Raw genomic sequence first — 95,917 nt, forward strand, 5'->3', positions numbered from 1 at the left:
TGCTCGGCCAGGAGTGGAAACGGCCGGACTCGGTGGCCTGATGACCGACTTCGCACGGCTGGCCGAGGACATCGCGCGGGAGGCGGGCAACATGCTGCTCGCCAAGCGGCCCACGATGTCCGGGGTGGTCGCGACCAAGTCGAGCCCCACCGACGTGGTCACCGCCCTGGACCGGGCCTCGGAGGAGCTCATCCGCTCCCGGGTCCGGGCGGCCCGGCCCGGTGACCGCTTCCTCGGCGAGGAGGGCGGCGAGCACGGCGGTTCCTCCGGTGTCCGCTGGATCGTCGACCCGATCGACGGCACGGTCAACTTCCTGTACGGCCTGCCCGACTGGGCGGTGTCGATCGCGGTCGAGGTGAACGGTGAGATCGTCGCCGGTGTGGTGAACGTGGTGCCACGCGGCGAGGTGTTCACCGCGGAGCTCGGCGAGGGGGCCTGGCTCGGCGGCGAGCGGCTGCGCTGCAACACCGGGGTGCCGCTGTCGCGGGCGCTGGTGGCGACCGGATTCGGCTACGGGGCCGAGCGGCGGGCGGTGCAGGGCGAGGTGGTGGCCGCGGTGCTGCCGAGGGTGCGTGACATCCGGCGCGGAGGGTCCTGCGCGGTCGATCTCTGCTCGGTGGCCGCGGGCCGAGTGGACGCCTACTACGAGCGGGGCGTCAACCACTGGGACTTCGCGGCGGCGGGGCTGGTGGCCGCCGAGGCCGGGGCCGGGCTGGGCGGGCTGCACGGCAGGCCGCCCAACTCCGACCTGCTGCTCTGCGCGGCGCCCGGGCTGTTCGAGGAGCTGCACGACCTGCTCGTCACGCTCGACCCCGAGCGCGACGGCTGACCGGGCGCCAGGCGCGGGGGCCCCGCGCCCGGCGATCACCGGACATGACGACGGCCGGGACCCTTTTCCAGGGTCCCGGCCATCGTCGCGTTGGCGTCAGCTCCGCAACGGGATGCCGTGATCGTCCGCCAGCCGGCGCAGATCCTCGATCTCCGCGGAGAGGGTGTCGGCGAGATAGTCGTCACCGGCGCTACGGGCCTCCCTGAGGCCCTTGTAAGCCTGGTCGAGGCGGCTTTCGATCGTGGTCGTGAACTCGCCCATCTCACCTACTTTCTGAGGGGGTCCAGAACGTCCTGGGCGACGTGTGTCACCCGGCCTGCGCACACGGGGATCCTTCGGCACACGGCGGCGGGTGTTTCGCAGGCATACCCAGCCCGCTCGTCATCCGAAACATGGAAATTCGCGGAGCCTTGTCCGAGGCAGCCCCCGAGATGCCTTACCGTGCGCTTATCGAGGCTGAGGTCAGAATGTCGGTCAAGAAGCGGAAAGAGGTGCACGGGCGTGCGGGTGCTGGTGGTTGAGGACGAGCGAGTGCTGGCCGACGCGATCGCGACCGGATTGCGGCGCGAGGCCATGGCCGTCGACGTGGCCTACGACGGCGGTGGCGCGCTGGAGCGTACGTCCTACATCGACTACGACGTGATCGTCCTTGACCGTGACCTGCCGGTGGTGCACGGCGACGAGGTCTGCCGTCGCCTGGTGGAGCAGCGCTCGGCCTCGCGGATCCTGATGCTGACCGCCTCGGGCGACGTGGACGACAAGGTGGAGGGGCTCGGCCTGGGTGCCGACGACTACCTGGCCAAGCCGTTCGTCTTCATCGAGCTGGTCGCCCGGGTCCGGGCGCTCGGCCGTCGCTCGGCCCCGGCGCTGCCGCCCGTGCTGCAGCGCGCCGGGATCCGGCTCGACCCCGGCAAGCGGCTGGTCGAGCGTGACGGGCGGGAGGTCGTGCTGACCAAGAAGGAGTTCGCGGTCCTGGAGGAGCTGATGCGCGCCGAGGGCGCCGTGGTCAGCCAGGAGGACCTGCTGGACAAGGCATGGGACGAGAACATCGACCCGTTCACCAACGTGGTGCGCGTGACGATGATGACGTTGCGCAAGAAGCTGGGCGACCCTCAGGTGATCGAGACGGTGCCCGGGGTGGGATACAAGTTGTGAGCGAAAGTCCAGAACGGCGCGAAGAGGCGCGGACGCATCCGATGATCAGCCCGTCCTCCGACCGGAAGAGGCAGGCGCCGCCGCCGACCGGGCCGCCGGCCTGGGACGGCCCGCCGCCCCCCTCCTACGCGCCGGTTCAGCGGAGCGCGATGGACCGGGTCAGGGAGCTGCCCGGCCGGGTGAGCATCCGCTGGCGGCTCACCCTGACCTACAGCGCGCTGTTCTTCGTGGCGGCCGCCGTGCTGCTGTTCTCGATCTACGCGATCGTCGGCAGGGCGATCGACGACGCCTGGCTGCCCCTCGACCTCAGCGGCATGAACGCCATCGACGCGGCCATCGTCGAGAACCGGTGGCGCCTGGCCCAGCAGCAAGCGGTGCAGACCGCCCGCGACGCCCTGCTGAGCAGCTCGTTCCTCGCCCTGCTGGGCGTCGGCCTGCTGGCGGTCATCCTCGGCTACTTCGTCGCCGACCGGGCGATGCGCCCGGTGGCGCAGATGAACGCCACGGCCAGGAAGCTGTCCGAGAGCAACCTGGCCCACCAGCGGATCGACCTCCACGGCCCCAACGACGAGCTGAAGGAGCTGGCCGACACCTTCGACGCCATGCTCACCCGGCTCAACGTCGCCTTCGACACCCAGCGGCGGTTCGTCGCCAACGCCTCGCACGAGCTGCGCACGCCGTTGACCATCAACCGGACGGTCCTGGAGATCGCCCTGTCCGACCCCGAGGCCTCACAGGACCTCAAGGCCCTGGGCCGCACCCTGCTCGAGGTGAACGCCCGCAACGAGCGGCTGATCGAGGGGCTGCTGCTGCTCGCGAGGAGCGAGCGCGACCTGGCGGTGCGCAAACCCCTGGACGTCCAGGACGTCGCGCGGACCGCGGTCGAACAGGTCATGCCGTTCGCCGCCGAACACGGGGTTTCGGTCGTCACCGATCTGGTCAGCGCGCCTACCGTGGGCGATCCGGTGCTCCTGGAGCGGTCCGTCAGTAACCTGCTCGAGAACGCGGTCAAGTACAACATTCCTGAAAACGGAAAAGTATGGATCCAGACGGGAATGGCGGACGGTGCGTTGGTTGTTCAGGTGGCCAACACCGGACAGCACGTTCCGGCGTACGAGGTCAACAGCCTGTTCGAGCCCTTCAGGAGACTCCACGCCGACCGGGTGGAATCCGCCAAGGGAGCGGGGTTGGGGCTGTCCATCGTGCGCGCGGTGGTCCAGGCTCATGGTGGAAATGTGACCGCCGTGCCACGCGACGGCGGCGGACTTGTCGTGACCATTCGGCTTCCACGCCGCTGATCCGGCGTGTTGGTCGAGTGGGGGCGTCTCGTTCTCGCCGCACATGTGGTTGGATGTGCCGTCGAACACGGTGGTGCGTGACGCCAAGGCTGTGGGTTTCGCCATATTTGGCTAACCATTGCCCTCGGCAGCAGGCCCTGACGTGTTGGGAGGTTCGATGGCCGTTCTCCTGGGGTACCGATGCACAATCTCCCCGCCGGGATCGGGCACAAGTTGGGCGTCCCGGACGTTAGAAGACGCGCGATGAGCGTGAAGACATATAGATGAGGGGGATGGAGTTAGCACGATGGCTACCGACTACGACAGCCCACGCAAGACGGACGACGATCTCAGTGAGGACAGCCTGCAGGAGCTGCAGGCCCGGCGCACCGACAAGTCGTCCGGCAGCATCGACATCGACGAGACGGACCTCGCCGAGTCGCTCGAACTGCCCGGCGCGGACCTGTCGAACGAAGAGCTCAGCCTGCGGGTCATCCCGCGCCAGGCCGACGAGTTCACCTGCTCGCGATGCTTCCTCGTGCACCACCGCAGCCAGCTGGCGTCCGAGAGGAACGGTCAGCAGGTCTGCCGGGAGTGCGCTGCCTGACGCCGTGGCTCAGGGCAAACGGCGATGCCGATCGGCCCTGAGCGGTCGCCACCACCAGACGGAGGCTTCGCGTGGCCGTACCCGATAAGGATCAGCAACCAGGCAAGCAGGAGGCCGACCTCGACAGGGAGGTCGGTGAGCTCGTGGGAAGGCTCACCGAGCCCGGCGAGCTGGAGCCGGCCGAGCGGCGCAAGCTGCTCGGCCGCCTAGCCCGGTCCCTGACGACCGCCTCCAGGAGGGCACGGGAGAGCGGCACCGGCCGAGGCCGGTGGCTGGCCGACATCTTCCTCAACATCGCGCCGCGCATCCCCATCCGAGACCTGCACACCCTGTCCGAGCACCACCACGGCCTGACCGGTGAGCAGCTCGCCGACGACCTGGTCCGCACCGCCCAGAAGGCCACCATGACGGTCGGCGCCATCGGCGGCGCGCTCGCGGCCGCGCAGTTCGCCGCGCCCCCTCTTCTGCTCTCCGCTCCCGCCCAGCTCGTCGCCGAGACGATCGTGGTCGCCGCCATCGAGGTCAAGCTGCTCGCCGAGCTGCACGAGGTCTACGGCGTGCGGGTCGAGGGCACCGGCGCCCAGCGTGCGGTCGCCTTCACCGCGGCCTGGGCCAAGCAACGCGGCGTCGACCCGCTGGCCCCCGCCTCCGTCTCGCTCGCGCTCGGCGCGGCCACCAAGACCGCCCTGCGCAACCGCCTCATGCGCACCCTCGGCCGCCACCTCACCACGCTCGGCCCGTTCCTGACCGGCGCCGTCGCCGGCGGCGCCCTCAACCGGGTGGCGACCAAGAAACTCGGCCAGGCCATCCGCGACGACCTGCGGGTCAAGCTGCCGGCGTCTGCCGAGCGCGGCCGGTTAGAGCCTCCCGAGCGGGGCCGGTCAGACTCCTGACCTGCCCCGGCGCAGCAGACGCAGAGGAGCAGCCATGGTCAAGCCGTTCGCCTCGTCCGCCGATCTCGACGACAAGCGGCGGTCGCTGGAGGTGCTGGCCGACGGCGTCTACGCGCTGACGGCCGAGGGCGACCCCAACGTGGGCGCGATCGAGGGCGAGGACTTCCTGGTCTGCTTCGAGGCGCTGGCCACCCCCGTGGCCGCCCGTGAGTGGCTGACCCGGCTCAGGGAGCACACCGGCAAACCGGTCAGATATCTGGTCCTGTCGCACTACCACGCGGTCCGGGTGCTCGGCGCCTCCGCGTTCGGCGCCGACGTGATCGTCACGCACGACAGGACCCGCGACCTGATCGCCGAGCGCGGCGCCGAGGACTGGGCCAGCGAGTACGCCAGAATGCCCCGCCTGTTCAAGGAGCCCGGCTCCATCCCCGGCCTGACCTGGCCCACGGCGACGTTCAGCGACACGTTCACCATCGACCTCCGCGGCGGGCGCGGCGACCTGGTCCTGGCCCACTGCGGACGCGGCCACACCGAGGGCGACCTGGTCGCCTGGTTGCCCCGGCAGAAGATCATGTTCGCCGGCGACCTGGTCGAGTCACAGGCCGCCCTCTACACCGGCGACGCCTTCCACCGCGACTGGGCCACCGGCACGCTCGACCGGGTGGCCGCCTTCGGCGCCGAGACCCTGGTCGGCGGCAGGGGGGCGGTGGCCAGGGGCAGGGTGGCCGCCGACGCGGCCATCGCCCAGACCCGCGACTTCCTGACCGTGATGCTCGCCCAGGTGGCGGGGACCCGCGAGCGGGGCGGCACGCTCCGGCAGGCGTTCGAGAGCACCCACCGGGCGCTCGCGCCGCGCTACGGCGGCTGGCCCATCTTCGAGCACTGCCTGCCGTTCAACGTCTCCCGCCTGTGGGACGAGCTCGACGGCGTCGAGCGGCCCCGGATCTGGACGGCCGAACGTGACCGCGAAGTCTGGGCACAACTGCAGTCATGACCAGGAAAGCGGTCACGGGGGCGCGGGTCATCGTGGTCGGGGCGGGGCCGGTGGGGCAGACCGCGGCGCTGCTGCTGGCCCGCTGGGGCGTGCCCGTGCTCGTCCTCGACCGGCGCGCCGGGCGCCACGCGGCGGGCTCACGGTCGATCTGCCAGCAGCGCGACGTGCTCGACGTCTGGTCGGCCGTGGGTGCGGGCCGGATCGCCGAGGAGGGCCTGACCTGGACGACCGCCCGCACCTACTACCGCGACCGGGAGCTGTTCTCCTGGAGGTTCGAGGTCTCCGGCACGCTGCCGCCGTTCGTGAACATCTCCCAGTCGCGCACCGAGGAGATCCTCGACGAGGCCATCGCCGCCCAGCCGCTCGTCGAGGTCCGCTGGGGCCACGAGGTGACCGGCCTGGAGCAGGACGACCACGGCGTCACCGTCCGGTGCGGCGCGCGGTCGCTGCGCGCCTCCTACGTGGTGGCCTGCGCCGGCGCGCGGGAGCAGGGGCTGCGGGAGGCGCTCGGCGTCCGGTTCGACGGCCGCACGTTCGCCGACCGGTTCCTCATCTGCGACATCCGCGCCGACCTGCCCGGCTGGGAGCACGAGCGCCGCTTCTACTTCGATCCGGCCTGGAACCCCGGCAGGCAGGTGCTCATCCATCCCTGCCCCGGCGGGGCGTTCCGCGTCGACTGGCAGATCCCGCCCGGTCCCGACCCCACGCCGGACGAGGTCTCCCGCCGGATCAGGCAGATCGTCGGCGACCGCGACTACGAGCTGCTGTGGCGGACCACCTACCGCTTCCACTCGCGCGTCGTCTCGCGGATGCGGGCCGGCCGGGTGCTGCTCGCCGGCGACTTCGCCCACCTGATGGCGCCGTTCGGCGCCCGGGGGCTCAACTCCGGGGTGCCCGACGCGGAGAACGCCGCCTGGAAGCTGGCCTTCGTGCTGAACGGCTGGGCTCCCGAGGAACTCCTGGAGACGTACCACGTCGAGCGGCACGCGGCCGCGCTGGAGAACCTGGAGGTCACCGCGGCCACCATGCGCTTCCTCGCCCCGTCGGGCGCGGCCGACCGGGAACGCAGGCGGGCGGTGCTGGAGCGGGGCGCCGTGGCCGAGGTCGACTCGGGGCGGTTCGCGGAGCCGTACTGGTATGTCGACTCTCCGCTCACCACGCCGGAGCCGGGGCGGCCGTTCGCCGGCAGGCCGCCGAAGGGCACGAGCCCGCCGCCCGCTCCGGGCGTCATCCTGCCCGATGTGGCGCTGCCGGGCGGGAGATTGCGTGATCAGTGCCGTGACGGTTTCCTACTACTTGTGGGTGGAATGAGCGATTCGCGTTTGTTTGCCCAGGTCTTGGGCAAGGTCACTAGGGCGCCGCTCGCCGTCCGCGAGCTCGCGACGATGGATGGCACCGGTGGCCTGGCCGACGAACTCGGCGTCAGGCCGGACGAAGCGTGGCTGATCAGGCCCGACGCTCACATCGCCGCGATCATTCCCCACGCGGGGCCGGAGTCGGTGGTGGCCGCCGTGCGCCGCGCCTCGCGGTGCACGCTGGACAGAGTCGTAGGAGGACTTGAGTGAGTGGCCGTAGCTCGTTTCTGATCGTTGCCAACCGCTTGCCGGTGGATCGGACGGTCGGGCCGGACGGAACGGCCTCATGGCGCAGGAGCCCGGGCGGGCTCGTGACCGCCATCGCCCCGGTGATGCAGCGCCGTCATGGTGCCTGGCTGGGCTGGCACGGAGCCGCCGACGAGAAGCTGGACCCGTTCGAGCAGGACGGCATGAACCTCATCTCGGTGCCGCTGTCGACCGAGGAGGTGGAGCTCTACTACGAGGGGTTCTCCAACGCCACGCTCTGGCCGCTCTACCACGACGTGGTCGCGCCGCCCGTCTTCGAGCGGGACATGTGGGACGCCTACCGCCTCGTCAACCAGCGCTTCGCCAACGCCGCGGCCGAGGTCGCCGAGCACGGGGCGGTCGTCTGGGTGCAGGACTACCAGCTCCAGCTCGTGCCCGCCATGCTCCGCAAGCTCCGGCCCGACCTGCGCATCGGCTTCTTCCTGCACATCCCGTTCCCGCCGGTCGAGCTGTTCTGGCGGCTGCCGTGGCGCAAGGAGCTGGTCGAGGGGTTGCTCGGGGCCGACCTGGTGGGGTTCCAGCTGTCCGGTGGCGCCTCCAACTTCCGCCGGCTGTGCCGCAGGCTGCTCGGCCTGCCGTACAAGGGGAACGAGATCTTCCTCGACGACCGGGTCGTCACCACGCAGGCCTTCCCGATCTCCGTCGACTTCGGCGAACTCGACACCATGGTGCGCGACCCGGCGGTCATCACCCGCGCCAAGGAGATCAGGTCGGAGCTCGGCGACCCCGACCACCTGCTGCTCGGCGTCGACCGCCTTGACTACACCAAGGGCATCGGGCAGCGGCTGGAGGCGTTCGGCGAGCTGCTGAAGGACGGCAGCCTGGCGCCCAACGAGGCGGTGTTCGTGCAGATCGCCACGCCCAGCCGGGAGCGGGTGGAGGAGTATCGCCGGCTCCGGGACGACATCGAGCTGCAGGTCGGCCGGATCAACGGCGAGCACGCGATGCTCGGGCTGCAGCCGATCCAGTATTTCCACCAGTCGTACGGCCGCAAGGAACTGGCCGCGCTCTACCTGGCGGCCGACGTGATGGTCGTGACCCCGCTGCGCGACGGGATGAACCTGGTCGCCAAGGAGTACATCTCCTGCCGCCACGCGATGGACGGGGCGCTCGTGCTCAGTGAGTTCGCCGGGGCGGCCGACGAACTGCGGCAGTCGTACCTGGTCAACCCGTATGACATCGAGGACGTCAAGCGCCAGCTCCTGGCGGCGATGCGGGCCACGCCGCACGAGCTGACCCGGCGCATGCGCACGATGCGGCGCCGGGTCACCACCTACGACGTGGACCGCTGGGCCAACGAGTTTCTCAATGCCCTGGAGTCACCTGTTTCACAGTCCGCCACGCTTCATACCGCTTCTTGGCGGTCCGGTTGACCACGATCTGCGCCACGGACATGCCGACGCCCATCACGACGGCGTAACCGATCGCCTCACCGAGGCTGACCTCGGGCGAGTCGGTGTCGATGGGCGGCTCCTTCCCGGTCGCCTTGACCCAGGCGAACCCGAGGAGCTTCCGGGCCGCCCATGCGGTCGCCAGACCGACCAGCCCGCCAATGACCCGCCAGGCCAGATCCGGCTTGTCCTCTGCCATGCGGCGTCTCCTTCCCCTAGATAACGAACCCTAGTCTCTAACGCGGGCCTGGCCCGTGAAGCCGTACCATAAGGAGGCATGACTCAACAGCGACCACGCCATGCGCCTATGCCCGAGAAACCCACTCTCGATGGCTTGGAGCAGGTATGGGTAGGCCGCTGGGAGAGCGAGGGCACCTACCGGTTCGACCGGTCCAGGGCGCGCGAGGAGATCTACTCGATCGACACCCCGCCCCCCACCGTCTCCGGCTCCCTGCACGTGGGTCACGTCTTCTCCTTCACCCACACCGACATCATGGCCCGCCACCAGCGGATGCTGGGCAAGTCGGTGTTCTACCCGATCGGCTGGGACGACAACGGCCTGCCCACCGAGCGGCGCGTGCAGAACGTCTACGGCGTGCGCTGTGATCCCTCGCTGCCCTACGACCCCGGGTTCGTACCGCCCGACAAGCCCGGCAAACGTGAGATCTCCATCTCGCGGCGCAACTTCGTGGAGCTGTGCCACAAGCTGACGGCCATCGACGAGCAGGCGTTCGAGGCCGTGTGGCGGCGGGTCGGCCTGTCGGTCGACTGGTCGCTGCTCTACACCACGATCAGCGACGACTCGCGCCGGGTCTCACAGCGGGCCTTCCTGCGCAACCTCGGCCGGGGCGAGGCCTACCTGGCCGAGGCGCCGACGCTGTGGGACGTCACCTACCGCACCGCCGTCGCCCAGGCCGAGCTCGAGGACCGCGAGTGGCCGGGAGCGTTCCACCGGATCTCGTTCTACGGCCAGAACGGCCCGGTCTGGATCGAGACCACCCGGCCCGAGCTGATCCCGGCCTGCGTGGCCCTGGTCGCCCACCCCGACGACGAGCGCTACCGGCCGCTGTTCGGCACGTCCGTGCTCACGCCGCTGTTCGGCGTCGAGGTGCCCGTCCTGCCCCACCACCTGGCCGAGCCGGACAAGGGTTCGGGCATCGCCATGATCTGTACGTTCGGCGACATCACCGACGTGACCTGGTGGCGCGAGCTCGACCTGGAGACCCGGCCGATCATCGGCTGGGACGGCCGGCTGCTGCCCGAGCCGCCGGCGGGCGTCGACGAGGAGCCGTACAAAGAGCTGGCGGGCAAGACCGTCCACAGCGCCCGCGAGCGGATCGTGGAGCTGCTGCGCGAGTCCGGCGACCTCGACGGCGAGCCGCGGCCGGTCCAGCGCACGGTCAAGTTCTACGAGCGCGGCGACAAGCCGCTGGAGATCGTCACCACCCGGCAGTGGTACATCCGCAACGGCGGGCGCGACGCGGAGCTGCGCGAGCGGCTGCTGGAGCGGGGCCGCGAGCTGAGCTGGCACCCGCCGCACATGCGGGTGAGATACGACAACTGGGTCGGAGGGCTGGCGGGCGACTGGCTGATCTCCCGGCAGCGGTTCTTCGGCGTGCCCTTCCCGGTGTGGTACCCCCTCGACGAGACCGGCCGGCCGGTCTACGACCAGCCGATCACACCACCCGAGGAGCTGCTGCCGATCGACCCGTCCTCCGACACGCCACCCGGTTACACGGAGCCGCAGCGGGGCGTGCCCGGCGGGTTCATGGCCGATCCCGACGTGATGGACACCTGGGCCACCTCGTCGCTCACCCCGCAGATCGCGGGCCGCTGGGAGACCGACGACGACCTGTTCCGGCGGGTCTTCCCGGCCGACCTGCGCCCGCAGTCCCACGAGATCATCCGGACCTGGCTGTTCTCCACCGTGGTCAGGTCGCACCTGGAGTTCGGCGACGCCCCGTGGAGCGACGTCGCGATCTCGGGCTGGATCCTCGACCCCGATCGCAAGAAGATGTCCAAGTCCAAGGGCAACGTGGTCACCCCGATGGACCTGCTGGAGCGGCACGGCTCCGACGCGGTCCGCTACTGGGCGGCCAACGGCCGCTACGGCATCGACACCGCGTTCGACGCCGGTCAGCTCAAGATCGGCCGGCGGCTGGCGATCAAGATCCTCAACGCCTCCAAGTTCGTGCTCGGCCTGGGTGAGGGCTCGGGCGGCGAGGGCGGCGAGGTCACCGAGGTCACCGAGCCGCTCGACCTGTCGATGCTGGCCGCCCTGGGCGACGTGGTCCGTGAGGCGACCGAGGCGTTCGCCGGCTACGAGCACACGCGGGCGCTGGAGGCCGTCGAACGGTTCTTCTGGTCGTTCTGCGACGACTACCTGGAGCTGGTCAAGGCACGGGCCTACGAGTCCGACGCCGGGGCGGCCTCGGCCCGCACCGCGCTGCGCCGGGCGCTCGACGTCCAGTTGCGGCTGTTCGCGCCGTTCCTGCCGTTCGTCACCGAGGAGGTGTGGTCGTGGTGGCGCGAGGGCAGCGTGCACCGCGCCCCCTGGCCGGCGGCCGAGCGCGGCGGAGGCGACCCGGCCGTCCTGGCGGTCGCCTCCGAGGTGCTCGGACGGGTGCGCAAGGCCAAGTCGGAGGCCAAGCTGTCGATGCGGGCCGAGGTCTCGCGCCTGACCGTCACCGGCCCCGAGATCGGGCTGGTCCGCCTCGCCCAGGACGACCTGTGCGGCGCGGGCAACGTCGAGGAGTTCGTCCTCCTCGACGGGCCCGAGTTCGCCGTCCAGGTGTCACTGGTCGAGGGTCAGTAGTCGCACACCCCCGTCGGGAAGATCGCCTCCAGGCGGCTCCGCTCGGCGGGGGTGGGCCGCCAGCCGCCGTAGAGCCCGCGCGCGATGGCGCGGGCCACCGGCTGCAGCCGGCACGCGTAGACCCCGCCCTCGATGGGCCCGCCCGCGACGATGCGCGAGGTCGAGTAGAGCGGGAACCTCTCCGTGCAGGCGCCGGCGGCGCGCCGGTTCAGGATGCCGTCCCAGACGCGCGGGCCGGCCGCGATCTGGCTGCCGTCGGCGGCGAAGCAGCGGTCCACCGCGTCAGCGGGCCGGTTGCCCGCCACCCCGCGTCGCGGGTGCTTCCGGATGTTCGCCATCCAGGTGTCGATCACCCGCAGCGCCTGGGGCGTCTGGTCGAACCGGGGACCGTCCGGGCGGGCGTCGGTGAACCAGATGACCTGGTTGGCGGCGTCGCCGTCGTGGTTCAGCATCCGCTTGCGCGAGGCGAACGACTGGTGCGAGTTGTGCATGTCGAGCTCGTCCTCCAGGTAGTGGCGCCAGTCGATGACCGGGATGTCGATGTCGCCGCGGAACACCAGCCCGCTGCGCTCGACGTTCCTGATCGCCACCCGGTCCCCGGTGCGGCGCGGCGCCGGGTCGCCCAGGCGCATGTTGCGCGAGCTCCACGGGTCGAACTCGGCCGGGCAGAGCGAGGGCGTGAACGGGCAGCCCTCCTGGACCATGTCCCGCGCCTCCTTCCACGAGCCCGCCTGGGCGTTGAGGTCGAGGAACTCACCGGCCGTGACGGTGCCGTCGACCAGTGCCTTCAGCCCGTACTGCACGCCGACGTTGTCCCAGGTGGAGCGGGCGTAGCCGTCGGGGCCGACGCCGTAGACGTTGCGCAGGTCGTCCCAGTGCGTCCACTGGACCGTGTTCTTGACGCCCGGCGGATCCATCTGCTGCCACTCGGGGGAGTTGTCGGAGGTCCACAGCGGGTTCATGGTCAGCGGGGTGAGCCCGCGCCAGCCCTCGACGCACTCGTCGGACCCGGCCCTGCCGGTGTAGGGGTTGGCCACGGTGTCGCTGGCGTTCATCCCGATGAGCGCGGTGCGTGAGTCCCAGTCCGCCCAGCGCGGGTTGCGGTCCATGTGGCGTTCGAGCAGCTCGCAGTCGCCCACGTGGATGGTCTGGGTGACCATGTCCGGATACGAATACTGCGGGATGGCGGCGTCGATCACCCGGTCGCCGTGGTTCTGGCCGTAGACGTACTGCTGGATCGCGCCGCCGGAGGCGCCCAGGCCCACCGTGTAGAGGGGCGAGCCGTGCCGCTCGATGAACCTCTCCTTCACCATGAGCGCCGTCTCGCCGCCCAGGATCAGGTTGTAGTGGGTCGAGGTGCGGGTGCCCGACGAGTGCAGGATCGCGTAGCCCTTGCCCAGCCCGTACGGGTCGAGCGCGCCGCCGCCCAGCGTGCCCTGGTCGTGGCCGATCGCCACGCCGCCGTCGAAGCGGTAGATCGCCCGGCCGTTCCAGCCGCCCTCGATCATCGCGATCGAGTAGAGGAACCGGTTGATCACGCCGCGCTCGCGCGTCACCACGAAGTCCACCACGCGCCCGTCGAGCAGCGTGGTGGTCGTCATGTCGGCCGGCCGCTCGGCGGGCATCGGCTTGAAGGCGCCGTCGGCCGCCCGGTAGATCCGGTCGGTCACCGTGGGCGCGAAGCAGTCCCTGCTCCAGCCGTCCGGCACCCGCATGCCCTGCCCGTCCTGGTTGTCGGCCACCGGCCGGCCGAGCCCGGCGCGCTCGGTCTTGCACACGAACGGGTACTGGTGCGGCCCCGAGAAGATCGGTCCCGAGATCGGGTGGTCACGCACCCTCAGCGCCTCCCGATGCGGCCCGGCCACGGCGCTGATCGTGTTGTCGCCGGTCCGCAACCCGGTCACCAGGCCGGTGAGCGAGCGCCCTGCGGGATCGGCCCGGAACCCGGAGGTGACGTCCTCGCCGTTGCGTAGCACTCGCACCGGGCCGCCGCGGGCCGATCGCACCCTGACCAGCGCGTCACCGCCGCTGACCTGGTCGGCGCGGCTGGAGAGCACCTCCAGCGCGAGCCCGCCGCCCGAGGCGGGCCCGGTCGCCGCGGCGGCCGGCGCAGCCGGGAGGCCGGTGAGGAACGGGGTCAGAAGCACGCTGAGAAGCGCGGACACAGCCTTCATGGGCACGACGGTGACACGGCTCGGTGACCTTGCCCAGGCCCGATCTTTTAACCATGCGCGTCCCGGCCCGCGACGTGCCAGTCTTGAGGGCGTGACCACCGACCGCCCCACCTCGCTCGTGCCACCCGTGCTGGCCAAGATGGCCACCTGGGCGGCCTGCCTGATCCTCGTCGGCGTGGTCGTCTACTTCTTCGCCCTCGGCATCGGGCGGCTCAGCTTCGTCGCGCTGCCCGTGGCCGTCGCCCTGCTGCTGACCGCGCTGCTGTTCCCGCTGACCAACAGGCTGCGCAAGACCGGCATGCGGCCCATCTACGCCACCTGGATCACCATGCTGGTCGCCCTCACCGTGCTGGTGGGCACCGGGTGGCTGGTCGGCGCGCGGGCCACCGAGGAGTTCCCCAACCTGGTCCAGCAGGTTCAGGCGACCGCCCGCGACGTCCAGGAGTGGCTGATCACCGGTCCGCTGCACCTCCAGCAGGCGCAGATCACCGGCTATGTCGACGAAGTCGCCAAGATGGTCAACACCCAGCGCACCGCCATCACCGGCACCGTGCTGACCGCCGGGGCCGTCGCCTTCGAGGCGCTCGCGTCCATCGTGCTGCTGCTGTTCGTCACGTTCTTCCTGCTCAAGGACGGCGACCGGATCTGGTCGTGGTTCCTGCGCGGGTTCGGCGCGATGTCGCCGCGGGTCGACCGGGCCGGCCGGGCCGCGTGGACCACGCTCTCCCACTACGTGCAGGGCACCGTGGCCGTGGCCGCCGTGCACGGCGTCATCATGGGCATCGTGCTGGCCGGCATGGGGGTGCCGCTCTGGGCGCCGCTGGCCGTGCTGATCTTCTTCGCCAGCTTCATCCCGATCGTCGGCATCTTCTTCGCCGGCACCGTCGCCACGCTCGTCACCCTCGGCGCCAACGGCCCCGTCTACGCGCTGGTCTTCGTCGGCATCCTGGTCGTCGAGCAGCAGCTCGAGAACCACGTGCTGCAGCCGCTGATCGTGGGCAGGGCGCTCAACTTCCACCCGCTGGCCATCATCCTCGTGCTGGCCGTCGGCGGCATCCTCGGCGGCATCGCCGGAGCGGCCGTGGCCGTGCCGGTCGCGGCGGTGATCTACCGGGCGCTGCCCGAGCTGCGGCACGCCCCGCCGGCCCTGCCTCCGGCCCAGTCCGCCGCGCCGGAGCCCGGCCCCGAGCCCGACCGGCCGCCCGCGCTGCCCGTCCTACCAGGTCGCGACCCACGTCCGGCCGACACCGAGTAACCTCGTCATCCGTGACTCGTTCTCCCGTGACCACCCCGCCTTCGGGCACCGAACCTCCGAAGCCACATCCCGACGCACCGGCGCCGGGCAGCGCGCTCGGCACCCACTACAGCGGCTGCTTCGGCTGTGGCGTCGACCACCCGACCGGCCTGCACATCTCGGCTTTCACGCCCGACGGGCTCAGCGTCGAGGCGGAGTTCGTGGTGGGGGAGCCCCATCAGGGGGCGCCGCTGCTCGCGCACGGCGGAGTGCTGGCCACGGCGATGGACGAGGTCATCGGGATGTCCGTGTGGTTGTTCCGCAAGCCCTACGTCACCGGCCGCCTGGAGACCGACTTCCTTCTCCCCGTTCCCGTCGGCACGACACTCCACCTGCGTGCCTGGTGCAACGGCATCTCGGGCCGGAAGGCGTACCTTGAGGCTGAGGGGCGCATCGGCGCCCCCGACGGCCCGGTCGCCGTCCGGGCGGCGGCGCTCTTCATCGAGGTCGAGATGGAGCACTTCGCCCGCCACGGCGACGCCGAGGCCATCACCGCCGAGCACCACGACTTCGAGGTGAATCCTTGACCGGCAGCCCGTCCGTGGATCCGCCCGCCGAGGGCACGACGGAGGTCCTCCTCCACCGGCTCGACGCCGAGCTGCCCGTGCCCTCCTACGCCCATCCGGGCGACGCGGGCGCCGACCTCTACTCGGCCGAGGACGTCGAGTTGTCGCCGGGCGAGCGGGCCGTGGTCGGCACGGGGATCGCGATCGCGCTGCCCGAGGGCTACGCCGCGTTCGTGCATCCGCGCTCGGGGCTGGCGGCCCGGCACGGCGTCACCATGGTCAACGCTCCCGGCACCGTCGACGCGGGCTACCGGGGCGAGATCAAGGTGACGTTGATCAACACTGATGCCAAGGAGCCGTTCCGCCTTCGCCGCGGCGACCGTGTCGCGCAGCTCGTGCTGCAGCGTGTGGAGCGGGCCGCCTTCCGCGAGGTGGGAGACCTGCCCCGCTCGGCGCGCGGCGCCGGCGGTTTCGGTTCAACAGGACGTTAATCCAGGGAGTGTGAGACCAGTGTTCCGACGTCGCCGTCGTGAGCAGCCGGACCCAGTCGTGGCGGAGACCTCCGCCCCCATGCGCGCCTCCGGCCCGTGGGACGCCGACGAGCCCCACCCCGAGCATGACCGCATCGATCTCGGCGGCCTCCGGCTGCCGCACAATCCCGACTTCGACGTACGGCTGGCCTCGATGGGAGACCAGCACATCGGCGTCGTCGCGCTGTACGAGGACAGCTCGCTCCAGCTGCAGGCGCTGGCCGCGCCCCGGTCCATGAGCCTGTGGGACGAGGTCAAGACCAAGATCCTGCAGCAGTCTCCGTCGCTGGAGGAGCGGCAGGGGCCGTTCGGCGTCGAGCTGTCCGGCGAGATCGCCTCCGAGGGCACCACCCGCCCGGCCCGCTACCTCGGCATCGACGGCCCGCGCTGGTTCCTGCTGGCCGTGATCTACGGCAAGGCCGCCATGGACGAGGAGGTCGCCGCGCCGTTCGTCGACTTCGTCAGGGACGTCGTGGTCGTGCGCGGCGCCGAGCCGATGGCCCGCGAGGAGCCGATCACCCTGCGCAGGCCCAGCGACCAGACGGCCGAGGCCACCGAGGGGCCGGGCCTCAACCCGTTCAAACGCGGGCCCGAGATCAGCGAGATTCGCTGACCGTCCCATCGCATAGGCTGAGTCATCATGAGTACGGCACCGCCCCCCCGACGCGGGGGCCTGCGCGGGTTCTTCAGCCGCCTGGCCTCGCCTCAGTCCGAGATCGAGGCTCAGGAGCTGCGCAAAGACGCCGAGCAGACCGGCGCGACACCGATCGCCGCGTGTGGCGGGCGCCGTCGGTTCTGCGTGGCCGGTACGCTACGTACCGTCACCCTGCGTCCACGGGGCGGAGCCCCGTCCCTGGAGGCCGAGCTCTACGACGGGTCGGACGTGATCGACCTGGTCTGGCTCGGCCGTCGTAAGATCGCGGGGATCGAGCCCGGCCGCATCGTCAAGGCCGAGGGCCTGGTCAGCGTGCAGGACGGGCGCAAAGTGATGTTCAATCCGCGATACGAACTGCGCCCAGGGAGTTGATCAGGTGAGTGCCGAGGCGGAAGACGTCGCCCACGACACCGTGGAGGCCGCGGTCCGAGCCCAGCTCGGCAAGGCGTTCGGCGGTGTGCGCGGCATCATCGAGGCCGCGGTGCCCACGGTCGCGTTCACGGTGTCCTGGATCGCCACCGAAGAGCTGAAGCTGTCGCTCATCATCAGCATCGCGCTGTCGGTGCTCCTGCTCCTGGTCAGGGTGGTGCAGCGGTCGACGCCGCAGTTCGTGATCAACAGCCTGATCGGCATCGCGATCGGCGCGTTCTTCGCCAGCCGCACCGGCGACGCCAAGGACTACTTCCTGCCCGGCATCCTGTACAACGGCGCCTACTCGATCGCCATGCTCGTCTCGATCGTGGCCCGCTGGCCGCTGGTCGGGTTCCTGATCGGCTCGGTCACCGGTGATCCCACCGGGTGGCACAAGGATCCGGGCATCGTCCGGCTGTGCACCAAGCTGACCTGGCTGCTCATGCTCCCGTGCGTGGTCCGGGTGGCCGTGCAACTGCCGGTCTACCTGTTCGGCGGCGGTGACGAGGCCGTGGCCGCGCTGGGCCTGGCCAAGATCGCGATGGGCTGGCCGCTGCAGGTGGCGGCGCTGGCCGCCATGGTCTGGCTGCTCAGCAGGGGCCGCACCCCGATCAAACCGCCGGTCGCCTCGGCCTGACCCCCGGGCCCGGAGTCAGTGCTGGGAGAGCAGGTGCGCCAGCTCCTGCTCGACCTCCTGGCTGGCGACGAACAACAGCTCGTCGCCGGCCTCCAGCGGATCGTCGGCGCTGGGCACCAGCACGCGGCCCTCGCGCAGGATCGCCACCAGCGCGGAGTCGACCGGCCACGGCACCGAGCCGGCCCGCTGGCCCACCACGGGCGCGTCGTCGGCCAGGGTCAGCTCGACGAGGTTGGCCTGCCCCTGGCGGAACGTCATCAGCCGCACCAGGTCGCCGACGCTCACCGCCTCCTCGACCAGCGCGCTCAGCAGGCGCGGGGTCGAGACAGCCACGTCGACGCCCCACGACTCGTTGAACAGCCACTCGTTGTTGGGGTGGTTGATCCGGGCCACCACGCGCGGCACGCCGTACTCGGTCTTGGCCAGCAGCGACACGACCAGGTTGACCTTGTCGTCGCCGGTGGAGGCGACGACGACGTGACAGTCGTTGAGGCCCGCCTCGTCCAGCGAGGCGATCTCGCAGGCGTCGGCCAGCAGCCACTCGGCGCGCGGCACGGTGTCGATCTTGATGGCCTTGGGGTCGATGTCGATGAGCAGGACCTCGTGGCCGTTCTCCAGCAGCTCGGCGGCGATGGACCGGCCGACGGCGCCGGCGCCGGCGATGGCGACGCGCATCAGTGCTCCTCCTCGGGTGCGGCGGCGAGCACCTTGTTGATCCGGTCCATGTCGCTCTCGGCGGCGATGACGTGCAGGAGGTCGCCCTCCTGCACCACGGTGTTCTCGGTGATGACCAGCGCCTCGCCCATCCGGGTGAGGAACGCGCCGCGGCACCTGGCCTGGGCCTCCAGCACGTGCACCCGGGTGCCGATCCAGGAGGGGTGCACGGTGACCTCGGCCAGGACCACCGTGCCGGTCGGGTCGCGCCAGAGCGGCTCGGCGCCCTCGGGCAGGATGCGGCGCAGGATCTGGTCGGCGGTCCAGCGCACGGTCGCCACCGTGGGGATGCCCAGCCGCTGGTAGACCTCGGCGCGGCGGGGGTCGTAGATGCGGGCGACCACGTTGTCGACGCCGAACGTCTCGCGCGCCACCCGGGCGGAGATGATGTTGGAGTTGTCGCCGCTGGAGACCGCGACGTAGGCGGTCGCGGACTCGATGCCCGCCTCGGTGAGCACGTCGCGGTCGAAGCCCACCCCGGTGACCCGTCGACCGCGGAAGCCGGCGCGCAGGCGGCGGAACGCCTGGGGGTCGCGATCGATGATCGCGATGGAATGGCCGTTGTCCTCGAGGATGTGCGCCAGGGTCGAGCCGACCCGGCCACATCCCATGATCACTATATGCATTCTCCCCCGCAATTCGCGGTCGGCCGGTTGCTCGACACCAGTATGGCGCGGTCCGGGAGCGTACTGGCTGCGGCCCCGGAAGATGGGACTAGCATCTCGTTACGTGGCGAAGGGAACGGATCTCTTTAAACGCGTCCTGGTGGGACGCGCGCTGCGCAGCGGCCAACTGCACGAGCAGCTGTTGCCCAAACGGCTCGCCCTGCCGGTGTTCGCCAGCGACGCGCTGTCCTCCGTCGCGTACGCGCCGCAGGAGATCCTCGTCATCCTGTCGCTGGCCGGAGTCTCGTTCTACGCCTACAGCCCGTGGGTCGCGATGGCCGTCGTGGTGGTGATGATCACGGTCGTCGCCTCCTACCGGCAGAACGTCCACGCCTATCCCAGCGGCGGCGGCGACTACGAGGTGGCCACCACCAACCTGGGCAAGAACGCCGGGCTCACCGTGGCCAGCGCGCTCATGGTCGACTACGTGCTGACCGTCGCGGTGTCGGTGGCCAACGGCGTCGACTACGTGGGCGCGACCATCCCGTTCGTCGCCGAGCACAAACCCGCCGTCGCCATCGGCATCGTCATCCTGCTCACCGTGGTCAACCTGCGCGGGCTGCGCGAGTCGGGCGCCGCGTTCGCCGTGCCCACGTACGCGTTCATGTTCGCGGTGCTCGGGCTGATCGCCTGGGGCGGCTTCCGGGTGCTCGTCTTCGGCGACGAGCTGCGGGCGCCCAGCGCCGACTTCGGCATCGTGCCCGAGCAGACCGACCTGACGGCCTTCGCCGCCGCGTTCCTGATCCTGCGGGCCTTCTCCACCGGCTGCGCGGCGCTGACCGGTGTCGAGGCGATCAGCAACGGCGTGCCCGCCTTCCGCAAGCCCAAGAGCCGCAACGCCGCCACCACGCTGCTGCTGATGGGCCTGATCGCGATCACGATGTTCGGCGGCATCATCGCGCTGGGCCTGGCCTCGGGGGTCAAGATCGCCGACCCGGGCATGGTCGCCACCGACCTGCTCCGGCCCGACGGCACCCCGGTCGGCCCCGGCTACTACCAGCAGCCGATCATCTCGCAGGTGGCCGACGCGGTCTTCGGCGGCGGATCGGCGCTCTTCGTGATCATCTCGGCGGTCACCGCGCTCATCCTGTTCCTGGCCGCCAACACCGCCTTCAACGGGTTCCCCGTGCTCGGCTCGATCCTGGCCCAGGACCGTTATCTGCCGCGCCAGCTGCACACCCGCGGCGACCGGCTGGCCTTCTCCAACGGCATCGTCATCCTGGCACTCGGCGCCTGCCTGCTGCTGTGGGGCTTCGACGCCGACGTCACCCGCCTGCTCAACCTCTACATCGTCGGCGTCTTCGTCTCGTTCACGCTGAGCCAGACCGGCATGGTCATCCACTGGACCCGCCTGCTGAAGACCGAGGAAGATCTGCGGGTCCGGCACCAGATGCACCGCTCCCGAGTGATCAACTTCTTCGGCGCCGTCATGACCGGGCTGGTGCTGGTGGTCGTGCTGCTCACCAAGTTCGTGGTCGGGGCCTGGATCGTGTGCATCGCGATGCCCCTGCTGTTCCTCATGATGAAGGCCATCAGGCGCCACTACGACAACGTGGCGGCCGAGTTGGAGATCACTGAGGAGTACGACGAGGCGACGCTGCCGGCGCGCAACCACGCCATCGTGCTCATCTCCCAGATCCACAAGCCGACCATGCGCGCGCTCGCCTACGCCCGTGCCACCCGCCCGTCCACCCTGGAGGCGGTCACCGTGGGCGTCGAGGGCAAGGAAGCACGGCAGTTGCAGGAGGACTGGGAGCGGATGGGCATCCCGGTGCCGCTCAAGATGCTCGACTCGCCGTACCGGGAGATCACCCAGCCCGTGCTCGACTACGTCAAGACGCTGCGCCGGCGCTCGCCCCGCGACGTGGTGACCGTCTTCATCCCCGAGTACGTGGTCGGCCACTGGTGGGAACACCTGCTGCACAACCAGAGCGCGCTCCGGCTGAAGGCGCGGCTGCTGTTCAAGCCGGGGGTGATGGTGACGAGCGTGCCGTGGCAGCTGCACTCGTCGGACCGGCTGCTGGGCCGTCCCGAGCCGGTCGCTCCGGGGTCGGCGCGCCGCCCGCCGAGGCGCAACGTCAAGGACGACCAGGCGCCGCCCCGCTGAGCCGCTGCCCGAACGCCTGACCGCGCGCACACCGTAGGTGATCCATTCCCGAAAGTGATCGGTAGGGGCAGGGCATAGGGTATGCGTGTGGAACAGGCATCTCTGGAGTTGACGGTGGGTCCGGTCGCACACGGCGGCTGGTGCGTGGCACGACACGAGGGCCGGGTGGTCTTCGTCCGGCACGCGTTGCCGGGTGAGCGGGTCGTCGCCGCGGTCACCGAGGAGACGACCCGGTTCCTGCGGGCCGACGCCGTGGAGATCCTGGAGCCGTCTCCCGACCGCGTGACACCGCCCTGCCCCTACGCGGGTCCTGGCCGCTGCGGCGGCTGCGACTGGCAGCACGCCACCCTTGACGCGCAGCGCGCCCTCAAGGCCGACGTCGTGGCCGAGCAGCTGCGGCGGCTGGCGGGCATCGATCGGAAGATCGTCGTCGAGGAGGTGCCCGGCGCTCCCGGCGGGCTCGGCTGGCGCACCCGCGTGCAGTTCGCCGCCCGCCCCGGCGGTGAGCTGGGCTTCCGCAAGCACCGATCGCACGACATCCAGCCGGTCGACGCCTGTCTGATCGCCCACCCCGAGGTGGAGGCGGCCGGCGCGGAGCGGCACGAGTGGCCGGGCGCGGCCGGGGTCGAGGTGATCGCCTCCTCCGGCGGCGACCACGCCGTGGTCGTCCGGCCCCGCTCGCACCGCCCGGTGGCCGTGCCCGACCTCGACGTGCCGGCCTCGGTCCTGCTCGACCAGGGCAAGGGCCGCACGGTGCCGCGCCGGGGCTCGGGCGTGCTGCGCGAGCGGGTGGGCGACCGCGAGTTCCGGGTGTCGGGCAGCGGCTTCTGGCAGGTGCATCCCGGGGCCGCCGAGACGCTGCTCGACGCGGTCCTGGCCTACGCCGCTCCCGAGCCGGGGGAGTGGGCGCTCGACCTCTACTGCGGGGTGGGCCTGTTCGCCGCCGGGCTGGCCGAGGCCGTGGGCCCGGAGGGGGCCGTCTTCGGCCTGGAGTCCGACGCCGCGGCCGTCCGCGACGCCCGGGCCAACCTGCGCGACCTTCCTCAGGCGCGGGTGGAGCGGGGCCGGGTCGAGGAGGCGCTCGACCGGTTCCAGATCGAGCGGGCCGACCTGGTGGTGGTCGACCCGCCCCGGACCGGGCTCGGGCGCGATGTCGTGGACCGGGTGGCCTCGCTGGAGGCGCCGCGCGTCGTCTACGTCTCCTGCGACCCGGCGACGCTGGCCCGCGACCTGGCCTGGCTGGCCGAGCGCGGCTACCGCCTCGACGATCTGCGCGCCTTCGACGCCTTCCCGATGACCCACCACGTGGAGTGCGTCGCGCTGCTGGTGAGGGAGTAGATCATGGCGCTGACCTGGAGAAAGGCGCATCGGCTGATCCCGTCGGCCTGCCCGGGGCCCCGGCCAAGAACTCTCTGGCCGGGGCCTTGTCGTGTTTGACCTGCGCATATTCTGCATGCGTGGCGGTGTGACGAGGTGCACGGTCGCCGCTACTGGGTCGCGGACTGCTGTGACCTGGACGAACTCGCTGAGCATGTGGATCTGGCTGGCCTGGTCGAGGTCGTGGATCTAGCCGCGCGCCGCCTCGCGTAGCTGCCGCTCTCCTTCAGGCGGTACTGCGCCCGCCGATATCGGTATGGGGCGGCAGGGCCCGTGCCCGCTCACGCAGATCCCGTACCGGGGCGATGTCGGCCTCACTCATGGCGTTCACCAGGGTCCGCAATCGGTCGCGGGATGTCGAGCGCAGCCGGTCCGCAGGGACCCGCTCCAGCACGTCGAGAGCCCGCCCCGCAGCGTCTCCCGGCTGCGTCGGAGCCTCCGCTTGGGCGAGGACGAGCGTCGCCGCCGCCCAGCCGGGCGTGTACGGAGTGCAGCCGGCTACGGATGCCTCCGCGCGGATAGCGGCCCGGTCGGTACGGTCGAGCGCCAGCCACGCCTCCGACTCGTGCAGCGTCAACTCGGCGAAGTCGAACCCGAACCGGCCCGGCTCCTCCTCGCTCGCGCCGAGGGCCGCGGTCGCCTCTCCGAGAGCGCGTTCCGCCTCCGCCGCGCGGCCGAGACGTGCGAGGGAGGGCAGTACCGCCCACCCCAGCAGTTGAGCTCGCACCAGCGGGGACGGGGCGCGCTCCAGCCCGGCCTGGCCGTAGGTGAGCGCGGAGGGCAGGTCATGGCGGGCGCGGGCGAGCATGCTTTGCGCCCCAAGCGTCCACGCGACCAGCCGGGTATCCCCGACGCGCTCGCCGAGGGATGCCGCCAGCGCGAGATGGGCGCGGGCGCCGCTCTGGTCGGCCAGATGGTAGGCGAGGTTGCCGAGCAGGCCCGATAGCCAGCCCGTCGCCCGCCGAAGGTCTCTGTGGATCCCGTCGCCGCCGGGCGCGGCCAGGGCCTCGGCGAGCATGCTGCGGGAGGCATGTACCTCGTCGAACAGGTGCGACGGCGCATGGAGGCTGTAGTTGAGGGCGTAGTGCTCCACCGCTGCCTTTGCCAGCTCGACCACCGCGGGGTCGCCTTGCGGGGCGTCGAGCAGGGCCAGCCGCAGCGACTCGCGTACGGCTGGTAGTCCACTTGCTGACGTCATGTCCACTCCTGGCAGTAGCAGCGGCGTCCAGCACCCGAGCTGACCATATCCGCGACGGTCTCGCCCGCACACGCACCGAGACATCAGTCCCAGCGTCTCCTGGCTCGTGCCGTAGGCGCGGGCGAGCATCTCCGCATACTCCGGGCCGGGACGCTCCTGGCCGTGCTCCATGCGGCACAGCCGTGCTTCGGACAGTCCTGGCGGCCGGAGTCCCTCGCCGAAGTAGGCGGCAGCCACCTGCTCGACCACCTGCACCCTCGACCAGCCCAACGCCAGCCGCCACGCCTCCAGCGCTGTCAACTCGGGCAGGGCGTTGCGCAGCTCGGTGACGATCCGCTCCGTCGTGTGGCCGGCACGCTGAGCTCGCATCCGGATGGTCGTCGCCTCGCGCTGGATCTGGGCACGCCTTGACCTGGTGATCCCCATGGGACGCCTCCACGGCTCGCGAACACCGGTGGCTGCACCGTAGCCGACCTGGCACTTACCGTGCAGGCCACACCGATGGGATTGACGCCAGACCCTCAATGACCGTCGAGCCACCCAGCAATGACCCCGAGCCCGGTCTGCAGCCATCGTGAGAGCAAGCCTCCCAACCCGGGAGGCAGGACCGTTCGGAGGACGACATGACCATCACGGTCGAACACCCCACCGCCAACGCCCGCACCCTCATCACCCCTCAACTGCTCGGTCGGCTCGTCGCGCGCATCCGCGCCGACCACCCCCAGCACGCCCACCAGGCCGACCAGATCATGGAGCAGGCTTTGGCGTTCCTCGCCACCTGCGCCGCCAACCCCGACGCCCGCCTCGGCCCGAGCGAGTTGGTCGACATCGGCTGGCACACGTTCATCCTGTACACCAAGGAGTACGCCGAGTTCTGCTTCCGGGCCGCGGGTAGGTTCATCCACCATCAGCCCGACGACGCCCCCGGCGAGTCGGCCGGCGGCGGACCTGCCGCCACCATGACCGCCATGAAGCGGGCCGGCTACCGGGTCGACCTGACGCTGTGGCCGCACAGCGCCAAGTGCAACCAGAAGTGCAGCCAGTGCCACGAAGGCTGCGTCGACAGCACCTGAGATAGCTTCCGGCCAGGCAGGAGCGGCGTACAGTGCCAAGGATGACGGGACACCGATGGGACGACCTGCCCGCAGAGATACGTGACGCCATCGGGGAGACGACCGGCTCGATCAGGACGGTCACGCCCGTGCCGGCCGGTCTCACCGCAGGCCTCGCTGCCCGCCTCGACACCGCGGCGGGACCGCTGTTCGTGAAGGCCCTGCCCGACGACGTGCCGTCCGCCCGGCTCTACCAGCGGGAGCGCCTCGTCGGCGCCGCCCTACCTGAGAGCGTGCCCGCCCCACGCATGCTGTGGAGCGGGCACACCGCTGGTTGGGTGGCCTTGGTCTTCGGCTACGTCGCAGCCATCCGCGACGTGAACCTCGGACCCGACTCGCCCGACCTGGCCGGGGCCCTCAACCTCGTGCAGGTGCTCGGCCAGGAACTCACCCCGGCCCCCGGCGCCGACGTGCCGCCTGTCGGCGACAACGTCGAGTTCCTCCGGAAGCGCGCAGACGCCCTGCTCGCAAACCCTCCCGCAGACCTGGAAGCGCTCGCCGCCTACCGTCACGCCCGTGCCTGCCTCGACCTCGACGCCCTCGCCGGCGACACGCTGCTGCACGCCGACCTCCATGCAGGCAACCTGCTCGCCACTGCGGGCGGCGTGCGGGTCCTCGACTGGGGGCTGGCCTGCGAGGGCGCCGCGTGGGTCGAGACTGCCCTGTTCGTCCCGAGGCTGATCCTCGCCGGGCACACGCCGGAGCAGGCCGAATCACTTGCCGCCCAGGTGCTCGCCTTCAAGAGCGCCCCAGAGGACGCAGTGACCGGGCTCGCTGCGGTCTGGTCGCTGTTCCGCGAGTTCGTCGCCCGCAACGGTCCCGCAGAAATCCGGGCGTCGCGGGCTCGCGCAGCCGCCGCCGGCCGGGCATGGGTCGAGTACCGGGCCTGATCCCAGGCACGACGAAGAAGCCCCGCCCCCCTCCGAGAGAGTGGGCGGGGCTTCTCGCATCCCTTGTCACAGGGCTTGTCGGGAGTCCCGAACCTAAGAAACCCGTGCGGGGAAGACCAGACCGTCCCTCGAGGACACGGGACGGCGACTCAGGAATGCGACCCCGGTGGGTACGATGACGTGGTCGGCCCCGGCGACACATTCGAGCGGAGTACCAGACCGAGCACCGCCGACACGAGCATCACAAACGCGCCCGTCTGCACCTCCGTCAGCGGCAGCCCGAACGACGCCATCCCTGTCAGCGCGGTGGACAGGGCGCCGGTGAGGCCCGACACGACGAACGGCCGGGTGAGCACCGCCACGAACAGCGCGGTCACGCCGTTGGCGGCCAGCTTCTGGCTCTGCTGGAACGTCTTCACGAGGAGCGTGCATTGCTGTCGGGGGCGAACTGGCGGGTCGTCTGGTACGAGGCGATCGACGCTGCGAACGTAAAGATCGAGGAGGCGAATCGCGGGTTGCCGAAGGAGCGGCGGGCCGATCCGGTGCCGCGTTACGACCCGCATGACTGTCGTCATACGGCGGCCAGTTGGCTGGTGCAGTAGGGTGTCGATCTGTACTGAGTCAAGGACCTGCTTGGTCACGCTGCGTATCAGACGACTCTGCGGTATGCGCATCTCGCTCCGGACCGCATGGAGAGGTTGAGGCGGCGTGGTTGAAGATCGACGCGCACCAGGAGCGCACGAAGCCTGATAGTGGATCGGTAATCCGGATCCGGACCTGGGCGATGTGAATTCCATGTGTTCCCGATGACCCACCACGTGGAGTGCGTCGCGCTGCTGGTCAGAGGCTAGCTCTCGGGGGTTTATCCGGCCCGAAAGGGCTTTTTCGGGCGTCCGTACGCGTGAGAACCGGATGATTCGCCCATGAGGGCGTACGGTACGCAGCATGGGTCCCCAGCGATCACAGGAGCGCCGATCGTCCGCGAGCCGTCGGCTTCGACGGGGCCCGCTGGCGTGGGTGTCCCTCACGGGCGTCGTGGTGGCCGGGGTGGCCGCCGCGCTGATCCTGGCCCTGGGCACCGCACCGCCGTTCTCCGGGACGAGTGACCGGCTGCCCGGGGCGGCGTCCGGAGTGGTGAGCGGGACACCGGATCCGAGCGGGGAGCAGTGGTCGGAGTTCCTTGCCCGGCTGGACGGGATCGCCCCGTGGCTGGTGGCCGAGGAGCCGCGCACGCTGACGCGGGCCCGCGCCACCTGCCTGGAGCTCGTCCAGGGAATGCCGGAGACCGAGGTGGTCAGCAACGCCCAGGAGCGTTTCACCGACGTGACCAGCCACCAGGCCGGTCAGATCGTCACCGCCGTCAGGGTCTGGTGCGTACCGGGAAGCTGACGCGCCGGCCCCGGCGGGGTGCGGGGAGCTGACGCGCCGGCCCCGGCGGGGTGCGGGCTGAGCGGCCGGTCTGGCGGAGGTGAGGGAGGTCAGAGCCTGGGGTCGACCGGCTCGGACTCCAGGGCGAGCACCGCGAAGACCGGCTCGTGCACGCGCCAGCCCGGATCGCCGTCGGCCAGCCGGGACAGGGCCTCCAGGCCCAGCGCGTGCTCGCGCAGCGCCATCGACCGCTTCTTACCGAGGAAGCGCCTGCGCAGCACGTCCAGCGACTCGGTGTAGTCGGGCCCGTAGATGATGCGCAGGTACTCGCGGCCCCGCACCTTGACGCCCGGCTGCACCCGGCCCGGCGTGTGGACGGCGGGCTTGACCACCATCCCCTCGCCGCCGGCCGCCGTCAGCGCCTCCCACCAGGCCACCGCCCCGGCACGGGACTCCGCGGAGTCCAGCGAGACGAACACGTGACGGGTCGGGGTGATCAGCGGCGAGTCGAGCAGCGCCAGCGTCGACAGGTGCCAGGCGTGCGGCTCCAGCGCCGTCGCCCGCCCCTCGCAGGCCAGGATCTGGAACGGCGCCAGCCGCACGCCGTCGAGACCGTCGACCGGCCAGCAGTAACGCGCGTAGGCGTCACGGAACAGCGCCGCGTTGCCGGCCCGGCGGCGGGTGCGGTCGAGCAGCCCGCCCACGTCCAGCCCGCGCCCGGCCGCCGCCTCCAGGGCGGACACCGCCTCGGGCAGCGCCGCCCGGGCCGCCGCCCCCACCGAGGCGTACTGGGCCCTGATCAGCTCGCCCGCCTTGGCCGACCAGGGCAGCAGCTCGCAGTCGAGCGCCACCCAGTCCGAGCCGAGCGCCGTCCACAGCGGCTCGCACGCCTCCCGGAGGCCGTCGACCAGGGGCACCAGGTCGCCGAAGAACGGCCGTCCGGTGCGGGTGTAGACGGTGCCCGAGCCGCCGTCCGTGACGCCGAACCGAGCCGCCGCGACCTCCGGCGTACGGGCCAGCACGGCGACGGCCCGCGAGCCCATGTGCTTCTCCTCGCACACGACCTCGGTCACACCGGCGGCGGCGAACTCCTCGAACGCCTCGTGCGGGTGCTCCAGGAAGCCGTCCAGCCGGGACGTCTCCGGCGGCGCCATGGTCGGCGGCAGGTAGACCAGCCAGCGCGGGTCCACCGCGAACCGGCTCATCACCTCCAGCGCGGCGGCCGCGTTCTCCTCCAGCACCTTGACCCGCGTGCCGAAGCGGGTCTCGACGTGCCTGGTGCCCTGGACGTCGCCGATGTCCAGCATGGCGGGATCGCGGGCGGGGCCGCCGAGCGGCTTGACCGACGCGTACCAGACCTGCTCGGCCGGCACCTGGACGAGCTCGCGCTCGGGGTAGCGCAGCGCGGTCAGCGAGCCGCCGAACACGCAGCCGGTGTCGAGGCAGATCGTGTTGTTGACCCATTCGGGGTGGACCGTGGGCGTGTGGCCGTAGACGACCATGGCCCGGCCGCGGTACTCCTCGGCCCACGGGTAGCGGACCGGCAGGCCGTACTCGTCGGTCTCGCCGGTGGTGTCGCCGTACAGGGCGAAGGCGCGGACCCGGCCGGAGGCACGCCCGTGGTAGGCCTCCTTGAGGCCGGCGTGCGCGACGACCAGCCGGCCGCCGTCGAGCCGGTAGTGGCTGATGAGGCCGTCCATGAACGCGCGGGCCCGCTCGGCGAACTCCGGCGGCCCGGCGCCGAGCTGGTCGAGCGACTCCCGCAGGCCGTGCGTGGTCTTGACGGCCCGGCCGTTCAGCGCGCGCACCAGCTTCTGCTCGTGGTTGCCCGCCACGCAGATCGCGGCGCCCGCCTCGACCATGCCCATGACCAGCCGCAGCACGCCCGGCGTGTCGGGGCCGCGGTCGACCAGGTCGCCGACGAACACCGCCATCCTGGCCTCGGGGTGACGGGCGGACACCGCCTGGCCGCCGACCCGCTCGATGACCCAGCCGAGCCGCCGCAGCAGTGATTCCAGCTCGGCGCGGCAGCCGTGGACGTCGCCGATGATGTCGAACGGTCCCGTCAGGTCACGCCTGTCGCTCCAGGCCTTCTCGTACGAGACCGTGGCGTCGTCGATCGCGTCGAGACCGCGCAGCACGTGCACCTTGCGGAACCCGTCGCGGGAGATCTTGCCGAGGGAGCGGCGCAGGTCCTTGCGCTGCCGGATCACCACGCCCGCCCCGAAGTCGCGCTCGGGACGCGTGGCGTTGCGCCGGATCGCCACCTCCTCCGGCACGTCGAGCACGATGGCGTCGGCCAGTACGTCGTGCCGCCGGGCCAGGTCGATGAGCGCCTTGCGGGCGGGATACTGCACGTTCGTGGCGTCGACCACGGTGAGCAGGCCGCGCGCCAGGCGGGTGCCGACGATGTGGTGCAGCAGCTCGAACGCCGCCGGGGTGGCCGACTGGTCGTTCTCGTCGTCGGACACCAGGCCGCGGCAGAAGTCGGAGGAGATGACCTGGGTCGGCCTGAAGTGCCGGGCGGCGAACGTCGACTTGCCGCTGCCCGAGACGCCGACGAGCACCACGAGCGAGAGCTCAGGAACGCTGATCACGGGTGAACACTCCCATCTGGGTGGGCGGGCCGACCTCGGGGTCCTCCTCGCCCACGGGCCGGAGGGTGACGCGGTAACCGTGTTCGCCCGCCACTCGGGCGGCCCAGCCGGCGAACTCGGCGCGGGTCCACTCGAAGCGGTGGTCGGGGTGGCGCAGCCCGGTCAGGAACGCGTAGCGCACGTTGTACTCGATGTTGGGAGTGGTGACGATCACGTGCTCCGGCCGGGCGTGCCCGAACACGACCCGTTCCAGCGCGGCCAGCCGTGGCGGGTCGACATGCTCGACGACCTCCATGAGCACGGCCGCGTCGTAGCCGGACAGCCGCTTGTCGGTGTAGGTGAGCGCGCCCTGGAACAGGGTCAGCCGGGCCCTCTTGCTGTCGGCCATCCGCTCCAGCCGCAGCTTGCGCGCCGCGATGGTCAGCGCCATCGCCGACACGTCCATCCCGGCCACCCGCGCGAACCTGGGGGTGGCCAGCAGCGCGCCGACCAGCGCGCCCTGCCCGCAGCCCAGGTCGATCACGCTCACCGCGCCGAGGTCCTCCAGGGTCCGCAGCACGGCCTCCCGCCGCTGGACCGCGAGCGGCGGCGCCTTCGGCTCCGACGCGCCGTCCCCTGCGTCGCCGGTTCCATCCTCCGGAGCCAGCTCGTCGGCCGCGGTCTCGCCCGCGGCGGGCTCCTCGGCGACCGCGGGCTCCAGCCGCTCCTCGGGCTCGTCGCCCAGCTCGGCGAGCCGGGCCAGCGCGGTGCGCGCGAGCGCCCACCGGCGGCCCAGGTAGCGGCGGCTGATCAGGCCGCGCTCGGGATGCCCGCGCAACCAGCCCTCGCCCGCCCGGACCAGCTTGTCGACCTCGTCGGGCGCGATCCAGTAGTGCTTGGCGTCGTCGAGCACCGGCAGCAGCACGTACAGGTGGTTGAGCGCGTCGGCCAGCCGGACGGTCCCGCTGAGCGACAGGCGGACGTAACGCGAGTCGCCCCACTCGGGGAACCCCTCGTCGAGGGGTACGGCCTGCGCGGACACCGTCCAGCCGAGTGGCTCGAACAGCCGTCCGGCCAGCTCGGGCCCGCCACGGCAGGGCAGCGCGGGCAGCCCGATCTCCAGCGGCAGCGGGGTGCCGGGCAGCTCCGGCCTGGCCGCGCACCGCCCCGCCCGCGCCGTCCGGAAGACGTCGGCCAGGGCCACCGCCAGCAGGGAGGAGGCGGCGTAGGGCCGGTCGTTGACGTACTGCGACAGGCTGAAGTCGGGCGAGCCCTTTCCGCGTGACCTGGCCAGCGCGATCGGGTCGACGTCCAGCAGCAGCGCCGCGGTGCAGCGCCGCTCGCCCGCCTCGGGGTAGAACACCGTCGCCGTGCCGAACGACTGGCCGAACTCCTGCACCCGGTCGGGATGTTTGTGCAGGAGGAAGCCCAGGTCGGTCGCCGGACGAGCAGTGGTGGAGATCGTCAGCAGCACGGGCCAAGTGTGGCGTAGCACGACAAAGCGGTGCTACTCGATTAGTCAGCCGTACGGCAGCCCGTCAGACGTACGGCAGCACCTCAGCCGCGATCAGCTCCAGCTGGTCGAGATCGGCCAGATCCATCACCTGGAGGTAGATCCGCTCGGCGCCCAGCTTCGCGAGCGCGCCGATCTTCTCCAGCACCTCCGCCGGAGTGCCCGCCAGCCCGTTGGCCCGCAGCTCGTCGAGACCGGTGCCGATGGCGGCTGCCCGGCGCTCTAGCTCGGCCTGGTCGCTGCCCACGCACACGGTCTGGGCCGCCGAGTAGACCAGGGCGCGGCCGGTGGCCTCGGCCGCCTGACGGACCCGCTGGAAGGCCTCGCCCGTGTCGGACAGGGAGTGGAACGGCACGTTGTACTCGTCGGCGAAGGTCGCCGCGAGCCGGGGCGTCCGCCTGGCGCCGAAGCCGCCGATGATGATCGGCGGGTGCGGCCGCTGGACTGGCTTCGGCAGCGCGGGCGAGTCGGCCAGCCGGTAGTGCGCGCCCTCGAACGAGTAGGACGAGCCCGCCGTCCACAGCCCCAGGACGATCTCCAGCTGCTCCTCGAACCGGGCGAACCGCTCGCCGACCGGCGGGAACGGGATGCCGTAGGCGGTGTGCTCGCCCTCGAACCAGCCCGTTCCGAAGCCCAGCTCCACCCGGCCGCCGCTCATCTGGTCGACCTGGGCGACGCCGATCGCCAGCGGGCCGGGCAGCCGGAACGTGGCCGGCGACACGAGCGTGCCCAGCCTGATCGTGGACGTCTCCCTGGCCAGCGCCCCCAGCGTGATCCAGGCGTCGGTGGAGCCGGGCCCAGGGTCGCCGGGCCCGATGCGCTGGTAGTGGTCGGACCGGAAGAAGGCGTCGAACCCCAGCCGCTCGGCGGCCTGGGCGACGGTGAGGAGATCGTCGTAGGTGGCGCCCTGCTGGGGCTCGGTGAAGATCCGCAACTTCATGCCGCCATTATCTGACATCGGCCGAACGGCCCTCTGGCGCACGTCCGGCTGAACTATAGGATTCCGGGGCAACGGGTTCTTTGTGGTGAGGGGGAGGGACGGTGGCGGCCCGCCCGGAGACGGCGAGAAGGATCCTCCTTTACTGGATGGACGGCGTGGTCGTCCTGCTCGCGCTCTCCTTAGGCGGCCTCCTGGTGATCCTCGGCGTCGAGGGGAGTCTGTCCGCGACGCGCGCCCTGGCCGCCGGGGCCTGCCTGCTGGGCGTCTTCGTTCCGTTCCCGTACCTGCTCAGGGTCGCCTTCGACGGCCGGCCGCGCCCCACCATGTGGCTGGTCCTCACCGGGATGGCGGCGCTCGGAGCGGTGCTCCTCATACCACCCTCGTCGGACGGCAGCCTGGGCGAGGGCTCGTGGTCGATGGTCGCGTTCCTGTGGCTGTCTGCCGTGATCCTGTTCCAGCCGCTTTGGGCGGCGCTCTGCACGAGCGCCGCCGTGATCCTGCTCACCAGCGCCGGCGTCGCCGTGATCACCGGGCAGCCGTGGCAGGTGGTGCTGCCCGTCCAGGCGGTGAGCGCCGGGACGATGGCCGCCGCCATGTGGCTGTGGCGGTGGCTGTGGTGGACGATCCGCGACGCCCACGAGAGCCAGGAGGCCAAGGCCGGCCTGGCCGTCGCGGAGGAGCGGCTGCGCTTCGCCCGCGATCTGCACGACCTGCTCGGGCACAGCCTGTCGGTCATCACGCTGAAGAGCGAACTGGCGGCCAAGCTCGCCACCAAGGACCCCGGCCGGGCGGCCCGGGAGATGGCCGACGTACGCCGCCTGGCCGGCGAGTCGCTCACCGAGGTCCAGCTGGCCGTGGACGGCTACCACGGGCTCGACCTGCACGAGGAGCTCGACGGCGTGCGCGCCGCGCTGGAGGCGGCGGGCACCCGCTGCACGGTCGAGGCCAGGACCGACGGCCTGTCACCCGGCGCCCGCGCGCTGCTCGCGTGGGTGGTGCGCGAGGGCGCCACCAACGTGCTCAAGCACAGTGCCGCCACGCGGTGCGCGATCGTCATCGACGGCGGCGTGCTGGAGATGCGCAACGACGGGGTGCACGGCTCCCCGGCCGGGGGCGGCACCGGGCTGCGCGGGCTCTGCGAGCGGATGACCGCCGTGGGCGGCTCTCTGTCGGCGGGGCCCACCTCCACCGGCGAGTTCCTGCTGCGGGCGGTGGTGCCCGCATGAGAAGACGCGCGACCAAGCTGGACAAGATCCGGTGGCTCATCGTCTACTCCACCGACATCATCCACCTGGTGGCCCTGATCGGCCTGGCCGAGCTGTACCTCCGGTGGCGTTTCGGCCTGCCCGGATGGGCGGCCGGCTGCGCGGCCGTCCTGCTGGCCGCGCTCGTCGCGCTGGCCGCCCGGTCGTTCCGGATCGCGGTCAGGGGCGGCTCGCGTCCCACGATCCTGCTGGCCGTGACCGGGGTCATCGCGCTGCTGCTGTCGGCGATCCCGGTCGTCTGGGCGCCCGTGCTGTGGGTGGGGATGCTGACGCCGTTCGGGCGGCGGCGCACCGTCACGCTCGCCGCCGTCGGGTCGGTCCTGGCGGTCAACGGCTACGTGGCGCTGGTCAGCGGCTGGTCGTGGGCGCTCTTCGCGTTCCAGGCGCTGCTGACGGCGCTCGTCGTGGGCTGCGTCCTGGCCAACCTGTGGCTCTGGCGGGTGGCCAAGGAGGCGCACGAGGGGCAGGAGGCCAAGGCCAGGCTGGCCGTGTCGGAGGAGCGGCTGAGGTTCGCCCGCGACCTCAACGACCTGCTCGGGCAGAGCCTCGCCGACATCTCCGCCAGGACGGCGGGCGCACAGGAGGCGCTGGAGACCGATCCGGCGGCGGCCGGGCGCGAGATGTTCGAGGTCCGCGACCTGACCAGGCAGGCGCTGCGCGAGGTGCGCGCCACCGTGCAGAGCTACCGGGCGCTGGACCTCGACGAGGTCCTGTCCAGCGTGCGCGCGGTGCTGGAGGCGGCGGACGTGAGCTGCACCGTGCGCGCCGACACGGCCGCGCTGAGCGCCGAGACCCGCACGCTGCTGGCCACCATCGTGCGCGAGGGCGCGACCAACGTGCTCAAGCACAGCGAGGCGGGGCACTGCACGATCACGATCACGGATGGGGTGCTGGAGATGTCCAACGACGGGGTGAACGGGCCGGTGGGCGACCACGCCCCCAACGGCCTCGGCGGGCTGGCCGGGCGAGTCCGGGCGGCGGGCGGCACGCTGTCCGCCGCGCCCACCGCGGAGGGTTCCTACCTGCTCAGAGCGGCGGTACGGGCATGACGACGCGGGTGCTCCTGGCCGACGACGAGCACCTGATCCGCGGCGCCCTCGCCGCCCTGCTCAACCTGGAGGACGGCATCGACGTGGTGGCGCAGGTGGGCCGGGGCGACGAGGTGCTGGCCGCGGTCACCGAGCACCGGCCCGACGTGGCGGTGCTCGACATCGAGATGCCCGGCATGGACGGCCTGAGCGCGGCCGAGCAGATCAGCTCCCAGTGCAAGATCGTGATTCTGACCAGCCTCGGCCGTCCCGGCTACCTGCGACGGGCGATGGCGGCGGGCGTGAGCGGGTTCCTGGGCAAGGACGCCTCGGCCGAGGAGCTGGCCATGGCGATCCGCAAGGTCCAGGCGGGCGGCCGCTACCTCGACGCGGAGCTGGCCGCGGCGGCCATGGCGGCCGGTGACAGCCCGCTCACCGAACGGGAACGCGACGCCCTGCGGCTGGCCGGCGACGGGGCCACGATCGCCAGGATCGCGGCCGAGCTGCACCTGACGGAGGGCACCGTACGCAACTACCTGTCCAGCGCGATGACCAAGCTGGGTGCCCAGAACCGGCTCGAAGCCATTCGCACCGCCCAGCGGATGGGTTGGCTTTGATCTGATTCCTTCAAGTTTGTGTAAGTGCAGCCGTACCCCCTTGACCTGCGGGTATCTCCCGGGCCTGAAGGGGGGCCGGCATGGCGACTCACGACGCCCATCAAGAGCACCTGGGCCACATCGTCTTCATCACGGCGGCCGCGGCGATCGGCGGGTTCCTGTTCGGCTATGACAGCGCCGTCATCAACGGCGCCGTCGTCGGCATCCAGAAGTACTTCGCGGTGGGCGCCGTCGAGATCGGGCTCGTGGTCGCGATCGCGCTGCTCGGCTCCGCCCTCGGCGCCTGGGTGGGCGGCGGGCTGGCCGACCGGCTGGGCCGTACCAGGACGATGCAGGTGGCGGCGATCGTGTTCGCCATCAGCTCGATCGGGCAGATGCTGCCGTTCGCCATCTGGGACCTCGCCCTCTGGCGCATCATCGCGGGCGTCGCGATCGGGATGGCCTCGGTGCTCGGGCCCACCTACATCGCCGAGGTCTCGCCGCCCGCCTACCGCGGGCGGCTGGGCTCGTTCCAGCAGCTCGCGATCGTGCTCGGCATCGCCGTGTCCCAGCTGGTCAACTACGCGATCGCGCGGCTGGCCGGCGGGAACGTCAACAACGAGGTGTGGGGGTTGCAGGCCTGGCAGTGGATGCTGGGCGCGTGTGTCGTGCCGGCCCTGCTCTACCTGCTGTTCGCCCTGACGATCCCCGAGTCGCCCCGATACCTGATTATGGCCGGTCGTCCCAGGCAGGCTCGCAGGGTGCTGGCCGAGGTCGAGGGCTCCGAGGTGGACCTGGACGCCCGGGTGGCCGAGATCCAGCACGTGCTCCAGACCGAGCGCAGGCCGACGATGAGGGACCTGCGCGGGCCGCGGCTGGGGCTGCGGGGCATCGTGTGGATCGGCATCACCCTGTCGGCGTTCCAGCAGCTCGTCGGCATCAATGTGATCTTCTACTACTCGTCCGTGCTCTGGCAGTCGGTGGGCATCACACAGAGCGAGTCGCTGCTGATCAGCTTCTCCAGCTCGGTCATCAACATCGTCGGCACGTTCATCGCGATCTCGCTGGTCGACAAGATCGGGCGCAAGCCCCTGCTGCTCATCGGCTCGGCGGGCATGGCTCTCTCGCTCGGCACCGCCGCCTGGGCGTTCAGCACCGCCGAGAAGATCGGGAACACGGTCACCCTGCCGAGCCCGCAGGGCATGATCGCGCTCATCGCCGCGAACACGTTCGTGCTGTTCTTTGCTCTGTCGTGGGGTGTGGTGGTCTGGGTGCTGTTGGGAGAGATGTTCCCCAACCGGATCCGTGCCGCCGCGCTCGGTGTGGCCGCGTCGGCGCAGTGGATCGCCAACTGGGCGGTCACCGTGTCGTTCCCGGCCCTCTCGGAGTGGAACCTGCCTGCCACCTACGCCGGGTACGCCTGCTTCGCCACGCTGTCCTTCCTCTTCGTCGTCAAATGGGTCAAGGAAACGAAGGGCCGCAAGCTGGAGGAGATGGGCTGACGCGCGGGCGGGGTCAGGGACGGCGGTGGGCGCGCCGGCGGATCGCGCTGAAGATCATCGCCCCGATCCAGATGAAGAGCACCACCTTGAGCAGCCCCCAGCCGCCGAAGATCAGCCCCACGATCCCGACCACGAACAGGATCGGAAGGAAGGGCCCCGGCCCGGGGTGATGGTGGCGATGCGACCGGTGGGGCCGCCGGCCCCCCTCATGCCGCAGGTCGCGGTGGGCCTGCCGCATGGACTGCATCTGCGCCCGCTGCGCCTTCATGGCCGCGCGCCAGTCGTCCGGCCCAGGTACGGCAGGGCCGGGGTGGTAGCGCGGGCCGGGGCCGGGCAGGTCGGCCGTCACCTGGGCCAGGTCGCCGGCGGTGCGCGCGGCGAGGGCCTGGTCGAGGCGCTGGTCCAGCTCCTCGTGGTCGAGCCGGCCCTGCGCGAAGTGCTCACGCAGGGCGGTCATCGTGTGCTCGCGTTCGGCGTCGCCGATGCGGAGGTCGCGGGGATCCATGACAGGGGGCTCCTTCTCTCCGAGCCGGCTTCTCGCTGCGGCACCGGTCATGAGGTCACTCCTCACCCGGATCGCCGTCGGCCAGGATCTGGTAGAGCTTGCGCCGGGTCTCAACAAGAGTCTTACGCGCTTCGCGGATCTGCGCGTCGCTCCCGGTCTGCAGAACCTGCATGAGTGCGAACGCCGACTGGCGGGTGAGGTCCCACATGTCGGCTGTGTTCTCGTCGATGTCGGGACGCATCTCGTCCCACGGGGCGCGCACCTCGTCGGGGTGCGCGTCGATGTAGGCGCGGCCCTCGTCCGTGAGGCGGAAGGTCTTGCGGCCCTCGTTCTCCTGCGCGACGACCAGGCCCTCGTCCGTGAGCTGCTGCAACGCCGGGTAGACGGCGCCCGGACTGGGCTTCCAGCCGCCCTCGCTGCGCTCGGCGATCTCCTGGATGATCTGGTAGCCGTTGCGCGGCTGCTCGGCGAGCAGCGCCAGGATCGCGGCGCGGACGTCGCCCCGCTTGGCCTTGCGGCCTCGGCCGCCCCAGCCGCCCCGGTGCTGGCCCCACGGTGCGCCGGGCCCCCACGGCCCACGCCCGAACTCGGGAGGGAACGGGCGCCTGCCCCGGTGCCTCTCCTCGTGCGGTCCCTGGTGGTGGTGATGGTGGCGGTGCCCGCCCTGCTGCCAGGCGCCGGCCATGGCCCTCATGGCGTCGCGCGCCGCGCGCTTGAACTCGCGGGCGTCGGGCCACTGCCCGCCCGCCGCCTGTGCTGAGGTCATGATGGTTCCTCCTTCTGACTGTTCTAGATGCTTCAAAGATATATCGACAACATGTCGTAGGCAACACTTGGCGCGAAGTGAGACAGATCACGAAAAAGTTGCGGAATCGGGGAACAGGATGCCGGGCGGCCTCGTTGTTCAAAGCAGACGAGGTCGTTCCGCGTCGGCAGGGCTGGGGGGTGCTGTCGCCGTGGAGACGACCTCGTCTGCGTTTCACGGGTACGTCGTTTTCACGGGTACGTTCGTTTTCACGGGTACGTCGCCGACCGGCCCGGGCGGCCGTTGAGGCGGGTGGGACGGGGCCGACGCGGGGCCACGGGCTTTGCCGTACAGTCCGGATCATGATGGGTCACACGCACGCGATGACGGGAGCCATCGCCTGGCTGGGGCTCGCGCCGGGGCTCGCGGCGCTGCCGATGGTCATGGAGTCCAGCCGGTTCATCGAGACCGGCATCATGGCGGGCGCGTTAGGCCCGTCCGAGCTCGTCGCCGGGGCGATCGTCTGCGCGGGCGCGGCGATGCTGCCCGACCTCGACCATCCCAGCGCGACGATCGCGCAGACCTTCGGTCCGGTCACCTGGATGCTGAGCAAGGCGGTCAACTGGCTGGGCGGCGGTCACCGGGGGGCCACCCACTCGCTGGCCTTCGCGGTCGCGATGGGGTTAGGCGCCCACTGGCTGGCCAGCACCTATCCGCTCGGCCGCGCCATCATGGTCGTGCTGCTCATCGGGCTCGCGCTGCGCGCCATCGGCGTCGGCATCCCCGGCAACAAGATGGGGTCGGCCCTGGTCAACATCGGGCTCACGGCCGGGCTCTACGCGGTGTTCCTCTCCCAGGGGGTGGGTTACGCCTGGCTGGGCCTGGCGGTGGGGATCGGCTGCCTGATCCACGTCGTGGGCGACTGCATGACCGAGCGCGGGTGCCCGGTGCTCTGGCCGCTGTCGGTGAAGTTCCTGCTGCCGTGGAAGATCGGTATCAAGACGGGCCGGAAGTTCGAGCAGAAGATCCTCGCCCCGTTGCTGTCCGTCGCCATCGTCGGCCTGCTGTTCGTCCGCCTCGGACCGGTTTAAGTTGATGTCGAGATACTTTTCCGGATATCTTGATATCGAGACATCCGCCGCGGCCTGTGGAGTTAGGGTCACCTAACGTACTGATCGCTTCCTCCGTGCGGCAGGATTCAAAGGAGCAACTGTCTATGGAGGAGGGCGAATCACCGTGTCCGCGAACAGCTTCGGCAGCCGTGACACGCTGCGCGTCGGCGACGCGTCATATGAGATTTTCCGGCTGGACGCCGTCGAGGGTGCTGCCCGCCTCCCGTACAGCCTGAAGATCCTGCTGGAAAACCTCCTCCGCACCGAGGACGGCGCCAACATCACCGCCGACCACATCCGCGCCGTGGGCGGCTGGGACCCTGAGGCCGCGCCGAGCGTGGAGATCCAGTTCACCCCGGCCCGCGTCATCATGCAGGACTTCACCGGCGTGCCCTGCGTCGTCGACCTGGCCACCATGCGCGAGGCCGTGCGCGATCTGGGCGGCGACCCGGCCCGCATCAACCCGCTGGCCCCGGCCGAGATGGTCATCGACCACTCGGTCATCGTCGACTACTTCGGTCACCCCGACGCCTTCCAGCGCAACGTCGAGCGCGAGTACGAACGCAACCGCGAGCGCTACCAGTTCCTGCGCTGGGGCCAGACGGCCTTCGACGAGTTCAAGGTGGTGCCGCCCGGCACCGGCATCGTGCACCAGGTCAACATCGAGCACCTGGCCCGCGTGGTGATGACCCGCGACGGCAAGGCCTATCCCGACACCTGCGTCGGCACCGACTCCCACACCACGATGGAGAACGGCATCGGCGTGCTCGGCTGGGGCGTCGGCGGCATCGAGGCCGAGGCCGCGATGCTCGGCCAGCCGATCTCCATGCTGATCCCGCGCGTGGTCGGCTTCAAGCTCAACGGCAAGCTGCCCGCCGGGGCCACCGCCACCGACCTCGTGCTGACGATCACCGAGATCCTGCGCAAGCACGGCGTGGTGGGCAAGTTCGTCGAGTTCTACGGCGAGGGCGTCTCGTCCGTGCCGCTGGCCGACCGGGCCACCATCGGCAACATGAGCCCCGAGTTCGGCTCCACCTGCGCCATCTTCCCGATCGACGGCCAGACCGTCGACTACCTCCGGCTGACCGGCCGCTCCGAGGAGCAGATCGCGCTCGTCGAGGCCTACGCCAAGGCCCAGGGCCTCTGGCTCGACCCGTCGGCGCCCGAGCCGGTCTTCTCCGAGTACATCGAGCTCGACCTCGGCACCGTCGTCCCGTCGATCGCCGGCCCCAAGCGCCCGCAGGACCGCATCGAGATCTCCGACGCCAAGCGGGCCTGGCGCGCGGCCGTCAAGGACTACGCCCCGACCGTCCTCGGCCCGGCCGACGAGGCGTCCGAGGAGTCCTTCCCGGCGTCCGACTCCCCGGCCATCAGCCACGGCGGCAACGGCGACCAGCCGCACGCCCCCGAGCTCGACGGCTCACGTCCGCACAGGAAGGTGCGGGTCACGCTGGCCGACGGCACCTCCTTCGAGATCGACCACGGCATCGTCTCCATCGCCGCGATCACCTCGTGCACCAACACCTCCAACCCGTACGTCATGCTCGGCGCCGCCCTGCTGGCCCGCAACGCCGTGGAGAAGGGCCTGACCCGCAAGCCGTGGGTCAAGACCTCGCTGGCGCCCGGCTCGCAGGTCGTCACCGGCTACTTCGAGCGCTCGGGGCTCCAGCCCTACCTCGACAAGATCGGCTTCAACCTCGTCGGCTACGGCTGCACCACCTGCATCGGCAACTCCGGGCCGCTGATCCCGGAGATCTCCGAGGCGATCCAGGCCAACGACCTCGCGGTCACCGCCGTGCTGTCCGGCAACCGCAACTTCGAGGGCCGCATCAACCCCGACGTGAAGATGAACTACCTGGCCTCGCCGCCGCTCGTGGTGGCCTACGCGCTGGCCGGCACCATGGACATCGACCTCGACACCGAGCCGCTCGCCGTCGGCGCCGACGGCGAGCCGGTGTTCCTGCGCGACATCTGGCCGGCGCCCGAGGAGATCTCGGCCGTGGTCAACTCCTCGATCGGGCGCGACATGTTCGAGCGTGACTACGCCGACGTGTTCAAGGGCGACGACCACTGGCGGTCGCTGCCGATCCCGACGGGCGACACCTTCGAGTGGGACCCCGACTCGACCTACGTCCGCAAGGCCCCCTACTTCGAGGGCATGCCGTCGTCCCCCGAGCCGGTGTCCGACATCTCCGGCGCGCGGGTGCTGGTCAAGGTGGGCGACTCGGTCACCACCGACCACATCTCGCCGGCCGGCTCGATCAAGGTCGGCACCCCCGCCGCCCAGTACCTCCAGGCGCACGGGGTCGAGGTCCGCGACTTCAACTCCTACGGCTCGCGGCGCGGCAACCACGAGGTGATGATCCGGGGCACCTTCGCCAACATCCGCCTGCGCAACCAGATCGCGCCGGGCACCGAGGGCGGCTACACCCGCGACTTCACCCAGCCCGAAGGCCCGGTGTCGTTCATCTACGACGCCTCGGTCAACTACGCCTCGGCGGGCACCCCGCTGGTCGTGCTGGCGGGCAAGGAGTACGGCTCCGGCTCGTCGCGTGACTGGGCGGCCAAGGGCACCGCGCTGCTCGGCGTCCGCGCCGTCATCGCCGAGTCCTACGAGCGCATCCACCGCTCCAACCTGATCGGCATGGGCGTGCTGCCGCTGCAGTACCCCGAGGGCGTCACGGCCGAGTCGCTCGGGCTGACCGGCGAGGAGACGTTCGACTTCACCGGCGTCGAGGAGCTCAACAAGGGCGGCATCCCGTCGACCGTGCACGTCAGGGCCGGCGACGTCGAGTTCGACGCGGTGGTGCGCATCGACACGCCCGGCGAGGCCGACTACTACCGGCACGGCGGCATCATGCAGTACGTCCTGCGTTCGCTGCTCGCCAAGTAGGTCACACGTCCCGCCTCCGTCGCCCGGCCATCAGCCGGACGGCGGCGGCGGGTGCCCGCCCGCCTCACCGGCGGCGCGGGAGGGCGCGATCCTCACGCGCCCGTCTCGGGGGAACCACCCGACCACCGGAGGCCGCCTCGTCGCCGCACCCGTGCGCGAGGCGGCTTCCGGGCATCCCGGGCCTTTCCCAAGCCGGTCATGGGCCCTATTTCCGGAGCCGGGCAGGAGCTCTGGTTCGCGGCGTCCGTCAGGGCCCCCATTCCGGAGCCGGGCAGGAGCTCTGGTTCGTGGAGCCGTCAGCGGCCTGATTCCCGGAGCCGGGAGCAGACTCGGTCGCCGAGGTCAGGAGACCCGGGAGGAGGCCGCCCTCCAGGTGTCGCAGGCCGCGGGGGAGACCGCGGTGAAGCCGCGCTTGAGCCAGTAAGCCCGGTTGCCTCCCGTGCCGTGACTGCGGCGATCGTCGTCGTCGCCGGTCGCTCTGGTCGCCTCCACCACGGCGGCCCAGTCGTCCTGACTCCGCGACAGCGATCCCCACACACTGCCGATGAACACCCCGGACAGACAGTCGGCCTGGAGCTCGTAGCGGCGGCCCAGCTCGGCCTGGCGCGCGTGGTCGGCTCGGATCCGGGCCTCGTAGTAGCGCCTGATCCCGGTCAGGCTCTGCACGTGGTGACCGTACTCGTGGGCGGCCACCTTGAGCGGATAGAGGTCGGTGCGGCCCTCGATCCAGTCGCCGGTGAGCAGGAAGACCAGGGTGCCCCGCTCGGTGCAGTAGAAGGCGGAGGCGCCGGAGGGCCAGCGGACGCCGCACACCCGCTGCTCGGGCTCGTCGTAGAACCGCACGGTGGGCTTCCGGAACGCCAGCCCGGCCCTGGCGAAGTGCGCGGACCACGACTTTTCCAGGCATTTCGCGATCACTCCAAAGTACTCCCGTGCTCGCGGCACGTTGCCCCACACGAGCGGCGGCTCCGGGCACGCTCGGGCGGCCAGCCTGCCGCTCCGCGCCAGCCGGGCGGGCGCTCCCGGCCCGGCAGCGCGGGGAGGGGAGAGCGCGGCAGCGGCGGAACGAGGCGATGCCTCGGCGGGGCCGGGAGGCAGGGTGAGGCAGGTGGCGCTCAGCGCGAACACCGCTGCCGAGAGCACCGCGCGGCCTCGAGGGCGGGCGCGTCCTGGGCGGGCGGGCGTCGCAGGAGTGCGCGGGGCGGGAGCGGGCTTCGCGTCGGCCGGAACGGCCTCGGCCGGAGAGCGGAGGAGCACGATCAAGCAGCTTAGAGCAGTGGGGCGCCGCGGACTCTGGCACGATGTGACGTGCCACCCGGCGAACCAACATTTCGCCGGGTGGCACGGCCTACTAGATGATGTCCGCGATCCACTCGGTGACTTCGCGGACGACATCGCCGGGGGCGATACCGACCCTTCTCGCGAACCTCTGGGGCGACACGCTGCGAACGTGTTCCACCATGGCCCAACTCGGTTTGTCCAGGCCCGTGTCCTCGCGGCCGATGGGAATGTGGTTGTCCCACCCGCGCTCGGTCGTGGTCAGTGGCACGATCACCTTGACCGCGGTCGCGGTGTTGAAGTCGTCGTTGCTGACGACGAGCACGGGCCTTCGGTAGCCCTGCTCGCGGCCGGTCGGCCTACATCACCCCGTCACGCTCGCATGTGCAATGGCAACGGAGAGTAAGGGTGATTGACTCGCCCCATGAATCCTGAAGCACTTGTGCTGATCGTCGGCGGGCTGGCGGTATTCGTGGGCGCGGTGGTGCAGGGCAGCGTGGGATTCGGGCTGGGGCTGGTGGGAGCGCCCGTGCTGACCCTGCTCGATCCGGCCGTGATGCCCGGCGCGATCCAGGTGGTCAACCTGACGTTGCCGGTGTTCACGCTGGCCGTGGAGTGGCGGCGGGTCGACTGGCGCGGGGTGGGCTTTGGGATGCTCGGGCGGCTGCCCGGTAGCGTCATCGGCGGCGTCATCGTGGTCTACATATCCGTCTACACCTTAGGCGTCTTCGTCGGTGTCATGGTGCTCGCCGCCGTGGGGCTGACCGCGCGGGCGCTGAGCGTGCCGCGCAACGGGGTGACGGTCACCGCGGCCGGGTTCGTGTCCGGCATCACCGGCACCGCCACCGGCATCGGCGGGCCGCCCATCGCGCTGGTCTACCAGAGCGCCAAGGGGGCGCAGATCAGGGCCACGCTGGCGATGTTCTTCTTCCTGAGCGCCGCGCAGTCGCTGGTCATCCTGGCCGTCGTCGACCGGCTTCCGGCGCGGGCGCTGACGACGGGCGCGACCCTCATCGTGCCGATGATCCTCGGGTTCCTGGTCTCCGGGCCGCTGCGGAGATATCTGGACGGGGGCCGGGTGCGGGCCGCCATCCTGCTGGTGGCCGCGATCTCGGCCCTGGTCCTCATCATCCAGAGCCTTGCCGCGTGACCGGTGCGAAGGCGCGCCTCGGCGGCCGGTACGAGACTCTGCGACCGCCGACGGGCCGCCCGCGAGCGTCGGCCGAGGTCAGTCGCGGCCCTGCCAGGTGCACAGGCAGGCCTGGTTGCCCTCGGGGTCGGCGAGCACCCAGAAGCTCGGCGCCTCCGCGTCGCTGACCAGCGTGCCGCCGGCGGCGAGCGCCGCGGCGACGCGTGGCTCCACCTGCGCGGGATCCAGCCAGATGTCGAGATGCCAGCGCTGGCGGGGCTCCCCGCCGCCGGAGGTCTGGAACCACACGGTCGGCAGGACGCCGGCCGGGTCGCGGACCTCGTCGCCGGAGCCGGGGCCGGACAGGTGCTCCATCGCCAGCACCGCGGCCCAGAACGGTGCGATCACGGCTGGGCCCGGGGTGTCGAGGGCGAGTTCGAGCCGGGAGACGCCGGAGGACTCCAGCCGTACCCCGGCGTCGGCGGCGACGGCGGAGATGGCGCGGGCGAGCCGGATGTCACGGTCTATGACCGCGTGCTCGTCGTGGCTGCTCAACCGAACGTCCACGTGGGTGTGGCGCAGGGTGAGCTCGGGATGATGGTTCATCTCCTCGGCCGCCGCGCCGATGGCGTTGACGATCGAGAGCCCGGTCGCGAAGTCCTTGGTGTGGATGCGGGTCTGCAGGCCGCCGAGCAGGTAGGCCCACCCGTCCAGCCGCTCGGCCTCGATCTGTTGTCCGGTCAGCTTGGTCACAGGGCATCTTCGCACGGCAGGACCCGACGACGAGCACCGGTCGCCCGGCCCGCACGTTTCTGGATTGTTACCCGGAACAACAAATCGTGCGCATCAGGGGTCTTCCAAAGCAGGCCGTACCGGAATACGTTGCCGCAAACAACATTCATCCGGGTGCCTCCGGAAGAAAGGACCCTGCACCATGCGCATGGGGATCCTCAGCCTGACCGCCGCAGCCGCCGCGCTCGCCCTCGGTCTCACCGCCTGCGGGGGCGACAGCGGTCAGACCGGCGCCACTTCGACGGCAGAGAGTTCACAGAAGGCCGGGAAGATCGGCGTCATCCTGCCCGACAGCAAATCCTCGGCCCGCTGGGAGACGGCGGACCGCAAATACCTGGAAGAGGCGTTCAAGGCCGCGGGTGTGGCCTACGACATCCAGAACGCGCAGAACGACAAGACCGCGTTCCAGACCATTGCCGACCAGATGATGACCAACGGCGCCACCGTGCTGATGATCGTCAACCTGGACAGCGGCACCGGCAAGTCCGTCATCGAGAAGGCCAAGTCGCGAGGCGTGGCGACCATCGACTACGACCGGCTGACCCTGGGCGGCGGCGCCGCCTTCTACGTCAGCTTCGACAACACCAAGGTCGGCACCCTGCAGGGTGAGGGCCTGAGCAAGTGCCTGGCCGACAAGAAGGCCGACAAGCCGATCGTGGCCTACCTCAACGGCTCCCCGACCGACAACAACGCCACCCTGTTCAAGCAGGGCTACGACGGCGTGCTCAAGCCGAAGTTCGACGCCGGCGAGTACGTCAAGGGCCCCGACCAGGCCGTCCCCGAATGGGACAACACCCAGGCCGGCACGATCTTCGAGCAGATGCTCACCACCGAGCCCAAGATCGCCGGCGTGCTGGCGGCCAACGACGGCCTCGGCAACGCCGCCATCACCGTGCTGAAGAAGAACAACCTCAACGGCAAGGTGCCGGTCACCGGCCAGGACGCCACCGTCCAGGGCCTGCAGAACATCCTCGCGGGCGACCAGTGCATGACCGTCTACAAGGCCGTCAAGAAGGAGGCCGACGCGGCGGCCAAGCTCGCGGTCGCGCTGGCCAAGGGCGAGAAGCCGACGGCGAGCGGCAGCGTCAAGGACCCGGAGAGCGGCCAGGACGTCCCGTCCGAGCTGCTCGACCCGCAGGCCATCACCTTCGAGAACGTCAAGGACGTCGTGGCCGACGGTTACGTCGCCAAGGAGGACCTGTGCACCGGTGACTTCGCCGCCAAGTGCACCGAGGCCGGCATCCAGTAACCGGCGTCCAGTAACAGAGCGGAACAGGGCACGACCCTCGCCACGAACGGGGGCCGTGCCCTTCCCCGAGGGAGACCCATGACCCCCCTGCTCGAAGTGCGCGGGATCGACAAGAGCTTCGGCCCGGTGCAGGTCCTGCACGACGTCACCTTCTCGGCCTACGCCGGCGAGGTGACCGCGCTGGTCGGCGACAACGGCGCCGGCAAGTCGACATTGGTCAAGTGTGTCGGCGGCATCCATCCCATCGACGCCGGCGAGATCGTCTTCGACGGCCGGCCCGTGCAGGTGCACGGCCCGCGCGACGCCGGCGAGCTCGGCATCGAGATCGTCTACCAGGATCTGGCGCTCTGCGACAACCTGGACATCGTCCAGAACATGTTCCTCGGCAGGGAGCGCAAGAACGGCCTCGTGCTCGACGAGGCCACGATGGAGGAGCTCGCCGGCGAGACGCTCGAAGGGCTGTCCGTCCGCACCGTGAAGTCGATCCGGCAGCGGGTCTCCAGCCTGTCGGGCGGGCAGCGGCAGACCGTCGCCATCGCCAAGGCCGTGCTGTGGGACAGCAAGGTGGTCATCCTCGACGAGCCGACCGCGGCGCTGGGCGTCGCGCAGACCGCGCAGGTGCTGGAGCTGGTGCGCCGGCTGGCCGACAAGGGCCTGGCCGTCGTCCTCATCTCGCACAACATGAACGACGTGTTCGCCGTCTCCGACCGGATCGCGGCCCTCTACCTGGGCAGGATGGCCGCCCAGGTGAGGACGGCCGACGTGACCCACGCCCAGATCGTCGAACTGATCACCTCCGGCCGGAGCGGAGACCTCGGCCTCAAGAACGGGACCGCACCATGAGCAAGGTCAAGGAACTTCCGGGCGAGGCCGTCGTCGCGGCGGCCAGCTCACCGTCCATCACCAACAGCTCGCGTGCCTACCTGGAGCGGGTCCGCGGCGGCGACATGGGCGCGCTTCCCGCGGTCTTCGGGCTGCTGGTCCTCTGCACGGCCTTCGCCCTGGCCCGGCCCTCCTTCCTCACCGCCATCAACTTCGCCAACCTGTTCACCCAGGGCGCGGCGATCACGGTGATCGCGATGGGCCTGGTGTTCGTCCTGCTGCTCGGCGAGATCGACCTGTCGGCCGGGTTCACCAGCGGCGTCTGCGCCGCCGTCCTCGCGGTCACGCTGACCGAGATGGGCCTGCCGTGGTACGTGGCCGTGCTCGCGGCGATCGTCAGCGGCGTGATCATCGGCACCATGCTCGGCACCCTGGTCGCCAAGGTGGGCATCCCGTCGTTCGTGGTGACGCTGGCCGCGTTCCTCGCCTTCCAGGGGCTCGCCCTGGTGCTGGTGAGCGAGGGCACCAACATCTCGATCAACGACCCGGTGATCAAGGCGATCGCGCAGAAGAACCTGCCCCCGGCCCTCGGCTGGGGACTGTACGCCGGGTGCGTCGCGGCGTACGCGCTGGTCCAGCTCACCCGGGCTCGCAAGCGCGCCCGGCGCGGCCTGGTCGCCGAGCCGCTCTCCATGATCGCGGGCCGGGTGGGCGCCCTGGCCGTCGTCGCCGGCGTCGCGGTGTACGTGCTCAACCTCGAACGCAGCTTCAACCCGGAGTTCGCCTCGCTCACCGGGGTGCCGATCGTGGTGCCGGTCATCCTCGCGCTGCTCGTGCTGTGGACGTTCGTGCTGAGCCGCACCGCGTTCGGACGGCACCTGTACGCGGTCGGCGGCAACGCGGAGGCGGCCCGGCGGGCGGGCATCGCGGTGGACCGGATCCGGATCAGCGCGTTCGTGATCTGCTCCTCGATGGCCGCCGTCGGCGGGGTGATCGCGGCCTCGCGGGCCAGCTCGGTCGACCCGAACACCGGCGGCAGTTCCGTGCTCCTCTACGCTGTGGGCGCGGCCGTCATCGGCGGGACCAGCCTGTTCGGGGGCAAGGGCAGGGCGCTCGACGCGATTCTCGGCGGCGCGGTCATCGCCGTGATCGAGAACGGCATGGGGCTGATGCAGTACGGCGCGAGTGTGAAGTACCTGGTGACCGGGTTCGTCCTGTTGCTCGCCGCCGGTGTGGACGCCCTGGCGCGCAAGCGGGCGGCTGCCGCTGGTCTAAGGTGATCAGCGACTTCCACCCTCGTAAGGACAACCAGACGATGCGTGCCGGCCCCTCGCAGGAGGACATCAGGCGCCACAACCTCGGCGCGCTGCTGCGGCACGTGCACCTCGGGGGGCCGACGTCGCGGGCCGAGCTCACCTCCAAGATGGGCCTCAACCGCAGCACGATCATGGCGCTCACCTCCGATCTCACCGCCGCCGGGCTGGTGCGGGAGGAGCTGCCGCGCGAGACGGGCCGGGCCGGCCGCCCCTCGCTGGTGGTGCGCCCGGAGTCGTCACGGGTCTACGTGTTCGCCTTCGACGTGGGGCCCGACCGGCTGGCGGTGGCCCGGGTGGGGCTCGGCGGGACGATTCTCGACCGCAGGGAGGCCGTACGCCGGCGCGGTCCCTTCGAGCTGGAGGAGCTGGCCGGGATGCTGGCCGGGTTCGCCCGGCAGATGCGGCGCAAGACGCGGGCCGACACGGTCTGCGTGGGCGCCGCCGCGGCCGTCTCGGGCGGGGTGCGCAAGGGTGACGGCGTGATCAGGTTCGGCCCCAACCTGCAGGCCGAGGAGATCCCGTTCGGCGAGGAGCTGGGCCGCAGGCTGGGCCTCGGGCTGCCGGTCAGCGTGGGCAACGACGCCAACCTGGCGGCGCTGGCCGAGCACAGCCGGGGCGTCGGCGTCGCCGTACGTGACCTGATCTACCTGCACGGCGACGTCGGCATCGGCGGCGGCATCATCGCGGGCGGTCACCTGCTCGGCGGCCACGAGGGCTACGGTGGCGAGGTCGGCCACATGGTGGTCAATCCCGGCGGGCGAGTCTGCGGCTGCGGCTCGCGCGGCTGCCTGGAGGCCGAGGTGGGCGAGCGGGCGCTGCTGGAGGCGGCGGGCAAGCTCGGCGGCGGCCAGCACGGCCGCGACGCGGTGCGGGCGGTGGTGGACGCGGCCGACCGGGGCGACATCGTCGCGCAGGAGGCGCTGAAGAGGGTCGGCGACTGGCTCGGGCTGGGCGTCGCCAACCTGGTCAACATCTTCAACCCCGAGATGGTCATCTTCGGCGGCATGCTCAGGGAGATCTATCTGGGGTCGGCGGCCCAGGTGCGCAGCCGGATGGCGCTGCACGCCATGGCTCCCCAGCGGGAGCGGCTCCGGTTGCGCACCTCGGCGCTGGCCGACGACGCGACGCTCGTGGGCGCGGCCGAGCTGGCCTTCGCCCACGTGCTCGCGGACCCGCTCGAGGTGCTGGCGCGGGTCACCGGCTGACGTCAGGCGACGCGCGCGTTGGACACGGTCCAGGTGTTGCAGTAGCGGGCCGAGCCGCCGTTGTAACCGCGGTTCTGCCAGTAGGCGAGGTTGCGCGGCTTGCCGTGGGCCTTGCTCTCGGTGCCCCTGGACACCGCGTCGGTCCACTGGTCCCAGGTGATGCCGGTGTTGAGCGTGTCGAGCGTGGCGCTGTAGAAGAGGCCGGCGAAGCACTCGGCCTGCATCTCCAGGCGGTGGCTGAGGATGGTGCGGGCCTGACCGCGGGCGCGCCAGTAGAGCCTGTTCTGCGCGTCCAGGATGCCGGTGAGCTCCTGCACGTGGTGGCCCCACTCGTGGGCGGCGGAGTGGGCGATGTTCATCCGGAACGGGTCGCGCAGGTCACGCTTCATGATGCGGATCACGACCGTCCGCTGCACGGGGCAGTACTGTGCGCCGTTGTTGGTGATCTTGCCGCAGACCGAGCTACTGCCGGTGGTGATGGTGACCTTGGGCGGGGTGTACCTCAGCCCGGCGGCCCTGAAGCGGGCGGCCCAGAAGCGGTCGGCGCAGCGGGCCATCGCCCGGTGGAAGGTCTTGAGGGAGGCGGTGCTGCCCCGGGTGATGTCGGGGGCCCCGCACGACTGCGGTGACGGCGTACCGGAGCGGTAGATCTTGTTCTTGGTCAGTACGGCGGGCGGTGCGGCGATCTCGGCCGCAGCGGAGGGCTTGGCGGTCTCCGCGTTGGCGGTGCCGGTCAGGACCAGGCCCACGGTGATGCAGACGGATGCTGCGACAAGGGGAATACGCACGATCGCGGATACTAGACCAGTTAATGCGAATTTGTTTACTAATTCTTTGCTTTTGCCATGAAACCCACAGCGCGGCCGCGCCGGTGTGACGCGGCCGCCCCAAGGTCGTGACTAGGAGACGTAGCGCGCCGAGACGCGCCAGGTGTTGCAGGAGCCGGGTGAGCCGGAGTTGAAGCCGCGGTTCATCCAGAAGGCCTGCGTGGGGCCCTTGCCATGGTCGTTCTGCGCCCAGGCCTTGGCACCGTTCTGGCGGAACCACTCGACGGTGTGGTCCCACTCGGCCGGGTCGACGGGGAGCGTGTTCCTGATCGTGCTCATGAAGGCCGCGGAGAAGCACTCGGCCTGGAGCTCGGAGCGGCGCGAGAGCTGCAGCTGGCCCGAGCGGCCGGTGCTGTTCCTGGCGGACCAGTAGTAGTTCCAGATGCCGGACACCTGCTGGACGTGGTGACCGTACTCGTGGGCCATCAGGCGGGTGATGCCCAGCGCGTACGGCCTGCGCAGCTGCGTCTTGGTGATGAGCATGTACATCGTGCGGTCGGCCGAGCAGTAGACGCCGTCGGCGCCCGCGCTCCAGGGGCCGCAGGGCGTGCGCACCTTCTTGGTGATGATGCGCAGCCGGGGCTTGCTGAAGGGCAGGCCGGCCTTACGGAACTGGGTGGCCCACGACCGGTTCAGGCAGTTGGTCACCCGAGTCAGGAAGCGCTTGTAGGCGGCGGTGCTGCCGCGCGGGAGCGAGCCGGGCGAGCAGTTGGATGACGCGAGCCGTCCGGTCTTGTACAGCGGGTTGGCCGTCGCCGCCGCCTTGCCTCTCGGTGGGGCCGTGACCTGCTGTTGTGCCTGGCCGGTGGGCTGTGTTGCGGCTGACGCCGTGCCCGTGCCCGCCAGCCCGATCACCGCGCCGGCCGCCACGAGAGTCGTCAGTGTCTTCAGGGGGAGAGTGTTCATAATGAGTGAAAGACTAGGTCAAGATCGTACAAATGTGGGCGCAATTGACTCGATGGAGTCAGCGTGACGACCACGAACTAGACTCGATCCGTTGGCGCACAGAAGCAGAGGGGATCGCATCCGTGAGCGGGTTGCTGGGCTCGGTTGAGGGACCGCACGACGTCAAACGGCTCGATGTCGAGGAGCTGCCGAGGCTGGCGGGGGAGATCCGTGACCTGCTCGTCGACGTGTGCGCCCGCCTGGGCGGGCACCTGGGGCCCAACCTGGGCGTGGTCGAGCTGACGATCGCCATCCACCGGGTCTTCGACTCGCCCGGCGACCCCGTCGTCTGGGACACCGGTCACCAGGCCTACGTGCACAAGCTGCTCACCGGCCGGGCCGCCGGATTCGACGCGCTCAAGCAGGAGGGCGGCCTGTCCGGCTACCCGAGCCAGGCCGAGTCCGAGCACGACTTCGTGGAAAACTCGCACGCCTCCACCGCGCTGTCCTACGCCGACGGCCTGGCCAAGGCGTTCAAGCTGCGCGGCGAGCGCGACCGTACGGTGGTCGCGGTGATCGGCGACGGCGCGCTCACCGGCGGCATGGCCTGGGAGGCGCTCAACAACATCGCGGCCGTCAAGGACCTGCCGGTCGTCATCGTGGTCAACGACAACGGCCGCTCCTACTCGCCGACCATCGGCGGGCTCGCCTCCCACCTGTCCAAGCTGCGGGTCACCCGCCGCTACGAGGAGGTGCTCGAGTACGTCAAGGAGAAGATCGGGAACGTTCCCGTCCTCTACGACGCGCTCCACGGCTTCAAGAAGGGCGTCAAGGACATCCTGGCCCCGCAGGCCATGTTCGAGGACCTCGGACTCAAGTACATCGGCCCGATCGACGGCCACGACGAGCAGGCCATGGAGGCGGCGCTGCGCACCGCCCGCGACTTCCGCGGCCCGGTCATCGTGCACGCGCTGACCCAGAAGGGCCGCGGCTACACCCCGGCCGAGGAGCACGACGAGGACCAGTTCCACTCGCCCGGCGCGTTCGACCGCGAGACCGGCGCCGAGAAGCCCAAGGGCCGCATCTGGACCAACGTGTTCAGCGAGGAGCTGGTCAGGCTGGGCAAGGAGCGCGAGGATCTGGTCGCGATCACCGCGGCCATGCTCCACCCGACCGGCCTGGCCGCCTTCGCCGACGCCTACCCCGAGCGCATCTACGACGTCGGCATCGCCGAGCAGCACGCGCTGACCAGCGCGGCCGGCCTCGCGCTCGGCGGCATGCACCCGGTCGTCGCCGTCTACGCGACCTTCCTCAACCGCGCCTTCGACCAGCTCCTCATGGACGTGGCCCTGCACCGGCTGCCGGTCACCGTGGTGCTCGACCGGGCCGGCGTCACCGGTGACGACGGCGCCAGCCACAACGGCATGTGGGACCTGTCGATCCTGCAGGTCGTGCCCGGCCTGCGGATCGCGGTGCCGCGCGACGGCGAGCGGCTGACCGAGCTGCTCGGTGAGGCCGTGGCCGTCTCCGACGGGCCCACGGTGCTGCGCTTCCCCAAGGGTCCCGTCGCCGAGCCGATCGAGGCCGTGGGCAAGCTGGGCGACATGGACGTGCTGCGCGCCGCCGACCCCGACGTGCTGCTGGTCGGCGTCGGCCCGATGGCCCAGGTCTGCATGGACGCGGCCGTCCTGCTCGACGCCCAGGGCATCTCGGCCACCGTGGTCGATCCGCGCTGGGTCAAGCCGCTCGACGAGGCCCTCGCGGGCGCGGCGGCCACGCACAAGCTGGTCGTCGTCGTCGAGGACAACGGCCGCGTCGGCGGTGTCGGCGACGCGGTGGCCCGCCTGCTGCGCGACGCCGACATCGATGTGCCCGTGCGCACCTACGGCATCCCGCAGCACTTCCTCGACCACGCCAAGCGGGCCGCGATCCTCGGCCGCATCGGGCTGACCGGCCAGGACCTCGCCCGCGAGATCACCGAGGCGGTCGCGAAGCGGAGCCAGCCGATCGAGAGCCAGACCGCCCACTCCTGACCGGCCCCCACGGTCACGTCCCGGCACGCTCCTCTACGGCGGGGGAGCGTGCATGACCGCCTGCGGTCAGGGAAGGTCGGAGATCGTGGACATCCTTCGCACCAAGAATGTCGAGCAGTCGATCCGCGACACCGAAGCCCCGGAACATCGGCTGCGCAAACGTCTGACCGCCACCGACCTCACGGTCTTCGGCATCGGTGTGATCGTCGGCACCGGCATCTTCGTGCTGACCGGACAGGTGGCCAAGGAGCTCGCGGGCCCCGCCGTGGCCGTCTCCTTCATCGTCGCCGCAGTCGTCTGCGGTCTCGCCGCGCTCTGCTACGCCGAGCTCGCCTCCACGATCCCGGTCGCCGGCTCCGCCTACACCTTCTCCTTCGCCACCCTCGGCGAGTTCCCCGCCTGGATCATCGGCTGGGACCTGATGCTGGAGATGGCCCTGGCCGCCGCGGTGGTCGCGGTCGGCTGGTCGGGCTACTTCGCCTCGCTCCTGTCGTCGCTCGGCCTCGACCTGCCCGCGTCGATCGCCGGCGAGAACGCCACGGTGAACGTGCCCGCGATGGTCGTGGTGCTGATCCTGACCGGCGTCCTGGTGGCCGGCATCAAGCTGTCCTCCCGGGTCAACCTGGTCATCGTGACCATCAAGGTCGCGGTGATCCTGCTGGTCATCGTGGCCGGGCTGTTCTTCGTGAAGGCGGCCAACTTCTCGCCGTTCGTCCCCGCCTCGATCCCCACCGAACAGGTCTCCGGGCTGAAGGCGCCGCTGATCCAGGTGCTGTTCGGCCTCACCCCGGTCGCCTTCGGCGTGATCGGCATCTTCTCCGCCGCGGCGATCGTGTTCTTCGCCTTCATCGGGTTCGACATCGTGGCCACCGCCGCCGAGGAGACCATCAAGCCGCAGCGCGACCTGCCCCGCGGCATCATCGGGTCGCTGACGATCTGCACCCTGTTGTACGTGGCGGTCTCGCTCGTCGTGGTGGGCATGCAGAACTACCGCGAGCTGAGCACCGAGGCGCCGCTCGCCGACGCGTTCACCGCGGTCGGCCAGACGTGGGCGGCCACGCTCATCAGCATCGGCGCGATCGCCGGTCTCACCACGGTGGTGATGATCCTGATGCTCGGGCAGACGCGGGTGCTGTTCGCCATGTGCCGCGACGGGCTGCTGCCGCGTCAGCTGGCCAAGGTGCACCCCAGATTCGGCACGCCGGCCCGGCTCACGGTGATCATCGGCGTGGTGGCGGCCCTGCTGGCCGGCTTCATCTCACTCGGGGCGCTGGCCGAGCTGGTCAACATCGGCACGCTGTTCGCGTTCGTGGTCGTGTCGGCCGGTGTGATCATCCTGCGCCGGACACGGCCCGACCTGCCGCGGTCCTTCCGTACGCCGATGGTGCCGGTGCTGCCGATCCTGTCGGTGCTCGCCTGCCTCTACCTGATGCTCAATCTGCCGGTCGAGACCTGGCTGCGGTTCGTGGTGTGGATGCTCATCGGGGCGGTGCTCTACTTCACCTACGGCTATCGGCACAGCCGGCTGGCGCGCGAGGCCGGCTCGTGACCGGGTGGTCGTGGGGGACGGGACGACGCCCGCCCCCCACGCGCGGGCGTTACGGGTAGACCGCTCCGACGGCCGCCCGGGCCAGGCAGCTGTTGGGGTAGGAGCCGCTGAAGGACAGGTTGGCGCCGCGCCACTTGCCCTTGACCGACACCTTGGTCGGGGAGTACTCCCGGGTGCAGATCGCGTCGGGATTCTTCAGCTTCGAGATCTGCCCGTTGACACTTCTCAGCGCGTCACAGGCCGCGGTGGCGTTGGGATGGTTGCCACCGTCGGGGTCGCAGGTGAGCCGGTAGGCCTTCGACCGCCCGTTGCTGTCCGTGACGGTGATCGTCAGGGCCGACCGGGCGTGGTGGCCCGCGGACACCGGCGTCGACGCGAGTGCCGAGGCGGCGCCCGCGGCGCCGAGCGCGGGAATGCTGATGGCTGCGGTGAGTAGCAGCCTGTTCACGATGTGCATGGTGCGGGTCTTACCCGGCGGCTGCTCGACACTGGCCTTGGATCGACTCTTGTTTGCGCCACGTGATCAGCTGTCGGGCAAAGGCTGATAAAAGGGGACCCGTCGCAGCGGGTCCCCTCGCGGCGGATCAGGCGGGCAGCGAGGCCACGCCGGGCTCCAGGAAGCGCGGCCGGGCGAAGCCGGACCGGTCTAGGAACGGCGTGACGCCGCCCAGGTGGAACGGCCACCCCGCGCCCAGGATCATGCACAGGTCGATGTCCTGGGCCGCCGCGACCACGCCCTCGTCCAGCATGATGCGGATCTCCTCGGCCAGCGCCTCCAGCACGCGCCGTCGTACCTCCTGCGCGGAGGACGGCGAGGAGCCGCCCGCGAACAGGGCCACCGCCTCGGGATCGAGCGAGAAGCCGGGCGCGTACACGCCGGGCTTACCGGAGGCGACCAGCTTGGCCATGTTCTCCGAGACGCCGAAGCGCTCGGGGAACGCCGCGTGCAGCGTCTCGGCCACGTGCAGGCCGACAGCCGGGCCGACCAGCTGGAGCAGCGCGAACGGCGTCATCGGTAGCCCGAGGTCGTCCAGCGCGTGCTCGGCCGTCTCCAGCGGCGTGCCCTCGTCGACCGCGGCGATGACCTCGCCCATGAAGCGGGTGAGCAGCCGGTTGACCACGAACGCCGGCGCGTCCTTGACCAGCACGGACGACTTCTTCAGCGACCTGCCGACGGCGAACGCCGTGGCCAGCGTCGCGTCGTCCGTCGCGGCGCCCTTGACGATCTCCAGCAGCGGCATCACGGCGACCGGGTTGAAGAAGTGGAACCCGACCAGCCGCTCCGGGTGTTCCAGGTCCGCGCCCATCTCCGTCAGCGAGAGCGACGAGGTGTTGGTCGCCAGCGTGCACTCCGCCGAGACCATCGCCTCGACCTCGGCGAACACCTGCTTCTTGACCGCCAGATCCTCGAACACGGCCTCGATGACGAAGTCGGCGTCGGCGAACGCGTCCTTGGTCAGCGAGCCCGTGACCAGGGCCTTGAGCCGGTTGGCCCGATCGGCCGAGACCCGGCCCTTGGCCAGCAGCTTGTCGATCTCGGCGTGCGCGTAGCCGACACCCTTGTCCAGCCGGGCCTGGTCGAGGTCGGTCAGCACGACCGGCACCTCCAGCCGGCGGGCGAACAGCAGCGCCATCTGCGAGGCCATCAGCCCCGCGCCCACCACGCCAACCTTGGTGACCTTGCGGGCCAGCGCCCGGTCGGGGGCGCCCGCCGGCCGCTTGGCGCGGTGCTGCACCAGATCGAAGGAGTAGAGCCCGGCCCGCAGCTCGTCGCCCATCAGCAGGTCGGCCAGCGCCTCGTCCTCGGCCGCGAAGCCGTCGTCGCGCGAGGCCGTACGGGCCTGGGCGACGAGGTCGAGCGCCCGGTAGGGGGCGGGGGAGGCGCCGTGCAGCTTCATGTCGACCAGGAAGCGCGCGTCGGCCACCGCCTTGTCCCAGTCGGCCCCGTCCTGGTCGGTCTCGTCCCGATCGACGGTGAGGTCACCGGTGATCACCCTGGCCGCCCAGCGCAGCGACTCCTCCAGGAAGTCGGCCGGTTCGAACATCGCGTCGGCGACGCCCAGCTCGAACGCCTGGGCCCCGCTGGTCATGCGGTTCTGCGCCAGCGGGTTCTCGATGATCAGCTTGATCGCCTTGGCTGGGCCGATCAGGCGGGGGAGCAGCTGCGTGCCGCCCCAGCCGGGCACCAGGCCGAGGAAACACTCCGGCAGCGCGACCGCCGGCACTCCCGAGGAGATCGTCCGGTACGCGCAGTGCAGCGCGATCTCCAGCCCGCCGCCCATCGCCGCGCCGTTGACGAACGCGAACGACGGGATCGGCAGCTCGCCCAGCCGGCGGAACACGTGGTGCCCGAGGCGGCCGATCGCGAGCGCCTCCTCGCGGGAGGTCACCGCGGACGCGCCCTTGAGGTCGGCGCCGACGGCGAAGATGAACGGCTTGCCCGTGACGCCCACCGCGACCAGGTCGGTGCGGGCCTCGATCTCCGACAGCGCGGCGTTCAGCGCGAAGAGGCCGCGCGGCCCGAAGGTGTTGGGCTTGGTGTGGTCGAAGCCGTTGTCCAGTGTGATCAGCGCCATCGTGCCGGCGCCGCCGGGCAGCTCCACGTTGCGCACCAGCGCCTTGGTGACGACTTCGTCCGCGCGGGCTCCGTTGCGCTCGCTCAGCAGCGCGCGCCAGCCGTCGAGGTTGTCGAGGTCGCTCATGCCAGGTTCTCCCAGATCACGGTGCCGCCCATGCCCATGCCGACGCACATGGTGGTGATGCCGTAGCGCACGTCGGGGCGCTCGCCGAACTGCCGGGCCAACTGCGTCATCAGCCGCACGCCCGAGGAGGCCAGCGGGTGGCCGAACGCGATCGCGCCGCCGTAGGGGTTCACGCGGGGGTCGTCGTCGGCGAGACCGAAGTGCTCCAGGAAGGCCAGCACCTGTACGGCGAACGCCTCGTTGACCTCGAACAGCCCGATGTCGGAGATGGACAGCCCGGCCAGGCGCAGCGCCCGCTCGGTCGAGGGGATCGGCCCCACGCCCATCACCTCGGGGTCCACCCCGGCGAACGCGTAGGACACCAGCCGCATCCTGGCCGTCAGCCCCAGCTCCTCGGCGACCTCCCGGGCGGCGACGACGCAGCCGGTCGCGCCGTCGTTGACGCCGGAGGCGTTGCCCGCGGTGACGTTGCCGTGCGGGCGGAACGGCGTCTTCAGGCCGCTCAGGCCCTCGACCGTGGTGCCGGGCCGTGGGGCCTCGTCCTCGGTCGCCAGGCCCCAGCCCTTCTCGGCCGTCCGGATCGCGGTCGGCACCAGGTCGGGCTGGATCTTGCCGTCGGCGTAGGCCTTGGCCACCTTCTCCTGCGACAGCGCCGCGTAGGCGTCGGCGCGGTCCTTGGTGATCGAGGGGTAGCGGTCGTGCAGGTTCTCCGCCGTCATGCCCATGATGAGCGCGCTCGGGTCGACGAGCTTCTCCGACAGGAACCTCGGGTTGGGGTCGACGCCCTCGCCCATCGGGTGGCGGCCCATGTGCTCGACGCCGCCCGCGATCGCCACGTCGTACGCGCCGAACGCGATGCCGCCCGCGACCGTGGTGACCGCCGTCATCGCGCCCGCGCACATGCGGTCGATCGCGTAGCCGGGCACCGACTTGGGCAGTCCGGCCAGCACCGCGGCCGAGCGGCCGATGGTCAGGCCCTGGTCGCCGATCTGGGTGGTGGCGGCGATGGCGACCTCGTCCACCCGCTCGGGCGGCAGGCCGGGGTTGCGCCGGATCAGTTCGCGGATGACCCGGACGACCAGGTCGTCGGCTCGGGTCTCCGCGTACAGTCCCTTGGGCCCGGACCGGCCGAAAGGCGTGCGAACGCCGTCGACGAACACGACGTCACGAGAGGAAGGCACGGATTCGCTCCTCGTTGCTGGACAGCTGTCGAATCTATGCTACTCGTCAGTAACTAGACCGCAGACGAGGGTGGCCGCCGCCAGCGCGCAGAGCACGGCGGCCGGCGGCTCCCAGAGGTGGGCGCGGGTCCCGGCCAGAACGGCGACCGCCGCGCCCGCGCCCGTCCAGAGCGCCGCGCTCCTCGCCGGCCGCGCGCTCCGCCCCCGGCCGGGATCCCACGGATCCGCCGGCGGCCTGCCCCGCCGGACGGCGCGCGCCGCGATCCCCAGCGCGTCGCGCGCCCACCAGGTGACGAAGCACACCCCGGCCGCCACGCTCACCAGCCAGAGCGCCTCCACCGCCGTGGTCGACGCGCTCGCGAGGCCGTGCCACCCGGCCGCCTCGAACAGTCGCGGCAGGGTGAAGCCGAGCAGCAGCGTCACGGCCCAGCCGCAGGCCATGACCAGCCTGCTCAGTGGCCGGCCGGGGGTTTCGCGGCGGACCGCGTAGAGCTCCCGCTCGCGCCTGCGCGCGGCGCGCTCGCGGGAGCCCCAGGCTGCCTGGGTGACGGCCAGCACGGGCAGCCCGCCCGCGAACAGGATCAGCGACAGTACGGCCAGCGACAGTACGGCCAGCGGCGGCACGGCCTGCGGCGCAGCCTGGCCGGTCGCCGCCCGCTCGGCGAGTGACTGGGCGCAGGCGAGCAGGGCGATCTGGCCGGTCAGCGCGATGAGCGCGGTCCGGCGGGCGGCGCGGGCCCGTGCCCGGAGCCTGGTCAACGCCTGTGCGCCGGGAGGGGGTGCGACGTGGGTCGACGGCATGGACGTCAATGATGTCCTCCCTTTGCGGGAGCGGCCTGGAATCTGGGCATTTGGATGGAGCCCTCGATTCGCGGTGCGGCTCGATCTGTCTTCGGTTCTGTCGGTGCGCCGGGTTTGTTCTGTGGGTGCCGCGGAGGCGGGTGGGCGTTCCGGCCGACCGCGATTGCCCGGGGTCTGGTGTTTTTCGCCTTCGGCCTTGTTGCGGGCGCGGGGGTACTTGGCACGGTCTTAAGTCGGCCGGAACGCCCACCCGCCTCCGCTTTCGGCTGTCCGGCCGTTCCTCTTGGGCGCCGTAGCGCGTGCTCGGGTTCGGTGTTCTGGCTTCTCGCCGATGCTGAAGCGCCTGTCTTCGCCCCTTGGGCTTGGTCGCCGTAGCTGAAGCCCTCACTTGCCGGCACAGTGCGGGCTGGGGGCGGAGTTACGGATGTTCTCTTGGCGAAAGGAGTGGAATTTCCGGACAAGGTGAGGTTGATTCTGTTAGGAAAGGTTGCGGTCCGTATTCGTACTAGAGAGGTACATCGTGGCTCGCGACGAGAACGACAGGTCCTACGAGGATGGGCAGGGCAGGTCGTTGAACCCCGATTTGACCGGCGACGTGCTGTCCCCGCGCCTGAGCACCGACGACACCGACGAGCAACCCGCCGTCCGGGAGACCTACATCCTGCCGCCGGACAAGGGCGAGCCTCGTGACGAGGTGGACCCGGCGTCGGAGCAGGTGGCCGAGACGCCGTCCGCGGGTGACGAGGCGACCCGCGGCTACCTGCCGCTCGACAAGGCGTACGAGTCCGCCCAGGACGAGCCTCGGCGGGGGTTCCTCGGATCCGGGTGGACCGATGTCGACGAGGAGGAGGAGCGCCGGCGTGAGGTGCGCCGCCGTACCAGGGTGCTGCTGGTGGGCGCGGCGGCGGTCGTGATCTTCGGTGCCGGCGCCGGATGGATGCTGACCGGCGCGTCGTCCGAGGACCCGTGCGCGGGCGCGCGGTGCGCGAGTGCCGGTGAGGTGAGCGCGCCCGCCGAGTCCCCTGTCCCGGACGGCACCGATGAGGCGACGACCGCGCCCGAGAAGTCGCGTACGCCCGAGCCGGTCGTCTCGGAGACCGCCCGGCCGACGCCGACCGCCACGCGGGCCCGGCCGACGCGCACCGCCACGCCGCGTGCCACGCCCACCGGCCGCGTGGACGAGCCGACGGTCCGGCCCAGCAGGCGGGCCACCCAGGAGCCCCAAGATCTCGACCTGGCCGAGGAGCCGAAGGGCGCGGAGGAGCCGAAGGGCGCCGGTGAGCCCACCGGCCGGGAGGCGGCCGAGGTGGAGACGATGGAGGCCGAACCCGTGCCGACTCCGGCGGAGACCAGGAAGGGCCTGTTCGAGAGGCTGTTCCCCTGGGTCTGACCCGCGTTTCTCCAGGGTCTCGTGTCTTCGGACGGGCGCGGCGTGCGAGGATGCGGAGCCGGGCGCCGGTCCGGCGCCAGAGGCAACCGCTTTCCGGGAGGTGTCGTGGTCACGCTGGAGGACGTCGCCAAGCAGGCGGGCGTCTCGCTCGCGACCGCCTCGCGGGTGCTCAACGGCAGCACCCGCCAGGTCGGCGCCGACCTGCGCGCACGGGTCGAACGGGCCGCCGGTGAGCTGGGCTACCGCGCCAACATGGCTGCCCAGACGCTGGCCCGGGGAGCGAGCAATGTCATCGGCATCGTCGTCCACGACCTGACCGACCCCTACTTCGCCGCGCTGGCCGACGGCGCCATGCGCGCCGCGGCCGGCGAGGGGCTGCTCGTCATGGTGGGCACCACCCACCGCGACCCCGAGCAGGAGATCGCCTACGTGGCCACGCTCAACGCCCAGCGCGTACGGGCCGTGCTGCTGGCCGGGTCGCGGGTCGACGACCCCGAGGTGACCGGCCGGCTCCGCGACGAGCTGCGGCGCTACCTCGACGCCGGGGGCCGGGTGGCCTGCGTGGGCCAGCCCCTGCTGGGCGTCGACACGGTGGCTCCCGCCAACCGGGAGGGCGCGGCGGAGCTGGCCCGCGCGCTGGCCGGGCTCGGTCACACCCGGTTCGCCGTGCTCGCCGGGCCCCCGCGGCTGATCACCGCCCGTGACCGGTGCGCCGGGTTCGTCACCGCGATCCGGGAGCTCGGGCTGCCCGAGCCGCGCGTCGTCCACGGCCCCTTCGACCGCGACGGCGGCTACACGGCGGCGGCCGAGACGGGTGAGGCGACCTGCGTGTTCGCCGTCAACGACGTGATGGCCGTGGGCGCGCTGGCCGCCTATCGCGAGCGCGGGGTGCGGGTGCCGGAGAACGTCTCGGTGGCGGGCTTCGACGACATCGCCACCCTGCGCGACCAGGTGCCGGCACTGACCACCGTACGCCTGCCGCTGACCGATCTCGGCGCGCGGGCGCTGGAGCTCGCGCTGGACGCGGGGGAGACGCCGGTGGTCGAGCACGTCGCCGGAGAGGTCGTGCTGCGCGAGAGCGTCCGCGACCTCCGGCGGGAGCCGGGGTGAAGCTGGCGCTCAGCACGCTCGGCCTGCCGGGCGAGGGGCTCGACCGGGCGATCGAGGTGGCGGCCGGGCACGGCTGCCACGGTCTCGAACTCCGCCTGCACCCCGACACCGGCGTGCACCGGGGGCTCGGCCGCGAGGAACGCCGGTCCGTGCGCGAGCGGATCGCGGACGCCGGTCTGGAGGTCGCCGCCCTGGCCGGCTACGTCGGCGTGTGCGAGCCCGGCCCCGACGAGCCCGCCGTCGAGGCGCTGCTCGCCGACTTGGCGCTGGCCGCCCAGCTCGGGGCCCCCGGCGTGCGGGTCTTCCCGCGCGGTGACGACCCGGCCGTAGGCGCGCGCAGGCTGCGGGCCGTCGCCGGCGCGGCCGCCGACCTCGGCGTCCGGGTGCTCGTCGAGACGCACGACCAGCTGGCCACCGGCGCGGCCGTGGCCGGCCTGCTCGGCGCGGCGGCCGTCCCCGAGACCACCGGCGCGCTCTGGGACCTGCTGCATCCCTGGCGTGGCGGCGAGCCGCCCGCCGCCACGCTCGCCGCGCTGCGCCCCTGGCTCGCCTACGTGCAGGTCAAGGACGCGGTCTCGGCCGACGACTGCACGCCCGTGCCCCTGGGGGCCGGTGCGGTGCCGCTGGAGGAGTGCGGGACACTGCTGCGCGAGGCCGGCTACGACGGATGGGTCTCGCTCGAATGGGAGCGCGCCTGGTATCCCCAGGTGGCCCCGGTCGAGGAGGTCCTGCCCGGCGCCGCCGCATGGGTGCGACGTTTCGGGAGGACCTCCGCATGATCGACAAGGTGTTCGTGGTGGGCATGGACGGCCTGCGCTTCGACCGGCTCGCCGCCGTGCGCCCGCCGGTGCTCGGCGCGCTGATGTCCGCCGGCCGCTACGGCACCAGCCGCCTCCCGTACGGCGAGGCCGGGGCGCCCCGCACCGAGTCGCCGGGCGAGGTCGTCCCGGAGTCGGCCACGTCACCGGGCGACGTCCAGGACGACGTCCGGCTGATCAGGGCGCGCACCGACTCCGGCCCCGGGTGGTCGTCGATCGCGACCGGGGTCTGGCCGGACAAGCACGGCGTCGTGGACAACGGGTTCGCAGGAGCCCAGTTCGCGAAATATCCGGATTTCTTGACTCGGGCCAGGTCCGTCCGCCCCGACCTGGTCACCGCCGCCTTCTTCTCCTGGGCCGCGCTGGCCGAGCACGGTGCCTTCGGCCCGGCCCTCGGCACCCGGTTCGTGGTCGACGGCTACGCCATCACCTTCCACGCCGGCGACGAGCGGGTCACCGAGGCCGCCGCGGCCGACCTGGCGGGCGACGGCCCCGACCTGGCGTTCGTCTACCTGGGCGACACCGACGAGGTGGCCCACGACCTCGGCCCGCTCTGTCGCGAATACGCCGACGCGCTGCTGCTCCAGGACGCCTACCTGGGCCGTCTGCTCGACACGGTCCGCGCGCGGCCGTCGTACCCTCGCGAGCGCTGGACGGTGCTGGTCACGACCGACCACGGCCATGTCGACGAGGGCGGTCACGGCGGCGTCTCCGACGAGGAGCGCACGGTGTTCGTGATCGCCGCCCGGCTGGGCGAGGACCTGGGCGGAGGCTCGCTCGGCGAGCCGAGGCTGGTCGACGTGGCCCCCACCGCGCTGGCCGCGCTGGGCATCGACGCCGACCCCGCCTGGGAGCTCGACGGGAGCCCGCTCCGCTTCTGAGAATCTTTTCATCGCGTGTTGAATTCTGGCCTCGGAAGAGTGAGACTCGGGGCGAGACGCACGAAGACCCTGGGGGCGCGATGAACACCGCACTGGAGTTCTCCGAGATCCACGCCGGGATGCTCGCCGAGGTGGGCGGTAAGGCCGCCAACCTCGGCGAGCTGACCAGGGCGGGATTCCCGGTCCCCGCCGGCTGGGTGCTGACCACCGAGGCCTACCGTCAGGTCGCCGAGGCGGCGGAGCTCGACGTGATCATCGCCCGGGGCGGCCCAGGACTGGCCGAGGCCGTCAGGAGCCGGCTGCTGGAGACGCCCGTGCCCGGTCCGGTGGCCAAGACCGTGCGGGAGTTCTACGCCGGTCTCGGCGACGGCGTGCCGGTCGCGGTGCGCTCCTCGGCCACGGCCGAGGACCTGCCGTTCGCCAGCTTCGCCGGGCAACAGGACACCTACCTGGGCGTCGTCGGCCCCGACGCCGTGCTCGACGCCGTCCGCCGCTGCTGGGCCTCACTGTGGACCGACCGCGCCGTCGCCTACCGCGAGGCCAACGGCATCGATCACGCCGCCGTACGGCTCGCGGTCGTCGTCCAGGTGATGGTCGACGCGCGGGTGGCCGGGGTGATGTTCACCGCCAACCCGGTGACGGGCCGCAGGCGCGAGGCCGTCATCGACGCCGCCCCGGGGCTGGGCGAGGCCGTGGTCTCCGGCGCGGTCAACCCCGACCGGTTCGCGGTCGACGCGGCCACCGGCGAGATCCTGCTCCGGCACGAGGGAGACAAGCGGCTGGCCGTACGCTCCCTGCCGGGCGGCGGCACCGAGCACGTCGAGACCGCGCCCGGCGGCCTGTGCCTGACCGACGCCCAGGCGCGCGAGCTGGCCGCGCTGGGCGTCCGCGTCGAGGACCACTACGGCGCGCCGCAGGACACCGAGTGGGCCATCGGCGACGACGGCGCCCTCTGGCTCACCCAGGCCCGGCCGATCACCACGCTCTACCCGCTGCCCGAGACCGCGCGCGACGGGCTGCGGGTCTACTTTTCGGTCAACGTGGTCCAGGGCGTGATGGGCCCGCTCACGCCGATGGGGCTCTCGGCGTTCCGGCTGCTCGCCTCCGGCGCCGCCGGGCTGTTCGGGCACGCCCCGGCCGAGCGGCGGGCCGGGCCGGCCTTCCTGGCGGTGTCCGGCGGGCGGCTGTGGATCGACCTCACCACGGCCGTGCGCAGCCGGGCCGGCCGGGCGATCCTGCCACGCGTCCTGGCCGTGGGCGAGACCCGCGCCGCGGCCGTGCTGGAGCGGCTCGTCGAGGATCCCCGCCTGTCGGTCACGCGCACCTCGCTCCGGCCGGTCCTGCTGGGCCTCGCCCGCTTCGCCCGCCGGGTGCGCGCACCGGCACGCCTGTTCCAGGCGCTGACCAGGCCGGGCCGCGCCCTCGCCTACACCCGCGAGGTGGGCGAGCGGCTGGACGCGCGGCTGCGTGTGCCCGCCGGGGCGACGCCCGCGCAGCGCCTCGACCACGCGGAACGGGTGCTCGGCGGCACGTTCCCGCAGATCATCTCGATCATGCCGATCGCGCTCACCGGCTACGGCCTGTTCGGGCTGGCCTCGCGGCTGTCCGGCCTGCCGCTGAGCGAGATGCAGGACGTGCTCCGCGCCCTTCCGCACAACCCGACCACCGAGATGGACCTGGAGCTCTGGGCCCTGGCCGGCCGGGTCGAGCCGGAGCCGTTCCGCCGGCACCCGGTCGGCGAGCTGGTGCGCCTCTACCGCGCTGGCGAGCTGCCGCCGAAGGCCCAGCAGGGCATCGCGCGCTTCCTCGACGTCTACGGCCACCGCGGCGTCGCCGAGATCGACCTGGGAGTGCCGCGCTGGTCGGACGACCCCGCCCACCTGCTCGGCGTCCTGGCCAACTATCTGCGCATGGACGACGCTGGCCCCCTCGCCCCCGACGCGCTCTTCGCCAGGGGAGCCGCCGAGGCGGACGTGGCCATGGCCGCGATCGTCGCCCGGGCCCGCCGCCGGGGCCGCCCGCGGGCCGCGGTCACCCGCTTCGCGCTCCGCCGCACCAGGACGTACGCGGGCCTGCGTGAGCTGCCCAAGTTCTACCTGGTGCGGGTCCTGGCCGGGTTGCGGCGCAGTCTGCTGGCCGTCGGCGAGCACCTGGCGGCCACCGGGGTGCTCGGCTCGGCCGGCGACGTGTTCTTCCTGAGCGTCGAGGAGGCCAGGGCCGCGCTGGCCGGCGGCGACCTGCGCGACCTCGTGACCGAGCGGCGGGCGGCCTACGAGCGGGAGACCCGCCGCAGGCACGTGCCCAGGCTCATGCTCTCCGACGGCACCGAGCCGGAGGCGCTGTCGGCCACGGCCGCCGAGGGCGCGCTGACCGGCTCCGCCGCCTCGGCCGGTACGGTCACCGGCCCGGCCAGGGTGGTGCTGGACCCGGTTGGCGCCCACCTCGAACCGGGCGAGATCCTGGTCTGCCCGTCCACCGACCCCGGCTGGACGCCGTTGTTCCTCACCGCCGGCGGGCTGGTGATGGAGATGGGCGGCGCCATGTCGCACGGCGCGGTGGTGGCCCGTGAATACGGCATCCCGGCCGTGGTCGGCGTGCCCGACGCCACCCACCGCATCACGACCGGCGACCTGATCACGGTGAACGGCGCGGCGGGCACCGTCACCGTCACCGTCGAGGAGGAGCCGGCGGAGGTCTGAGCGGCTCCGGAACGGACGCCTCTGTCTCCTGTGGTGCGGTGGTCCGGTGGTGGAGCCACGTGTGCAACGGGTCGGAGCCCTCGCGGATGAGCGCGGGCGCGTCGGTGAGGCGGAACCCTGCCGACCGGGCCACGGCGGCGCTGGCGGTGTTGCCGGCGGCGATCCGCAGGAGCACCCGGCTGCCGGCCAGGGGGTCGTAGGCGTAGGCGGTGATCAGCTGGACGGCGCGCACCGCCAGGCCCCGGCCGCGGTGCGCGGCGCCGACGGCGTAGGCCAGCTCCACCTCGCCCGGCTCGCCGGTGACGAACAGCAGGATCTCGCCGAGGGGCTGCCCGCCGTCGGTGGTGATGGCGAGCTGGAGTCTCCTCCCCTCGGCGCGGCGCTGGCGGGCCTGGTCCAGGTAGGCGCGGGCGGCGCTCTGGTCGAAGGGGGAGCGCAGCGGGGTCCAGCGGGCGACGGCCGGCTCGTCGAACAGCTCGGACATCGCGGGCAGGTCCTGCTCCGCCCATTCGCGCAGGATGAGACCGGCACCGGCGAGGTGGACGTCATCAGGCAGGGCCAGACGGTCGTTGTGCGAGCCCAAGGATCTCGCCTTTCGTCAGGGGGAAACGGTCAGCCGGCCGGCACCAGGGCGGCGTAGCGGGCCTTCATGGTGGCCACCACCTCGTCGGGATCGGCGGCCCAGACGTCGGCGTTGAAGATCTCGACCTCCACGTCGCCGGTGTAGCCCGCCCCGGCCACGGCCCGGGTGATCGGCCCGAAGTCGATCACTCCGTCGCCCATCATGCCACGCCCGAGCAGCACGTCGGCGGGCAGCGGGTGCAGGTAGTCGCACACCTGGTAGGCGGCGATCCGGCCGCGAGCGCGGGCGAGGTCGTCGGACAGCCGCGGATCCCACCACACGTGGAAGGTGTCGACGACCACGCCGACCTGCTCCGGCGGGTACGCCTGACACAGGTCGAGCGCCTGGCCCAGCGTGGACAGGACGGCCCGGTCCGGGCAGTAGACCGGGTGCAGCGGCTCCAGCGCCAGCCGGACGCCGCGCTCCCCGGCGTAGGGCGCGAGGACGCCGAGGGCCTCGGCCACCCGCTCACGGGCCCCGGCCAGATCGCGTGAGAAGCCGGGCGGGCAGGGAGCCGAGCCGCCCGCGGCCGGCTCGCGTGAGAGGCCGCTCGCGGGCAGTGGTGCGCCCGCCCGCACGCCGGGAAGACCGCCCACCACCATCACCAGGCAGGCCGCCGCCAGCTCCGCCGCCTCGTCGATGGCCCGCCGGTTGTCGTCGAGAGCTCGGGCGAAGGCGTGACGGTCCTCCTCGCCGGGCAGTCCGCCCGCGGTCAGGAAACCGCCCCGGCACAGCGACGACACCCGCAGCCCGGCCTCGCGCACCAGCCTGACGGTCTCGGCCAGCCCCTGCTCGGCCACCTTCTCGCGCCACAGCCCCACGGCCGCCAGCCCGTGCCGTACGCAGCCGTCCACGGCCTCGGCCACCGACCAGCGCCTGGTCGTCCACTGGTTGAGCGACAGACTCATTGGCCGTTCACCGCCAGCAGCGCCCTCATCCGGCGCACGGCCAGCTCCGGGTCGGCCAGCAGCCCCGCCTGGTCGGCCAGGCGGAACACCTCGGTCAGGTGGCGCAGCGAACGCGCCGACTGGGCGCCGTTGACCATGGCGAACGCGTCCTGATGGCCGTTCAGCCAGGCCAGGAAGACAATGCCGGTCTTGTAGTGATAGGTCGGCGGCTCGAAGATCTTCCGCGACAGCGGCACGGTCGGCGCCAAAATCTGGTCGTAGTCGGCCAGCAGCCGGTCGCGATCGGCCTGGCCGCCGGACTCGGCCGCGTCGAGCACCCTGAGGGCGGCCGCCGCCGCGGGGGCGATCGCGGCGAAGATGCCGAGCAGCGCGTGCGAGCCCGATTTGATCAGCGACGGGTAGTTGAAGTCGTCGCCCGTGTAGAGCCGCACCCCACCGGGCAGCGCCGCGCGCAGCCTCACCTCGTGCTCCTCGTCCAGCAGCGACACCTTCACCCCGTCCACCATCGGGGCGTGGGCGTGGATCAGCTCCAGTAAGGAGTCGGTGGCGGCGGGCACGTCGGCCGAGCCCCAGTAGCCGGCCAGCATCGGGTCGAACATCTCGCCGAGCCAGTGCAGGATCACCGGCCGTTCGGCCAGGCCGAGCAGCTTGCCGTACACCTGGTGGTAGTCGCCGGGACCGTTCGCCACCCGGGCCAGCTCGCGCGAGGCCATGACGATCACCTGGGCGCCGGCCGACTGCACCGTGTCGATCTGCTCGGCGTACGCGGCGGTGACGGCGGCCAGGCCGGCCGCGCCGGGGGCGTGGTCGGTGCCCGCGCCGCAGGCCAGCAGCGTGGCGGGATCGCCGAAGTCGCGGGCCGCACGGGCGCCGCGCGCGATGAGCTCCTTCGTCGCGGCCCAGTCCAGGCCCGCGTTGCGCTGCGCGGTGTCCATGGCGTCGGCCACCCGCAGGCCGTACGACCACAGGTGGCGGCGGAAGCGGAGAGTGGCGTCCCAGTCGACGGCGGCGGGGGAGCCGGGCGTGTTGTCGCCGAGCGGATCGGCCACCACGTGCGCCGCCGCGTAGCCGACGCGGCCGGTGACGGGCGCGCCCTGCGTGGGCCAGGTCACGGGCTCGCGCAGGGCGTACGCCCCGCCGGGCAGGTCGATCATCACAGTGCCGGCACCTCGATCCGGCGGCCCTCGGCGGAGGAGCGCAGCCCCAGCTCGGCCAGCTGGACGCCGCGCGCTCCGGCGGCGAAGTCGTAGGGGAAGGGCGCGTCCTCCAGCACGTGCCGGACGAACAGCTCCCACTGGATCTTGAACCCGTTGTCGAACTCGGTGTTGTCCGGCACCTCCTGCCACTGCTCGCGAAAGCGCGTGGCGACCGGCAGGTCGGGGTTCCAGACCGGCTTGGGCGTGCCGGCCCGATGCTGGATCCGGCAGTCGCGCAGCCCCGCGACCGCGCTGCCGTGCGTGCCGTCCACCTGGAACTCCACCAGCTCGTCGCGGTTGACGCGGACCGTCCAGGAGGAGTTGATCTGGGCGATCACCCCGCCCTCCAGCTCGAAGATCCCGTACGCGGCGTCGTCGGCGGTGGCCTCGTAGGCGGCGCCGTGCTCGTCCACGCGGGCCGGGATGTGCGTCGCGGCCTTCGCGTAGACCGCCTCGACCCGGCCGAACAGGTTCTCCATCACGTAGTGCCAGTGCGGGAACATGTCGAGCACGATGCCGCCGCCGTCGGCCGCGCGGTAGTTCCACGACGGGCGCTGCGCCTCCTGCCAGTCGCCCTCGAACACCCAGTAGCCGAACTCACCGCGCACCGACAGGATCCGGCCGAAGAAGCCGCCGTCGATCAGTCGTCTCAGCTTGAGCAGGCCGGGCAGGAAGAGCTTGTCCTGGACCACGCCGTTCTTGACGCCCCTGGCCGTCGCCGCCTCGGCGAGCGCGACCGCCTCGTCGACCGACTCGGCCGTCGGCTTCTCGGTGTAGACGTGCTTGCCCGCGTCGATGGCTCTGAGCACGGACTTCACCCGGGCCGAGGTGACCTGGGCGTCGAAGTAGATCAGGTTGTCGTCGCCGGTGAGCGCGGCGTCGAGCTCCGTGGTGTGCTCGGCGACGCCGTGCCGGGCGGCCAGGCGGGCGAGCCGGGCGGGGTCGCGCCCGACGAGGACCGGCCTGAGCAGGACCCGCTCGCCGTCCGAGAGCGTGACGCCGCCCTGCTCGTTGATGGCCAGGACGGACCTGACCAGATGCTGGCGATGGCCCATCCGTCCGGTGACGCCGTTCATCACGACGCCGATGGTGCGCACGCTCATGGGATCCCCTTAAAGGAAAGCGCTTTCCCGCAACGTACGGCTGGGCCGCCGGAGGCGTCAAGTGCGCCGGCCGTACCTAGAGGTCGCCCTTGGTCTCCAGTCTGGCCAGGGCCTTGGCGAGGGGGTGGGCCGTGAGCGAGACCTGCCACGCGCGGGCGCCGAGCCCGCGCAGCCGCTCGGCCACGCTCTCGTCGCTGATCTCCTCGGGAGGCTCCCAGGTGAGCCTGCGCACCGCGTCGGGCTGCAGGACGTTCTCGGTCGGCATGCGGTGCTCGTCGGCGAGCGCGGCCACCACGGCGCGGGCGGCGCTGAGCCGCTTGGCCGCGGCGGGATCGCGGTCGGCCCACCGGTTGGCGGGAGGCGGGCCGTCGCCCGGGGTGCTGGGCTGCGGCAGCTCGCCGTCGGACAGGGCGCGGGCCCGGCTCACCGCGCTCAGCCAGTCGCTCATGTGCCTGCGCGCGCTGCGCCCGGTGAAGGCCGAGATCTCGGTGAGGGCCTTCTTGGTGCGCGGCACGTCGAGGGCGGCGGCGACGATCGCGGAGTCGGGCAGCACCCGGCCCGGCGCCAGGTCGCTCTCGCGGGCGATCCGGTCGCGCATCATCCACAGCTCGCGCACGATGGCCAGGGCCCGTACGTTGCGCACCTTGTGGATGCCCGAGGTGCGCCGCCACGGGTCGGACCGGGGCGTGGTCGGCGGTGTGCCGAGCACGGCGGCGAACTCCTCGCGCGCCCACTCCAGCTTGCCGCTCTCCTCCAGCTCGGCGCGCAGCACGTCGCGGAGCTCGACCAGCACCTCCACGTCGAGCGCGGCGTAGCGCAGCCAGGCTTCGGGCAATGGCCGGGTCGACCAGTCGGCGGCCGAGTGCCCCTTCTCCAGTCGTAGCCCCAGCACGGTCTCGACCATGGTGCCGAGCCCCACCCGCTCGTAGCCGAGCAGCCGGCCGGCCAGCTCGGTGTCGAACATGGCGCGCGGCCGGAAGCCGATCTCCAGCAGGCACGGCAGGTCCTGGGAGGCGGCGTGCAGCACGATCTCCGCGTCGGCCACCGCCTGGTCGAGCGCGGACAGGTCGGGGCAGGTGATCGGGTCGATCAGCGCGGTGCCGGCGCCCGCGCGGCGCAGCTGCACCAGATAGGCGCGGTTGCCGTAGCGGTAACCGGAGGCGCGCTCGGCGTCGACCGCCACCGGACCGGTGCCCGCGGCGAAGGCGTCGACGGTCCGGGCCAGGGACGCGGCGTCGGCGACGACCGGGGGGATGCCTCCGCGCGGCTCCAGCAGGGGGACGACGGTGCGTTCTTCTGTCATGAGTCCACCGCTCTCATGACGCTGTTGTTCTGTTGACTGGTGCCCTCACTTCGTTCGGTCACTCTCCGGATCATCGCGTCGGCGGGGCATGGCGGCCACATCGGGTGGGAGCGGTGGGATCCCCGCCGCCACGCACATGAGGTCGCACCAGGCGGCGACATGGCCGGACAGGTCCTCGTGCGTGGGTGACCAGGACGCCCGCAGCTCGAGCTCGGTGGTGACCGGATCGTCGGCCTTGTTGCCGAATCCCTCGGACACCGCTCTAGTCACGGTACCGCCGGCGGCGGAGTAGTCGGCTTGGTGGGCGTCGAGCGCCTCGGTCAGCCAGCTCCACGCCACCGGCCCGAGCAGCGGGTCGGAGGTGATCTCGGGCTCCATGTCGGCGCGCACGTAGGCCACCAGGCGGAACGGACCCTCCCAGCCGCGCTGGCCGTCGGGGTCGTAGAGCAGGATCAGCCGGCCGACCGCGAGCTCGTCGTCGTCACGGTAGACGGAGGCGCCCATGGCCGCGGAGTAGGGCGCGAGCCGCTGCGGCGCGGGCAGGTCCTCGAGCTCGATCTCCGGTCTGACCTCGGCCAGCCGGAGGCTCTCGACCGCGTGCCGGAACGCGGCCGGAGCCGGTGGCCGGTCACCGAGGGTCATAGTCGAAGAGTAGGTCGTAGACGGACGGAAGGGGACCACGGGGGTGCTCATCGTTCGCGATCAAACCGCTGCCGCAACCAGCTGCCGGACCGGGCGGGTGGACGTGACCTGGGCGATGAGCAGGGCGTGACCGCACTCGACGCAGGCCCACTCGGCGCACTCGCCCGGCTCGTGCCCGTCGAGGCACGGTGGTCGCTCGAACTGCCGCTCACCAGCGCACGAGGCGCAGGTCTCTCTGCGGCGCTCTGGGGAACTCCACAACGCGGTCATCGCTCTGGGGCCTTTCGTCGGGTCGTGGCTCCGACGTTGGCATGCCGCGCCGACAATTCCCCGCAACGCGCTCGGCGTGTCCCGAAAGTGGATGCTGAATCGATGCCGCGCGGTCACTTGGGGAACATTTGGTCCAGTCGAGACCGGCTTTCTGGTCGCCCATGGGGTGTGTTCGACCCGGGTGCGGCGCCGATGCCGGGTCGGCCGGTAAACGTGCATCCGACCATCTGATCATGATTTTGGTCGTCCAATGCCTACTTTTCCGACACCTCACGCCGGATACCGGACCGCGCGCAGGCCATGGCACCCTTGGAGGGTGAATCTCGCCGACTCAGCGTTCCTGCGCGCCTGCCGCCGCCGGCCCGTCACGCACACTCCCGTGTGGTTCATGCGCCAGGCCGGGCGCTCGCTGCCCGAATACCTCAAGGTGCGCGAGGGCGTGCCCATGCTCACGGCGTGCGCCACGCCCGAGCTCATCGTCGAGATCACCATGCAGCCGGTCCGCCGCTACGGCGTCGACGCCGCCATCTTCTTCAGCGACATCGTCGTGCCGCTCAAGGCCATCGGCGTCGACCTCGACATCAAGCCCGGGGTCGGCCCGGTCGTGGCCCAGCCGATCCGCGACGCGGCCGGCCTCGACGCGCTGCGCCCGATCGAGCCCGGCGACGTCACCTACGTCACCGAGGCCATCGAGGCGCTGGTCGGCGAGCTCGGCGGCACACCCCTGATCGGCTTCGCCGGCGCGCCGTTCACGCTCGGGTCCTACCTCATCGAGGGCGGCCCGTCCAAGAACCACGACCGCACCAAGGCCATGATGTACGGCGAGCCGCGGCTGTGGCACGCGCTGATGGAACGACTCAGCGGCATCGTCCTCGAGCACCTGCGCATCCAGATCAGGGCGGGCGCCTCGGCCGTCCAGCTGTTCGACTCGTGGGTGGGCGCGGTGGCCCCCGACGACTACCGCGAGTTCGTGCTGCCCCACACGCGCCGCATCTTCGACGGGCTCGCCGACCTCGACGTGCCGCGCATCCACTTCGGCGTGGGCACCGGCGAGCTGCTCGGCCTGCTCGGCGAGGCGGGAGCCGACGTGGTCGGTGTCGACTGGCGGGTGCCGCTCGACGAGGCCGCCCGGCGGGTCGGCCCCGGCAAGGCGCTGCAGGGCAACCTCGACCCGGCCATCCTGCTGGCCCCGTGGGAGGTCGTCGAGCGCAAGGCCCGCGAGGTGCTGCGCCGCGGCCGGGCGGCCGAGGGTCACGTGTTCAACCTGGGCCACGGCGTGCTCCCCTCGACCGACCCCGACCAGCTCAGACGGCTGACCGACCTGGTTCACGAGGCCTGAGTCTCCGCCGGGGCGACGGCGGGGGGCGTCCTCCTGCCACGCGCGCGGCGTACGAGGAAGGACACGAGCAGCACCACGGGCACGATGACGATCAGCCACGGCAGCACCGCGCCGAGCACCGTCAGGGCCACCATCGCGAACCCCTTGAGCGCCGACCAGCCCGCGGCGAGCCCGCCCAGGAAGCCCGCGGGCTCCTCCGACGGCTCGGGCACCACGGTGACCGGCCCGACCAGGTTGAGCGTGAGCGTCGCCATGCCCACCTGGGCGGCCAGCTCCTTCTGCCGCGCCTGCAGCGACTCCAGGTCGGCCTCGCGGGCGGAGATCTCCCGCTCCACCTCCAGCACCTGGCCGATCGTGTCGGCCTTCTTCAGCAGGGTGCGCAGCGAGACGAGGGCTTCCTGCGCCGACTTCAGCCGGCTGTCGACGTCGGCCACCTGCAGCGTGACGTCCTGGGTGCCCTGGTTCACCGAGAGCTGCTTGCCCAGGTCCTTGCCGAGGCTCGCGAGCACCTCGGGATAACGGGCGGGCGGGACCTTGAACTCCAGGGTGGCGGAGCCGTCTCCGCCGTCGGAGAAGTGCGACTCCTCCTTCGACAGGTAGCCGCCGGCCGAGGTGACGATCTGCTTGGCCCGCGAGGCCGCCGCCGTGACCTCCTTGGCCCGCACGGTCATGTTCGCCACGTAGACGACCTGGCGCTCCTGCTGGGTCAGCTTGACGTTGGAGGCGAGGTTCTCGCCGTTCCCCGCCGACCGCCCGCTCTTGGCGGCGGACTTGGGGCTGACCTCCGCGGAGCCGTCCGTGTCCGCCCGGTCCTGCGCGACCGCCGACTCGGGCGCCGCGGCCGGGGCTGAATCGGTTGAAATGGTGCGGACCGAGCCGCCGCCGCACCCTGACGCGAGCAGGGCAACGCACGCGGCCGACAACGCCACGCCGTACCGGAATCTCTTCATGCCCCTATGACGGCCGCGGGAACAGGCGGGTTTGATGGCAGCCGTCACGGTATGGTCACGCGCCCCAAACGGCCGGTCAGGCACCCGAGACGGTAACGTCAGGAGCCGTGAATGGGAACGCCGTGGAAGAGAACGCGCCCCACGTCGTCGTGGTCGGCGGCGGCATCTCGGGGCTGGCCGCGGCCTGGCACCTTCGCCAGGCCGGGGGCGACCGGATCAGGATCACCGTGCTGGAGGGCGCCCCGCGTGTCGGCGGCAAGCTGCTCGCCTCGCCGGTCGCCGGAGTCAGCGTCGACGTGGGCGCCGAGGCCATGCTGGCCAGGCGGCCCGAGGGCAAGGAGCTGGCCAAGGCGGCCGGGCTCGGCGACGACCTGATGAGCCCCGGCTCCGCCGGCTCCGCCATCCTCAGCAGGGGCGCGTTGCGGCCGATGCCCAGGAGACAGGTCATGGGCGTGCCGGCCGACCTGGCCGAGCTGGCCAGATCCGGCATCCTGTCGCCGGGCGGGCTGCTCCGGGTGCCGATGGACCAGATCCTGCCGCCGACCCTGGTGCGCACCGACGTGTCCGTCGCCGCCTACATCAGGGCCCGGATGGGCGGCGAGGTCCTCGACCGGCTCGTGGAGCCGCTGCTCGGCGGCGTCTACGCCGGCCGCGCCGACAAGCTGTCGCTGGAGGCCACGATGCCCCAGGTGGCCGCCGCCGCCCGATCCGAGCGCTCGCTGCTGAACGCCGCCCGGCGGATGGCCGAGGAGAGCCCCAGGGACGCCGGCCCCGTCTTCACCACGCTCCGCGACGGCATGGGCAGCCTGCCCGAGGCCGTCGCCAAGGCCGCCGAGGCCGACGTCCGCACCGGCGTCACCGTCCGCGAGCTGTGCCGCACCGAGCAGGGCTGGCGGCTCGTGACCGGCCCGGTGCCGAGGCCCGAGGTCATCGACGCCGACGCGGTGATCGTGGCGGTCCCCGCTCCCGCCGCCGCCCGGCTGCTCGGGGCCGAGGTGCCGGGGGCCGCGACCGAGCTGGCCAAGATCGAGTACGCCAGCATGGCCGTCGTTACGCTGGCCTACCCCGTCGCGGCCTTCCCCGAGCCGCCCGCGCGCACCGGCTACCTCGTCCCGCCCGTCGAGGGCCGCCCGGTCAAGGCCGTCACGTTCAGCTCGGTCAAGTGGCCCCACCTCGCGGGCGACCTGGTGCTGCTGCGCTGCTCGATCGGCCGCGTCGGCGAGGAGCACCTGCTGCAGCGCGACGACGCCGAGCTGGTCTCGCTCGGCACGGCCGAGATGGCCGGCGTGATGGGCGTGCGCGGGCTGCCCGTCGACACCCGCGTCACCCGGTGGGGCGGCGGGCTGCCGCAGTACAACGTAGGCCACCTCGACCGGGTGGCCAGGGTGCGGTCCGCGGTGGCCGTGCAGCCGGGGCTCGCGGTGTGCGGGGCCGCCTACGACGGGCTCGGCATTCCCGCCTGCGTCGCCACCGCCCGGACGGCCGCGGGCCGGATTCTGGACCACCTGTCCCGGCGAGGAGAATAGAGGCATGACAGAGGGCGCTGCGCGGCCGAAGGCCCGCGATCTCAACCAGGTGATCCGCTACACGATGTGGTCCGTCTTCAAGGTGACCGAGCCCGTGCCGGGCGACCGTGGCCAGCTCGCCGACGAGCTCGGTGAGCTGCTGGAGCAGGCCGCCCTGAAGGACGTGGTGACCCGGGGCCTCTACGACGTGGCCGGCTTCCGGGCCGACGCCGACTTCATGTTCTGGTGGCACGCTCCCACCCCCGAGGACCTGCAGGACGTCTACTCGCGCTTCCGCCGCACCGGTCTCGGCCGCCACACCACGCCGGTCTGGTCGGCGATGGCGCTGCACCGGCCCGCCGAGTTCAACAAGTCGCACATCCCGGCGTTCCTGGCCGAGGAGGAGCCGCGGGCCTACGTGAGCGTCTACCCGTTCGTACGGTCGCTGGAGTGGTATCTCCTCGACGACGCCGAGCGCCGGGCGCTGCTCGCCGAGCACGGCAAGATGGCCCGCGACTACGCCGACGTGCGGGCCAACACGGTCGCCTGCTTCGCGCTCAACGACTTCGAGTGGATGCTCGCCTTCGAGGCCGACGAGCTGCACCGGATCGTCGACCTGATGCGTCACCTGCGCGGTGCCAAGGCCCGCGAGCACACCCGGATCGAGATCCCCTTCTACACCGGGGCCCGCAAGCCCGTCCAGGAGCTCGTCGCGGCCCTGCCGTGATCAGCCGGCGACTCACGGCACGCCCTCGCGCTCGGCGGAGCGCGGGGGCGTGCCGCGTTCACTCGGCGGACTGGAGGCGGAGCGAGACGGAGTTGATGCAGTAGCGGTCGTCGGTGGGGGTCGCGTAGCCCTCGCCCCGGAAGACGTGGCCCAGGTGGGAGTCGCAGCGGGCGCAGCGCACCTCGGTGCGCACCATCCCGTGGCTGCGGTCGTCGATCAGCCGCACCGCCTCCGACTCCGACGGCTCGAAGAAGCTCGGCCATCCGCAGTGGGACTCGAACTTCGCGTCCGACCTGAACAGCTCGGCCCCGCACGCGCGGCAGGAGTAGACGCCCTCGGTCTTGGTGTCGACGTATTCACCGGTGAAGGGCCGCTCGGTGCCGGCTTCGCGGAGCACGTGGAATTCCTCGGGCGAGAGCTGAACCCGCCACTCGGCCTCGCTCTTGACGACCTTGTCCATACGTCCAGCGTACGAGATGCGGCAAAAAGAGATCTCCGCAGGGGGAAGCATCCTTTCTGGGGCGAATTTGCGTCTTTGTAAGCAAGGGGGTGTCATCGCCTCCTGTTAAGGGTGAGATCATTCGCCGGATCGCTGAGGCGGCACAGCCCACGCCCGTGCTGGAGTCGCAGGCGATCAGAGGCCGGCCGGGCGGCGCGCCAGCGCCCGGGACGGCGACGATGGCGGGTGATCTTAAAAGGTCCGTCCCGTCGAGCCCTCGGTCCCGCCACCGAGGCGGCTCCGGGACGGACCCACCCGTTCGCGGGCCGGTCCGGGGTAGGTTCGGGGGCATGGCATCGCCGTACATAGAGCTCGAGGTGGGGGAGCGGACCGTCAAGGTCACCAATCCCGACAAGGTCTACTTTCCGGAGATCGGCGGCACCAAGCGCGAGCTCGTCGAGTATTACGTGAGCGTCGGCGACGGCGCGCTGCGGGCGCTGCGAGACCGCCCGACCAACCTGAAACGTCACCCCGACGGCATCCACACCGAGGCCATCTACCAGAAGCGGATGCCGCCCCGGCATCCCGACTGGCTGCGCACCGTCACCGTCACCTTCCCGAGCGGACGCAAGGCCGACTCGCTACGGGTCACCGAGGTGGCCGCGATCGCCTACTGCGCCAACCTGGGCACGATCGACTTCCACCCCTGGCAGGTGCGCGCGTCCGACGTCGAGCACCCCGACGAGCTGCGCGTCGACCTCGACCCGCAGCCGGGGCTCGAGTTCGACGCCGCGCGCAAGGCCGCCTTCCTGACCCGTGAGGTGCTCGCCGAGGCGGGCCTGACCGGGTTCGTGAAGACCTCGGGCAACCGCGGCCTGCACATCGCGGTCCGGATCGAACCGCGCTGGGATTTCGTCCAGGTACGTCACGCGGGCATCGCCCTGGCCAGGGCCGTGGAGGAGCGCGCGCCCGACCTGGTGACCACGGCCTGGTGGAAGGAGGAGCGCGGAGAGCGGGTCTTCATCGACTTCAACCAGAACGCCCGCGACCGGACGATCGCCAGCGCCTACTCGGTGCGGGCCAGGCCCACGGCGCCCGTCTCCACCCCGCTCACCTGGGAGGAGCTCGAGGACGCCGATCCGGCCGACTTCGACATCCGCACCGTCCCGGCCCGCTTCGCCAAGCTGGGCGACGTCCACGCCGCCATCGACGACGAGGCGTACTCGATCGAGACGCTGCTCGACTGGTACGCCGGAGACGACCGCGGCGACCTGCCGTATCCGCCCAACTATCCGAAGATGCCCGGCGAGCCCAAGCGTGTCCAGCCGAGCAAGGCGCGTCCCGAAGAAGAGGCCGGCTGAGCGAGGCGGTGGGCTGCACGGCCGGCCCCCTCCGGACCGGGGTAAGGCTCGGGCTGTCCGGCCGTGCGGCGTCCGTGTCCTCTCATGAGGGGGACCTTGTCGTGGAACGTAACTCGCCAATGTGTACGCGACGGTCTGAGTGGGTTGTGAAGTCTGACAAGCGGGAGGAGAAGTCTTCACCCGGAGAGGGGAAATTTCACCCCGTTCCAGCATGGATCACCAACTGGACCATCACTCTCTGCGATCGCCCGGTAATCCACCGATATCGCTTCGGTCACATTACTTGACGATTGGTCCAATAGTTCGCAAGGCTCTCGTTCTGTCTCGGGGCGCGACAACCGATTCGGGAGCCTGGTTATGGCAAGAGCGCAACGTCTGGCCGCCGCCGGAGCCGTGGTGGCCTTCGTGGCCGGCGGCGTGATGACCGCGGCGGGCATCGGCACCGCCTCTGCCCAGTCGAGCCAGGAGACGCCGTCCGTGGCCGCGACCTGCCTGCCGCCCCTGGTGCCCTGCGACGAGCCGGGCGGCGTGGAGCCCGAGGCGCCGGGGGCCGGTCCCGTGCAGAAGTGGTCGGACGACCAGGTGCCGAACCCGATGGAGAAGTGGTCGGACAACCCCGTGCCGAACCCGATGGAGAGCTGGTCGGGCAATCCGGTGCCCACCGACTCCTGGTCCGACGCGCCCTCTGACGCCCCGCGCGAGACCGGGGCCCCCTGGAAGCCGGTCGACGAGGACGAACGCCGGATGCCGCAGGGGCATCCGGAGACGGGTGGCGGCGGGCTGGCGCCGGGAGACCCGGTGTGGCCGGTCGTCGCGGGCGGCGCCGCCCTGCTCGCCGGCGCCGGGCTGGCCGGGTTCGCGGTGCGCCGTCGCAAGGGTGACGCCTAGTTGGGCCAGAAGTCGCTCCTCGTCGCGGCGGGAGCGGTGTCCCTGGCCGGGATCGTACTGATCTGGGCCGGGGTGGGCGGCCTGCTCTCCGGCGGCGGGGCCGAGCCCGTCGCGGCCGTCACGCCCGCGCCGGTCACGTCGTCGCCCGCGCCGGTCGCGTCCTTGCGCGTGCCGGTCGGGAAGACGGCCAAGCCGATGCGGCCCGCCCGGCCGGTCGCCGTCTACATCCCGTCCATCGGCGTGTCGGCGCCGCTCATGGAGCTGGGCCTCGACACCGGAGGCACGATCCAGAACCCGCCCATCGAGCGCCCCAACCTGGCCGGCTGGTACCGCTACGGGGCCGTCCCCGGCCAGCGCGGCGCCGCCGTGATCACCGGCCACCTCGACACCAGGACCGGCCCGGCGGTGTTCGCCCGCCTCAAGGAGGTCAGGCGCGGCGACCAGGTGCAGGTGCTGCGCGCGGACCGGTCCGTGGCCGTGTTCGTGGTGGACCGGATCGAGCACACGCCCAAGAGGAGCTTCCCGGCCCGCAAGGTCTACGGCGACCTCCGCTATCCGGGGCTGCGCCTGGTCACCTGCGGTGGCGCGTTCGACGGGCGGGCGCACAGCTACCAGGACAACACCATCGTGTACGCCCACCTGGCCGCGCCATACCATCCCCGGAGCTGATCAGGGATCGCGCGGCAGCCCGAGCGCCCGCTCGGCGATGATGTTCAGCTGCACCTCGGTCGTGCCGCCGCCGATCGTGAACGCCCGGGTGGTGAGGATCATCCGGCTCCAGTGGCGGTCGAAGGGCGCCAGCGACCAGCAGAACTCCGAGACGGCCTGCGAGTGGCGCATGCCGAGCAGCTTGCGCACGCTCGACGCGGTGCCCGGATCGGAGCCCGACAACTGGGCGAGCGTCACGCGCAGGCCGAGCGCGGCGAGCGCCTGCCCCTCGGCCCACAGGCGCCCGGCCTCTTCCAGCCGCGCCTGCCGCGGCTCCGGCAGCTTCGCGATGAGGCCGACCATGTCGGTGTGCCGGGATCCCGGCCCCCACGAGTCGCCCAGCGCCACCCGCTCGTGCGACAGCGTGTCCCGGGCCACCCGCCAGCCGCCGTCCACCTCGCCGACCACCAGATCGTCCGGCACGAAGACGTCGTCCAGGAACACCTCGTTGAACACCTCGTCGCCGTTGATCTCCTTCAGCGGCTTGACGGTGACGCCCGGCGAGGACATGTCCACCAGGAAGTAGCTGATCCCCTCGTGCTTCGGTTTCTCCGGAGAGGTCCGGGCCAGGCAGATCCCCCAATGGGCGTACTGTGCCAGAGACGTCCAGATCTTCTGGCCGCTCAGCGACCAGCCGCCCTCCACGCGGACCGCCTTGGTGGACAGCCCCGCCAGGTCCGATCCCGCGCCCGGCTCACTGAACAGCTGGCACCACACGATCTCGCCGGTGAACGTCCTGGGCAAAAACCGCTCCCGCTGCTCCGGAGTGCCGTGCCGGACGATGGACGGGACCGCCCAGGCCCCGATGCCCAGGTTCGGCCGTCTGAGGTCGCGGAACTCCTGGTGGATGATCACCTGCTCCAGGGGGGAGGCGCCCCTGCCCCACGGCTCGGGCAGGTACGGCATGATCCAGCCCTCCCGCGCGAACCGCCCCAGCCTGGCCAACGGCTCCTCGGCCCGCAGCGACTCGGCCTGCGCCCTGATCGCGTCCCTGACCGGGGCCGCCTCCTCCGGCAGGTCCGGCTCGGTGCCCCGCCGCACCCCGGCGAGGGCGAGGCGGATCACCTCCTCGGCCCACACGCCGGCGTCCCCGGCCAGCATCCGGTCGGACAGCGCGCGCCGGTAGAAGCGGTGCGCCTCGTGCTCGAACGTGTAGCCGATGCCGCCCAGCACCTGGATCGCGTCGGCGGCGCACCGCACGGCCGCGTCGGGCGCCAGCACCGCCGCGACTCCCACCGCCAACCGCATCTCCCCACCGCTCCCGGCGCCCGTGTCCGGACTCCCGCCCATCGGGCTCCGGCCAGGGCTCTCGCCCGTCGCGGTCGGATCAGGGCTTTCGCCCGTCGGAGTACGGCCGGGGGAGTCGTCCAGCGCCCTGGCGGCGTCCCATACGGCGGCCCGTGCCTGCTCCAGCGCCACCAGCGCGGCGGCCACCCGGTGCTTCACGCCCTGGAACTGCCCGATCGGCCGCCCGAACTGCTCCCGAACCTTCGCGTAGCCGGCGGCCGTCGCCACGGCCCACGCCGCCACCCCGCACGCGTCGGCCCCCAGCAGCACGGCGGCCACCTCCCGCACCGGCACCGCGCCGAGCACCCGCCCGTCGCCCCCCTCCCGCGCGGTCCCGTCCCGTACGGTCACCGAGCACAGCGCGCGGTCGAGATCCACGCCCTCGACGGATTCCACGTCCACGTCGGCCCGGTCGAGCAGCGACCACCGCCCGTCCTCCAGCGGCACCAGGAAGAGATCGGCATCGGGCGACCCCAGCGCGAGCAGCCCCGCACCGCCCGCCGCCTCGCCGAGCGCCACGGCCGCGGTCAGCGACCCGTCCGCGAGCCCGCCCAGCGCGCCCGGGTCGCCGCCGGAGGCGCGTGCGAGCGCCGCCGAGGTGATCACGGATGGCAGGTAGGCGCCCGGAGCCCGCCGCTCGCCCAGCGCCTCCAGCGCCACGACCAGCTCCAGCAGGCCGTAGCCCTGCCCGCCGCACTCCTCCGGCAGATGCAGCCCCAGCACGCCCTGCGCGGCCAGCGCCGCGTGTTCGACGGTCCGCTCGGCCAGCCCCCGCACGGAGGCGGCCAGCGCCAGATGTTCCTCGGTCAGCCCGATACCCATGCGTCAGAATCTAGAACTATATTCGGTCGATCTCCAGAGCCCGCGCGATCCGGTTTCCGCCCAGCACCGCCCCCGGGACTCACGAGTCGCCGAACTCCAGCTCCAGGGCTCGGGTGAAGTCGGCCACCGCCTCCTCGTGGCGTTCGAGCTCCTGCAGGATCTCGCCGCGCACCCGGTAGGCCCAGACGTACTCCTCGTCCAGCTCGACGGCCCGGTCGAGGTCCTTGAGAGCGGCCTCGTTGTCACCCAGCTCGCTCAGGACCGCGCCCCGGCTGCCCAGCGCGCGATCGTTGTCCGGCTCAAGGTCGAGAGCCTGGTTGAGATCGGCCAACGCCTCCTCGTAGCGGTCGATCATGCGCAGCGCCTCACCCCGCCTGCCCAATGCCCGCACGTACACCGGATCCAGCTCCAGCGCCCTGGTGTAGTCGGCGATGGCCTCGGGATAGAGCTGCAGCCGCTGGTAGAGGTCGCCCCGGGCCAGCCACGAGTAGGCCAGGTCCTCGTCCAGCGCGATGATCTTGGCATGCTCGGCCAGCGCCTCGTCCACCCGGTCGAGGTCGGCGAGTGCGTCGGCCCTGGCCTCCAGGATCCAGAGCGACTCCGGCGCCAGGGTGAGCGCGTGCTCGAAGTCGGCCATGGCCTCCTCCATGCGGCCGAGCGCGGCGTACGCCTGCCCGCGCGACCCGAGCGAGTAGGCGCTGTCCGGCTCCAGCCGCAGCGCCTCGTCGAAGTCGGACAGCGCCGCCTCGTACCTCTCGATGACGCGGTGGCTCTCGCCGCGCAGCCGCCAGGAACGGGCGTTGTCCGGCACCAGCGCGATCGACTCGGTGAGGTCGGCGATGGCCGCGTCGTGCCGCGACAGCCCGATGTAGGACTCGGCACGGCTGCGCAGCACGGAGGCCCGAGACTGGGCGGCGGCCTCGGACAGCACGGGCCTCTCGTCGTGCTCCTGGAAGATCCCTTCACTCATGGAGGGAGAATCTAGCTGAATGTCCGTCATGCGGATCACGTGAGCCGCGCCGTCGGTGGCTCGGCCTGTACGCGGCATCGTCGAATGGGACGAACACGCCCACCCCGCCTGCCTGACCACAACCGTCACGCGGGGCGGCGGCTCCGTATCGACAAAGCCGGACTTCAGCTGCTCTGCGAACCGGTTGGCACCTGACGTGCGACGCCGCACAGGAGGCGGTCGGCTCATGGGAGCGGCCTCTAGGATCTGAGGCATGCAGCTGGCCCCGGGAGTGCACGTCGCCGTCACCGATCGCCACGGGGGAGTGAGCGCCCCGCCCTACGGGTCGCGCAACCTCGGCGGGATGGTCGGCGACGACCCCGAGGCAGTGCGCGCCAACCGGGCGGCCGTCGCCGCGGAGCTGGGGGTGCGGGCCGTCGTGTTCATGCGCCAGGTCCACGGCGCCGACGTCGCCTACGTGAACGAGCCGTACGGCGACGACCCGCCGCCCCTGGACGGCGTCTTCACGACCGAGCCGCGACTGGCCCTCGCCTCCCTCGGCGCCGACTGCCCGGCGGTCCTGGTGGCCGACCCGGTGGCGCGGATGGTCGGCGCCGCCCACTCCGGCCGTCCCGGCACCGAGGCGGGCGTGGCCACGGCGCTGGTCGAGGCCATGGCCGCCAAGGGCGCCGCACCGGCCCGGATGGTGGCGCTGATCGGCCCCGGGGCCTGCGGCCGCTGCTACGAGGTGCCCGCCGAGCTGCGCGAGCGGGTGGCCCAGCGGGTGCCCGGGACGTGGTCCACGACCTCCTGGGACACCCCGGCCCTCGATCTGCGCGCCGGGATCGAGGCCCAGCTGCGTGGGACCGGTCTCACAGACGTGCGCCACGACGACCGCTGCACGATCGAGTCGGCCGAGCTCTACTCTCACCGCCGCGAGCAGCGGGGCGGCCGGTTCGCCGGCCTCATCTGGCTCACCTGATCCGCCACCGCGGCCCATGCCAGGCGGGGAAAGGTCGCATGATCTTACGAAACGTGCCGTCATATGCCGGGGGCGGGAAAGGCGCAGGCGAGCCGTACCAACCCTGCCACGTCTACGGCGCCCGGCCCGCACTGTGCCGGCAAGTGAGGGCTTCAGCTACGGCGACCAAGCCCAAGGGGCGGAGACAGGCGCTTCAGCATCGGCGAGCAGGAAGGCGTCGAAACCCGGCCCGCTCTGCGGCCAGGTGACAGGACGGTGGGGCACCGTAGAGCGGAGGCGGGTGGGCGTTCCGGCCGACTTAAGACCGTGCCAAGTACCCCCGCGCCCGCAACAACGCCGAAGGCGAAAAACACCAGACCCCGGGCAATCGCGGTCGGCCGGAACGCCCACCCGCCTCTGCGGCCACCCGCAGAACGGACCCGCTGCGGACAACGCCCACCCGCCTCCGCGGCCACCCGCAGAACGGACCCGCTGCGGACAACGCCCACCCGCCGCGGTCAACTCGCGGACCGCCCGTCCGCGCGGCACCAAGGGTCGGGAACGGTCATGGCCCGGAGAGGGCCGGGGCGCTGGAGAGGACGTCGCGGGCCAGAGACAGATCACCGGACAGGTCGGCGGCGAAGGAGGAGGGATCGCCGCGACCACCCAGCAGGAAGCAGAACGACACCACGTCAGCCGTGATCCGCGCGTCAGCCCGCCGCCAGCCGTCACCCTCCCGCCAGGCGTCGAGCTCCAGGACGCCGGAACCCTCCCCGCCGAGCGGAACATGCCATTCGCCCCCTCCGTCCCCGGTGAGCGTGAGAAGGACCGTACGGCCGGAGCCGTCGAGGCCCGACAGCAGCATGGTCCAGGGCAGCAGGCGCGCGCACAGGTCGGCCGTCGGATGGAGGTGCTCGGGCACGGGATGCGGCAGCCGGACCCGGGCCGTCCGGGCCGCGTCGTCGGTGTGCACCCAGGTCTCCAGGCACCGCGCCAGCACGTGATCCCGCACCGCGGCCGACATCCCGTCAAGGGTCGCGGGCGTGTCGGGGGAGAGACCGGCCAGATGGCGGCAGAGGGCGTCGGCCTGGGCGCGCCAGTCACGCCTGGTCTGCTCGGGACTGCGGGCCCGTTCGTAGGCCTGCACGTCAGAGGTGCGCCCGACGGCGGAGGTGGCGCTAAGGGGCGGGCCGAGGACGGGGGCGCCGACGGACGCCGCGAGCAGCCCGTCCTTGGCGGCGAGGTGGGCGACGAGCTCCTGCAGGGTCCAGCCTTCCACGATGACGCGCGACCAGTCGTCATCGACGGCCGAGGCGAGCAGCGCGTCCATGGCGGCCACCCGGCCGGCGAAGGGCTCGGCCCAGGGGGCGGTGGGGGCCGCGGGCCTGCGCCGGGCCCTGGCGCCGGCCAGCAACTGCGGGCGCAGTGAGTGTCCGGGCACCGCGGGGTCCTCCATCAGTGCGTCCAGGTAGAGACGCTCGACGGGCTCCATCACACCTCTTCCTCTGCCAGTGCGTCGGCCAGGCGCCGCAGCGCCAGCCTGATGCGCGATTTGACCGTGCCCTCGGGCACGCCCAGCTCCTCGCCGACCTGCCGGTAGGTCCGGCCGCCGTAGTAGGCCAGCTCGATCGCTTCCCGCAGGGCGTCGGGCAGCGCCGTCACCGCCTGCTTCACCCGTCTGGCCTCGTCTGCGGCGAGCACGGTGTCCTCTAACCGGGCAGGGGCGGGCTCGAAGAGCCGGGGACCCAGCGAGGTGACGCGGCGGCGCTCCTCGGCGCGCACGTGGTCGACCGCGCGGCGGTGCGCGATCGTGGCCAGCCACGCCCGCAGCGTGCCGCGGTCGGGATCGTAGGTCAGCGGACGTTCCCAGAAGACCAGGAACACCTCCTGCGTGATGTCCTCGGCGATCACCCGGTCCCTGGTGACGCGCAGCGAGAGACCGAAGATCAACGAGGAGAGCCGATCGTAGACCTCTCCGAGCGCGGCCTCGTCGCCGCCGACCACCCGCTGGTGCAGCAGGCGGTCGTCGTACGGTGCCTCCACTGGCACCACACTCCCGTAGATCCGGACCAAGGCGGCGGGTGCGCCGCGACCCGAGCATGACACTATTCGCCGCGGATGTTGAGTCGGATGACTCGGTCGCCGAACTTTGTCAGCCTCACGGTAATGTCGAAGATTCACGACAGAGGAGGATTCGCCATGGCCACCATCCGCACCGCCACCACGCAGTGGAAGGGCGCCCTGCTCGACGGCTCGGGCACGGTGTCGCTCGACACGTCCGGCGTCGGCACCTTCGAGGTCTCGTGGGCGTCCAGAGCTGAGGAGGCCAACGGCAAGACGTCGCCGGAGGAGCTCATCGCCGCCGCCCACTCCTCCTGCTTCTCGATGGCGCTCTCCCACGGGCTGGCCGGTGCCGGCACTCCGCCCGAGTCGCTGCGCACCAGCGCCGACGTGACCTTCCAGCCGGGTGAGGGCATCACCGGCATCGTCCTGTCCGTGCAGGGCCAGGTGCCCGGCATCACGGCCGAGCAGTTCCAGCAGGCGGCCGAGACGGCCAAGGCCAACTGCCCGGTGAGCAAGGCGCTCGCGGGCACGACGATCACTCTCAACGCCCAACTGCTATAGCAAGACCGCGATCGCATGCGACAATCGGGTCACATGCGCGAAGTTTGGCCAGGCGAGCCCTACCCACTCGGCGCCACCTGGGATGGCGTGGGCACCTGTTTCTCGCTGTTCTCCGAGGTCGCCGAGCGGGTCGAGCTGTGTCTGTTTCACGATGACGGCTCCGAGGAGCGCGTCGAACTGCCCGAGGTCGACGGGTTCGTCTGGCATGGCTACCTGCCGGGCATCCTGCCGGGGCAGCGCTACGGCTACCGTGTCCACGGCCCCTACGAGCCTTCGCGGGGGCACCGGTGCAATCCGGCCAAGCTGCTGCTCGACCCCTACGCCAAGGCCATCGACGGCGACCTGACCTGGAACGAGGCGCTGTTCTCCTACCATTTCACCGACCCGTCGAGGTTGAGCACGGCCGACAGCACCGCGTACATGCCGAAGAACGTGGTGATCAACCCGTTCTTCGAGTGGGGCAACGACCGGCTGCCGCGCAAGCCCTACCACGAGACCGTGATCTACGAGGCGCACGTGCGCGGGCTCACCATGCGCCACCCGGCCGTGCCCGAGGCGCTGCGCGGCACCTATGCGGGCGTGGGGCATCCGGCGATCATCGATCACCTGCTGTCGATCGGGGTGACGGCCGTCGAGCTGATGCCGGTGCACCATTTCATGCCCGAGCACTTCCTGGTGGCGCGCGGCCTGAACAACTACTGGGGTTACAACACCATGGCCTACCTGGCCCCCCATGGCGCCTATTCCAGCTCGGGCACGCGGGGCGAGCAGGTGTTGGAGTTCAAGGCCATGGTGCGGGCGCTGCACGAGGCGGGCATCGAGGTCATTCTCGACGTGGTCTACAACCACACCGCCGAGGGTGACCACATGGGGCCGACGCTGGGCTTCAGGGGCATCGACAACGCCGCCTACTACCGGTTGCACGACGGCGACCGGCGCTACTACCTCGACTACACGGGCTGCGGCAACTCCTTCAACGTACGCTCGCCGCACGCGCTGCAGCTGATCATGGACTCCCTGCGCTACTGGGTGCTGGAGATGCACATCGACGGGTTCCGGTTCGACCTGGCGGCGGCGCTTGCCAGGGAGTTGCACGACGTCGACCGGCTGAGCACGTTCTTCGACCTCATCCAGCAGGACCCGGTGATCTCACAGGTCAAGCTGATCGCCGAGCCGTGGGACGTGGGCCCCGGCGGCTACCAGGTCGGGAACTTTCCTCCCCTGTGGACGGAATGGAACGGCAAATATCGCGATATCGTGCGAGATTTCTGGCGAGGGACGCATTCCGCCCTGCCCGAGTTCGCCTCCCGGCTGACCGGCTCGGCCGACCTCTACGCCACCTCGGGCCGCCGCCCGGTCGCCTCCATCAACTTCGTCACCTGCCACGACGGCTTCACCCTCACCGACCTGGTCTCCTACGACCGCAAGCACAACCTGGCCAACGCCGAGGACAACCGCGACGGCACCGACGACAACCGGTCCTGGAACTGCGGCGCCGAGGGCCCCGTCGAGGACCCCGAGATCGTCCGGCTCCGTCACCGCCAGCGCCGCAACCTGCTGACGACGCTCTTCCTGTCGCAGGGCGTCCCGATGCTGTCCCACGGCGACGAGCTCGGCCGCACCCAGCGGGGCAACAACAACGCCTACTGCCAGGACAACGAGATCGCCTGGATCGACTGGTCACATCTGCACACCGAGTCCGACCTGCTGGAGTTCGTCCGGGGGCTGTCCAAGCTGCGCCGCGAGCACCCGGTCTTCCAGCGCCGCCGCTTCTTCCACGGCCGCCATCCCGACGACGGCCGGCGCGACCTGGTCTGGCTCACCCCCGGCGGCACCGAGATGACGGCCGGAGACTGGCACATCGGCTACGCCAAGTCGCTCATGGTCTACCTCAACGGCCGGGCCATCACCGAGCCGGGGCCGAGGGGGGAGCGCATCGTGGACGACTCGTTCCTGTTGCTGATCAACGCCCACCACGAGGACATGACGTTCACGCTGCCGGGCGAGGAGTTCGGTCCAGGCTGGTCGCCGGTGCTCGACACCAACGACGAGTCGCCCCGCGACGACGCCTTCCCCGACGAGCAGTGGGCCCCGGGCGCCCTGGTCGCGGTCACCTCCCGGTCGATCCAGGTGCTGCGCCAGCCGCTGTCACCCTGACCCGACGCACGTCCGCGCCGTGAGTGCGGAGTGCCGAAGTCCGGCAGGCAGTCCCGGAAGTGCGGAACGCCGGGGGCCGGGAGTCCGGGAGTGCCAGGAGTCACGTCCGACGCCGCTCAGGTCCCGCGCATCACGCTCGCGGTGAGAAGCACCAGCACGAACGTGACCACCCCGGCCACGCCGTGCAGCCCGACGGCGAGGAAGGGGAAGCGCCGTTCGGCGCCCCTGGCGTGCCGCCCCGCCCCGAGCCATCGCGTGAACATCACGAAGCCCAGCAATGCCGCCACTGCCAGCACCGCGAACGCGACCCAGGCCAGCACCCGGTCGCCGGTCACCAGGTGGCCGATCCAGCAGCCCAGTGCCGCCACCGCCAGCACCGGATGCGAGAAGAGCAGCGTCACAGGGAAGCGGGTGACCTTGGCGGCCTGCTGCCGGGGCCCACCGCCCGCGAGCCACAGGTAGAGCGGATAGATCCCCACCAGTGCGGTGAAGGCCCACGTCACAGCGGTGATCAGCCCCACCCGGACCTCCCTGGAGTCCCCGGACACCTGTCGGCCACGTTATGTACATCACGCCATGTATGCCATTCGATACGCCAAAGTGCTATGCCTGCGGTCAAAGCCACCTGTGCGGGCTGTCTGTCGGAGGCGTGTGCCAAGGTAGAGAGGTGCGGCGCATCTATCCCGACATACAGGACGATCCTGACATCGCGCAGGCCTATGCCTACCCGGCCGACCGCCCGTGGCTACGCGCCAACATGGTCGCCAGCGCCGACGGTGCCGCGTGGCTGAAGGGCCTGTCGGGCGGCCTGTCGAGCCGTGGTGACCGGCGCGTCTTCGGAGTCCTGCGTGGGCTGGCCGACGTGGTGCTCGCGGGCGCCGCCACCGTCCGCGCCGAGGGCTACGGCCCCGCCAAACCCCGCGACTCCTGGCGGGCGCTGCGCGAGGGCAGGCCGCCCGCCCCGCCCATCGCGGTGCTCAGCCGCGGCCTCGGCCTCGACTTCGGCAGCCCTCTGTTCACCGAGGCGGCCACCCGCACCATCGTCATCACCTGCGAGGCCGCCCCCGCCGAAGGCCGCAGGCAGGCCGCCCAGGTGGCCGACGTGATCGTGGCGGGCGACGTCCGGGTCGACCTGCCGCGGGCCGTGGCCGAGCTGCACGCGCGCGGCCTGACCAGGGTGCTGTGCGAGGGCGGGCCCCGGGTCAACGCCCAGCTCGCGGCGGCCGGGCTGATCGACGAGCTCTGCCTGTCGGTCAGCCCGCTGCTGCTGGGGGGCGACGCCGCGCGCATCGTCAACGGCGAGACGGCCCAGGTCAGGCTCGATCTCCGCCAGGTGCTCGAAGAGGAAGGCGTCCTCTTCTGCCGCTACACCAGGGAGTTGAGTCATGACTGAGCCCGAGCCCACCCGTGAGCCCGCCGAGCCCGCCGCCGGGGCCGTTCCCGAGGGCGTCCCTGAGGCCGCAGCCGAGCCGGAGCCGGTGCCCAACCTGCCGGTGCGGCCGCCCGTGCCGCCGATGCTGGCCAAGCCGGTCAAGGCGATGCCCAAGCAGGACGGCACGCTGTTCTACGAGCCGAAGTGGGACGGCTTCCGCTGCATCGTGTTCCGCGACGGCGACGAGGTCTACCTGGGCAGCCGCAAGGAGCGGCCGTTCACGCGCTACTTCCCCGAGCTGGTCGAGGCGGTCAGGGCCGAGCTGCCCGACCGGGTGGTGGTCGACGGCGAGATCGTGCTGCCGCGCGGCTCCCACCTCGACTTCGAGGCGTTGCAGCAGCGCATCCACCCGGCGCTCTCACGGGTCACGATGCTGGCCGAGCGGACCCCGGCCTCGTTCGTGGCCTTCGACCTGCTGGCACTCGGCTCGGAGTCGCTCATGGAGGCGCCGTTCGCCGAGCGCCGCGCGCGCCTGGAGGGCATCTTCGGCCAGGCCGGCGAGTCCGTGCGGCTGACCCCGGTCACCACCAACGACGAGCAGGCGGCCGAGTGGTTCGAGATGTTCGAGGGCGCGGGCCTCGACGGCATCATCGTCAAGCCGGGCGACCAGCCCTACATCCCCGACAAGCGGACGATGTTCAAGGTCAAGCACGAGCGCACCGCCGACGTGGTGATCGCCGGCTACCGCGAGCACAAGACCGGGCCGATCGTGGGCTCGATCCTGCTCGGCCTCTACGGCGACGACGGCAGGCTCCACCATGTGGGCGTGGCCGCCTCGTTCCCGATGGCCCGCCGGGCCGAGCTGGTCGAGGAGCTCAAGCCGTACATCGCCGACCTGGGCGAGCACCCGTGGGGGCACTGGGCCGAGCAGGCGCAGGCCACCATCGGGCAGCCCGCCGCCGGTCCCGCGACCGGCGGCCAGCGGGTGCCCGGCGCGATCTCGCGGTGGAACGCCAAGAAGGATCTGTCGTTCATCCCGCTGCGGCCGGAGCTGGTGATCGAGGTGGCCTACGACCAGATGGAGGGCGACCGGTTCCGCCACACCGCCCAGTGGCGGCGCCTGAGGCCCGACCGCACCCCTGAGTCGTGCACGTACGAGCAGTTGGAGCGGCCGATCTTGTACAACCTCGACGACATCCTGGCCCGCTGAGCCGCTTCGACGAGGCGGCTCCGTTCCGGATGGGCTTTGCGCAGAGCTGGTTATCGCGCTATATCTCGTCATATGAGCACCGGTGATGAGCTGCGCGCCGCCGTGTCCGCGCGCCGCGACCTCGGCCCTGACTTCGAGGACGCGGTCGTCGAGTCCTTCCTCGACAAGATGGGCAAGGAGATCGACCGGCGGGTGGACGAGCGCCTCGCCGCCACCGGCAACGACAAGAAGGCGGCCGGCCGGAACACCGTGATCCAGGGCCAGCGACTGGCCCTGGCGATTGTGTCGATGACCCTTGGCACGCTCGCCACCGTCGCCCTGGCCATCACCTCGGCTGACCTGTGGGTGATCCCGGCCATCTGGTTCGGGATCGTCCTGGTCAACGTGGTCTTCACCGTCGCCGGCCGCGACTGACGATGCGGGCTGCTCCGGCAGGCGGCCGAGCAGGCCACCGCCGAGCACGCCGACGACCGGGCAGGGCCTTGCTCACGGCGAGACCGGCCGGGTCGGTCAGAGCTTGGCCGAGGCCTCCGTCACCAGCTCGCGGGCGTAGTCGTCGTCGCTGTCGGCCAGCACCCGCTTGACCCCGTGGGCCGCTCGGGCGTCGCCCCGCTCCGCCAGCCCGCGCGTGGCCTCGGCGACCGTACGCAGATCGGCGTCGTCGAGCCGGGCGGCCAGGGCCTGGCGGATCTCCGGGGTGTCGGCGGCCACCGAGGCCAGACCGGACGTGGCCCAGTCGCGCACCTCGTCGTCGGTGTCCTCGGTCATGGAGATCAGCAGGGCCAGGCCCTCGGCGTGGTCGGGCGGCAGCACGTCGGCCAGCGCGATCGCGTCGGTCATGGTGCGCTTGTGACCGGGCCGCTGGATGATGTCCAGGACGTCCGGCAGCGCCCGCGGGTCACCCTGGTGGCCGAGCGCCGCCAGCACCGAGCGGAGCACCTGCGGGTTGCCCTCGGTGGTCGCCATCTTCCGCAGCAGCGGCAGCGTCCGGTCGAGGTAGGGCTTGTCGTCCTCGGTCACCCCGAACTGGGCGATCGCGTCGACCCCGAACTCACGCTCCCTGGCGTCCTCGCTCACGCAGAGCTTGGCCAGCGCCTCGTAGGTCTCGTCGTCGGCCCGCTTGCCCAGCGTGTCGGCCACGATCCACCACGTCTCGGCGTCCTCGTCGGTGTCGCGGTGCGCCAGGGCCCGCGCGACCAGCTGCTCGAAGGGGGTGTAGGCGCCCGTGGCGTCCTCCAGCAGGGTGGCGATGGCCGCGTGCCCGCGCTGCGCCTGGACCTGCTCGGTCTCGGAGCCGTCGGCGGAGCGGCCCGCGACCGTGACCAGCTCGGTGCCGTCCTTGGCGAACTGCCGGCCGACGACGTACTCCCAGTCGTCCTGGGCGATCTGGTCGAGCAGCGCCGACTCCAGGTGCACGCCCACCCAGTCGATGGCGATGTCGAGCGCGGTGTCGCCGTCGCCGTCGTACTTCTCGGCCGAGGCGCCGTGCTCCAGCAGCAACCGGACCACGCCGAGCGCGCCGCGTCGGGCGGCGAGCGTCAAGGGGGTGTCGCCGTCGTCGTTGGCGTCATCGATCGCGGCTCCCGCCTCGATCAGCACCCTGGCGGTGTCGGCGTGGCCGTTGGCCGCGGCCCAGAGCAGCGCGGTCCAGCCGCCGCTCTCGCGGGCGTTCACCTCCGCCCCGGCGGCCAGCAGCGTGGTCGCGACCTCGGCCCGGTCCCAGGCGGCGGCGGCGCACAGTGGCAGCCCCTCGTCCTCGCCCTCGCTGGGCTGGTTGGGGTCGGTGCCGGCGGCGATGAGCTCGCTCACGGTCTGTGACTCGCCGTTCAACGCGGCCCGGTAGAGCTGTTCCTCATGCATGACTGGGACCCTAACCTGATCCGGCCGCTGGTCGGGCCAGGAACAGGTCGTGTCAGCCGCGCCGGAAGCATAGATGAATTGTCCGTATAGTGGCTATTCCGGGGCGGGGAGAGCCATAGAGGCATCAAACGCGATATGTTGCGAGTATGACTGACGCTGGTGACGTTCGCGCCTCCGACGCCGAGCGTGAAGCCGTGGTCGAGCTGCTCCGCGTGGCCTCGGTGGACGGCCGGCTCACGCTCGCCGAGCTCACCGACCGCACCGAGGCGGCCTACACCGCCACCACCCATGCTGAGCTGGCCCTGCTCACCCAGGACCTGCCCGAGGGCGCGGCGCCCGCGCCGCTCCAGCCACGCGAGGGCAGGAAGCGCCGATGGTTCGTCGGCATCATGGGCGACACCAAGCGGCGCGGCACCTGGCGGATCGACCAGGAGCTAGGCGCCGTCGCCGTGATGGGCGACGTGCTGCTCGACCTGCGCGAGGCCGAGGTGCGCACCGATACGGTGGAGATCCTGGCCGTCTCGGTCATGGGCGACATCAAGATCATCGTCCCGGATGGCGTCAACATCGACCTCGACGGCATGGCGATCATGGGGGACAAGCGGGTCGACGTCGAGGAGGCCGCCCCGGGCACCCGTGCTCCGGTCGTGCGGGTGCACGCCTACACGGTGATGGGCGACGTCAAGGTGCTCGGCGATTCCCGCGTCAAGCCGCTCCAACGGCGCTGGACGGCCTGGCGGGAGCACTGGCGTCAGCTCCACGGCGCGGACTGGGGCGACGAGCGCCGCTCGCTCGACCGCGGCCACTGATGCAACGGATGCCGGTCCCTCGCGCGTAGTCATCGGTGACCATCACCGAACAGTGAGGATCCCCCGATGCGGGACCGCTCCGAGGCCGATTTCGAGCAGTACGTCGAGCAGCGCTCGGCCCGCCTCGTCAGGACGGCCTACCTGCTGTGCCGCGACTGGGCCACGGCCGAGGACCTGGTGCAGACGGCCCTGGCCAGAGCCTGGCTCGCCTGGGGCCGGGTGGGCGACGATCCCGACCCGTACGTGTACCGCATCCTGGCCAACACGCACGCCTCCTGGTGGCGGCGGCGCTGGCGGGGCGAGGTCCCCACCCCGGAGCTCCCGGAGCGGGCGGCGGTCGGCAACCCCCATGCCGACCTCGGCACCCGTGACGCGCTCAGGGCGGCCCTGGCCGCGTTGCCCGCCAAGCAGCGGGCCGTGGTCGTGCTGCGGTACTTCGAGGACCTGTCCGACGAGACCATCGCCGGGATCGTCGGCTGTTCGGTGCCGACCGTACGCAGCCAGGCCAGCCGCGCGCTGGCCAAGCTGCGGCTCAACCCCGCGGCGATCGCCGCGATGGAGACGGGGAGCCGGCCATGACCGAGTACGATCTGCGCGAACTGCTTGAACGCGACAGCCAGGACGGTCCCTACCGGGGCGTGACCGTCGCCGACGTCGGACGCAGGGTGCGGCGGATCCGCCGGCGGCGTGTCCGGGTCCTGGGCTCCCTCACCGCCGCCGCGGCCGCCGTCGTGATGGCGGCCTGGCTGCCTTCGGCAGGTACGGCGCCCGCACCGGCCGGAGTGTGGACCGGCGAGCTGGCGCAGCCCACTCCCACGCGGACGATCTCCCTCGCTCCTCTCTACTTCGGCGCCTACGAACGCGGGGGCACGCGTGAGACGTTCAGCGCGATCTGGGCGCCGGAGGTGCGGAAGGTCGGCTTCTGGATCACCTGCGAACCTGCCGCCCATGTGCTGATCTGGGTCAACGGCGAGCTGGTGGACAACGGGCCGTGCGAGGTGGGCCCGCGGCCCCCGGCACGGGTGGCGGGTGGCATCTCCGTCCGCGCCGGAGAGCGCAACGAGTTCGCCGTGGCCCTGATCCCCGAGACGGCGGCCGGGGCCACCGCGAAGGGCGCCGAAGGGGCGGCCGAGGCGCTCTCCCGGACCGCCCCGTATCCCCTCCGGTGGCGGGTGGACGTGGTCGACGACTCGGCCTGCCTGAGCCGGCACGTCGTCGTCGAACCGGGCTCGGGGAAGGTCATCCGGTGGGACTGCGCCTTGGACTGACAGTGATGATGTAGATGAGCGCTTCCCGCCAGGGTCTGACCCTTGGACTGACTGACCTTCGGGTCCTCAACGG

88 protein-coding genes and 1 pseudogene (1 of these 89 cut by a window edge) are annotated in these 95,917 nt (G+C 71.5%); 54 read left to right on the forward strand and 35 right to left on the reverse strand.

Going from position 1 to position 95,917, the window contains the following annotated elements; all coding sequences use genetic code 11:
• Both AC5L3X_RS14460 and AC5L3X_RS14465 read left to right on the forward strand, forming a co-directional pair.
• Nucleotides 1-41, forward strand: partial view of an alpha/beta hydrolase family protein gene (locus AC5L3X_RS14460; protein WP_494857480.1) — the end only. The gene continues 1,993 nt to the left of window position 1, outside the view; 41 of the gene's 2,034 nt are visible here — the last part of the coding sequence; its start codon lies off the left edge, out of view; it ends in the stop codon at nt 39-41.
• A complete protein-coding gene (locus AC5L3X_RS14465) occupies nt 41-829 on the forward strand; it encodes an inositol monophosphatase family protein (protein ID WP_494857419.1) in 789 nt (262 codons plus the stop codon). The genes AC5L3X_RS14460 and AC5L3X_RS14465 overlap by 1 nt, the downstream gene beginning before the upstream one ends.
• A gap of 96 nt (nt 830-925) precedes the next feature.
• On the opposite strand, the gene AC5L3X_RS14470 is transcribed toward AC5L3X_RS14465, so the two are convergent.
• Nucleotides 926-1,090 (reverse strand): hypothetical protein, encoded by a 165-nt coding sequence (locus AC5L3X_RS14470; protein WP_189125198.1) that lies wholly within the window; start codon nt 1,088-1,090, stop codon nt 926-928.
• A gap of 240 nt (nt 1,091-1,330) precedes the next feature.
• On the opposite strand from AC5L3X_RS14470, the gene AC5L3X_RS14475 reads away from it, so the two are divergent.
• The 7 genes from AC5L3X_RS14475 to AC5L3X_RS14505 all read left to right on the forward strand — a co-directional run bounded on the left by AC5L3X_RS14475 (nt 1,331) and on the right by AC5L3X_RS14505 (nt 8,750).
• Complete coding sequence (locus AC5L3X_RS14475) at nt 1,331-1,984, forward strand: response regulator transcription factor (protein ID WP_189125197.1); 654 nt, start codon at nt 1,331-1,333, stop codon at nt 1,982-1,984.
• Nucleotides 1,981-3,282, forward strand: coding sequence for a sensor histidine kinase (locus tag AC5L3X_RS14480; protein WP_494857420.1), 1,302 nt, complete (start codon nt 1,981-1,983; stop codon nt 3,280-3,282). Before AC5L3X_RS14475 ends, AC5L3X_RS14480 begins: the two co-directional genes overlap by 4 nt.
• Before the next feature lie 286 nt (nt 3,283-3,568).
• Nucleotides 3,569-3,868: a DUF4193 domain-containing protein gene (locus tag AC5L3X_RS14485; RefSeq protein WP_189125196.1), complete on the forward strand. Its 300-nt coding sequence runs from the start codon at nt 3,569-3,571 to the stop codon at nt 3,866-3,868.
• Between the two features lie 71 nt (nt 3,869-3,939).
• Nucleotides 3,940-4,761 carry a hypothetical protein gene (locus tag AC5L3X_RS14490; RefSeq protein WP_494857421.1) on the forward strand — a complete coding sequence of 274 codons (822 nt, stop codon included), beginning with the start codon at nt 3,940-3,942 and terminating at the stop codon, nt 4,759-4,761.
• A gap of 34 nt (nt 4,762-4,795) precedes the next feature.
• The gene (locus AC5L3X_RS14495; RefSeq protein WP_494857422.1) at nt 4,796-5,755 is read left to right on the forward strand and encodes an MBL fold metallo-hydrolase; all 960 of its coding nucleotides are present in this window, start codon (nt 4,796-4,798) and stop codon (nt 5,753-5,755) included.
• A complete protein-coding gene (locus tag AC5L3X_RS14500) occupies nt 5,752-7,320 on the forward strand; it encodes an FAD-dependent monooxygenase (protein ID WP_494857423.1) in 1,569 nt (522 codons plus the stop codon). The genes AC5L3X_RS14495 and AC5L3X_RS14500 overlap by 4 nt, the downstream gene beginning before the upstream one ends.
• Nucleotides 7,317-8,750 (forward strand): alpha,alpha-trehalose-phosphate synthase (UDP-forming), encoded by a 1,434-nt coding sequence (locus AC5L3X_RS14505; protein ID WP_189125195.1) that lies wholly within the window; start codon nt 7,317-7,319, stop codon nt 8,748-8,750. The genes AC5L3X_RS14500 and AC5L3X_RS14505 overlap by 4 nt, the downstream gene beginning before the upstream one ends.
• Here AC5L3X_RS14505 and AC5L3X_RS14510 read toward each other — a convergent pair.
• A complete protein-coding gene (locus AC5L3X_RS14510; RefSeq protein ID WP_189125194.1) occupies nt 8,683-8,967 on the reverse strand; it encodes a DUF4235 domain-containing protein in 285 nt (94 codons plus the stop codon). The two genes, AC5L3X_RS14505 and AC5L3X_RS14510, sit on opposite strands and share 68 nt — an antisense overlap.
• Before the next feature lie 78 nt (nt 8,968-9,045).
• On the opposite strand from AC5L3X_RS14510, the gene valS reads away from it, so the two are divergent.
• Nucleotides 9,046-11,583, forward strand: a complete 2,538-nt coding sequence (gene valS, locus AC5L3X_RS14515) for a valine--tRNA ligase (RefSeq protein WP_494857424.1) — start codon at nt 9,046-9,048, stop codon at nt 11,581-11,583.
• Here the strand turns inward: valS and AC5L3X_RS14520 are convergent.
• Nucleotides 11,577-13,757, reverse strand: a complete 2,181-nt coding sequence (locus AC5L3X_RS14520) for a DUF6351 family protein (protein ID WP_494857425.1) — start codon at nt 13,755-13,757, stop codon at nt 11,577-11,579. The genes valS and AC5L3X_RS14520 overlap by 7 nt on opposite strands.
• A 91-nt stretch (nt 13,758-13,848) precedes the next feature.
• Between AC5L3X_RS14520 and AC5L3X_RS14525 the strand changes: the two genes are divergently transcribed.
• The 6 genes from AC5L3X_RS14525 to AC5L3X_RS14550 are packed head-to-tail and all read left to right on the forward strand — an operon-like array spanning nt 13,849 to nt 17,790.
• Entirely contained in the window at nt 13,849-15,012 is a 1,164-nt protein-coding gene (locus tag AC5L3X_RS14525; RefSeq protein WP_494857426.1) for an AI-2E family transporter, read from the forward strand.
• A gap of 11 nt (nt 15,013-15,023) precedes the next feature.
• Nucleotides 15,024-15,578, forward strand: coding sequence for a PaaI family thioesterase (locus tag AC5L3X_RS14530; RefSeq protein WP_189125190.1), 555 nt, complete (start codon nt 15,024-15,026; stop codon nt 15,576-15,578).
• Nucleotides 15,575-16,048, forward strand: coding sequence for a dUTP diphosphatase (gene dut, locus AC5L3X_RS14535; protein WP_189125189.1), 474 nt, complete (start codon nt 15,575-15,577; stop codon nt 16,046-16,048). The genes AC5L3X_RS14530 and dut overlap by 4 nt, the downstream gene beginning before the upstream one ends.
• 58 nt (nt 16,049-16,106) lie before the next feature.
• Nucleotides 16,107-16,700 (forward strand): DUF3710 domain-containing protein, encoded by a 594-nt coding sequence (locus AC5L3X_RS14540; RefSeq protein ID WP_225263292.1) that lies wholly within the window; start codon nt 16,107-16,109, stop codon nt 16,698-16,700.
• Between the two features lie 27 nt (nt 16,701-16,727).
• On the forward strand, nt 16,728-17,114 hold the full coding sequence (locus AC5L3X_RS14545; RefSeq protein ID WP_189125188.1) for an OB-fold nucleic acid binding domain-containing protein: 387 nt from the start codon (nt 16,728-16,730) through the stop codon (nt 17,112-17,114).
• Between the two features lie 4 nt (nt 17,115-17,118).
• The gene (locus AC5L3X_RS14550; protein WP_494857427.1) at nt 17,119-17,790 is read left to right on the forward strand and encodes a DUF3159 domain-containing protein; all 672 of its coding nucleotides are present in this window, start codon (nt 17,119-17,121) and stop codon (nt 17,788-17,790) included.
• Between the two features lie 15 nt (nt 17,791-17,805).
• Here the strand turns inward: AC5L3X_RS14550 and AC5L3X_RS14555 are convergent, their stop codons facing one another.
• Both AC5L3X_RS14555 and AC5L3X_RS14560 read right to left on the reverse strand, forming a co-directional pair.
• Nucleotides 17,806-18,465: a potassium channel family protein gene (locus tag AC5L3X_RS14555; protein ID WP_189125186.1), complete on the reverse strand. Its 660-nt coding sequence runs from the start codon at nt 18,463-18,465 to the stop codon at nt 17,806-17,808.
• Nucleotides 18,465-19,130, reverse strand: a complete 666-nt coding sequence (locus AC5L3X_RS14560) for a potassium channel family protein (RefSeq protein ID WP_189125185.1) — start codon at nt 19,128-19,130, stop codon at nt 18,465-18,467. The genes AC5L3X_RS14555 and AC5L3X_RS14560 overlap by 1 nt, the downstream gene beginning before the upstream one ends.
• A gap of 103 nt (nt 19,131-19,233) precedes the next feature.
• On the opposite strand from AC5L3X_RS14560, the gene AC5L3X_RS14565 reads away from it, so the two are divergent.
• Both AC5L3X_RS14565 and AC5L3X_RS14570 read left to right on the forward strand, forming a co-directional pair.
• Nucleotides 19,234-21,276: an APC family permease gene (locus tag AC5L3X_RS14565; protein ID WP_494857428.1), complete on the forward strand. Its 2,043-nt coding sequence runs from the start codon at nt 19,234-19,236 to the stop codon at nt 21,274-21,276.
• Nucleotides 21,277-21,363: 87 nt separating this feature from the next.
• Complete coding sequence (locus AC5L3X_RS14570; RefSeq protein ID WP_372459730.1) at nt 21,364-22,614, forward strand: class I SAM-dependent RNA methyltransferase; 1,251 nt, start codon at nt 21,364-21,366, stop codon at nt 22,612-22,614.
• A gap of 265 nt (nt 22,615-22,879) precedes the next feature.
• Here AC5L3X_RS14570 and AC5L3X_RS14575 read toward each other — a convergent pair whose 3' ends face one another.
• Nucleotides 22,880-24,277 carry an NsdA family TPR-like regulatory protein gene (locus AC5L3X_RS14575; protein ID WP_494857429.1) on the reverse strand — a complete coding sequence of 466 codons (1,398 nt, stop codon included), beginning with the start codon at nt 24,275-24,277 and terminating at the stop codon, nt 22,880-22,882.
• 197 nt (nt 24,278-24,474) lie between these two features.
• On the opposite strand from AC5L3X_RS14575, the gene AC5L3X_RS14580 reads away from it, so the two are divergent.
• The gene (locus AC5L3X_RS14580) at nt 24,475-24,924 is read left to right on the forward strand and encodes a glycine-rich domain-containing protein (RefSeq protein ID WP_494857430.1); all 450 of its coding nucleotides are present in this window, start codon (nt 24,475-24,477) and stop codon (nt 24,922-24,924) included.
• Nucleotides 24,925-24,965: 41 nt separating this feature from the next.
• Entirely contained in the window at nt 24,966-25,853 is an 888-nt protein-coding gene (locus tag AC5L3X_RS14585) for a phosphotransferase family protein (protein ID WP_494857431.1), read from the forward strand.
• 149 nt (nt 25,854-26,002) lie between these two features.
• Here AC5L3X_RS14585 and AC5L3X_RS14590 read toward each other — a convergent pair whose 3' ends face one another.
• Nucleotides 26,003-26,494: a hypothetical protein gene (locus AC5L3X_RS14590; protein ID WP_494857432.1), complete on the reverse strand. Its 492-nt coding sequence runs from the start codon at nt 26,492-26,494 to the stop codon at nt 26,003-26,005.
• A 376-nt stretch (nt 26,495-26,870) separates the two neighbouring features.
• On the opposite strand from AC5L3X_RS14590, the gene AC5L3X_RS14595 reads away from it, so the two are divergent.
• The gene (locus AC5L3X_RS14595) at nt 26,871-27,242 is read left to right on the forward strand and encodes a DUF732 domain-containing protein (RefSeq protein WP_494857433.1); all 372 of its coding nucleotides are present in this window, start codon (nt 26,871-26,873) and stop codon (nt 27,240-27,242) included.
• An 89-nt stretch (nt 27,243-27,331) separates the two neighbouring features.
• Here the strand turns inward: AC5L3X_RS14595 and AC5L3X_RS14600 are convergent, their stop codons facing one another.
• The 3 genes from AC5L3X_RS14600 to AC5L3X_RS14610 all read right to left on the reverse strand — a co-directional run bounded on the left by AC5L3X_RS14600 (nt 27,332) and on the right by AC5L3X_RS14610 (nt 32,250).
• Nucleotides 27,332-29,818 carry a polynucleotide kinase-phosphatase gene (locus AC5L3X_RS14600; RefSeq protein WP_494857434.1) on the reverse strand — a complete coding sequence of 829 codons (2,487 nt, stop codon included), beginning with the start codon at nt 29,816-29,818 and terminating at the stop codon, nt 27,332-27,334.
• On the reverse strand, nt 29,802-31,271 hold the full coding sequence (locus AC5L3X_RS14605) for a 3' terminal RNA ribose 2'-O-methyltransferase Hen1 (RefSeq protein WP_494857435.1): 1,470 nt from the start codon (nt 31,269-31,271) through the stop codon (nt 29,802-29,804). Before AC5L3X_RS14605 ends, AC5L3X_RS14600 begins: the two co-directional genes overlap by 17 nt.
• Before the next feature lie 64 nt (nt 31,272-31,335).
• A complete protein-coding gene (locus AC5L3X_RS14610; protein WP_494857436.1) occupies nt 31,336-32,250 on the reverse strand; it encodes an LLM class F420-dependent oxidoreductase in 915 nt (304 codons plus the stop codon).
• Nucleotides 32,251-32,351: 101 nt separating this feature from the next.
• Here AC5L3X_RS14610 and AC5L3X_RS14615 point away from each other — a divergent pair, with 101 nt between their 5' ends.
• From AC5L3X_RS14615 to AC5L3X_RS14630, 4 genes are all read left to right on the forward strand, one after another.
• Nucleotides 32,352-33,476, forward strand: a complete 1,125-nt coding sequence (locus tag AC5L3X_RS14615) for a sensor histidine kinase (protein ID WP_494857437.1) — start codon at nt 32,352-32,354, stop codon at nt 33,474-33,476.
• Nucleotides 33,473-34,564, forward strand: a complete 1,092-nt coding sequence (locus AC5L3X_RS14620) for a sensor histidine kinase (protein WP_494857438.1) — start codon at nt 33,473-33,475, stop codon at nt 34,562-34,564. Before AC5L3X_RS14615 ends, AC5L3X_RS14620 begins: the two co-directional genes overlap by 4 nt.
• Entirely contained in the window at nt 34,561-35,160 is a 600-nt protein-coding gene (locus AC5L3X_RS14625) for a response regulator transcription factor (RefSeq protein WP_189125169.1), read from the forward strand. The genes AC5L3X_RS14620 and AC5L3X_RS14625 overlap by 4 nt, the downstream gene beginning before the upstream one ends.
• 80 nt (nt 35,161-35,240) lie before the next feature.
• Nucleotides 35,241-36,641, forward strand: a complete 1,401-nt coding sequence (locus AC5L3X_RS14630) for a sugar porter family MFS transporter (protein WP_494857439.1) — start codon at nt 35,241-35,243, stop codon at nt 36,639-36,641.
• Nucleotides 36,642-36,654: 13 nt separating this feature from the next.
• On the opposite strand, the gene AC5L3X_RS14635 is transcribed toward AC5L3X_RS14630, so the two are convergent.
• On the reverse strand, nt 36,655-37,146 hold the full coding sequence (locus AC5L3X_RS14635; protein WP_494857440.1) for a DUF1707 SHOCT-like domain-containing protein: 492 nt from the start codon (nt 37,144-37,146) through the stop codon (nt 36,655-36,657).
• Nucleotides 37,147-37,201: 55 nt separating this feature from the next.
• Nucleotides 37,202-37,912, reverse strand: coding sequence for a PadR family transcriptional regulator (locus tag AC5L3X_RS14640; protein WP_494857441.1), 711 nt, complete (start codon nt 37,910-37,912; stop codon nt 37,202-37,204).
• Nucleotides 37,913-38,253: 341 nt separating this feature from the next.
• On the opposite strand from AC5L3X_RS14640, the gene AC5L3X_RS14645 reads away from it, so the two are divergent.
• Together AC5L3X_RS14645 and AC5L3X_RS14650 are read left to right on the forward strand one after the other, a co-directional pair.
• Entirely contained in the window at nt 38,254-38,982 is a 729-nt protein-coding gene (locus AC5L3X_RS14645; protein WP_494857442.1) for a metal-dependent hydrolase, read from the forward strand.
• A 139-nt stretch (nt 38,983-39,121) separates the two neighbouring features.
• A complete protein-coding gene (locus AC5L3X_RS14650; RefSeq protein ID WP_494857481.1) occupies nt 39,122-41,896 on the forward strand; it encodes an aconitate hydratase in 2,775 nt (924 codons plus the stop codon).
• A gap of 342 nt (nt 41,897-42,238) precedes the next feature.
• Here AC5L3X_RS14650 and AC5L3X_RS14655 read toward each other — a convergent pair whose 3' ends face one another.
• Nucleotides 42,239-43,153 carry a neutral zinc metallopeptidase gene (locus tag AC5L3X_RS14655; RefSeq protein ID WP_494857443.1) on the reverse strand — a complete coding sequence of 305 codons (915 nt, stop codon included), beginning with the start codon at nt 43,151-43,153 and terminating at the stop codon, nt 42,239-42,241.
• Nucleotides 43,154-43,247: 94 nt separating this feature from the next.
• Nucleotides 43,248-43,517, reverse strand: a pseudogene (locus AC5L3X_RS14660) (type II toxin-antitoxin system PemK/MazF family toxin); the annotation flags it as partial.
• Between the two features lie 81 nt (nt 43,518-43,598).
• Between AC5L3X_RS14660 and AC5L3X_RS14665 the strand changes: the two are divergent.
• Nucleotides 43,599-44,324, forward strand: coding sequence for a sulfite exporter TauE/SafE family protein (locus tag AC5L3X_RS14665; protein WP_494857444.1), 726 nt, complete (start codon nt 43,599-43,601; stop codon nt 44,322-44,324).
• A 78-nt stretch (nt 44,325-44,402) separates the two neighbouring features.
• On the opposite strand, the gene AC5L3X_RS14670 is transcribed toward AC5L3X_RS14665, so the two are convergent.
• A complete protein-coding gene (locus tag AC5L3X_RS14670) occupies nt 44,403-45,056 on the reverse strand; it encodes a 4a-hydroxytetrahydrobiopterin dehydratase (RefSeq protein WP_494857445.1) in 654 nt (217 codons plus the stop codon).
• Between the two features lie 181 nt (nt 45,057-45,237).
• Between AC5L3X_RS14670 and AC5L3X_RS14675 the strand changes: the two genes are divergently transcribed.
• The 4 genes from AC5L3X_RS14675 (at nt 45,238) to AC5L3X_RS14690 (ending at nt 49,687) form a co-directional block, all read left to right on the forward strand.
• Nucleotides 45,238-46,344 carry a sugar ABC transporter substrate-binding protein gene (locus AC5L3X_RS14675; protein WP_189125161.1) on the forward strand — a complete coding sequence of 369 codons (1,107 nt, stop codon included), beginning with the start codon at nt 45,238-45,240 and terminating at the stop codon, nt 46,342-46,344.
• Nucleotides 46,345-46,422: 78 nt separating this feature from the next.
• Nucleotides 46,423-47,187 carry an ATP-binding cassette domain-containing protein gene (locus AC5L3X_RS14680; protein WP_189125160.1) on the forward strand — a complete coding sequence of 255 codons (765 nt, stop codon included), beginning with the start codon at nt 46,423-46,425 and terminating at the stop codon, nt 47,185-47,187.
• Nucleotides 47,184-48,446 (forward strand): sugar ABC transporter permease, encoded by a 1,263-nt coding sequence (locus AC5L3X_RS14685; RefSeq protein ID WP_189125159.1) that lies wholly within the window; start codon nt 47,184-47,186, stop codon nt 48,444-48,446. The genes AC5L3X_RS14680 and AC5L3X_RS14685 overlap by 4 nt, the downstream gene beginning before the upstream one ends.
• Before the next feature lie 35 nt (nt 48,447-48,481).
• The gene (locus AC5L3X_RS14690; protein WP_189125158.1) at nt 48,482-49,687 is read left to right on the forward strand and encodes an ROK family transcriptional regulator; all 1,206 of its coding nucleotides are present in this window, start codon (nt 48,482-48,484) and stop codon (nt 49,685-49,687) included.
• Nucleotides 49,688-49,689: 2 nt separating this feature from the next.
• Here AC5L3X_RS14690 and AC5L3X_RS14695 read toward each other — a convergent pair whose 3' ends face one another.
• Both AC5L3X_RS14695 and AC5L3X_RS14700 read right to left on the reverse strand, forming a co-directional pair.
• Entirely contained in the window at nt 49,690-50,475 is a 786-nt protein-coding gene (locus tag AC5L3X_RS14695) for a neutral zinc metallopeptidase (RefSeq protein WP_189125157.1), read from the reverse strand.
• A 111-nt stretch (nt 50,476-50,586) separates the two neighbouring features.
• A complete protein-coding gene (locus tag AC5L3X_RS14700; RefSeq protein ID WP_189125156.1) occupies nt 50,587-51,420 on the reverse strand; it encodes a neutral zinc metallopeptidase in 834 nt (277 codons plus the stop codon).
• Nucleotides 51,421-51,551: 131 nt separating this feature from the next.
• On the opposite strand from AC5L3X_RS14700, the gene dxs reads away from it, so the two are divergent.
• Both dxs and AC5L3X_RS14710 read left to right on the forward strand, forming a co-directional pair.
• The gene (dxs, locus tag AC5L3X_RS14705) at nt 51,552-53,432 is read left to right on the forward strand and encodes a 1-deoxy-D-xylulose-5-phosphate synthase (protein WP_494857482.1); all 1,881 of its coding nucleotides are present in this window, start codon (nt 51,552-51,554) and stop codon (nt 53,430-53,432) included.
• A 52-nt stretch (nt 53,433-53,484) separates the two neighbouring features.
• On the forward strand, nt 53,485-54,981 hold the full coding sequence (locus tag AC5L3X_RS14710) for an amino acid permease (RefSeq protein ID WP_494857446.1): 1,497 nt from the start codon (nt 53,485-53,487) through the stop codon (nt 54,979-54,981).
• Nucleotides 54,982-55,030: 49 nt separating this feature from the next.
• Here the strand turns inward: AC5L3X_RS14710 and AC5L3X_RS14715 are convergent, their stop codons facing one another.
• The 4 genes from AC5L3X_RS14715 to AC5L3X_RS14730 all read right to left on the reverse strand — a co-directional run bounded on the left by AC5L3X_RS14715 (nt 55,031) and on the right by AC5L3X_RS14730 (nt 59,665).
• On the reverse strand, nt 55,031-55,429 hold the full coding sequence (locus AC5L3X_RS14715; RefSeq protein ID WP_494857447.1) for an SSI family serine proteinase inhibitor: 399 nt from the start codon (nt 55,427-55,429) through the stop codon (nt 55,031-55,033).
• A 136-nt stretch (nt 55,430-55,565) separates the two neighbouring features.
• Entirely contained in the window at nt 55,566-57,683 is a 2,118-nt protein-coding gene (locus AC5L3X_RS14720) for a 3-hydroxyacyl-CoA dehydrogenase NAD-binding domain-containing protein (RefSeq protein ID WP_494857448.1), read from the reverse strand.
• Entirely contained in the window at nt 57,680-58,843 is a 1,164-nt protein-coding gene (locus tag AC5L3X_RS14725) for a thiolase family protein (RefSeq protein ID WP_494857483.1), read from the reverse strand. The genes AC5L3X_RS14720 and AC5L3X_RS14725 overlap by 4 nt, the downstream gene beginning before the upstream one ends.
• 60 nt (nt 58,844-58,903) lie before the next feature.
• Complete coding sequence (locus AC5L3X_RS14730) at nt 58,904-59,665, reverse strand: hypothetical protein (RefSeq protein WP_494857449.1); 762 nt, start codon at nt 59,663-59,665, stop codon at nt 58,904-58,906.
• A gap of 520 nt (nt 59,666-60,185) precedes the next feature.
• On the opposite strand from AC5L3X_RS14730, the gene AC5L3X_RS14735 reads away from it, so the two are divergent.
• From AC5L3X_RS14735 to AC5L3X_RS14755, 5 genes are all read left to right on the forward strand, one after another.
• Entirely contained in the window at nt 60,186-61,055 is an 870-nt protein-coding gene (locus tag AC5L3X_RS14735) for a hypothetical protein (protein WP_494857450.1), read from the forward strand.
• 105 nt (nt 61,056-61,160) lie between these two features.
• Entirely contained in the window at nt 61,161-62,165 is a 1,005-nt protein-coding gene (locus tag AC5L3X_RS14740) for a LacI family DNA-binding transcriptional regulator (protein WP_494857451.1), read from the forward strand.
• Nucleotides 62,162-62,944 carry a sugar phosphate isomerase/epimerase family protein gene (locus tag AC5L3X_RS14745; RefSeq protein WP_494857452.1) on the forward strand — a complete coding sequence of 261 codons (783 nt, stop codon included), beginning with the start codon at nt 62,162-62,164 and terminating at the stop codon, nt 62,942-62,944. The genes AC5L3X_RS14740 and AC5L3X_RS14745 overlap by 4 nt, the downstream gene beginning before the upstream one ends.
• Nucleotides 62,941-63,864, forward strand: coding sequence for an alkaline phosphatase family protein (locus AC5L3X_RS14750; protein WP_494857453.1), 924 nt, complete (start codon nt 62,941-62,943; stop codon nt 63,862-63,864). The genes AC5L3X_RS14745 and AC5L3X_RS14750 overlap by 4 nt, the downstream gene beginning before the upstream one ends.
• A gap of 80 nt (nt 63,865-63,944) precedes the next feature.
• A complete protein-coding gene (locus AC5L3X_RS14755; protein WP_494857454.1) occupies nt 63,945-66,563 on the forward strand; it encodes a PEP/pyruvate-binding domain-containing protein in 2,619 nt (872 codons plus the stop codon).
• On the opposite strand, the gene AC5L3X_RS14760 is transcribed toward AC5L3X_RS14755, so the two are convergent.
• The 6 genes from AC5L3X_RS14760 to AC5L3X_RS14785 form a co-directional block, all read right to left on the reverse strand.
• Nucleotides 66,532-67,146 (reverse strand): GNAT family N-acetyltransferase, encoded by a 615-nt coding sequence (locus AC5L3X_RS14760; protein ID WP_494857455.1) that lies wholly within the window; start codon nt 67,144-67,146, stop codon nt 66,532-66,534. The two genes, AC5L3X_RS14755 and AC5L3X_RS14760, sit on opposite strands and share 32 nt — an antisense overlap.
• A gap of 29 nt (nt 67,147-67,175) precedes the next feature.
• Nucleotides 67,176-68,093, reverse strand: coding sequence for a sugar phosphate isomerase/epimerase family protein (locus tag AC5L3X_RS14765; RefSeq protein ID WP_494857456.1), 918 nt, complete (start codon nt 68,091-68,093; stop codon nt 67,176-67,178).
• Nucleotides 68,090-69,247: a dihydrodipicolinate synthase family protein gene (locus AC5L3X_RS14770; protein ID WP_494857484.1), complete on the reverse strand. Its 1,158-nt coding sequence runs from the start codon at nt 69,245-69,247 to the stop codon at nt 68,090-68,092. Before AC5L3X_RS14770 ends, AC5L3X_RS14765 begins: the two co-directional genes overlap by 4 nt.
• Nucleotides 69,247-70,392 carry a Gfo/Idh/MocA family protein gene (locus AC5L3X_RS14775; RefSeq protein WP_494857457.1) on the reverse strand — a complete coding sequence of 382 codons (1,146 nt, stop codon included), beginning with the start codon at nt 70,390-70,392 and terminating at the stop codon, nt 69,247-69,249. The genes AC5L3X_RS14770 and AC5L3X_RS14775 overlap by 1 nt, the downstream gene beginning before the upstream one ends.
• Before the next feature lie 76 nt (nt 70,393-70,468).
• The gene (locus AC5L3X_RS14780; RefSeq protein ID WP_189125144.1) at nt 70,469-71,695 is read right to left on the reverse strand and encodes a ribonuclease D; all 1,227 of its coding nucleotides are present in this window, start codon (nt 71,693-71,695) and stop codon (nt 70,469-70,471) included.
• A 45-nt stretch (nt 71,696-71,740) separates the two neighbouring features.
• Entirely contained in the window at nt 71,741-72,337 is a 597-nt protein-coding gene (locus tag AC5L3X_RS14785) for a DUF3000 domain-containing protein (protein WP_189125143.1), read from the reverse strand.
• 586 nt (nt 72,338-72,923) lie between these two features.
• Between AC5L3X_RS14785 and hemE the strand changes: the two genes are divergently transcribed.
• Nucleotides 72,924-73,946, forward strand: coding sequence for a uroporphyrinogen decarboxylase (gene hemE / locus AC5L3X_RS14790; RefSeq protein WP_189125142.1), 1,023 nt, complete (start codon nt 72,924-72,926; stop codon nt 73,944-73,946).
• On the opposite strand, the gene AC5L3X_RS14795 is transcribed toward hemE, so the two are convergent.
• On the reverse strand, nt 73,934-74,896 hold the full coding sequence (locus AC5L3X_RS14795; RefSeq protein WP_494857458.1) for a DUF4349 domain-containing protein: 963 nt from the start codon (nt 74,894-74,896) through the stop codon (nt 73,934-73,936). The genes hemE and AC5L3X_RS14795 overlap by 13 nt on opposite strands.
• 122 nt (nt 74,897-75,018) lie before the next feature.
• On the opposite strand from AC5L3X_RS14795, the gene hemG reads away from it, so the two are divergent.
• Together hemG and hemQ are read left to right on the forward strand one after the other, a co-directional pair.
• Nucleotides 75,019-76,422 carry a protoporphyrinogen oxidase gene (hemG, locus tag AC5L3X_RS14800; RefSeq protein WP_494857459.1) on the forward strand — a complete coding sequence of 468 codons (1,404 nt, stop codon included), beginning with the start codon at nt 75,019-75,021 and terminating at the stop codon, nt 76,420-76,422.
• A gap of 4 nt (nt 76,423-76,426) precedes the next feature.
• Nucleotides 76,427-77,128 (forward strand): hydrogen peroxide-dependent heme synthase, encoded by a 702-nt coding sequence (gene hemQ / locus AC5L3X_RS14805; RefSeq protein WP_189125139.1) that lies wholly within the window; start codon nt 76,427-76,429, stop codon nt 77,126-77,128.
• Between the two features lie 58 nt (nt 77,129-77,186).
• Here the strand turns inward: hemQ and msrB are convergent, their stop codons facing one another.
• Nucleotides 77,187-77,588 carry a peptide-methionine (R)-S-oxide reductase MsrB gene (gene msrB / locus AC5L3X_RS14810; RefSeq protein ID WP_189125138.1) on the reverse strand — a complete coding sequence of 134 codons (402 nt, stop codon included), beginning with the start codon at nt 77,586-77,588 and terminating at the stop codon, nt 77,187-77,189.
• 329 nt (nt 77,589-77,917) lie between these two features.
• Between msrB and ligD the strand changes: the two genes are divergently transcribed.
• The 3 genes from ligD to AC5L3X_RS14825 all read left to right on the forward strand — a co-directional run bounded on the left by ligD (nt 77,918) and on the right by AC5L3X_RS14825 (nt 80,485).
• Nucleotides 77,918-78,928 carry a non-homologous end-joining DNA ligase gene (ligD, locus tag AC5L3X_RS14815; protein ID WP_494857460.1) on the forward strand — a complete coding sequence of 337 codons (1,011 nt, stop codon included), beginning with the start codon at nt 77,918-77,920 and terminating at the stop codon, nt 78,926-78,928.
• Between the two features lie 357 nt (nt 78,929-79,285).
• The gene (locus AC5L3X_RS14820; RefSeq protein ID WP_494857461.1) at nt 79,286-79,816 is read left to right on the forward strand and encodes a hypothetical protein; all 531 of its coding nucleotides are present in this window, start codon (nt 79,286-79,288) and stop codon (nt 79,814-79,816) included.
• Nucleotides 79,817-80,485, forward strand: coding sequence for a class F sortase (locus AC5L3X_RS14825; protein ID WP_494857462.1), 669 nt, complete (start codon nt 79,817-79,819; stop codon nt 80,483-80,485).
• On the opposite strand, the gene AC5L3X_RS14830 is transcribed toward AC5L3X_RS14825, so the two are convergent.
• Nucleotides 80,486-82,633: an acyl-CoA dehydrogenase family protein gene (locus tag AC5L3X_RS14830; protein WP_494857463.1), complete on the reverse strand. Its 2,148-nt coding sequence runs from the start codon at nt 82,631-82,633 to the stop codon at nt 80,486-80,488. It lies immediately after the preceding gene.
• A gap of 79 nt (nt 82,634-82,712) precedes the next feature.
• Nucleotides 82,713-83,603: a tetratricopeptide repeat protein gene (locus AC5L3X_RS14835; protein WP_189126538.1), complete on the reverse strand. Its 891-nt coding sequence runs from the start codon at nt 83,601-83,603 to the stop codon at nt 82,713-82,715.
• Nucleotides 83,604-83,856: 253 nt separating this feature from the next.
• Between AC5L3X_RS14835 and pgeF the strand changes: the two genes are divergently transcribed.
• Complete coding sequence (gene pgeF / locus AC5L3X_RS14840) at nt 83,857-84,564, forward strand: peptidoglycan editing factor PgeF (RefSeq protein ID WP_494857464.1); 708 nt, start codon at nt 83,857-83,859, stop codon at nt 84,562-84,564.
• Between the two features lie 544 nt (nt 84,565-85,108).
• Here the strand turns inward: pgeF and AC5L3X_RS14845 are convergent.
• Together AC5L3X_RS14845 and AC5L3X_RS14850 are read right to left on the reverse strand one after the other, a co-directional pair.
• A complete protein-coding gene (locus tag AC5L3X_RS14845) occupies nt 85,109-86,035 on the reverse strand; it encodes a maleylpyruvate isomerase family mycothiol-dependent enzyme (RefSeq protein ID WP_494857485.1) in 927 nt (308 codons plus the stop codon).
• Nucleotides 86,035-86,592 (reverse strand): sigma-70 family RNA polymerase sigma factor, encoded by a 558-nt coding sequence (locus AC5L3X_RS14850; protein WP_494857465.1) that lies wholly within the window; start codon nt 86,590-86,592, stop codon nt 86,035-86,037. The genes AC5L3X_RS14845 and AC5L3X_RS14850 overlap by 1 nt, the downstream gene beginning before the upstream one ends.
• 150 nt (nt 86,593-86,742) lie before the next feature.
• On the opposite strand from AC5L3X_RS14850, the gene AC5L3X_RS14855 reads away from it, so the two are divergent.
• The gene (locus AC5L3X_RS14855) at nt 86,743-87,168 is read left to right on the forward strand and encodes an OsmC family protein (RefSeq protein ID WP_494857466.1); all 426 of its coding nucleotides are present in this window, start codon (nt 86,743-86,745) and stop codon (nt 87,166-87,168) included.
• A gap of 33 nt (nt 87,169-87,201) precedes the next feature.
• Complete coding sequence (gene glgX / locus AC5L3X_RS14860) at nt 87,202-89,325, forward strand: glycogen debranching protein GlgX (protein ID WP_494857467.1); 2,124 nt, start codon at nt 87,202-87,204, stop codon at nt 89,323-89,325.
• Nucleotides 89,326-89,441: 116 nt separating this feature from the next.
• On the opposite strand, the gene AC5L3X_RS14865 is transcribed toward glgX, so the two are convergent.
• On the reverse strand, nt 89,442-89,846 hold the full coding sequence (locus tag AC5L3X_RS14865) for a hypothetical protein (RefSeq protein WP_494857468.1): 405 nt from the start codon (nt 89,844-89,846) through the stop codon (nt 89,442-89,444).
• A 146-nt stretch (nt 89,847-89,992) separates the two neighbouring features.
• On the opposite strand from AC5L3X_RS14865, the gene AC5L3X_RS14870 reads away from it, so the two are divergent.
• The 3 genes from AC5L3X_RS14870 (at nt 89,993) to AC5L3X_RS14880 (ending at nt 92,321) form a co-directional block, all read left to right on the forward strand.
• On the forward strand, nt 89,993-90,718 hold the full coding sequence (locus tag AC5L3X_RS14870; protein ID WP_494857469.1) for a pyrimidine reductase family protein: 726 nt from the start codon (nt 89,993-89,995) through the stop codon (nt 90,716-90,718).
• Nucleotides 90,711-91,907 carry an ATP-dependent DNA ligase gene (locus AC5L3X_RS14875; protein WP_494857470.1) on the forward strand — a complete coding sequence of 399 codons (1,197 nt, stop codon included), beginning with the start codon at nt 90,711-90,713 and terminating at the stop codon, nt 91,905-91,907. The genes AC5L3X_RS14870 and AC5L3X_RS14875 overlap by 8 nt, the downstream gene beginning before the upstream one ends.
• Nucleotides 91,908-91,979: 72 nt before the next feature.
• On the forward strand, nt 91,980-92,321 hold the full coding sequence (locus AC5L3X_RS14880; RefSeq protein ID WP_494857471.1) for a hypothetical protein: 342 nt from the start codon (nt 91,980-91,982) through the stop codon (nt 92,319-92,321).
• 96 nt (nt 92,322-92,417) lie between these two features.
• On the opposite strand, the gene AC5L3X_RS14885 is transcribed toward AC5L3X_RS14880, so the two are convergent.
• Nucleotides 92,418-93,767 carry an ankyrin repeat domain-containing protein gene (locus AC5L3X_RS14885; protein WP_494857472.1) on the reverse strand — a complete coding sequence of 450 codons (1,350 nt, stop codon included), beginning with the start codon at nt 93,765-93,767 and terminating at the stop codon, nt 92,418-92,420.
• Nucleotides 93,768-93,913: 146 nt separating this feature from the next.
• On the opposite strand from AC5L3X_RS14885, the gene AC5L3X_RS14890 reads away from it, so the two are divergent.
• From AC5L3X_RS14890 to AC5L3X_RS14900, 3 genes are all read left to right on the forward strand, one after another.
• Nucleotides 93,914-94,576 (forward strand): DUF1707 SHOCT-like domain-containing protein, encoded by a 663-nt coding sequence (locus AC5L3X_RS14890; RefSeq protein ID WP_494857473.1) that lies wholly within the window; start codon nt 93,914-93,916, stop codon nt 94,574-94,576.
• Nucleotides 94,577-94,642: 66 nt separating this feature from the next.
• Entirely contained in the window at nt 94,643-95,155 is a 513-nt protein-coding gene (locus AC5L3X_RS14895; RefSeq protein ID WP_494857474.1) for a SigE family RNA polymerase sigma factor, read from the forward strand.
• Nucleotides 95,152-95,844, forward strand: coding sequence for a hypothetical protein (locus AC5L3X_RS14900; RefSeq protein WP_494857475.1), 693 nt, complete (start codon nt 95,152-95,154; stop codon nt 95,842-95,844). The genes AC5L3X_RS14895 and AC5L3X_RS14900 overlap by 4 nt, the downstream gene beginning before the upstream one ends.
• Nucleotides 95,845-95,917: the final 73 nt, after the last annotated feature.

Source organism: Nonomuraea sp. CX421 (assembly GCF_059358955.1).

Bases quoted from the DNA above. Each gene is read 5' to 3' on its own strand.
- AC5L3X_RS14770 (WP_494857484.1), bottom strand. From the start codon at position 69,247: ATGATCGACCTGCCCGGCGGGGCGTACGCCCTGCGCGAGCCCGTGACC.
- AC5L3X_RS14485 (WP_189125196.1), top strand. From the start codon at position 3,569: ATGGCTACCGACTACGACAGCCCACGCAAGACGGACGACGATCTCAGT.
- valS (WP_494857424.1), top strand. From the start codon at position 9,046: ATGACTCAACAGCGACCACGCCATGCGCCTATGCCCGAGAAACCCACT.
- AC5L3X_RS14575 (WP_494857429.1), bottom strand. From the start codon at position 24,277: ATGGGGATCACCAGGTCAAGGCGTGCCCAGATCCAGCGCGAGGCGACG.
- AC5L3X_RS14900 (WP_494857475.1), top strand. From the start codon at position 95,152: ATGACCGAGTACGATCTGCGCGAACTGCTTGAACGCGACAGCCAGGAC.
- AC5L3X_RS14520 (WP_494857425.1), bottom strand. From the start codon at position 13,757: ATGAAGGCTGTGTCCGCGCTTCTCAGCGTGCTTCTGACCCCGTTCCTC.
- AC5L3X_RS14500 (WP_494857423.1), top strand. From the start codon at position 5,752: ATGACCAGGAAAGCGGTCACGGGGGCGCGGGTCATCGTGGTCGGGGCG.
- AC5L3X_RS14845 (WP_494857485.1), bottom strand. From the start codon at position 86,035: ATGGAGCCCGTCGAGCGTCTCTACCTGGACGCACTGATGGAGGACCCC.
- AC5L3X_RS14755 (WP_494857454.1), top strand. From the start codon at position 63,945: ATGAACACCGCACTGGAGTTCTCCGAGATCCACGCCGGGATGCTCGCC.
- pgeF (WP_494857464.1), top strand. From the start codon at position 83,857: ATGCAGCTGGCCCCGGGAGTGCACGTCGCCGTCACCGATCGCCACGGG.
- AC5L3X_RS14775 (WP_494857457.1), bottom strand. From the start codon at position 70,392: ATGAGCGTGCGCACCATCGGCGTCGTGATGAACGGCGTCACCGGACGG.
- AC5L3X_RS14625 (WP_189125169.1), top strand. From the start codon at position 34,561: ATGACGACGCGGGTGCTCCTGGCCGACGACGAGCACCTGATCCGCGGC.
- AC5L3X_RS14830 (WP_494857463.1), bottom strand. From the start codon at position 82,633: ATGGGTATCGGGCTGACCGAGGAACATCTGGCGCTGGCCGCCTCCGTG.
- AC5L3X_RS14665 (WP_494857444.1), top strand. From the start codon at position 43,599: ATGAATCCTGAAGCACTTGTGCTGATCGTCGGCGGGCTGGCGGTATTC.
- AC5L3X_RS14465 (WP_494857419.1), top strand. From the start codon at position 41: ATGACCGACTTCGCACGGCTGGCCGAGGACATCGCGCGGGAGGCGGGC.
- AC5L3X_RS14855 (WP_494857466.1), top strand. From the start codon at position 86,743: ATGGCCACCATCCGCACCGCCACCACGCAGTGGAAGGGCGCCCTGCTC.
- AC5L3X_RS14680 (WP_189125160.1), top strand. From the start codon at position 46,423: ATGACCCCCCTGCTCGAAGTGCGCGGGATCGACAAGAGCTTCGGCCCG.
- AC5L3X_RS14700 (WP_189125156.1), bottom strand. From the start codon at position 51,420: ATGAACACTCTCCCCCTGAAGACACTGACGACTCTCGTGGCGGCCGGC.
- AC5L3X_RS14720 (WP_494857448.1), bottom strand. From the start codon at position 57,683: ATGAGCGACCTCGACAACCTCGACGGCTGGCGCGCGCTGCTGAGCGAG.
- AC5L3X_RS14495 (WP_494857422.1), top strand. From the start codon at position 4,796: ATGGTCAAGCCGTTCGCCTCGTCCGCCGATCTCGACGACAAGCGGCGG.
- AC5L3X_RS14685 (WP_189125159.1), top strand. From the start codon at position 47,184: ATGAGCAAGGTCAAGGAACTTCCGGGCGAGGCCGTCGTCGCGGCGGCC.
- AC5L3X_RS14580 (WP_494857430.1), top strand. From the start codon at position 24,475: ATGACCATCACGGTCGAACACCCCACCGCCAACGCCCGCACCCTCATC.
- AC5L3X_RS14835 (WP_189126538.1), bottom strand. From the start codon at position 83,603: ATGAGTGAAGGGATCTTCCAGGAGCACGACGAGAGGCCCGTGCTGTCC.
- hemQ (WP_189125139.1), top strand. From the start codon at position 76,427: ATGACAGAGGGCGCTGCGCGGCCGAAGGCCCGCGATCTCAACCAGGTG.
- AC5L3X_RS14750 (WP_494857453.1), top strand. From the start codon at position 62,941: ATGATCGACAAGGTGTTCGTGGTGGGCATGGACGGCCTGCGCTTCGAC.
- AC5L3X_RS14545 (WP_189125188.1), top strand. From the start codon at position 16,728: ATGAGTACGGCACCGCCCCCCCGACGCGGGGGCCTGCGCGGGTTCTTC.
- AC5L3X_RS14560 (WP_189125185.1), bottom strand. From the start codon at position 19,130: ATGCATATAGTGATCATGGGATGTGGCCGGGTCGGCTCGACCCTGGCG.
- AC5L3X_RS14780 (WP_189125144.1), bottom strand. From the start codon at position 71,695: ATGACAGAAGAACGCACCGTCGTCCCCCTGCTGGAGCCGCGCGGAGGC.
- AC5L3X_RS14675 (WP_189125161.1), top strand. From the start codon at position 45,238: ATGCGCATGGGGATCCTCAGCCTGACCGCCGCAGCCGCCGCGCTCGCC.
- ligD (WP_494857460.1), top strand. From the start codon at position 77,918: ATGGCATCGCCGTACATAGAGCTCGAGGTGGGGGAGCGGACCGTCAAG.
- AC5L3X_RS14690 (WP_189125158.1), top strand. From the start codon at position 48,482: ATGCGTGCCGGCCCCTCGCAGGAGGACATCAGGCGCCACAACCTCGGC.
- AC5L3X_RS14785 (WP_189125143.1), bottom strand. From the start codon at position 72,337: ATGACCCTCGGTGACCGGCCACCGGCTCCGGCCGCGTTCCGGCACGCG.
- AC5L3X_RS14710 (WP_494857446.1), top strand. From the start codon at position 53,485: ATGACCGCCTGCGGTCAGGGAAGGTCGGAGATCGTGGACATCCTTCGC.
- AC5L3X_RS14820 (WP_494857461.1), top strand. From the start codon at position 79,286: ATGGCAAGAGCGCAACGTCTGGCCGCCGCCGGAGCCGTGGTGGCCTTC.
- AC5L3X_RS14885 (WP_494857472.1), bottom strand. From the start codon at position 93,767: ATGCATGAGGAACAGCTCTACCGGGCCGCGTTGAACGGCGAGTCACAG.
- AC5L3X_RS14880 (WP_494857471.1), top strand. From the start codon at position 91,980: ATGAGCACCGGTGATGAGCTGCGCGCCGCCGTGTCCGCGCGCCGCGAC.
- msrB (WP_189125138.1), bottom strand. From the start codon at position 77,588: ATGGACAAGGTCGTCAAGAGCGAGGCCGAGTGGCGGGTTCAGCTCTCG.
- AC5L3X_RS14890 (WP_494857473.1), top strand. From the start codon at position 93,914: ATGACTGACGCTGGTGACGTTCGCGCCTCCGACGCCGAGCGTGAAGCC.
- AC5L3X_RS14555 (WP_189125186.1), bottom strand. From the start codon at position 18,465: ATGCGCGTCGCCATCGCCGGCGCCGGCGCCGTCGGCCGGTCCATCGCC.
- AC5L3X_RS14645 (WP_494857442.1), top strand. From the start codon at position 38,254: ATGATGGGTCACACGCACGCGATGACGGGAGCCATCGCCTGGCTGGGG.
- AC5L3X_RS14795 (WP_494857458.1), bottom strand. From the start codon at position 74,896: ATGAAGAGATTCCGGTACGGCGTGGCGTTGTCGGCCGCGTGCGTTGCC.
- AC5L3X_RS14510 (WP_189125194.1), bottom strand. From the start codon at position 8,967: ATGGCAGAGGACAAGCCGGATCTGGCCTGGCGGGTCATTGGCGGGCTG.
- AC5L3X_RS14610 (WP_494857436.1), bottom strand. From the start codon at position 32,250: ATGAAGTTGCGGATCTTCACCGAGCCCCAGCAGGGCGCCACCTACGAC.
- AC5L3X_RS14585 (WP_494857431.1), top strand. From the start codon at position 24,966: ATGACGGGACACCGATGGGACGACCTGCCCGCAGAGATACGTGACGCC.
- AC5L3X_RS14895 (WP_494857474.1), top strand. From the start codon at position 94,643: ATGCGGGACCGCTCCGAGGCCGATTTCGAGCAGTACGTCGAGCAGCGC.
- AC5L3X_RS14765 (WP_494857456.1), bottom strand. From the start codon at position 68,093: ATGAGTCTGTCGCTCAACCAGTGGACGACCAGGCGCTGGTCGGTGGCC.
- AC5L3X_RS14630 (WP_494857439.1), top strand. From the start codon at position 35,241: ATGGCGACTCACGACGCCCATCAAGAGCACCTGGGCCACATCGTCTTC.
- AC5L3X_RS14620 (WP_494857438.1), top strand. From the start codon at position 33,473: ATGAGAAGACGCGCGACCAAGCTGGACAAGATCCGGTGGCTCATCGTC.
- glgX (WP_494857467.1), top strand. From the start codon at position 87,202: ATGCGCGAAGTTTGGCCAGGCGAGCCCTACCCACTCGGCGCCACCTGG.
- AC5L3X_RS14470 (WP_189125198.1), bottom strand. From the start codon at position 1,090: ATGGGCGAGTTCACGACCACGATCGAAAGCCGCCTCGACCAGGCTTAC.
- AC5L3X_RS14875 (WP_494857470.1), top strand. From the start codon at position 90,711: ATGACTGAGCCCGAGCCCACCCGTGAGCCCGCCGAGCCCGCCGCCGGG.
- AC5L3X_RS14635 (WP_494857440.1), bottom strand. From the start codon at position 37,146: ATGGATCCCCGCGACCTCCGCATCGGCGACGCCGAACGCGAGCACACG.
- AC5L3X_RS14730 (WP_494857449.1), bottom strand. From the start codon at position 59,665: ATGCCGTCGACCCACGTCGCACCCCCTCCCGGCGCACAGGCGTTGACC.
- AC5L3X_RS14640 (WP_494857441.1), bottom strand. From the start codon at position 37,912: ATGACCTCAGCACAGGCGGCGGGCGGGCAGTGGCCCGACGCCCGCGAG.